The organism is Collinsella aerofaciens, assembly GCF_019131995.1.
GTDB classification, from domain to species: domain Bacteria; phylum Actinomycetota; class Coriobacteriia; order Coriobacteriales; family Coriobacteriaceae; genus Collinsella; species Collinsella aerofaciens_S.
Genome location: NZ_JAHONA010000004.1, coordinates 1 through 115343, shown reverse-complemented (window position 1 = coordinate 115343; position 115343 = coordinate 1). Strand labels below are relative to the sequence as shown.

Annotated in this window: 100 protein-coding genes and 1 riboswitch (1 of these 101 running past the window's edge); of the genes, 47 read left to right on the top strand and 53 right to left on the bottom strand. The window is 59.6% G+C overall.

Annotated features, from left to right (window positions below):
- On the top strand, nucleotides 1–739 hold the 3' portion of the coding sequence (locus KSY82_RS02485; RefSeq protein WP_217750100.1) for a DMT family transporter. Its footprint begins 197 nt before the window's first position; only the last 739 of its 936 coding nucleotides appear in the window; the start codon falls outside the window, past its left edge; the stop codon is at nucleotides 737–739.
- A 100-nt stretch (nucleotides 740–839) separates the two neighbouring features.
- On the opposite strand, the gene KSY82_RS10505 is transcribed toward KSY82_RS02485, so the two are convergent.
- The 4 genes from KSY82_RS10505 to KSY82_RS02465 all read right to left on the bottom strand — a co-directional run bounded on the left by KSY82_RS10505 (nucleotide 840) and on the right by KSY82_RS02465 (nucleotide 4304).
- A complete protein-coding gene (locus tag KSY82_RS10505; RefSeq protein WP_217750101.1) occupies nucleotides 840–1982 on the bottom strand; it encodes a GGDEF domain-containing protein in 1143 nt (380 codons plus the stop codon).
- A 188-nt stretch (nucleotides 1983–2170) separates the two neighbouring features.
- Nucleotides 2171–3193, bottom strand: coding sequence for a 2-keto-3-deoxygluconate permease (locus tag KSY82_RS02475; protein WP_217750102.1), 1023 nt, complete (start codon nucleotides 3191–3193; stop codon nucleotides 2171–2173).
- Nucleotides 3194–3334: 141 nt separating this feature from the next.
- On the bottom strand, nucleotides 3335–3658 hold the full coding sequence (locus tag KSY82_RS02470) for an AzlD domain-containing protein (protein ID WP_117582902.1): 324 nt from the start codon (nucleotides 3656–3658) through the stop codon (nucleotides 3335–3337).
- Entirely contained in the window at nucleotides 3648–4304 is a 657-nt protein-coding gene (locus tag KSY82_RS02465) for an AzlC family ABC transporter permease (protein WP_303246689.1), read from the bottom strand. Before KSY82_RS02465 ends, KSY82_RS02470 begins: the two co-directional genes overlap by 11 nt.
- A gap of 162 nt (nucleotides 4305–4466) precedes the next feature.
- Between KSY82_RS02465 and KSY82_RS02460 the strand changes: the two genes are divergently transcribed.
- Entirely contained in the window at nucleotides 4467–5279 is an 813-nt protein-coding gene (locus KSY82_RS02460) for an HD domain-containing protein (protein WP_217750104.1), read from the top strand.
- Here the strand turns inward: KSY82_RS02460 and KSY82_RS02455 are convergent.
- Genes KSY82_RS02455 through KSY82_RS10500 form a run of 3 tightly spaced genes read right to left on the bottom strand, consistent with a single transcriptional unit; the run spans nucleotide 5276 to nucleotide 8901 of the window.
- Nucleotides 5276–6481, bottom strand: coding sequence for an electron transfer flavoprotein subunit alpha (locus tag KSY82_RS02455; protein ID WP_217750105.1), 1206 nt, complete (start codon nucleotides 6479–6481; stop codon nucleotides 5276–5278). The genes KSY82_RS02460 and KSY82_RS02455 overlap by 4 nt on opposite strands.
- Nucleotides 6482–7297 (bottom strand): electron transfer flavoprotein subunit beta/FixA family protein, encoded by an 816-nt coding sequence (locus KSY82_RS02450; RefSeq protein ID WP_089573320.1) that lies wholly within the window; start codon nucleotides 7295–7297, stop codon nucleotides 6482–6484.
- Between the two features lie 2 nt (nucleotides 7298–7299).
- On the bottom strand, nucleotides 7300–8901 hold the full coding sequence (locus KSY82_RS10500) for an FAD-binding oxidoreductase (RefSeq protein ID WP_368042023.1): 1602 nt from the start codon (nucleotides 8899–8901) through the stop codon (nucleotides 7300–7302).
- 346 nt (nucleotides 8902–9247) lie between these two features.
- On the opposite strand from KSY82_RS10500, the gene KSY82_RS02440 reads away from it, so the two are divergent.
- The 9 genes from KSY82_RS02440 (at nucleotide 9248) to KSY82_RS02400 (ending at nucleotide 18993) form a co-directional block, all read left to right on the top strand.
- Nucleotides 9248–9544: a hypothetical protein gene (locus KSY82_RS02440; RefSeq protein ID WP_089573322.1), complete on the top strand. Its 297-nt coding sequence runs from the start codon at nucleotides 9248–9250 to the stop codon at nucleotides 9542–9544.
- Nucleotides 9541–10050, top strand: coding sequence for a cell division protein FtsQ/DivIB (locus KSY82_RS02435; RefSeq protein ID WP_117803729.1), 510 nt, complete (start codon nucleotides 9541–9543; stop codon nucleotides 10048–10050). The genes KSY82_RS02440 and KSY82_RS02435 overlap by 4 nt, the downstream gene beginning before the upstream one ends.
- 90 nt (nucleotides 10051–10140) lie before the next feature.
- Nucleotides 10141–10740: a hypothetical protein gene (locus KSY82_RS02430; protein WP_089573324.1), complete on the top strand. Its 600-nt coding sequence runs from the start codon at nucleotides 10141–10143 to the stop codon at nucleotides 10738–10740.
- Nucleotides 10741–10789: 49 nt separating this feature from the next.
- The gene (locus KSY82_RS02425) at nucleotides 10790–11005 is read left to right on the top strand and encodes a hypothetical protein (RefSeq protein WP_147325188.1); all 216 of its coding nucleotides are present in this window, start codon (nucleotides 10790–10792) and stop codon (nucleotides 11003–11005) included.
- Nucleotides 11006–11023: 18 nt separating this feature from the next.
- Complete coding sequence (locus KSY82_RS02420) at nucleotides 11024–12454, top strand: hypothetical protein (RefSeq protein WP_217750106.1); 1431 nt, start codon at nucleotides 11024–11026, stop codon at nucleotides 12452–12454.
- Nucleotides 12455–12572: 118 nt separating this feature from the next.
- On the top strand, nucleotides 12573–13289 hold the full coding sequence (locus KSY82_RS02415) for a DUF554 domain-containing protein (RefSeq protein WP_217750107.1): 717 nt from the start codon (nucleotides 12573–12575) through the stop codon (nucleotides 13287–13289).
- Between the two features lie 88 nt (nucleotides 13290–13377).
- Nucleotides 13378–15138, top strand: coding sequence for a TerB N-terminal domain-containing protein (locus KSY82_RS02410; RefSeq protein ID WP_368042022.1), 1761 nt, complete (start codon nucleotides 13378–13380; stop codon nucleotides 15136–15138).
- Nucleotides 15131–16435, top strand: coding sequence for an ATP-binding protein (locus tag KSY82_RS02405; protein WP_161145013.1), 1305 nt, complete (start codon nucleotides 15131–15133; stop codon nucleotides 16433–16435). Before KSY82_RS02410 ends, KSY82_RS02405 begins: the two co-directional genes overlap by 8 nt.
- 116 nt (nucleotides 16436–16551) lie before the next feature.
- On the top strand, nucleotides 16552–18993 hold the full coding sequence (locus KSY82_RS02400; RefSeq protein WP_217750108.1) for a DEAD/DEAH box helicase: 2442 nt from the start codon (nucleotides 16552–16554) through the stop codon (nucleotides 18991–18993).
- A 26-nt stretch (nucleotides 18994–19019) separates the two neighbouring features.
- Here KSY82_RS02400 and KSY82_RS02395 read toward each other — a convergent pair whose 3' ends face one another.
- From KSY82_RS02395 to KSY82_RS02380, 4 genes are all read right to left on the bottom strand, one after another.
- Nucleotides 19020–19898 carry a spermidine synthase gene (locus tag KSY82_RS02395; protein ID WP_217750109.1) on the bottom strand — a complete coding sequence of 293 codons (879 nt, stop codon included), beginning with the start codon at nucleotides 19896–19898 and terminating at the stop codon, nucleotides 19020–19022.
- The gene (locus KSY82_RS02390) at nucleotides 19899–21806 is read right to left on the bottom strand and encodes an elongator complex protein 3 (protein WP_217750110.1); all 1908 of its coding nucleotides are present in this window, start codon (nucleotides 21804–21806) and stop codon (nucleotides 19899–19901) included.
- Nucleotides 21807–21902: 96 nt separating this feature from the next.
- Nucleotides 21903–22802, bottom strand: coding sequence for a DUF4097 family beta strand repeat-containing protein (locus tag KSY82_RS02385; RefSeq protein ID WP_217752365.1), 900 nt, complete (start codon nucleotides 22800–22802; stop codon nucleotides 21903–21905).
- Nucleotides 22802–23524, bottom strand: coding sequence for a helix-turn-helix domain-containing protein (locus KSY82_RS02380; RefSeq protein WP_217750112.1), 723 nt, complete (start codon nucleotides 23522–23524; stop codon nucleotides 22802–22804). Before KSY82_RS02380 ends, KSY82_RS02385 begins: the two co-directional genes overlap by 1 nt.
- A gap of 267 nt (nucleotides 23525–23791) precedes the next feature.
- On the opposite strand from KSY82_RS02380, the gene KSY82_RS02375 reads away from it, so the two are divergent.
- The 3 genes from KSY82_RS02375 to KSY82_RS02365 all read left to right on the top strand — a co-directional run bounded on the left by KSY82_RS02375 (nucleotide 23792) and on the right by KSY82_RS02365 (nucleotide 28613).
- Complete coding sequence (locus KSY82_RS02375) at nucleotides 23792–24664, top strand: class I SAM-dependent methyltransferase (RefSeq protein WP_217750113.1); 873 nt, start codon at nucleotides 23792–23794, stop codon at nucleotides 24662–24664.
- Nucleotides 24665–24783: 119 nt separating this feature from the next.
- Nucleotides 24784–25632 carry a tRNA (guanine(46)-N(7))-methyltransferase TrmB gene (trmB, locus tag KSY82_RS02370; protein ID WP_217750114.1) on the top strand — a complete coding sequence of 283 codons (849 nt, stop codon included), beginning with the start codon at nucleotides 24784–24786 and terminating at the stop codon, nucleotides 25630–25632.
- A 299-nt stretch (nucleotides 25633–25931) separates the two neighbouring features.
- Entirely contained in the window at nucleotides 25932–28613 is a 2682-nt protein-coding gene (locus KSY82_RS02365) for a DEAD/DEAH box helicase (RefSeq protein ID WP_217750115.1), read from the top strand.
- 79 nt (nucleotides 28614–28692) lie between these two features.
- Here KSY82_RS02365 and KSY82_RS02360 read toward each other — a convergent pair whose 3' ends face one another.
- From KSY82_RS02360 to KSY82_RS02335, 6 genes are all read right to left on the bottom strand, one after another.
- Nucleotides 28693–30450: a DUF2130 domain-containing protein gene (locus KSY82_RS02360; RefSeq protein WP_195364022.1), complete on the bottom strand. Its 1758-nt coding sequence runs from the start codon at nucleotides 30448–30450 to the stop codon at nucleotides 28693–28695.
- A 140-nt stretch (nucleotides 30451–30590) separates the two neighbouring features.
- Nucleotides 30591–31136 (bottom strand): metallophosphoesterase, encoded by a 546-nt coding sequence (locus tag KSY82_RS02355; protein ID WP_217750116.1) that lies wholly within the window; start codon nucleotides 31134–31136, stop codon nucleotides 30591–30593.
- Between the two features lie 66 nt (nucleotides 31137–31202).
- On the bottom strand, nucleotides 31203–31382 hold the full coding sequence (locus tag KSY82_RS02350) for a hypothetical protein (RefSeq protein ID WP_195364020.1): 180 nt from the start codon (nucleotides 31380–31382) through the stop codon (nucleotides 31203–31205).
- 18 nt (nucleotides 31383–31400) lie between these two features.
- Nucleotides 31401–31727, bottom strand: coding sequence for an HIRAN domain-containing protein (locus KSY82_RS02345; RefSeq protein WP_117655201.1), 327 nt, complete (start codon nucleotides 31725–31727; stop codon nucleotides 31401–31403).
- Nucleotides 31728–32152: 425 nt separating this feature from the next.
- Entirely contained in the window at nucleotides 32153–33532 is a 1380-nt protein-coding gene (locus tag KSY82_RS02340; protein ID WP_195364019.1) for an aldehyde dehydrogenase, read from the bottom strand.
- 8 nt (nucleotides 33533–33540) lie between these two features.
- A complete protein-coding gene (locus tag KSY82_RS02335) occupies nucleotides 33541–34761 on the bottom strand; it encodes an iron-containing alcohol dehydrogenase (protein ID WP_217750117.1) in 1221 nt (406 codons plus the stop codon).
- 256 nt (nucleotides 34762–35017) lie between these two features.
- Here KSY82_RS02335 and KSY82_RS02330 point away from each other — a divergent pair, with 256 nt between their 5' ends.
- Nucleotides 35018–35578 carry a ferritin family protein gene (locus tag KSY82_RS02330; RefSeq protein ID WP_254881671.1) on the top strand — a complete coding sequence of 187 codons (561 nt, stop codon included), beginning with the start codon at nucleotides 35018–35020 and terminating at the stop codon, nucleotides 35576–35578.
- Between the two features lie 242 nt (nucleotides 35579–35820).
- On the opposite strand, the gene KSY82_RS02325 is transcribed toward KSY82_RS02330, so the two are convergent.
- Nucleotides 35821–36702 carry a hypothetical protein gene (locus KSY82_RS02325; RefSeq protein ID WP_217752364.1) on the bottom strand — a complete coding sequence of 294 codons (882 nt, stop codon included), beginning with the start codon at nucleotides 36700–36702 and terminating at the stop codon, nucleotides 35821–35823.
- A gap of 539 nt (nucleotides 36703–37241) precedes the next feature.
- Nucleotides 37242–38681: a MocR-like pyridoxine biosynthesis transcription factor PdxR gene (gene pdxR / locus KSY82_RS02320; protein ID WP_217750119.1), complete on the bottom strand. Its 1440-nt coding sequence runs from the start codon at nucleotides 38679–38681 to the stop codon at nucleotides 37242–37244.
- A 145-nt stretch (nucleotides 38682–38826) separates the two neighbouring features.
- Here pdxR and pdxS point away from each other — a divergent pair, with 145 nt between their 5' ends.
- Together pdxS and pdxT are read left to right on the top strand one after the other, a co-directional pair.
- Nucleotides 38827–39717 carry a pyridoxal 5'-phosphate synthase lyase subunit PdxS gene (gene pdxS / locus KSY82_RS02315; RefSeq protein WP_022094325.1) on the top strand — a complete coding sequence of 297 codons (891 nt, stop codon included), beginning with the start codon at nucleotides 38827–38829 and terminating at the stop codon, nucleotides 39715–39717.
- A gap of 20 nt (nucleotides 39718–39737) precedes the next feature.
- A complete protein-coding gene (pdxT, locus tag KSY82_RS02310) occupies nucleotides 39738–40325 on the top strand; it encodes a pyridoxal 5'-phosphate synthase glutaminase subunit PdxT (RefSeq protein WP_217750120.1) in 588 nt (195 codons plus the stop codon).
- Between the two features lie 518 nt (nucleotides 40326–40843).
- On the opposite strand, the gene KSY82_RS02305 is transcribed toward pdxT, so the two are convergent.
- Both KSY82_RS02305 and KSY82_RS02300 read right to left on the bottom strand, forming a co-directional pair.
- Nucleotides 40844–41755 carry a hypothetical protein gene (locus KSY82_RS02305; RefSeq protein WP_217750121.1) on the bottom strand — a complete coding sequence of 304 codons (912 nt, stop codon included), beginning with the start codon at nucleotides 41753–41755 and terminating at the stop codon, nucleotides 40844–40846.
- Nucleotides 41756–41907: 152 nt separating this feature from the next.
- Nucleotides 41908–43323 (bottom strand): MFS transporter, encoded by a 1416-nt coding sequence (locus KSY82_RS02300; protein WP_217750122.1) that lies wholly within the window; start codon nucleotides 43321–43323, stop codon nucleotides 41908–41910.
- A gap of 205 nt (nucleotides 43324–43528) precedes the next feature.
- Between KSY82_RS02300 and KSY82_RS02295 the strand changes: the two genes are divergently transcribed.
- Together KSY82_RS02295 and KSY82_RS02290 are read left to right on the top strand one after the other, a co-directional pair.
- Nucleotides 43529–43939 (top strand): peptide deformylase, encoded by a 411-nt coding sequence (locus tag KSY82_RS02295; RefSeq protein ID WP_217107679.1) that lies wholly within the window; start codon nucleotides 43529–43531, stop codon nucleotides 43937–43939.
- 36 nt (nucleotides 43940–43975) lie between these two features.
- Nucleotides 43976–44899, top strand: coding sequence for a LysR family transcriptional regulator (locus KSY82_RS02290; RefSeq protein ID WP_217750123.1), 924 nt, complete (start codon nucleotides 43976–43978; stop codon nucleotides 44897–44899).
- A gap of 123 nt (nucleotides 44900–45022) precedes the next feature.
- Here KSY82_RS02290 and KSY82_RS02285 read toward each other — a convergent pair whose 3' ends face one another.
- The 6 genes from KSY82_RS02285 to KSY82_RS02260 all read right to left on the bottom strand — a co-directional run bounded on the left by KSY82_RS02285 (nucleotide 45023) and on the right by KSY82_RS02260 (nucleotide 52870).
- Nucleotides 45023–46465 (bottom strand): PTS transporter subunit EIIC, encoded by a 1443-nt coding sequence (locus KSY82_RS02285; RefSeq protein ID WP_217750166.1) that lies wholly within the window; start codon nucleotides 46463–46465, stop codon nucleotides 45023–45025.
- A gap of 192 nt (nucleotides 46466–46657) precedes the next feature.
- Nucleotides 46658–47776 carry a neutral/alkaline non-lysosomal ceramidase N-terminal domain-containing protein gene (locus KSY82_RS02280; protein ID WP_217750124.1) on the bottom strand — a complete coding sequence of 373 codons (1119 nt, stop codon included), beginning with the start codon at nucleotides 47774–47776 and terminating at the stop codon, nucleotides 46658–46660.
- 18 nt (nucleotides 47777–47794) lie between these two features.
- Entirely contained in the window at nucleotides 47795–49042 is a 1248-nt protein-coding gene (locus KSY82_RS02275; protein WP_217750125.1) for a hypothetical protein, read from the bottom strand.
- Between the two features lie 26 nt (nucleotides 49043–49068).
- On the bottom strand, nucleotides 49069–50103 hold the full coding sequence (locus KSY82_RS02270; protein WP_217750126.1) for an amidohydrolase family protein: 1035 nt from the start codon (nucleotides 50101–50103) through the stop codon (nucleotides 49069–49071).
- A 226-nt stretch (nucleotides 50104–50329) separates the two neighbouring features.
- On the bottom strand, nucleotides 50330–51850 hold the full coding sequence (locus KSY82_RS02265; protein ID WP_303246687.1) for an aminotransferase class I/II-fold pyridoxal phosphate-dependent enzyme: 1521 nt from the start codon (nucleotides 51848–51850) through the stop codon (nucleotides 50330–50332).
- 162 nt (nucleotides 51851–52012) lie between these two features.
- Nucleotides 52013–52870, bottom strand: coding sequence for a LysR family transcriptional regulator (locus KSY82_RS02260; RefSeq protein WP_368042021.1), 858 nt, complete (start codon nucleotides 52868–52870; stop codon nucleotides 52013–52015).
- A 118-nt stretch (nucleotides 52871–52988) separates the two neighbouring features.
- On the opposite strand from KSY82_RS02260, the gene KSY82_RS02255 reads away from it, so the two are divergent.
- A complete protein-coding gene (locus tag KSY82_RS02255) occupies nucleotides 52989–53900 on the top strand; it encodes a DMT family transporter (RefSeq protein WP_217750128.1) in 912 nt (303 codons plus the stop codon).
- Between the two features lie 139 nt (nucleotides 53901–54039).
- Complete coding sequence (locus KSY82_RS02250) at nucleotides 54040–56289, top strand: KUP/HAK/KT family potassium transporter (protein WP_217750129.1); 2250 nt, start codon at nucleotides 54040–54042, stop codon at nucleotides 56287–56289.
- Nucleotides 56290–56368: 79 nt separating this feature from the next.
- Here the strand turns inward: KSY82_RS02250 and bsh are convergent, their stop codons facing one another.
- Nucleotides 56369–57334, bottom strand: a complete 966-nt coding sequence (gene bsh / locus KSY82_RS02245; protein WP_217750130.1) for a choloylglycine hydrolase — start codon at nucleotides 57332–57334, stop codon at nucleotides 56369–56371.
- A gap of 244 nt (nucleotides 57335–57578) precedes the next feature.
- Nucleotides 57579–57998, bottom strand: coding sequence for a peptide deformylase (locus tag KSY82_RS02240; RefSeq protein ID WP_217750131.1), 420 nt, complete (start codon nucleotides 57996–57998; stop codon nucleotides 57579–57581).
- 193 nt (nucleotides 57999–58191) lie between these two features.
- Here KSY82_RS02240 and KSY82_RS02235 point away from each other — a divergent pair, with 193 nt between their 5' ends.
- From KSY82_RS02235 to KSY82_RS02220, 4 genes are all read left to right on the top strand, one after another.
- Nucleotides 58192–59505, top strand: a complete 1314-nt coding sequence (locus KSY82_RS02235) for an NCS2 family permease (protein ID WP_099431372.1) — start codon at nucleotides 58192–58194, stop codon at nucleotides 59503–59505.
- Between the two features lie 207 nt (nucleotides 59506–59712).
- Complete coding sequence (locus KSY82_RS02230) at nucleotides 59713–61479, top strand: carbohydrate-binding domain-containing protein (protein WP_217750132.1); 1767 nt, start codon at nucleotides 59713–59715, stop codon at nucleotides 61477–61479.
- 271 nt (nucleotides 61480–61750) lie between these two features.
- A complete protein-coding gene (locus KSY82_RS02225) occupies nucleotides 61751–63535 on the top strand; it encodes a carbohydrate-binding domain-containing protein (protein WP_217750133.1) in 1785 nt (594 codons plus the stop codon).
- Between the two features lie 285 nt (nucleotides 63536–63820).
- Entirely contained in the window at nucleotides 63821–64408 is a 588-nt protein-coding gene (locus KSY82_RS02220) for an alpha/beta hydrolase (protein WP_217750134.1), read from the top strand.
- A gap of 61 nt (nucleotides 64409–64469) precedes the next feature.
- Here KSY82_RS02220 and KSY82_RS02215 read toward each other — a convergent pair whose 3' ends face one another.
- The 4 genes from KSY82_RS02215 to KSY82_RS02200 all read right to left on the bottom strand — a co-directional run bounded on the left by KSY82_RS02215 (nucleotide 64470) and on the right by KSY82_RS02200 (nucleotide 69031).
- Nucleotides 64470–65804, bottom strand: coding sequence for a uracil-xanthine permease family protein (locus tag KSY82_RS02215; protein WP_217750135.1), 1335 nt, complete (start codon nucleotides 65802–65804; stop codon nucleotides 64470–64472).
- Between the two features lie 122 nt (nucleotides 65805–65926).
- On the bottom strand, nucleotides 65927–67060 hold the full coding sequence (locus KSY82_RS02210) for a 5-methyltetrahydropteroyltriglutamate--homocysteine S-methyltransferase (protein WP_118081344.1): 1134 nt from the start codon (nucleotides 67058–67060) through the stop codon (nucleotides 65927–65929).
- 155 nt (nucleotides 67061–67215) lie between these two features.
- Nucleotides 67216–68112 carry a LysR family transcriptional regulator gene (locus KSY82_RS02205; RefSeq protein WP_118081346.1) on the bottom strand — a complete coding sequence of 299 codons (897 nt, stop codon included), beginning with the start codon at nucleotides 68110–68112 and terminating at the stop codon, nucleotides 67216–67218.
- Between the two features lie 10 nt (nucleotides 68113–68122).
- Nucleotides 68123–69031 carry an HAD-IIB family hydrolase gene (locus tag KSY82_RS02200; protein WP_118081348.1) on the bottom strand — a complete coding sequence of 303 codons (909 nt, stop codon included), beginning with the start codon at nucleotides 69029–69031 and terminating at the stop codon, nucleotides 68123–68125.
- 93 nt (nucleotides 69032–69124) lie between these two features.
- Nucleotides 69125–69235, top strand: a riboswitch (TPP riboswitch).
- 51 nt (nucleotides 69236–69286) lie between these two features.
- Between KSY82_RS02200 and thiM the strand changes: the two genes are divergently transcribed.
- The 3 genes from thiM to KSY82_RS02185 are packed head-to-tail and all read left to right on the top strand — an operon-like array spanning nucleotide 69287 to nucleotide 71163.
- On the top strand, nucleotides 69287–70126 hold the full coding sequence (thiM, locus tag KSY82_RS02195) for a hydroxyethylthiazole kinase (protein ID WP_271741668.1): 840 nt from the start codon (nucleotides 69287–69289) through the stop codon (nucleotides 70124–70126).
- A 3-nt stretch (nucleotides 70127–70129) separates the two neighbouring features.
- Entirely contained in the window at nucleotides 70130–70471 is a 342-nt protein-coding gene (locus KSY82_RS02190; protein ID WP_225093307.1) for a thiamine-binding protein, read from the top strand.
- The gene (locus KSY82_RS02185; protein ID WP_006234517.1) at nucleotides 70468–71163 is read left to right on the top strand and encodes a thiamine phosphate synthase; all 696 of its coding nucleotides are present in this window, start codon (nucleotides 70468–70470) and stop codon (nucleotides 71161–71163) included. Before KSY82_RS02190 ends, KSY82_RS02185 begins: the two co-directional genes overlap by 4 nt.
- A 112-nt stretch (nucleotides 71164–71275) precedes the next feature.
- Here KSY82_RS02185 and KSY82_RS02180 read toward each other — a convergent pair whose 3' ends face one another.
- Nucleotides 71276–72145 carry a patatin-like phospholipase family protein gene (locus tag KSY82_RS02180; RefSeq protein WP_195363966.1) on the bottom strand — a complete coding sequence of 290 codons (870 nt, stop codon included), beginning with the start codon at nucleotides 72143–72145 and terminating at the stop codon, nucleotides 71276–71278.
- 324 nt (nucleotides 72146–72469) lie between these two features.
- On the opposite strand from KSY82_RS02180, the gene KSY82_RS02175 reads away from it, so the two are divergent.
- From KSY82_RS02175 to KSY82_RS02145, 7 genes are all read left to right on the top strand, one after another.
- The gene (locus KSY82_RS02175) at nucleotides 72470–75187 is read left to right on the top strand and encodes a bifunctional diguanylate cyclase/phosphodiesterase (RefSeq protein WP_217750136.1); all 2718 of its coding nucleotides are present in this window, start codon (nucleotides 72470–72472) and stop codon (nucleotides 75185–75187) included.
- Between the two features lie 127 nt (nucleotides 75188–75314).
- Entirely contained in the window at nucleotides 75315–76844 is a 1530-nt protein-coding gene (locus tag KSY82_RS02170) for a diguanylate cyclase domain-containing protein (protein ID WP_217750137.1), read from the top strand.
- Between the two features lie 74 nt (nucleotides 76845–76918).
- Entirely contained in the window at nucleotides 76919–77542 is a 624-nt protein-coding gene (locus KSY82_RS02165) for a flavodoxin family protein (protein ID WP_217750138.1), read from the top strand.
- Nucleotides 77543–77559: 17 nt separating this feature from the next.
- A complete protein-coding gene (locus KSY82_RS02160) occupies nucleotides 77560–77901 on the top strand; it encodes an arsenate reductase family protein (protein ID WP_161115304.1) in 342 nt (113 codons plus the stop codon).
- A gap of 86 nt (nucleotides 77902–77987) precedes the next feature.
- A complete protein-coding gene (locus KSY82_RS02155; protein WP_217750139.1) occupies nucleotides 77988–79118 on the top strand; it encodes a GTP-binding protein in 1131 nt (376 codons plus the stop codon).
- Nucleotides 79119–79213: 95 nt separating this feature from the next.
- Nucleotides 79214–79813 carry a tRNA (cytidine(34)-2'-O)-methyltransferase gene (locus KSY82_RS02150; RefSeq protein ID WP_217750140.1) on the top strand — a complete coding sequence of 200 codons (600 nt, stop codon included), beginning with the start codon at nucleotides 79214–79216 and terminating at the stop codon, nucleotides 79811–79813.
- A gap of 144 nt (nucleotides 79814–79957) precedes the next feature.
- On the top strand, nucleotides 79958–81058 hold the full coding sequence (locus tag KSY82_RS02145; protein ID WP_368042020.1) for a DUF8462 domain-containing protein: 1101 nt from the start codon (nucleotides 79958–79960) through the stop codon (nucleotides 81056–81058).
- A gap of 40 nt (nucleotides 81059–81098) precedes the next feature.
- Here the strand turns inward: KSY82_RS02145 and KSY82_RS02140 are convergent, their stop codons facing one another.
- From KSY82_RS02140 to KSY82_RS02120, 5 genes are all read right to left on the bottom strand, one after another.
- Nucleotides 81099–83591, bottom strand: a complete 2493-nt coding sequence (locus KSY82_RS02140) for an excinuclease ABC subunit UvrA (protein ID WP_217750141.1) — start codon at nucleotides 83589–83591, stop codon at nucleotides 81099–81101.
- 52 nt (nucleotides 83592–83643) lie between these two features.
- Complete coding sequence (locus KSY82_RS02135) at nucleotides 83644–84198, bottom strand: GNAT family N-acetyltransferase (RefSeq protein WP_217750142.1); 555 nt, start codon at nucleotides 84196–84198, stop codon at nucleotides 83644–83646.
- Nucleotides 84199–84248: 50 nt separating this feature from the next.
- Nucleotides 84249–85367, bottom strand: coding sequence for a DUF8462 domain-containing protein (locus tag KSY82_RS02130; RefSeq protein ID WP_217750143.1), 1119 nt, complete (start codon nucleotides 85365–85367; stop codon nucleotides 84249–84251).
- A 93-nt stretch (nucleotides 85368–85460) separates the two neighbouring features.
- A complete protein-coding gene (locus tag KSY82_RS02125) occupies nucleotides 85461–87464 on the bottom strand; it encodes a GTP-binding protein (protein ID WP_217750144.1) in 2004 nt (667 codons plus the stop codon).
- 261 nt (nucleotides 87465–87725) lie between these two features.
- On the bottom strand, nucleotides 87726–88214 hold the full coding sequence (locus KSY82_RS02120) for a GNAT family N-acetyltransferase (RefSeq protein ID WP_195233106.1): 489 nt from the start codon (nucleotides 88212–88214) through the stop codon (nucleotides 87726–87728).
- A 125-nt stretch (nucleotides 88215–88339) separates the two neighbouring features.
- On the opposite strand from KSY82_RS02120, the gene KSY82_RS02115 reads away from it, so the two are divergent.
- Nucleotides 88340–88588, top strand: coding sequence for a hypothetical protein (locus tag KSY82_RS02115; protein WP_229025960.1), 249 nt, complete (start codon nucleotides 88340–88342; stop codon nucleotides 88586–88588).
- Nucleotides 88589–88636: 48 nt separating this feature from the next.
- Here the strand turns inward: KSY82_RS02115 and KSY82_RS02110 are convergent, their stop codons facing one another.
- Nucleotides 88637–89341 carry a class I SAM-dependent methyltransferase gene (locus KSY82_RS02110; RefSeq protein WP_217750145.1) on the bottom strand — a complete coding sequence of 235 codons (705 nt, stop codon included), beginning with the start codon at nucleotides 89339–89341 and terminating at the stop codon, nucleotides 88637–88639.
- 435 nt (nucleotides 89342–89776) lie between these two features.
- On the opposite strand from KSY82_RS02110, the gene KSY82_RS02105 reads away from it, so the two are divergent.
- Entirely contained in the window at nucleotides 89777–90178 is a 402-nt protein-coding gene (locus KSY82_RS02105; protein ID WP_217750146.1) for a hypothetical protein, read from the top strand.
- A 128-nt stretch (nucleotides 90179–90306) separates the two neighbouring features.
- On the opposite strand, the gene KSY82_RS02100 is transcribed toward KSY82_RS02105, so the two are convergent.
- Nucleotides 90307–91122 carry a putative RNA methyltransferase gene (locus tag KSY82_RS02100; protein WP_217750147.1) on the bottom strand — a complete coding sequence of 272 codons (816 nt, stop codon included), beginning with the start codon at nucleotides 91120–91122 and terminating at the stop codon, nucleotides 90307–90309.
- Between the two features lie 127 nt (nucleotides 91123–91249).
- Between KSY82_RS02100 and KSY82_RS02095 the strand changes: the two genes are divergently transcribed.
- Nucleotides 91250–92632: an MATE family efflux transporter gene (locus tag KSY82_RS02095; protein WP_217750148.1), complete on the top strand. Its 1383-nt coding sequence runs from the start codon at nucleotides 91250–91252 to the stop codon at nucleotides 92630–92632.
- Nucleotides 92633–92659: 27 nt separating this feature from the next.
- On the opposite strand, the gene KSY82_RS02090 is transcribed toward KSY82_RS02095, so the two are convergent.
- The gene (locus KSY82_RS02090; protein ID WP_217750149.1) at nucleotides 92660–93526 is read right to left on the bottom strand and encodes a LysR family transcriptional regulator; all 867 of its coding nucleotides are present in this window, start codon (nucleotides 93524–93526) and stop codon (nucleotides 92660–92662) included.
- A gap of 158 nt (nucleotides 93527–93684) precedes the next feature.
- On the opposite strand from KSY82_RS02090, the gene KSY82_RS02085 reads away from it, so the two are divergent.
- Nucleotides 93685–94587, top strand: a complete 903-nt coding sequence (locus KSY82_RS02085) for a DMT family transporter (RefSeq protein ID WP_217750150.1) — start codon at nucleotides 93685–93687, stop codon at nucleotides 94585–94587.
- Nucleotides 94588–94674: 87 nt separating this feature from the next.
- Nucleotides 94675–95400, top strand: coding sequence for a uracil-DNA glycosylase (locus tag KSY82_RS02080; protein WP_217750151.1), 726 nt, complete (start codon nucleotides 94675–94677; stop codon nucleotides 95398–95400).
- A gap of 50 nt (nucleotides 95401–95450) precedes the next feature.
- Here the strand turns inward: KSY82_RS02080 and KSY82_RS02075 are convergent, their stop codons facing one another.
- From KSY82_RS02075 to KSY82_RS02065, 3 genes are all read right to left on the bottom strand, one after another.
- Nucleotides 95451–96131, bottom strand: a complete 681-nt coding sequence (locus tag KSY82_RS02075; RefSeq protein ID WP_217750152.1) for an SDR family NAD(P)-dependent oxidoreductase — start codon at nucleotides 96129–96131, stop codon at nucleotides 95451–95453.
- Between the two features lie 9 nt (nucleotides 96132–96140).
- On the bottom strand, nucleotides 96141–96863 hold the full coding sequence (locus KSY82_RS02070) for a VUT family protein (RefSeq protein ID WP_022093974.1): 723 nt from the start codon (nucleotides 96861–96863) through the stop codon (nucleotides 96141–96143).
- A 156-nt stretch (nucleotides 96864–97019) separates the two neighbouring features.
- Entirely contained in the window at nucleotides 97020–98633 is a 1614-nt protein-coding gene (locus tag KSY82_RS02065) for a peptide chain release factor 3 (protein WP_055252215.1), read from the bottom strand.
- 551 nt (nucleotides 98634–99184) lie between these two features.
- On the opposite strand from KSY82_RS02065, the gene KSY82_RS02060 reads away from it, so the two are divergent.
- Genes KSY82_RS02060 through KSY82_RS02050 form a run of 3 tightly spaced genes read left to right on the top strand, consistent with a single transcriptional unit; the run spans nucleotide 99185 to nucleotide 101165 of the window.
- The gene (locus KSY82_RS02060; RefSeq protein WP_117820855.1) at nucleotides 99185–99565 is read left to right on the top strand and encodes a GntR family transcriptional regulator; all 381 of its coding nucleotides are present in this window, start codon (nucleotides 99185–99187) and stop codon (nucleotides 99563–99565) included.
- Nucleotides 99566–99588: 23 nt separating this feature from the next.
- The gene (locus KSY82_RS02055) at nucleotides 99589–100470 is read left to right on the top strand and encodes an ABC transporter ATP-binding protein (RefSeq protein ID WP_195246151.1); all 882 of its coding nucleotides are present in this window, start codon (nucleotides 99589–99591) and stop codon (nucleotides 100468–100470) included.
- Nucleotides 100467–101165: an ABC-2 transporter permease gene (locus KSY82_RS02050; protein ID WP_217750153.1), complete on the top strand. Its 699-nt coding sequence runs from the start codon at nucleotides 100467–100469 to the stop codon at nucleotides 101163–101165. Before KSY82_RS02055 ends, KSY82_RS02050 begins: the two co-directional genes overlap by 4 nt.
- A 706-nt stretch (nucleotides 101166–101871) precedes the next feature.
- Here the strand turns inward: KSY82_RS02050 and KSY82_RS02045 are convergent.
- The 4 genes from KSY82_RS02045 to KSY82_RS02030 form a co-directional block, all read right to left on the bottom strand.
- The gene (locus KSY82_RS02045; protein ID WP_217750154.1) at nucleotides 101872–102663 is read right to left on the bottom strand and encodes an EFR1 family ferrodoxin; all 792 of its coding nucleotides are present in this window, start codon (nucleotides 102661–102663) and stop codon (nucleotides 101872–101874) included.
- Between the two features lie 37 nt (nucleotides 102664–102700).
- The gene (locus KSY82_RS02040; protein WP_217750155.1) at nucleotides 102701–104005 is read right to left on the bottom strand and encodes a chloride channel protein; all 1305 of its coding nucleotides are present in this window, start codon (nucleotides 104003–104005) and stop codon (nucleotides 102701–102703) included.
- A gap of 125 nt (nucleotides 104006–104130) precedes the next feature.
- Nucleotides 104131–104664 (bottom strand): LOG family protein, encoded by a 534-nt coding sequence (locus KSY82_RS02035; RefSeq protein ID WP_217750156.1) that lies wholly within the window; start codon nucleotides 104662–104664, stop codon nucleotides 104131–104133.
- 34 nt (nucleotides 104665–104698) lie between these two features.
- Entirely contained in the window at nucleotides 104699–105124 is a 426-nt protein-coding gene (locus tag KSY82_RS02030) for a potassium channel family protein (RefSeq protein WP_118259587.1), read from the bottom strand.
- 197 nt (nucleotides 105125–105321) lie between these two features.
- Between KSY82_RS02030 and KSY82_RS02025 the strand changes: the two genes are divergently transcribed.
- Nucleotides 105322–108126: an ATP-binding protein gene (locus KSY82_RS02025; RefSeq protein ID WP_217750157.1), complete on the top strand. Its 2805-nt coding sequence runs from the start codon at nucleotides 105322–105324 to the stop codon at nucleotides 108124–108126.
- Nucleotides 108127–108168: 42 nt separating this feature from the next.
- Nucleotides 108169–108648 (top strand): pyridoxamine 5'-phosphate oxidase family protein, encoded by a 480-nt coding sequence (locus KSY82_RS02020; RefSeq protein ID WP_217750158.1) that lies wholly within the window; start codon nucleotides 108169–108171, stop codon nucleotides 108646–108648.
- 69 nt (nucleotides 108649–108717) lie between these two features.
- Here the strand turns inward: KSY82_RS02020 and KSY82_RS02015 are convergent, their stop codons facing one another.
- From KSY82_RS02015 to KSY82_RS02000, 4 genes are all read right to left on the bottom strand, one after another.
- Complete coding sequence (locus KSY82_RS02015; RefSeq protein ID WP_217750159.1) at nucleotides 108718–110910, bottom strand: hybrid sensor histidine kinase/response regulator; 2193 nt, start codon at nucleotides 110908–110910, stop codon at nucleotides 108718–108720.
- Nucleotides 110907–111776 carry a substrate-binding periplasmic protein gene (locus KSY82_RS02010; protein WP_217750160.1) on the bottom strand — a complete coding sequence of 290 codons (870 nt, stop codon included), beginning with the start codon at nucleotides 111774–111776 and terminating at the stop codon, nucleotides 110907–110909. The genes KSY82_RS02015 and KSY82_RS02010 overlap by 4 nt, the downstream gene beginning before the upstream one ends.
- A gap of 144 nt (nucleotides 111777–111920) precedes the next feature.
- Nucleotides 111921–113135 carry a MalY/PatB family protein gene (locus KSY82_RS02005; RefSeq protein WP_217750161.1) on the bottom strand — a complete coding sequence of 405 codons (1215 nt, stop codon included), beginning with the start codon at nucleotides 113133–113135 and terminating at the stop codon, nucleotides 111921–111923.
- A gap of 112 nt (nucleotides 113136–113247) precedes the next feature.
- Nucleotides 113248–113985, bottom strand: a complete 738-nt coding sequence (locus KSY82_RS02000) for a tRNA (N6-threonylcarbamoyladenosine(37)-N6)-methyltransferase TrmO (RefSeq protein WP_254881668.1) — start codon at nucleotides 113983–113985, stop codon at nucleotides 113248–113250.
- A 141-nt stretch (nucleotides 113986–114126) separates the two neighbouring features.
- Here KSY82_RS02000 and KSY82_RS01995 point away from each other — a divergent pair, with 141 nt between their 5' ends.
- Both KSY82_RS01995 and KSY82_RS01990 read left to right on the top strand, forming a co-directional pair.
- Complete coding sequence (locus KSY82_RS01995) at nucleotides 114127–114954, top strand: TipAS antibiotic-recognition domain-containing protein (RefSeq protein WP_158558640.1); 828 nt, start codon at nucleotides 114127–114129, stop codon at nucleotides 114952–114954.
- A 51-nt stretch (nucleotides 114955–115005) separates the two neighbouring features.
- On the top strand, nucleotides 115006–115251 hold the full coding sequence (locus tag KSY82_RS01990; RefSeq protein WP_117763676.1) for a glutaredoxin family protein: 246 nt from the start codon (nucleotides 115006–115008) through the stop codon (nucleotides 115249–115251).
- The last annotated feature ends 92 nt before the right edge of the window (nucleotides 115252–115343 follow it).

Below are 115343 nucleotides of genomic sequence, written 5' to 3'. Positions count from 1 at the left end.
TGGCATGAGCGCAGCCCAGCGCCGTCCGCTCGTTCCGCAAGCGCGCGACATCAAGCCCATCCTCACGTTGTCGCTCTTCCAGACTATCGGGCAGTACTTCTTTTTCTATCTGGGCCTCTCGTGCGCCAGCGCCATGTCGAGCTCCATCATCGAGGCCAGCGCCAACTTCCTCGCAATCCTCTTTGCCGCCCTGGCTTTTCACACCGAGAAGCTCAATACGGCCAAGGTGCTTGGCTGTGCGCTGGGCTTTGCCGGCGTCGCGCTCGTCAACCTCTCGGGCGCAGATGGCACCTTTGGCTTCAGGCTCGATGGCGAGTGCTTTATCCTAGCCTCCACTGTCGCGGGTGCTCTTTCGACCTGCCTGATCGGCATCTTCTCGCGCAAGCACGACGGCGTCTTGCTTGCCGGGTGGCAGTTCTTGGTCGGCGGCCTGGTCCTCACCGCCATCGGCTTTTTGATGGGTGGCGCGCTCTCCCCCACCGCAATCATCCCCGCCATCGCACTCATTATCTATATGGCACTCATTTCCGCCGTCGCGTACTCGCTATGGTCGCGTCTGCTTGCCGTCAACCCCGTCAGCCGTGTGTCGGTCTTTGGCTTTATGAATCCAGTCTTTGGCGTACTGTTGAGCGCTCTGCTGCTCGGCGAGGGCGCTGGCACGAGCCCTGTTACCGTACTTGTTGCCCTGCTGTTGGTCTGCGGCGGCATCATCATCGTCAACAGGCCCAAAAAGGTCTAACGAACTACCCCTATTTAGCAGAGGGGGTTCACATGCTTTAGCTTAATGGAGTACATCGGAGAGCCGAGGGCCGCCACGCCCGTCAGCGTGCGCCCTTTTTCTAGCGTATCTGGGCGCCGGCTTTCTTCTTCTCGCGCTTTACGCGGTAGAGCTCCGCGTCGGCAGCACGAAGCAAGTCTTGCCAGGTATCGACGCCATCACCGACCCGTGCGTAGCCGATGGACATCCGCAACAGATACGGAACCTCGGCGCGCGCGAGCTCATCGTTGATTGTCGCACACAGATGCATGATATCCTGTTCCGCCACTGCCTTTTGGAGCACCGCGAACTCATCGCCACCATAACGTGCGATAAAGCCGCCAGACGCCGAGCAGACTTCTTTGAGCGCAGCGGATATGACCTGAAGAGCGTGGTCGCCCTCCACATGCCCATAGCGATCGTTAATCTGCTTAAAGCCGTCGGCGTCCATCATAAGCAGATATACATCTTCGGCCTGATCCACATTTGAAAAGAGCGACAGCATATAGGTCTCAAAACGGTTGCGGTTGTTGAGTCCAGTCAACGGGTCAGTCGAGATCAGTTGCTCCTGGCAGATGATATAGAGCAGCAACATGCTAATCATTATGCCGACACAAAGGCCAGGCACCGAGTATACGATCTGAAAGGTACCGCCCACCAGAGCGGGAACCGCAAAAAAGGCGAGGGTGCGATAAATGGCCTTCTTTTGCAGGCTTTCGACTTTTCGAGCCTGAATAAAGGCATGCAAGGACGTATATATGACGTAGCAGTAGCTAACGATAGGCTGAATCATATAAAGCGCTCCGCGACGATATACGCCCCGCGCATCGATATAGAACATAGCGTGCGTCCAGTAGCTGGTAAATGCCAGAACGACCACCAATGCGGTTGGCAACGTTAAAAGTACCACCCTATAGGGCGTGGTCAGGAGCCGTGAGCCCTGCATCGTCTCGGAATAGAAAAACCAAATGAGGCACGCGATGGCGAACAGCGAAAACGAAACCGCGTTGGAAATCCAGTTGGCCGTGATGCCTACAGGAGTGCTCACGCCGTCCGAGAGCGTCCAGATCATATCGAAGAAAATGTAGGCAGCAGACGTGTAGCCCAGCATGCTAAACAAAAGCTGCTGGGTGCTCGAGAACAGGGAGCGACGGCTTCGTACGGCAAGTCCGATAAGAATAATCATGCATAGCAGGAATATCTCGATCTTGAGTGCCTTTACCACTAGACGCCCTCCCTTCAATATCCAAGTGGCCAGAATCGCCCAATTCGAATCTGGGCAACAAACACCCCCTACTCCGCAGGGGTAAGGGGAATAATAGCAGAGCGACCGAACGTCACTGCAAGACAGCTCTCGTTCGGGCGCTCAAACGGCGCGAGTTGCACGCCGGAATCATTGATGGGTATCGATTGCTACTCGCCATCGATGTCGGTCGCGACGGCCTCCTCGATGGCCTCGACACCGACAGGCGACAGATCCTCCTTGCCTTGGCAGAACTTCTTGTCGACCCAGCCAGTCAGAATCGGAGCCATGATCGCCGTGATGATAACGGCGGTGGCGATCTGAGCGTACGCGGTGGGCGCAAGCTCGGCGTAACGCGGTGCGACCTCGGCGAGGGCAACCGGTGTGGTCATAGCCGTGCCGGCAATGGTGGAGCAAGCCACAGCGGCCTTGCCATTGCCGCCGCACAGACGCTCGAACGCAAAGGTGATGGGACCGACGACAAACAGCGTGACAAGGCCCAGCAAGATGCCGGAAATACCGCCGGTGATAAAGCTCGACAGGCTCATGGACGCACCGAGCTGAAATCCGATGACGGCAATCGCGGGATTGGCACCGGGAACCAGCAGGTTCTTGATAAACGGGAACAGGTTGCCCAGAACCATGCCGATAACGAGTGGCAAGATGGAGCCGACAATGGTGCCAATGGGAATGTTGGCGAGGCCGGAAACACCGAGGATGATCATCGTGACGGCGGGGCCGGCCGTAAAGAACAGGATACCGACGGCGCCCTGCTCAGACTCATCACCGAACTCGCCCATGATGCCCGTATAGAGCGCCATGTTGCAAAACGTGATGCCGCCGATGATAGACACGGAGCTCAGACCCAGGAAGTTGTCGTTAAAGCAATATGCCACGCCCAGGCCGAGAGCCGCTGCGACGACCAGCTTGGGAATCAGCACGACGATGCCGGTCTTGATAGCGCCCGGCGTGGACTTAAAGCTGATGCCGGCGCCCACAAACAGCAGGATCGCGGCGACGATGGTATTAGAGCCACCGCGGCAGGCAGCCGTAAAGAATCCGCCGATCTCAAAAACCTGCGGGCAGAAGGTGTTGAGCAAAAGGCCGACGATCATCGGATAAATCATGATGTCGCCCGGGATGCGCGGGACCTTGAATTTCTTTTGCTCGTTGGTGGTTGCTTCCTGTGCCATGAAACCCCCATTTCCGCTGACGGGATACAAAAGCCCACGTCACGCTTTGCTACAGTAAAGTTTGACCATGGTACCAGAAGAAATAGACCAGCTCGGTGAAAAATTGGATTCGTTGGCCGGGATGCTAAACGTGTCCCGCTCTTATACGAGGCTCAAAACGATATAGAGCACGATGCCCGAAACACAGCACCACAACATCGACTTTGTCCTGATTGCCACCACCACGACGCCGGCAGCCGCAATCCAGGGAACCAAGGCAGGCCAGAGCCCCGCGTCGAACGCCCCGGGGCTCACCAAGTCGTTGGCGACCAGCGCGGCAAAGGCAGCGGGCGGGATATAACCCAGGGCCTCGGTAATGCGGGGCGACAGCGTTCTCCCGCGCAAGGCAAACGCCGGCGCGATGCGAAAGAACGCGATAGCAGCCCACGACGACAGCCACAGAACCAAGAACTCGTTAACGGGCATCGCGGGCACCTCTTCCGTCTAATACAGCATCGCACGCCAGCGCAATGGCAATGCCGACCACGACGCTTGCCGGCACGGCAATATTCGCGAGGCCCAAGAACTTGCATACGGCGACGGACACCGCGCCCGAAACCGCCGCGACAACGTTGCCGCGCGACAGCCGCTGCGAAAAGAGTAGACAGATAAAGAGCGACGTGCAGACAAAACTCGCAATAGCGGTGGGAACATCGACAACGGCACCGACGATGGCACCCATCGTGCACGAAGCGCCCCATGTCGCGATGAGGATCACGTTGAGCACGAAGGATTCGCGCGGGCCCCAATCCTCCCCCTCAACCAGCTTGGCAAGCGAGATGCCGTATGCCTCCTCGGTAAGCGTCGCGGCAACAGCCAGCGTCTGACGCTTCGAGGCACCCGTCAGATGCGGAGCGATCGATGCCGAGTAAAGCGCAAAGCGCGAGGAGATTGCGGCGACGCTCGCGACGATCGACGCCGCAGGCACACCTGCCAGCCACAGATTGCAGATCATAAACTGCCCGCTGCCCGTCACGAACGTGCTGCTCAGAGCAAAGACCATCCAGGGTTCCATTCCCGTCTGCCCCATGATCATTCCGCACGGCGCGCCTATTGCAACATAGGTAAGCATCACTGGCCAGACGGTTCTAACGATTTTGAGCACCATACGCTTCTCATCCTGATAAAGTCTCCGAGCCGCATGTAGCGACACGGCAGAATCATCATCCGACAGCAACCGAGTTCACCTACAATTGCCACCGGATCGAAAGACACAACTTTTTAGGAAGTCATTATGACAGCTATCGATCGAGACCGGGCGCGCGCGGCCTTCAAAAGCTACACCGATGCCTACGACGCCACCAACCCACGCATCGCGCTCAAAATCGAGCATACGTACCACGTGGCCGAGGCATGCGATGCCGTAGCGCGCGAGCAGGGCTGGTCGTCAGAAGATATTGACCTGGCATGGCTTTGCGGCCTGCTACACGATATGGGCCGCTTTGAGCAGCTGCGACGCTGGGACACCTTTAAGGACGCCGAGAGCATGGGCCATGCGGCGCTGGGCATCGAGGTCCTCTTTGGCGAGAATCCCGCCGATGCACCCGCCGTAACAAGCATCCGCGACTTTATCGATGACCCGGCAGAAGATGAGCTCATCCGAGCGAGCATTGCCTATCACAGCGATTTCCGTCTACCCGCGCAGCTCGACGTGCGCACGCGAAGCTTCTGCGATATCGTGCGCGATGGTGACAAGATCGACATTATGCGCACCATCGCCGACAGCACCGTCGACACCATCCTCAAGGTGGATGAGGACGCGTTTCTAGCCAGTCGCTTCTCGGCACCGACGCTTGCCGCCTTTGACGAGCACCGTTGCGTCGCACGCGATGAACGCGACGAGCCCGCAGACTACTTGGTGGGACTCATCTGCTTTATGTTTGAGCTCGTCTATCCAGCGAGCCGCGCGCTGGCGCGCGAACAGGGCGATATCCACCGCCTGCTCGACGCGCCCTTTGGCATTACGCGGCCCTTTACCGACCCCGCCACGCAGGCAACCTGGAGCCGCCTAAAGGACGAGATGCGCGACTGGCTGACGCGCGCCTAGCGCTCAAGCTGGGCCAGCAGCTCCTCGACGACCTCGACGGCGTCCCCAACAACCTTGTACTGGGCGGCACCAAAGATGGGGGCATCCGGGTCCTCATTGATGGCGACAATGCACTCCGCCCCACCGATGCCGGCGAGATGCTGGATAGCGCCCGAGACACCGATGCTCACGAGGAGCTTGGGCGAGACCGATACACCCGTCTGGCCAATTTGGTGGCGATACTCCAGCCAGCCGGCCTCCACCACGGGGCGCGTGCAGCCAAGCTCGGCACCCAGAGCCTCGGCAAGCTTTCGCATCAGCGGTAGGTTTTTCTTGGAGCCGATGCCGCGGCCCACCACGACTAGACGCTCGGCATCGGCAATTGAGGCCTGCTGTCCCCACTCCTCGGCGGGAATCGAGATCTCGACACGGGCCTTAACGTCATCCGCTAGCACTACCTGGGCAATCGTGCCGGAGCGACTATAGTCAAACTCGGGCGCCTTAAAGATGCCGGGGCGCACCGTTGCCATCTGAGGACGGTGGTTGGGGCAGATAATGGTGGCCATCAGGTTGCCGCCAAACGCCGGGCGCGTCTGCTGCAGCAGACCCGTCTCCGTATCCATCGAAAGCACCGTGCAATCGGCCGTAAGGCCCGTCTGCAAGCGCACGGCCACACCGGGCGCCAGCTCGCGACCAAAGGCGGTCGCGCCGTACAGAATGGCCTCGGGCTTGCGCTCGGCTACCAAATCGCAGATCAAGCGGGCGTAGACCTCCGCGTCGTTCTGACGCAGGCGCTCGTCACGACAGACCAGAACTTCGTCCGCACCGGCGCAAATCAGATGCTCCAGGTCCCCGAGTGAGCCCTCGGGGCTCATGCCGACCAGTGCCACCAGACGGCAGCCGCGGGCATCGGCAAGCTCGCGCCCCCTGCCCATGAGCTCGAAGGCCACGGATGCAACGGCATCGTGCTCGTCAGTCTGCACGAAGATCCAGATGTCTCGATATGCGTCAAGGTCTGCCGCGCCGGCGGCCTCGTCGCGCTCAATCGAGATGGCGTTGACGGGGCAGGCGTCGACGCACCCGCCGCACAGGATACAGCCGTCGGTTACGCGGGCACAGCGATTGGGGCGCTCGCCCTCCACCACAATGCCGCCCGAGGCGCAGGCGCGAACGCAGCGACCACAGCCGATGCAGGCTTCGCTATCGATAATCAGCCCGCTCATCTATGCCATCCCCTCGATAATCTTGGCAAGTTTTACCGCCTGCTCGGACGCCGTTCCCTCAACGGCCTCGCACGTTTGGTCACGGTCGGGCACAAACGAGCGCACGACCTGCGTCGGTGATCCGGCAAGGCCGCAACGCGAAGGATCGGCGTTTACGTCGGCAGCGCTGGCCACGCGCACGTCTGCATCCTCGGCCGCGCGAATACCGGCAATACTCGGCATGCGCAGCTGGCCAATCTCCTTGGCGGTCGTCATCGCGCACGGCATCTCCAGGTACACCGTCTCCTCGCCGGCATCGCAGCCGTGGACGAGCGCCAGCGAGCCACACGTCGTAAATCCCGCGCTCTGCACACAGCTCACGTCGGTCACGCAGGGGACCCCAAAGGCGCCGGCCAGCTCGGGGCCGATCTGGGCCGTATCGCCGTCCACTGCCATCTTGCCGCAGATGAGCAGGTCAAAGTCCTCATCGAGTGCCTCGATGCCGCATTTGAGGGCATAGGTGGTGGCTAGGGTATCGGCGCCCGCAAAGGCTCGGTCGGTCAGCAGCAGCGCGTCGTCGGCACCGCGGGCGATGCAGTCGCGCAGCAGCGATTCGGTCGCGGGGATGCCCATCGACACCACCGTCACACGCACGTCCATGCCAAAGCCGATAAAGTCGTCCTTCAGCGCTAGCGCACATTCGAGGGCACTTGCATCGAAGGGATTAATGACCGCCTGCTTGCCATCACGCACGATAGTATTGGTCTTGGGGTCCATCTTGACCTCGGTGCTTCCGGGCACCGCCTTGACGCACACCACCATATGGAAATCACTCATCTTCACGCGCCCCCTTTCTGGACGAGTTCATCCAAGAGCTTCTCCGTAAACAGGTTGCCGCGACCCAGCTGGCCGGCAGGATCGAGCTGGAGTTTGAGACGCGCCGACTCGACCATGGCCTCGTAGCCGTACATCGTCTCCAAGAAGCCCGCCTTGATCTTGCCGACGCCGTGTTCGGCAGAAACGGCACCGCCCATGGCCGTGACCTCGGAAGCCCACTGGGCAAAGAGCTCTCCACCACGACGGTAGTCTTGCGCATCACGCGGCAGAATGTTCACATGCAGATGGTTGTTCCCGATGTGTCCCCAGGCAGCAGATTCAAGCCCGCTTTCGGCCAGCGTGCGGCGATAGAGGGCCACGACATCGGCAAGGCGTGCATTGGGCACCGACATATCCGATCCCAGCTTGGTAATGGTGGGGTCGGTGCGGCGACGCTCGTCAATGAGCATGTTGACGCTCTCGGGCACCGCGTGGCGGAAGAACCGCTGGCACTCGCGATCGACTTCGGTGCGGGCGACCCATGTCGCATCGTCGCGGCCGCCCGCAAGCTCCAGCACCCATCCCAGGTGGTACAGCTCCTCGGTCGCCTGCGCCTCGTCATCGCAGTCGAGCTCCACGTAGACACATACCTTGGCCTCTTTGTCGAGCGCCGGCAGCGAGGCAAACGCCGTCGACTGCTCGCGCTGGCGACGTAGAATATCCAGGGCGCCAGCATCGAAGTACTCGATGGCAGCCGCATGGGACAGGACAGGGCGCACGGAATCGGTAAAGGACACCGCCTTGTCCTCGCTATCGAAAAAGCAACTCACACCCCAAACGACCGCAGGCGCCGCCTGCAGGGCAATCTCGAGCTCGGTGATAACGCCGAGCGTGCCGCACGCGCCGATAAAGAGGTCGATGGCGTCCATATCGTCCGCAACGAAATAGCCTGAGGCATTTTTTGTCTCGGGCATGGTATAGCCGGGAAGATCGAGCTCGAGCGTACGGCCCTCTGCCGTCACGAGCGACAGGTGGCGGCCCTGGGCAAAAGCCTCGCCGCGCTGAAGCTCAAGCAAATCGCCATCAGCCAGCGCGACGTGGAGTCCCGTGATATGCGGGCGCATGGGGCCGTAAGCGTAGCTGCGGGCGCCGGAGGCGTTGCATGCCGCCATGCCACCCAGACAGGCAGATGCCTCGGTGGGATCGGTGGGAAAGAACTGCTCGGGGGACTCTTGGAACTCCTCGTAGGCCTCAAGCGATGCCTGGTCCCAACCAGCGGTCGGCAGTACCTTCTTGCTCAGCTGCTTACGCAGCTCCGAGAGCACAACGCCCGGCTCCACGCGCAGCAGAAATTGGCCTTGTTCATCGCGGCGAAGGCCCAAGTAGCGATTCATACGGGAAGTATTGAGGATATGCCCACCGTGGGGCACGGCACCGGCGGCAAGGCCGGTTCGGGCGCCCTGAACCGTTACCGGGACACGCTCGGCATGGAGCGTTTCCAAAATGGCACGGACCTCGTCTTCCGTTGTCGGAAACGAGATGCTCGATGCTTCGCCCGATGCACGAGATTCATCGCGGCCATACTCTTCGAACTCATCGGTGAAGGGTTTAATGGTTGCAGACACGCGAACTCCCCCTTTAGCTAACTACAGTGTTTGCAGGGAGATGTTACCGCATCGTTTCGTCGACGTGTTCGAGACCGTCTCCATAATTGGCGATTTTTACGTTTGTGCAATTCGGCGAACGGCAAGGCTTCCTCGGCAGACGATGCTTTTGACACATATCGCCCCGCCGTCGCCGACCGCTCGATTGTCGCTCGAAAAAAGTTGAAGTAATTTTTTCCACCTTTTACCTGCGGAGATGTCAATCCGTCAAGCATTTGGTCAGAAATTGGTCAAGTAGCGGCTGATACGGTCGGCGTCGACAGCCAAAACCGATAGAAGTTTTGGCCCCAGAAGCAGGGAGGTTCCCATGGCATATTACTGGCCCCAGTACGGCGTCGCCATCGAGGTCGACGACGATCCCTATCTCCTGCCTTTCGACGAAGAGGCGTTCCCCGATACGGCGGTCTACCACGTCACCACCGATGTTATCTGCGACCCCGAGTCGTTCTCGGCGCTCGCCCACCACATCGCGCGTATCCACGACATCGAGCTCCCTCACGACTTTGACGAGCTCATCTACTCGCGCCGCCTGATGCTTCACATGCTCTTTGGAGCGGACCCGTCCACGTTCGCACGTGTCTACACCACCAAGGACGCCGCATGAGTGCGAAGAAGCCGCCCCGCCTCGCAGGACTGGGGCGTCGCAAGAAACTCGTCGTTGTCTGTCTGGCTATCGTCTGCGCCCTCATCGCCGTAGGGCTATACGCCTGGCAGTCGCAGCCCGTGCCCGAAGCGGGCGCCTCAGTCACGACGGCAGAGGGTAAATCGCGACAAGAAATCCAAGATGAGCTCGATGCCATCGTCCGCGACAACATGATGACGATTTCGGTCGCGCCGGTCGCTCAGCTACAGGAGGACGGCAAGCTGCGCGTCAACGTGCAAAACGTCCAAGACAATAAATTTCCCCAGCGATTCCGCGTCATCCAAAACGACGAGACCATGTACGAATCCGGTGTGGTCGAGACCGGCAAGACAATCGAGACGTGCCCCGCCGGCGACATCAAAGAAGGCGAGGCATACATCGAAATCCAGGCACTCGATGCCAAGACCCTCGACAGCCACGGCAATCCGACACGTGTCAGGGTACGGGTTGAGCAAGCCGAGAACTAGCTTTTTCGGCCGACGCGGCACCGCACGCAATTCACCAGCATTCGTCCAATCATCGCGGGGACGGCCCGCGGCGAATAGAAAGGAACGACCATGGACATCACCAGGAACATGAACGGAGCCAGAGCGCTCGTCGTGGGCGCAGGGCTCGCGCTCGCGCTCGCAATGGGCGCCGCCCCGACGCCAGCTCTGGCAGCCGGGCGCGTTGGAACCACGAAAGTAATGGTCAGGACCGAGATCGACAACGTAGAGTTCAAAGTTCCGACGGTTATTCCCTTCGTCGCCAAGGCCGACGGCACGCTTCAGGGCCCCTCAGAAGACGCGACCACCATCGACAATCATTCAGCCTACGGCATCCATGTCACCAACATGAAGATCGACGCCATGAACACCTGGACCATTGCCGCCGACGCCAAGGCCGGAACCGCGCAGAATTCCATCGACTTTAAGGTCGGCCCCGACGGCGCACTCCAGAACGCCAGCGCCGCAATGCAGGAGACGGGCCTCGATCTTTCCAAGAATGCAGCCTTCGACATGGGCTACCAGGGCATTGCCGGCGGCACGGACAAAATTAAGCTCAAGACAAGCGGAAACGTCGCCCGCGTCACGCGCGACATCTTCCGCGTAACCGGCGAAGGCGATCAGGTTGCAACGATCACCTGGACGGTCGAGCCCGGTGCGCACACGGCATAAGGCCGTCGCCCTGGCCGCCGCCGTCAGTATCCTATCGTTTGGGCCAGCCATGGCCTTTGCCCAGCAAGAACAGGCGCAGGCCGCCACGCAAGTGACGGTCGACCTCTCGGAGCTCGACCGCGGCAACTGCAAGGAACCGTTGGCACAGACAGACGACAGACGATGGCTCTTGGCAGCAGGCGCCACGGCAGCAGGCGCGGGAACCGCCGGCCTCGGTCTGCACATCAAACGCAGCCAGAAACGAAACACGGACAGGCCGCACTAAATTAGCTAAGGAGACCCCATGGCATCGAAGAACCTTTTGCCCGTCGTCGCACTCTGCGGCGCGCTCGCAACCGGAACGCCTGTCGCCGCTTGGGCGACTCCCGTCATGGCAGACTCCTTACCAGCAGCCCTAAGCTCCGCACCAAATCCGTCGAGCGCCATTGCGTGCAAGCGTTTTTCGTTCGCACAGGCCGCAATCTCAACCTCGGGATGCCTTCGTCGTAATACGGACGGCTCGATAGTCGTGGATATCAATCGTTCGAACAAGGCAAACGGCTCCCAGGCGGGGTGCGCCGTCTGCACGTGGCGCTCGATTGTGCTCGATGCAGATGGCGATCCGTGCGATTTGGGGTTGCGCATCGATATCGCTTCGGTCGATGACTCGGCGAACGGAGCGAAGGTCGCCTTCGACGGTGCGTTTTTCGAGAAAGGAGGCGGTATATGTCTGGGCTGCGCCGCCGCGAATGCAGACGATGTGCAGCCCACCCTCTCATTCACGGCATCGCTGCGGCTGACCAAGGCGGGCACCGACGCCATCGCGGCGGGAGAAGCATCCCTGCTGTTCTACGCCGCCAGTACCGAAGACACAGACATTCATTTCGAGAAGCCGGCCGGATCGCTCAGCCTTACGCGCGGGACGGAGGCAGGCCCTATTGCGATCGATTCCCACGCGCAAAGCAGGCAACGCATTCTTGCCGACCCGGCGCTTCTCGAAATGGAGTGGAACGGATCCGGAGCTATCGGAATTCTCCCCTCCGCGTTTGACGCCAAGACGCTCCCCCCAAACGACGAACCCATCAACGCAACCATACAAGAAGAGAGCGCGGACAAAGAAGCAGGTGCGGGCGACACGCCGTCGCCGACAAACAGCGTCCCAGCTTCTCTCGAAGCACCGAATGAACCCGCTACCGATCCAAACGATTCCGAACTCGCGGACAGTCTGGGGCTTGCTGATCCTCAAGAGATCGATGAAGGTAACTGCTGCGTGCTTACCGCGCTCGACCACACAGAGGTCATCGACGCTGCGAACATCGAAGTTGCCGCCGCCAATCAACCCGTCCGCAAGTCGGCCATCATCGCATTTCCCGAATCCATCGAAGTCGTCTTTTTGCCATCGGGCGAGGTCGTGGCCCCAACACTGCTCACCTTGTTGGGCGCCAAGAATACTCGAAACGAAATTAAAAAGGTCACGGTTGTCGACCCTGCAACCACCGCCAAGCTGCGTCTATACGCCGTTGCTCCAGATGGAGGCAAGACCTTGGAATTCGATGGCGACACACTCCTAGCCTGGCGGCGTCTGGACATTATGCAAGACGTCTCGTATCAGATCGAACTCGAAGGGTTTGATCGTGCCCGCGATGCCAATATCATCGCCGCGGCTATTGAATTCCCGCAGCGGCTTATGACACTGCGCTTTGAATACTATCCCTATGTCCCGACAACCACCTGAGGCTTAAATGCTGCGCATCATTCCTAACACCACTTATATAACGTATTAGATGAGTCGCGATGTGCCTCGCATTTCGTTCTGCTACGATTGCCACGTTGGCATCAATACAGGAGGGCTCATGCCGGGCTTGGGAACAATCATCAACGTTGTGCTTTTAGTTGCGGGCGGTCTTTTGGGATTAGCGGGCGGCCGCTTCATTACACCGCGCATCCAAGACACGCTCATGAAAGCATCGGGGCTGTGCGTCCTGTTTATCGGCCTGGGCGGCACCATGCAAAAGATGCTCATCATCGATGGAAAGGCGCTAGCGACCACCGGTACCACCATGCTCATCGTCTCATTTGCGCTCGGTTCGCTCATCGGCGAGGCCATCAACTTGGAGGCCGCCATCGAGAACCTTGGCGAATGGCTCAAGCGCAAGACTGGCAGTGAGGGCGATAACGAGTTCACCAACGCTTTTGTCTCGACATCGCTGACCGTCTGCATCGGTGCCATGGCTATCGTGGGATCGATCCAGGACGGTCTGCTCGGTGACTGGTCAACGCTTGCCTTGAAAGGCGCATTGGACTGCATCATCGTCTGCACCATGACGGCGTCGCTTGGCCGCGGCTGCATTTTCTCCGCCCTGCCCGTCGCCGTGTTCCAGGGGACGATCACGTTGTTTGCCGGCGCGCTCTCCCCCATCATGACCACGGCAGCCCTCGACAGCCTTTCGCTCGTAGGCTCCATGCTCATCTTCTGCGTCGGCGTCAACCTCATCCGTCCTCAGACCTTCCGCACGGCCAATATGCCCCCCTCCGTCGTCATCGCCGTCATCTACGCCCTCCTGTTCTAAATCTATCAACGCAGCGGTATCTCGAACATCTGTTTGATGCTGTGCTATGATATGAGGTCACCGTAGCTGCGTTAGGAGAGGAGAAGCGGTGGCCGACCAGGACATCAAGATGCTCATCGAGCGCATTATGGCCGAGGCCCGGACCCATCAGTCCACCCGCTTCTCAAACGAAATCTACGCAGACGAGCCGATTCTCAAAACCGGCCGACAGATGCAGAATTTCCTCCCCGACCAGTACCGTAAAATGCGCGAGATATCGCGCTGGCAGGATGACCCCAAGGGCGGTGCGGGCCGCTGGCTTTCGGAAGCCGAGCTTTTTTACCGCCAGGGCCTGCTGATGGCCGACTTTGAGGACGACTGTCCCTACAACGGCACCTTTAAGTCGTACTTTCCCACCTACAACGCCATGAGCGACCGGCAGCTGCGCGGCTACTTTACCTGGCGTGCCCAAGTGCGCCGCGGAACCGTCGAGGAAACGTCTACGTCCTTTGCCTTTCTGTATCTCTATGAGCTGATTTGCGGCATTGGCGTAGATGACCCGCTCGACGGTTTTAACAAGATCAAGGCCTTTTGGGATGTCTATCGCGCCTTCGAGCCCGGCATTGATCGGTTTGCACGCGTGTGGTTGCAGGATTACGCCGTATTCCATGGGCTCGACCCCAAGCTGCTCCGCGACTCTAAAACCGTCATGTTCGATAACGCCCTTATCGAGCTGCGGCGCGCGGCACGAGACCTTGTACCGGCACCGGCACCGTCCGACCAGACCCCCAAACGTCGCAAAACCTCCGAGCCCACGCTCCCCCTTCCGCCCGATGAGGTGCGCGAGGAGCGACTCATGGCCGCCATCAACGCCCTCTCCACGTACAACCTAAGTAACTCGCGGCTCGACCGCAGCCACCACCGCGATCTGCGCCACGTGGCATGCGCCGCGTATGTCCGCATGGCGCGCTACTATGACACGCATCGAAAGACCGGCATCGTAGCGAGCTTGTTTGGGGAGGAGACGGCCATGCCCTACACCATGTTTGCCTCGGCCGTATTCTTTGCGCCCGAGCGCCACGAGAACTGCGAATACCGCCTGGATCCCATCCATATCTACCGTTGCCAAAACGGCTTTTGGGAATGTATGCGTATCCATGGTAGTAGGCAAAAGAGCAGCAAGCTCGGTGAAATGATGCGCGCCTGCGACCAACGCCTGCGCCTGGCGCTGGACCCCGCCCATCCCCTTAAGGAAGAAAAGGTCCCCAAATATCTGGCCAAGATTATCGATGACGAGATTGTGGCATGGCTTTCGTGGGACGCCGCACACCAGCCCGTCAAGATCGATATCGACCTGACTCAGCTGGGGCACATTCGGAGCGCCGCTGCGCAAACGCGCGAAGCACTTTTAATCGACGAAGAGCGCGAGGACGGCGCACCTGTGGAAGCCGAGGCAGCGGACTCAGGGCAACCGGAAGCCGAGCCCGTAGCCGACGCGATTGTCGAGGCGGTCGCGGCACCCATTCGGCAGGACGAGACCGACGAGCCAACCATATCCACCGAACAGTTTGGTGTCGTGGCACCGCTTCTCGCGCCGACGCCCGCGTTCGCAGCTGTTGCGCCCGCTGACGCCACGAACGAACTCACGCCTGCCGCAGACGCCTATCTCCGCGCGCTGCTCGAGCACAACGCAGTACAGGCGGAATCGGCGGTAGTGCAATCGGGGCAGAGCGAGGACATGCTCGTCGACAGCATCAACGAGGCGCTCTTTGACCTAGTGGGCGACACCGTAATTGAATTTAGCGCGGCAGGGCCGCAGATTATCGAGGACTACGAAGCAGACGTGAGAGGATACCTAGACCATGAGTGATACCGCATCCGCAGCGCCCCGTGTACCCAAACGCGTCGCTGCCGTTATCCTTAACTCGCTCAAGGGCGGCGTGGTCCCGCGCATCGGCCTTCCCTATATCACCGTGGGACGCGAGGTCGAGATTCGCGCCCTGCTCACCGATTTGAGTCTCATCGCCGATGGCGGCGCGAGCTTCCGCTTTTTAGTCGGTCGCTACGGAGCCGGCAAGAGCTTTTTGCTCCAGACCATCCGCACGCACGCCATGGGCGAGGGATTCGTCGTCGCCGATGCCGACCTATCCCCTGAGCGCCGCCTGCAGGGCGGCCAGGGACAGGGCCTTGCCACCTACCGTGAGCTCATCCGCAACATATCGACTAAAACGCGCCCCGAGGGCGGTGCACTCAACCTTATCCTGGATCGCTGGGTCGCCTCGTGTGCCGATGCCGATGAGTCTGCCGTCAATGCCCAACTGGCCCCGCTCGAGGAAATGGTCCACGGCTTCGACTTCTCCCGTATGCTCCGCCGCTACCGCGCGGCCGTATCCGAGGGCGACGAAGAAGCTATGAGCCGCGTGACCAAATGGATTCGCGGCGAGTACCGCACCAAGAGTGAGGCACGCGCCGAGCTGGGCTCCTCAACCATCATCAGCGATGACGACTGGTACGACTACGTCAAACTCATCGCTCGTTTTTTGGTTTGCAGCGGCTACAAGGGCATGCTGGTGCTCATCGACGAGCTCGTGAATCTGTATAAGATTCCCAACGCTATCACGCGCCAGTACAACTACGAGAAAATCCTGACCATGTACAACGACACGCTTCAGGGCAAAGCGCAGTACCTGGGCATGATTATGGGCGGCACGCCAACCTCCATCGAAGACCGCCGCCGCGGCGTGTTCTCCTACGAGGCTCTGCGCAGCCGACTCGCTCAGGGCCGCTTTGCGCGCGAGGACCTTAAGGACATGCTCGCGCCCATCATCCGCCTACAGCCACTCACCTATGAGGAACTGCTGGTGCTGATCGAAAAACTCATGCAGATCCATGCCGGCTACTTTGGCTGGACGCCCTCGCTTACCGAAAACGACTTGGTGGACTTCCTCAAGATTGAGTTTGGCCGCGTGGGAGCCGATACGCACTTAACGCCGCGTGAAGTCATTCGTGACTTTATCGAGCTGCTCGACATCCTATGCCAAAACCCCGATGCTAACGTGGCCGAGTTGCTGCAAAGCGTCGGTGGCGACGCGCTGGCGCCGGCAGCCGTAACGGACAACACCGACACCGCAAGCGAAGACCGCAACTTCGCCGAGTTCACCATCTAACCTGCCAAAAAGGGACAGGTTTATTTTGGCAGGTTTTATCTGGGCAAACGTCGAGACAGTAATGTAGCGAGCCACTGCTCACCGCGTTAAGAGATTCGTATTTGAGAGGAGGCCCCGTGAACGCCTTTGACCGATATGCTCCGTTTATCCAAGACTTCATCTACTCCCACGATTGGGAGTGTCTGCGCTCTATCCAGGTTGCAGCGGCAGACGCCATCTTTAACACGCAAGATAATGTGCTCCTGACGGCATCCACGGCTTCCGGCAAAACCGAGGCAGCCTTCTTTCCCATCCTGACCGAGTTTTGGGAGAACCCGCCCGCGAGCGTAGGCGCCCTCTACATCGGCCCCCTCAAAGCGCTCATCAATGATCAGTTCGTCCGTCTCAACGACCTCTGCGAAGAGGCCGATATCCCTGTCTGGCACTGGCATGGCGATGTCTCGCAGTCGCACAAGGCTAAGCTCATAAAAAAACCGAGCGGCATCTTGCAGATTACGCCCGAGTCACTCGAGGCGCTCTTAATCCATAAGCACATGGCGATCCCGCGCATGTTCTGCGACCTGCGCTACGTGGTCATCGACGAGGTCCATTCGCTCATGCGCGGCGACCGCGGCGGTCAGACGCTCTGCCTTATCGAGCGCCTCTCGCGCATGGCAGGCGTGCAGCCTCGACGCATTGGCCTTTCGGCCACCATCGGCGACCCCGAGCGCACGGGCGCTTTTCTCTCACAGGGAACGGGGCGCGACTGCGTTATCCCCCGCTTTGAAGAACCGCGTCGCGTGTGGCGCATCTCCATGGAGCACTTCTACAACTCGGGCCCCCAGGCACAGCAGCGGGGATTCATGGGCACAGGTCCGCAGAAAGCCGAAGTGCTCGCATGCGAGCGCATCGAGGCGGCATCCGCGGCACTGCCCGCCGGCGCCCAAGACATGCGTCACAGCGGACAACTCACACAAGAGGAGCGCCGTCAACGTCGTGAGCGGGCACGGGGCAAGGCCGCTTCCAAGGACCGTCGCACTTCCTCAGCCCCCGAGGGCGAAGTCGACATCCCGCAGGCAACCGAACAGGCACTGCTCAACCCCACCGACACCGCACCCGACAACGCCGACCCCGGCATGGGCTACATCTTTGAGCATACCCGCGGCCGCAAGTGCCTGGTCTTTGCCAACTCGCGCGAGGAGGCAGAGGCCGTGTGCTCCATGTTGCGCAGCTACTGCGAGAGCCGGCACGAGCCAGACCGCTTTCTCATCCACCACGGCAACCTTTCGGCATCGCTGCGCGAGACGGCCGAGGAGCTCATGCGCGACGAAGAGCAGGCGCAGACGACCGTCACCACCTCCACGCTGGAGCTCGGCATTGATATCGGTCGCCTGGAGCGCGCGTTCCAGATTGACGCGCCGTTTACCGTCAGCTCCTTTTTGCAGCGCATGGGGCGCACAGGCCGTCGCGACCTTCCGCCCGAGATGTGGTTTGTCATGCGCGAGGAAGAACCCGAGCCGCGCACGATGATGCCCGAGACCATTCCGTGGAAGCTCCTGCAGGGCATCGCGCTCGTACAACTCTATCGCGAGGAAAAGTGGGTCGAGCCGCCCGAGCTCGATCGACTCCCCTACAGCCTGCTCTACCACCAGACTATGTCGACGCTTGCCAGCACCGGCGAACTCACGCCGGCAGAGCTTGCCCAGCGCGTGCTCACACTCAGCTATTTCCATCGCATCTCGGCCGATGACTATCGCGTGTTGCTGCGTCACCTCATTAAGATCGACCATATCCAAGTCACCGAGGGCGGCGGGCTCATCGTGGGTCTCGCGGGCGAGCGCATCATCAACAACTTTAAGTTCTACGCCGTGTTCCAGGAAAACGAGGAGTTCACCGTTCGCAGCGAATCGGCCGAGCTGGGCACGATTGTCAACCCGCCCCCGCCCGGTGAGCGCATTGCCATCGCCGGACACTGCTGGATTGTCGAGGAAGTGGACTGGAAGCGTCACACCGTCTTTGCCACGCAGGTCAAGGGCCGGGTGCCGGCCTACTTTGGCGACTGCCCCGGCGACATCAATACACACGTACTCGAGCGTATGCGCAAGGCGCTCAACGAGCACGCGGCGTATCCGTACCTGATGGGTAACGCGCGGGCCCGTCTGGCGCAGGCTCGCCATACGGCCGAGATTTCGGGCGCGGGAACTAAGCCGCTCATCAACCTGGGTGGCGACACCTGGGTGCTCTTCCCCTGGTTGGGCAGCTACGCCTTTTTGGCGCTCGAGCGCATGCTCAAGATTAAATGCGCCGCTGAGTTGGGCCTTCGCGGACTCGACCCGTCACGCCCGTACTTTATGCAGTTTAAGATGAAGGCCGACGAGGAGACGTTCTTTGAAGTGCTCGCCGCCGAAGCCGAGAAAGACTTCGACCCCATCGACCTCGTCTATCCCGGCGAGGTGCCTTACTTTGACCGCTACGACGAGTTTGTTCCCGAAGAGCTCGTGCGCAAGGGCTTTGCCGAAGGCGTGCTCGACATCGAAGGCATGAAGCAGCGCGTTCTCGGCTGGCGCGACCACGCCTAAGACCAGTCTTTTTGGGACGAGGAGACTTATTTGTCGTGAAGGACGGTGCCGAGGAAGTCGGTGTCGAAGGGCACGGCTTCGGCAAAGGCGTAGTTGCCGTCGCTGGCGATGAGCAGGTAGTTTTCCTCGCCGCCGAACTCCGCATCGCCACATGGGACCACCCAGGCGTGGGCGAATACCTCGAGTGCCGTGGCAGCGCAATCGCGCAGGAACGTCACATCGCTCCCCTCGCTTGCGCTCACGATATTGGCCACGTAGATGCCGCCGGCATTCAGGCTGCCCCGCACTAGACGCAACGCCTCAACGGTCGCCAGCTCGCGTACGGGCTCGGCACCGCCAAAGCAATCGCTCACGACCACGTCGTAGCGACGATGACCCACACTCGTCACACCCAGATACGAGCGAGCCTCAGCAGTAATCACCCGCAAGCGGTCGCCCACCGTGCGCTCCAGCTCGTCCAGATAGAACCAACGGCGCGCCAGGCGCGTAATCTCTCCGTCATACTCGATAACGCCCATGCGCAAGCCCTCGTGCGACATCAGCGCAAACTTGGGATAGGCAAACCCGCCGCCACCCAGCATGAGCATACGGTCGATGCCGTGACCATAAGCGTCGTGCATTGCACCCTCGGCCTCAAACACGTCGTCAAACGCACGATAGTACGCAAAGACGGGCTCAGCCCAACGCTCGCCAACGTAACTCGCGCTTTGGTAGACGCCGCCCTGCACCAGCACGCGAATCTCATCGCCGCTCTCATCGTGCACGCGTTTCACACGCGCCAACCCATTACGGGTTCGCGCAACCTGCAGACAGGCAGCACGAACAGCGACGGCGGCCGCACCAAGCGCCGCGGCTCCCAGAGCAACGCCGGCAACGACGCCGGCAGAAACACTCGGCTTGTTCATCTAGAGCTCCTTTTGCAGATAGAGGCCATGGTCATAAAATCCAAGATGGCGATAGTACTCGCGCGTGCCAATCGCGCTGATCACGTTGATGTGCGTATACCCCGCGTCACGAGCAATATGGCACGCACGCTCCACCAGCGACCGCCCCAGACCGTGATGCTGAGCCGCCTGGCCCTGATCGCCCACACGTGCCGCCATACCATAGACGTGCACCTCGCGAATCATCGCTTCCTCCGGCCTGGTCGGCAACTCATCCGCATGCGCGGCAACAAAAGCGCGATCGGGAAGCGACAGCCGCAAAAAGCCCGCAATCTTGCCCTGCGGCGTCACCCACTGCAAAAAGCGCTCGTTCGTCACAGGCGTCTCGTACGCCACATCCTCATCAAGAGATAGCTCATCCAAGTCGGTACCCGCCGTGCTGATCTCGCGATAGCGAATCTCGCGCACCGTCGCACCGTCACCCCGAGCAGCCAGGCGGTTCTCAACGAGCTGACGCAGGTTGGGCTTCTTGTTGCCCACCATGATGTCATCGGAACTAAAATCGCGGATCATGCGACTGATACGGCAGAACGCCGGCGTCACCACGATGTCGTCGGCTAACACATCGAGCAGTTCTTCCTCGGTATAGGGGCGCCACTCGCCGCGCTCGTAGCAGCCCACCAGACGCGAGCCCTCGATGAGCGCACACGGGTAGACCTTGACCTCGTCGGGCATAAAGGCCCCCTCAGTCATAAAGTGCTCGTAGTCGCGCTTGTCCCCCTCGGGTGTGGCGCCCAGCAAGTTGAGCATAAAATGCGCGTGGATCTTAAAGCCAAACAGACGTGCAAGCGAAAACGCCCGCTCGATCTGCGCCACCGAAATGCGACGCTCGTTGATATCGAGCAGGTGCTGGTCAAGGCTTTGGATGCCCATCTGAATCTTGGTGCAGCCCAGGCGACGAATGAGCGTGAGCGCCTGTGGCGTCACGGCATCGGGGCGCGTCTCGATAACGAGCCCCACCACGCGATGCTTCGCCGTCTCGTTGATGCGCTGCTGACGTTCAAGCTCCTCCATCGTGGTCGTCTGCCACTCGGCGACCTCGCCCCACGGCGTACCGGGACCGTACAGACGACGCACCGCGCGGTTATAGCCACCCACGGCAGCATCCACACGCCCCTGCTCGTCGGCAACACCGCTCGCAAGCTCGGCCTCGTCGGTCGCAATACCGGCAGCCCGATAGCGCTCACGGCGTTCTGTTACCACCGGCGGCAAGGCATCGGCAGGAGCGTCATCGAGTAGACGCCCTGCCTCGGCACGGCTGATGCCCGGACGCGCCAACATGGGGTTGGCAGCCACGCCGGCGACGGCATCGTCATTGAGCGCACGGAAAAGCTCTGACATAAACCATGTCTGATACTCCTGCGGATAGTCACTCCACGTGCCACCGAGAACGATAAGCTCATTTTTGTCGGTCGCATGACCCATCTGTGAAAGCGCCGTCAGGCGAGCGCTCACCTGCAGATATGGATCGAAGCAGTTTTGCTCCGCACGGGCGCACGCTGGCTCGGCATGCAGGTAGCTTTTAGGCATGCGAAGGTCGTTAGGGCAAAACAGGCAATCGCCCGAGCACGGCCATGGCTTGGTGATGACAGTAATCGTCGCCACGCCCGAAGCTGTGCGGCGCGGCTTCATGCGTAGTACCTGCAGCAGCTGACGCTCCAGCTCGGCATCGACATTCCACCCAGCCCAACGCGCCGGTTCCTCGCGCTTCACCCGCTGGTAAAACGGCAGCAGGCGACGCTTGGCCAGGTCGCGCTTGTCGGCGCCCTCGCGGCGCGCCTCGGCATGTATCAGTTTGACGAGTGCCTTGTCGTCCACGGTCTCACCGCGATGCAGGGCCTCGAGTATGTTCAAAATAATCTGTTCCATGCCCCCATTGTAAAGGCAAAGGCGCCGGAGCCGATCTCGGCTTCGGCGCCTTCATCAAACAGCGCGTCTATATCTTCGCCTAGGCTTTCGTCTGCCTCAATACTCCGAATCAAACGACATGTCGCCCGAACCGACCTCAAAACGATACGTGGCAGACTTGTCACCGTTATCGAATTCAAGATTCAAAATGGTCTCGCCGTCGTAGCCAAGCGGAAGGAAATCGCTCTCGAAGTCGCCGCTGCCCAAGGTGAGGCTCGCCTTAAAGCCCGTCGAGTTCGGAACCGTCATCTCCACATCGCCCGAGCCCACACTCACGTCCATCGACTTCGTGGGGGCCGGGTAAAGCTCGAACGTCACATCGCCCGAACCGACCTCGGCATTCAGGGTATCGGTCACGGTGCCCGTAAACTCAACGTCTCCCGAGTCCAGAGTCAGGTTGAGGTCATGACACGCAATGCCCGCGACCGTCAGATCACCCGATCCTACATTCGCTGTAATGCCCACCATGTTATCGGCAACTTTGCGCGGCAGTTCGACGGTAACCGTGCGGTCAATGGCGCGCTCGTCATCGCAATCGAACTGGCGAATCTTGAGCGTAGAGCCCTTGATTTCGGCCAGGTTCTGGGTTGCCGCATCGAAGGCAACGGTCCCCGTTGCCACGCGACCGCTTTCAATCACGCGCACTGGCCCGCCGGAGACGTGTTTGACCTCGACCGTGCCCGACGTCACGTCCAAGTCAAGCGATGTGAACGCGTCGGCATCAAACGTTTCGCTCGAAAGCTGTTGAGGCCGAGCGGAATAGTTACCGCTATTCAAGGAATCGTCCTCGTCAAACGCATCGTCCATACCAGACAAGCCGGATACAACATCGTTGAGATCCCACGGTCCATCAAAATGAATCAAAGTCCGCGAAGTGCCAAAGACAAGCCCGATGATGAGCACAAACGCTCCGATGCCAATGCCCAAGCGCCTCTTAGACTCATGCGAGAGCTTCATCATTCATCACCTTCTTTTGCACTCGACTCAGCGGTGGTCGCGGCAGCCATGTCAGCGTCAACCGCTGTGAAAACTTCCTCCCCCTTAGTCCTAGCGACCGCCGGCGCCGGACCAACCTGGATATCCCCGCGCGCCCAATCGCCATCGAGCGCACGCGCCGCCCAGTGATAGATGGGGATTGTAAAGAAGATCAGCGCGGCAAAGGGACCGGCACCAAACAGGAACATCAGCAAAAAGAACAGTAGCCAACACACGGCCCAATACGGGAACGACTGGAACGGGCCCTTCACCGGAGTCGAGCCAACCGTGGTGCCACTCGTCGCCTGCGCCGTAGCGGCATTGGCGGCCTGCGCACTCCAGCTTGCCGCTTGCGCCGCCTTGGCCGCAGCATTACTCGCCTGCGTTGCCGCCTCGGTAGCGCGCGCCGCCGCCTCATGGGTGCGAGCACGCTCTGCCGCCTCGGCCTCGCGCTGACGGGCGCGGTCCTCGTTCTCAAACTCGATGTCGTCTTCGATCTCGTCGCTCGGATTGAGCAGCTCGTCCAGGCTCACGCCATAGAGCTTAGCAAGCGAGATCAAGTTCTCGGTATCGGGCGAGCTCTCCGCACGCTCCCATTTGCTGACCGCCTGGCGCGAAAGTCCCAGTTTTCGCGCCAGCCCTTCTTGGCTAAAACCCTTGCTGCGACGAAGGTCGGCGAGCCGCTGCGCAGTTTCTACATTCATGGTTCCTCCTATGTGATGCCAGCCGTGCCGCCGGACCGTTTTTGTTCTTAAGGCGCCTTGCACAGTTAAAAATCTATCCGCCACCGCCAAAAGCATACCACCTATTCTAGTGAGATTTTTGACAACCGGCGGTTGCGGGTGCATATGAGCTGCGGAAATGTGTCCAAACAAAGCAATGACCCGTAGCTTGGTTGTCCCCGTTGCAGCGTTAACGGTAGTATGGTCGTACTGTTTATTCCGCACCGCCAACGGAGGGAGTTCCGCGCCGTGAACCGCGATTTCGCCTCATCGCTCATCCAGCTCAACAACACGTTCTATCGCGAGCACTCCGCCTCCTTCTCCGATACGCGCCAGGCCCCGTGGCCCGGCTGGGTGCGCACCATGGATATCGCGCTCGGGCAGCTCGACGTCGCCACGATCGAGCATCTCGTCCGCGTCTTCGATCTTGCCTGCGGCAATATGCGCTTTGAGAACTTTGCCGCCGGCGGCACGCTGGCTGCCAAGGGCGTCGACGGCGCGAGCCCCTCGGCAGATGCCAACTGCCCCTTCGAGTTCTATGGTGTCGACTCGTGCCAGGACCTGGCCATCGATGCACGCGGTCACGCCCTGCGCATTCCCAACCTGCACTTCCAGGAACTCGACGTGCTTGACGCCCTTATGAAGCTCAACCCCGCCGAGACGCCCGACGTGCTTTTCGACGCCCCGCTCGCCGATATCTCGGTCTGCTTTGGCTTTATGCACCACGTGCCGTCGTGCGAGTACCGCGTACGCGTGCTCGACGCCCTGGTGCGGCAAACGCGCCCGGGCGGCATCATCGCCATCAGCTTTTGGGAGTTTATGAACGACGAGCGCATGGCGCGCAAGGCCGTTCGAGCCGAAGCCCGCGCCGAGCTCACCCCGCCGTTTGAGGGTTACGATTCCGCGCAGTTTGAAGCCGGCGACCACCTCATTGGCTGGCAAAACGACCGCCACGCCTACCGCTACTGCCATCACTTTGACGATCAGCAGATCACCGACCTGGTGCGCGGCGTCCGTACGTTCTACAAGAGCGGCGAGGTCCCCGTGCGCGAGCTTGAGCGCTTCCATGCCGACGGTCGCAGCGGCGAGCTCAACCGTTATGTGATTCTCAAGCGTCTGTAAGCACCGGCGACTCGCCGCCGAGCTGCCCCGCGTCTTTCGGGCAAACTATGCCCACCCTTTTTTCAACCCATTGACGGAACGCGCAGCCATGCGTTCCATATTTATGACCAAGGAGCCTCATGGGAGCCGTCCACGTTCGCACGCCTAAGAACTTTGTGCTCGAGGAGCGCCTGGAGCGCTACGCCGATGCGATTGAGACGAACCCCGAGGCCTATGCCGGAGATTGGCGTGAAGCCTGTGCGCCAGTTGGCAGCAAGCCATTCGAACACCTTCACCTGGATCTTGGCTGCGGCAAGGGAACGTACCTTGTAGAGCGCGCGGCCCACGAGCCAAACACCCTCTTTATCGGTATGGACCAGGAGCCCATCTGCATCGCCTATGCCGCGCAGAAAATCTGCGAGCAGGAGCTGCCCAATGCGCTTGTGCTGCCCCGAGGCGCGGCATCGCTGCCACAGCTATTTGCCGCAGGCGAGCTCGATGCCATCACCATTAACTTTCCCACGCCGCAGCCCAAGGCCAAGTACGCTAAAAAACGACTCGTCCATGTCGACCATCTGATGCTCTACCGCCCGCTCTTTGCAGTCGGCGCCACCGTCACGCTGCGCACCGACAGCAAGCCATTGCGCGACTACGCCCTAGGGCAGTTTACCGCGGCCGGCTACGACACGCTTTGGGTAAGCGACAACGTCCGCCGCGACCATCCCGAGCATCCCGAGACCGAGTACGAGCGCCGCACGCGCGAGATGGGCGCCGCCGTCTATGGCATTTGCGCCACACCTGGAGCGCAGCCCAGCGATGAACAGCTCGCGGCGGGGCGCGCGCAGGAGCAAAGCCTAGCCTGCTACCTGCCCGATAACCTCGATGAGCTCGCCTATGTGCCTCTGGGCATGGAAGAGGCCGTCGAGAACTTTAGAAACCGTGCCCGCAAGGGCAAGAAGCGCCTACCGCAGGATCCTAGGGGCTTCTGATGGTCGCGACGTCGGCAAACAAGCGCGAATAGGCGCCAACAAACGACCCTCAAATCTAAGTGAGTAGACTTTTTTGCAATAGCCAAGCACAACCCGCATAACCAATACTAAAACCGCAGGTAGAGCCCTTGCGCAAAAGCCATGTGCTCGCGATATTGCAAAAAGTCTACTCACTTAGCTGGCAACTGCACCAAACGGCTGGGCAGAACGCCCATTTCCTGCATTTTCTTGCCTGCGAACGCATCGATGCGACGCTACGCCATAATAGTTGGCGGACAAACGCGAGAGAAAGCAACCACATGGCACAGACCACGACAGACACCACCGCCAGCACCGTTTCCGGCGCCGGAGCCGCCAGCTCATTCTCGGGCGGCACGGGAACCGAAGCCGAGTTCGGTTCGCTCGGCGCGCTCTCCCCCACCTGGTGGGAGCCCGAGGATGGCAGTGAGCCCGAACCGTGGCTCACGCCCGATCAGGCCTTCGAACGTTTCTTTGAATGGACGAGCGATCGCGGTATTGAGCTGTGGGACCACCAGGAAGAGGCCCTCATGGATCTAGCCGCCGGTGACCATGTCATTTTGGGAACACCGACCGGATCGGGTAAATCGCTCGTCGCGCTGGGAATGCTCTTTATGGGCATGGCGCAGGGCAAGCGCTGCTACTACACGGCTCCTATCAAGGCTCTGGTCAGTGAGAAGTTTTTCGACCTTGTGCAGGTGCTCGGCCGCGATAACGTCGGCATGATCACCGGCGACACGCACATCAACACCAAGGCGCCCGTCATCTGTTGCACGGCAGAAATCCTTGCCAACGACGCACTGCGCGAGGGCGAAGATGCCGATGTTGGCTGCGTCACCATGGACGAGTTCCACTACTTTGCCGACCCCGATCGCGGTTGGGCCTGGCAGGTGCCACTGCTCGCCCTGCCTCACACGCAATTCATGCTCATGAGCGCCACGCTCGGCGATGTCACCGCGATCGCCGCCTCGCTCGAGGAGCACACCGGCGCTGCTTGCGACCTTGTTGTCGGCGCCCCGCGCCCTGTTCCGCTGAGCTACGACTATGTGACGACCTCCCTCGAGGGCACCGTCGAGCTCGCCATGCGCCGCGGAGAGGCCCCACTCTACATCGTGCACTTTAGTCAGGACGCCGCGCTTGCCACGGCACAGTCGCTTGCCAACTTTGGCATCGCTAGCAAGGAGCAGCGCGAGGCCATTAAGGAAGCTGCCAAAGGCACGAGTTTCTCCACCGCCTTCGGCAAGATTCTCAAGCGCCTGCTCGGCTGCGGCGTCGGCGTGCACCACGCCGGTATGCTGCCGCGCTATCGCCTACTGGTTGAGCGCCTGGCGCAGCAGGGCCTGCTGCCCGTCATCTGCGGCACCGACACGCTCGGCGTCGGCATCAACGTGCCCATCCACACCGTGGTGCTCACCGCGCTCACCAAGTTCGACGGTTACAAGATGCGTCGTCTGCGCGCCCGCGAGTTCCACCAGATTGCCGGTCGCGCCGGCCGCTCGGGCTTTGACACCGAGGGTATGGTAATTGCCGAGGCGCCGGAGCACGAGATCGAAAACGCCAAGCTTATGGCCAAAGCGGGCGACGACCCCAAAAAACTCCGTAAGATTAAAAAGAAAAAGGCCCCCGAGGGCTTTGTCACCTGGAACAAGCAGACCTTTGAGCGCCTGATCGAGACGCAGCCCGAGACGCTCAAGCCGCGCCTGCGCATCACGCACTCCATGGTGATTAGCGTGGTCGAGCAGGGCGGCGATGCCCGAACCCGCGTACACGACCTCATCGAGACGAGCCTGCAGACTCCCGAGGAAAAGGCTAAGCTCGAGGTTCGCGCCGACGAAATCTTCGCCACGCTCATCGATTCCGGCGTCGTCGTTCGCACCGAGGTGCCGCCCGCGCCCGACGCCCCGACTGACGCCGCGCCGGACATCGACTATGCGCTGACGGTCGATCTGCCCGAGGACTTCGCGCTCGATCAGCCGCTCTCGCCGTTCTTGCTTGCCGCGTTGGAGCTGCTCGACCCCGAGAGTGAGACCTATACCATGGATCTGATCTCGATGGTCGAGGCAACGCTCGAGGATCCCAAACAGGTGCTGCGTGCACAGGAGCGCGCCGCGCGCGACCGCGCGATGGCAGAAATGAAGGCTGACGGCGTCGAATATGAGGAGCGCTTGGAGCGCATTCAAGACGTCACGTACGAAAAGCCGCTCGAGGATTTGCTCGACGCCGCTTTTGACAAGTACTGCCAGGAAGTGCCCTGGGCCAACGACTATCAGCTCTCTCCCAAGAGCGTTCTGCGCGATATGCTGGAAAGCACGAGCGATTTTAAGGGCTACATTCAAAAGCTCGGCATCGCCCGCTCCGAGGGCATTTTGCTGCGCTACCTGGCAGAGGCCTACCGTTCCCTCGATCGCACCGTACCGATCGAGAAGCGCGACGAGCGCCTGCGCGACATCATCTCGTGGCTGGGCTTTGTGGTGCGTTCGGTGGACTCGAGCCTGGTGGACGAGTGGGAGAACGCCGGCAACCCCGCTGCACTCGACGCCGCGCCGCCGCAGGGCATCGACGAGGTCGTGGCGGACCGTCGCGGCTGCACGCTATTGGTGCGCAACGCGCTCTTCCGCCGCGTGACCCTTGCCGCCCGCGAGCACGTTCGCGACCTAGGCGAGCTCGACGACGACTGGGGCATGAGCGAGATCCGCTGGCAAAAAGCACTCGACGCTTACCACGAGCAGCACGAGGAAATCCTCACCGACGGAGATGCCCGCAGCGCCGCGATGTTTTCCATTGACGAGTCCGACGAGAAGACCGCACACGTATGGCACGTGCACCAGATCTTTGCCGACGAGGATGGCGACCACGATTTTGGCATCATGGGCGATGTCGATCTGGACGCCACGCAAGACGGCGGCGAGGTCATCTTCAAAAACTACCGCGTCGGCTTTATCGAGGACCTGCTCGAGGGCTAGCCGGGCACAATGGAACGAAACGAAGCGGGGTCGCTGGCAACATCGCCAGCGGCCCCGCTTTTGCGCGATACGCTATCCCCTACTCGGTATCCTCGACCTCATACGAATCCGCCTCGGCTGGCTCATCATTTGTCTCCGGCGCAGCCCCGCGCGCCTCGTCAAAGGCGGCCTTCATGGTCTTGTTGCCCCACGTGAGCTTGCGAATGGTAAGATCATCGGCCTTCTTGTTGGCCAGGCGCAGATTGTTCTCGGAGGACAGCAACGCCTCCTTGGTTTTCTGCAGATGGCTAATCGTCTTGTCGATCTCATCGATTGCCGTTTGGAACTTGCGGCTCGCGATCTCGTAGTTGCGGCCGAAATCGTTCTTGAACTTCTCCATCTTGGCTTCGAAGTTCGTGACGTCGATATTCTGCTGTTTGTACTCCGCCAGCTCCTGCTTATAGCGAAGCGAACCCATGGCGGCGTTGCGAAGAAGCGTGATCATGGGAATAAAGAACTGCGGGCGAATCACGTACATCTTCTCGTAGCGATAGCTCACGTCCACGATTCCCGCGTTGTAAAGCTCGCTCTCGGGCTCGAGCAGCGTGCAGAGCACCGCGTACTCACAGCCTTTCTGGCGACGATCGTGATCGAGTTTCTTAAAGAAGTCCTCGTTTTTATGCTTGGTCGCGGTCTCGTCGTTCTCGTTTTTCATCTCGAACATAATCGAAATGACCTCGTTGCCGCTTGCGTCGCACTCGCGGAAGATAAAGTCGCCCTTGGTACCCTCGGACGCATCGTTATCTTTCTCGAAGTACGCGTTGGGAAACGCCGTCATGCGCAGGCGATTGAACTCGGTCTCGCAGTGCTGCTCGAGCGACTCGCCCACCATCTTGGTGGACAGGCGTACCTTCATGTCCTTAAGACGCTCAATCTCTTCGTCCTTGTAGCGAATCAGGTCATCGCTCGCGCGCTTGGCCTGCGCGAGCTCGAGCTCATGCGCCGCCTTGACCTGTTCCTCGCGAGAATCGCGCACCGCCAGCTCGCTCGTCAGTTTGGCACGCGCCTCATCGCGCTCTCGCTCCGCCGCGGCGACCGCCTCTGACAGGTTCATTTTTGCCATCAGTTCCTGCTCGCGCAGCTGGGCACGCAGGCCCTCGGCCTCTTGCTCGGACTGAGCCTTTGCGGCGGAAAACTTCTCTTGCACCTTCGCGCGATAGTCAGCAAGCGCGCGCTCGGCCTCGCTGCGAGCGGCATCGAGCTCACGCTGCGACTCTGCCGCGGCAGCGGCAAGCGCCATCTCCTGGGCCTTGTCCGCCGCGGCAAGCCTGGCCTGCAGCTCGGCAATCTGAGCGTCGCGTGCAGCTAAATCGTTTTGAGCAGCGTTGCGCGCCGCCGACTCGACGAGCTTAGCTTCGTCATCTTTGCGCTCCAGCTGCGCACGCAAATTGTCGATTTCTCGCTGAAGCTCGGCGTTTTCCTTTTGAGCGTCGGCACGGGCCTCAACCGCCGCGCGCTGGCTTGCACTCTCGCGCTCTGCGGCAGCGCCCTCGAGCTTGGCGCGCAGCTCGGCAAGCTCAGCATCGCGCTTGGCAACCTCTTGTGCCAGCTGTTGAGCTGCAGCGTTCTTCTGCTCGATAAGCTGAGCGTTGCGCTGAGACTCTGCCTTTTGCAAGGCAGCCGTCAAACGCGAGCGCTCAAGCTCCAGCGCCTGCTCGCCCTCGCGCTGGACTGCCTTCACACGCTCATCCAGGTCGCGCGAAAACTCGGCATCGCGCACTTGCTTGACAATATCCGCATAGCCAGACGCATCGACCTTAAAGACTTCGCCACAATGCGGGCACTTGATCTCATTCATAGCAGCTCCTCGATGAACGCAAATTTCAACCGCCTACACTCTACCGCGCTGCACGGACAAAAAAGGCGCCGCCGCCATAATGGCAACGGCGCCGGAACCACCGCAAAGGTGCCTATCCCTATTGTGGTGGTTCTGGCGCCCTATAGCCCAAAGAAGCTAAGAATCTGGTCGCGGCTTACGGGCTTGTACTCGTTGGCGTCGAGGCCGACATCGTAGCGAAAGATAGGACGTTCGCGGTCGCGATTGCGCACGTTGGTGCGGTCTCCTCTGCTGTGGATATGCCCGTGTAGCATGATGGCACCACGCGCCTTACCATTCCAGCTGAGCATGGGGTAATGGCTCATCACCAGACGATGGCCCTTGGCATAGCCGGGAGCAACCTCCAGGTAATCGCGCACGTCTTCCCAAATTTGCGGGGCGTCGGGATCTTCCCAGTCGCCGTCATGGTTACCGCAGATGAGCGTCACATTCTTGCATTCGATACGCTCGCGCAGGTGCACGGCGTCCGCTAGGGGCAAACGATAGGTAAAGTCTCCCAAGATATAGAGACGGTCGTCCGCCGCCACGCACTCATTAATGGCATCGGTGACCCTGCGGTTCATCTCCTCGACCGAATCAAACGGTCGATCCATATCGTGCAAGATATTCGTATCGCCCAGGTGTAGGTCGGCGGTAAACCACATCATCGTCTATGCCCTCATTTCGCAACGCGTCAAACTGGTGCTAAGTATACAGACACAGCGATGCGGCGGTTAGCCAAAGAGCCCGCCGAACAGTCCGCGGCGGCGCTTGTCTTGCTTTTTCGAAGCGTCACCCTGAGTTTTCTTGTCCTGCCGTTTCCTACGGCCCTGCTCCAACTCATCGTCATCGAGTAGCATATCCCATTCAAACGGATCATCCGTCAAATCGAACAGGTCATCGTCGTCAAACATGGCAGCTTCCCTTACCGATTAGCGAGCATCCACCACATAGAGGCCAACGCGCACCTGATGCCACGGGCTGCGTTCGGGGGCAACCTGTTGCACGCGGGCCTCAAATACGTCCTCGTGGCCGTAATACATCATCAAGGACAGCGGGCCGACCTCGTTTCCCGGAACATAGCCAAGCTTGGTGTTGCCGTAATAGATCGCAACCGCCTCAGGGTCATGGGGATTATCGCGCTCGGCACACAGCGTCAGCTTATCGCCCGCTTTAAGATCGCCCAGGACCAAGGCGCCATCGGCATACTGAAATCCTGCAATGTGAAATGACAGAAGAACACGTGAAGGCTCGTACATAGCAGCTCCTCTAACAGCCGGATAAACCGGTGTGTAACCTTATTGAGAAGTCTACGGTCCCGTGCGGACACAAATACATCCTGTCTGCGTCCTTCAATCGTTTGCCTCAACGCTTGCGCGACAGAACGCTTGCAGATAAGATAGGAACACGGATGGCACCCGTTGCCGCGGGTCTTGCCAACTCCGATACACGTTTTCATCGTGAGAAGTGGCCGTCTTCGCTTACGCGGGGGCGGCTATTTCATTCGGCCGATAAACAGACCGAGTTCGATAGCCGCAATCAACAACGCCAATAACGAAATAACATCGCTTACGTTCATACCAAATCCCTTCTAAAGGGAGTTGGCCCATCCGTGCTCCATAACAGTAGTCTAACGCAAAATGCAGGTAATAGGAACACTTGTTCGTATTACCTGCGCCCTTTTCTAATGCACAAACATGCGCACGAATTTGTGCTTCCAGCTTGCGTAGGGCGCATACCGAAACGGCACGTCCAGCCAGGTTGCCTTGTTCACGATGCTCTTCTTGTGGCTAAACGTATCGAAGCTCTCGCGGCCATGGTACTGCCCCATACCGCTCGCGCCCATGCCGCCAAAGCCCATATGGCTCGTAGCCAAGTGCATGATGGTGTCGTTGACGCAGCCGCCGCCAAAGGGCACGTAGCGCACAAAGCGCTGTTGAACCGTACGGTCCTGGCTAAAGATATACAGGGCCAGCGGCGTTGGACGATCCGTAATAAACGCTTCGGCCTCGTCTAGGCTCTCAAACGTCAGCACCGGCAAGATGGGGCCGAAAATCTCCTCCTGCATCACGGCGTCATCGGGGGTCACGCCGTCCAAAATCGTCGGCTCGATCTTGAGCGACGTCTCGCGCGCGGTACCTCCAAGCACGACCTTATCGGGATCGATCAGCCCGCGCGCACGCGCAAAATGCTTGGCGTTGACGATATGCCCGTAGTCCTCGTTATCGAGCGGATGCTCGCCAAACATACGGCGGGCCTCCTCCTTGATAAGGTCCAGCAGCTCGTCGTGCACGCGCGCATCGACCAGCAGGTAGTCGGGCGCCACGCAGGTCTGCCCCACGTTGAGCCACTTACCAAAGGCGATACGGCGTGCTGCCACCTTCAAGTTTGCGGAGGCATCCACGATACAGGGGCTCTTGCCACCCAGTTCAAGCGTCACAGGCGTGAGGTTTTTGCTCGCGCGCTCCATGACGAGCTTGCCGACCGGAACGCTACCGGTAAAGAAGATCTTGTCCCAGCACTCATCGAGCAGCGCCTCGTTCTCGGCACGTCCGCCCTCGACAACCGTCACCAAACGGGGGTCAAACGCCTCTTCGCAGATTTGCTTGAGCACCGTGCTCGATGCCGGAGCATAGGCACTCGGCTTGATGACCACGGTATTGCCCGCGGCAAGGGCGCCGGCGAGCGGCTCGAGCGTCAGCAAAAACGGGTAGTTCCACGGAGCCATGATGAGCGTGACGCCATAGGGCACGGCTTGCGTTTTGCACACGCTCACGGCGTTAGCGAGATCGCACGGACGCAGGCGCGGACGACTCCATCGAGCCACGTAAGCGATCTGATGTCGAATCTCGGAAAGCGACGTGCCGATCTCGCACATATAGGCCTCGTCATGCGACTTTCCCAAATCGGTCTTGAGCGCATGGGCGATATCGGCCTCGTGGGCCCGCACCGCATCGCGTAAACTCGCGAGCGCGCGACGTCGAGCATCGACATCAAACGTAGCGTGCGTCTTAAAGTAGGTGCGCTGATCGCCGACGATGCGCGCAATTTCCTCGGTGTTCATGGACCCTCCTAGTTCTCGTCCTCAAACATACCACCCGCGACGACCTCGTACATATGCTCGAGCTCCAGGCGGTCCATCAAAAGCGGAACGGGGTACAGCGGATTGGCCTCGGCATCGGCATGCGCCGCCATCTCGGGAATGTCGGAGCGGCGAATGCCCGAGACATATTTGGGGATTCCCAGGATCTCGTTCATGCAATCGATCCAATCGATAAAGGCCTCGGCCGCCAGACTGTCCTGCGCGGTAGCCGGCGCAATACCCGCCATGCGAGCAAGATCGGCAAGCTTGGGGGCGGCAGCGTCACCATAAGCGCGAAGCATGTGCGGCAGGATGATAGCGTTGGCCAAACCGTGCGGAATTCCGTATCGGCCGCCCAGACTGTGCGCGATGGCATGAACGTATCCAACATAGGAGCGGGTAAACGCAACGCCCGCCTTATACGCCGCCGAAAGCATATTGCGGCGTGCACGCATGTCGTCGCCATGCTCATAGACCTCGAGCAAATTTTCGCAGATGAGCTGTACCGTCTGACGCGCCATCTTGCGCGTGTAGGGCGTGGTGCTTCGCCCGATAAAGGCCTCGACGGCATGCGTCAGGGCGTCCATGCCCGTCTGCCCCGTAATGGAGGCGGGCAGGCCGCGCGTAAACTCGGGGTCGTGCACCGCAAAGCGCGGGATAAGCACAAAGTCGTTAATGGGATACTTGTAGTGTGTTTCGTCATCGGTAATTACTGCCGCAAGCGTGACCTCGCTTCCCGTACCTGCCGTGGTGGGAACGGCGATGAGAAGCGGCAGGCGACGATGAATCCGCAGCAGGCCGCGCATCTTGTTGATGGGCTTGTTTGGCTGCGCGATGCGTGCTCCCACGCCCTTGGCACAGTCCATGGCCGAGCCACCGCCAAAGCCGATAATGGCCCGGCAGTCATTCTCGCGATACAGGGACGCCGCTTCTTCCACGTTTGAAACCGTGGGGTTCGCTGATGTTTTGGCATAGACCGCAACGCCAATTCCCTTGGACGCGAGCGCTGTCTCGAGCGGTGCCGTGAGCCCCAGACGGGCAATGCCGGGATCCGTCACGATAAGAGCCCGCTGTATCGAACGCTTTTGAAGCACTGTGGGCACATCCTCAGCGTGCTCTAGAATGCGTGGCTCGGTATAGGGTAGCACCGGCAATGCGATGCGAAAAACCGTTTGATACGTTCGGCACCAGGCGCGACGGGCTAAATGCATAAAGGAAACTCCCTCATTTGTTGATTGGTCAACATTTGCTCGACCGATTGTACTCAGCAAAGATCGCAGACGGCCTCCCAATCGTTAATCAATCAACATCTTCATATCTCGAAATTGTTTTATTAAAAATCATTCCTAATAGGCTTCACATTTGGTTGCATTTATGGATAATAGAACTCGTCAAGACGCACGTCCGGAGAGGGCCCTTACGGGACCGGACGAGCGCACAATCGCCATCGATCGAAAGGATCGAATCATGAAGTTTGTTTGCCCCGTTTGCGGTTATGTGGAAGAGTTCGACGGCGACCAGCTGCCCGAGGACTTCAAGTGCCCCCAGTGCGGCGTTCCCGGTTCTCGCTTCCTGAAGCAGGAGGAGGGCCAGCTCGAGTGGGCTGCCGAGCACGTCGTGGGCGTCGCCAAGACGGAGGGCGTCTCCGAGGACATCGTTGCCGATCTGCGCGCCAACTTTGAGGGCGAGTGTTCCGAGGTCGGTATGTACCTGGCCATGGCTCGCGTTGCTCATCGCGAGGGTTATCCCGAGATCGGCCTGTACTGGGAGAAGGCTGCCCACGAGGAGGCCGAGCATGCCGCCAAGTTCGCCGAGCTCCTGGGCGAGGTCGTGACCGATTCCACCAAGAAGAACCTCGAGATGCGCGTTGAGGCCGAGAATGGCGCCACCGCCGGCAAGACCGATCTTGCCAAGCGCGCCAAGGCCGCCGGTCTCGATGCTATCCACGACACCGTGCACGAGATGGCCCGCGACGAGGCTCGCCACGGCAAGGCTTTCGCCGGCCTGCTCAAGCGCTACTTTGGCTAAGCCAACTGCCTGAGACATAACCTCTAGCTCGAAGAAGGCCCGGACCGTATTGGTTCGGGCCTTTTTGTGTCTCGAGGACTCGTTAACGCCCTGAAATAGAGCTATCTTCGGCATCGGTTTCTCGTCAAAAACTAAGTGAGTAGACTTTTTGAAACTTGCCGAGCACACCATCCATATTGCTTTATAAAGCCGCAGGTAAATGACTTGTTGCAAAACGGCCTGGTCGCCATCACGCCAAAAGTCTACTCACTTAGAACCGCAGCCGTCCACAATCGAGCAGTTTTGCGTCTAACGGGCATCTTTCCGTCAATTACTCCCAATTTTGTCCAGTCAACGAATAGTTCAGACCGGAGTAATGTCTCAGCCCTTTGCTCATCTGAGCTTTTATCACGATATTCAGCATCGAGCATCCTGCATACGGCCTTAACGATCGCACGGAATCTACCCTCATCGGATATCTGTCTGTGTGTCAGGAGAAGTACATCGTAGCCCATGGCCTGAAGGGCCGTCATGCGGTCAGCGTCACGCAAGCCATCCCCTGCGCGTCCGTGCGAGGCCTTTCCCTGACATTCAATGGCCACCTGTCGCCTGCCGTCCGGCGAAGAAAGAAGTAGGTCTATATATACACGGGGCTTTCCCACAATCGCTCGAGCACTTGTGCTTAGCGTCACTTCGACATTGAGCTCTATGCCGCAAAACCCCTCGCCTCCCAGGGCTCGCGGCAGTCCAAGCAACAAATACGCCTCGACCTCAAAAGGCGACGCGGCACCCAATGGAACGAGTTGCAATACCGCCATAAACCTATTGCCGTAACGCATCCCGCAAACATCTGAACAAAAACGGTCAAGGTCTCTGCCCAAAACCAAAGCGTCTCGACGCCATAAATTTGAGGCGGTGCCGTCCTCGGACGGACAGCGCACCCAACCGAACGTTGTCGAAATCGCGCCCGAATCAATTGCACGCGTAAGCTCCGCCTCAAGTGCCACCGGCAGAGCGCACACCGCAAACAAGCCACACATCTCCGCCAATACCAAAAGAAGCTGAAGATCCGTCAGATGCCGCGACATGATGAATGCCGTCAGCAGAGGAGACATGATCAAAAATCCATGCTCCGTTTCCAGCACGGATTCCCTGGGGAGCTCACCAAGAAACAGCCGCTGCCTAATGTTGGCAGGGCAAGTCCGTTTGTTTCTCGTCCGAACCAATGTATACAACGGAAAGCCGAGCACAACCGCAGCCGTCGGGTTACGGGCGAGATCATATCGCTGCCGGTCTTCTTCCGGCCGTGGAAGCGGCGGACACAAAGCGCGGACCTGAGGGGGTAAACGCCAATACCTAAAAGCCGATATGTCACAAAGTAGATCTTTCATAGGCACAGGAAAACACGAATTTCAACCCAGTCAGTCACGCAGTGGCGCGAACGCACCAAAAATGGCACCGAACGGACTGTTAAGTTTTCAACAGCCCTCCCCAACTGGCCAAAAGCTTGCCAAGAACTGGACGAAGCCCTGTTGAAAACCCCATTTTTTCTCTCGTACGGAAGCTTTGCGCGGCAAGTGAGTAGACTATTTTGAACATCCCGAGCAGACCGGTCATCCTGCTTTTCAAAACCGCAGGTAGATAGCTTGTTACAAAACTGCCTGGTCGCCAAAGTGCCAAAAGTCTACTCACTTAGATTGCAGAGTGCCCCCATGAGCTGCAATTCCAAGGTATTAAGCACTTTTGGACTCAAATCGTCATACTGAACAAGAATTTGAGTTGAGTTTTCAGGGACATATACGCCATTGGCACACCAATAACAGTCACTGATATCGACAAAAGGGATACTCGAGCGCGTGAGGGCTCGCGCAAAAGAGTTTTCACCCGCCTCGCGCTCCGCAACCACGGTGCAGTAAAGGCCCGCGTCTGCATGTTCGATCGAGACCTCCCCTGCCGGAAACGCCTTCCGCACAAGCGCCGTCAGACCATCGCGCGCCTCGCGAGCGCGCACGCGCACACGGTTCACATGCCGCTCGTAATCACCCGATTCCAGCAAGCGAGCCAAAGCAACCTGGTCAACAGAGCCCACCGACGAGGCGTAGAAGCCAAGGTTGCGCCTAAACCGCTCCATTAGCTCATCGGGCAGCACCATGTACGCTAGACGCAACGCCGATGACAGGCTCTTCGAAAACGTGTTGGTGTAGATAACCGACTGAGCGGCATCAATCGAAGCAAGCGCGGGAATCGGCTTGCCGGCAAGGCGAAACTCGCAATCAAAGTCATCTTCGATGAGATACCGACCCGGTCGCTCGGCGGCCCAGCTGAGCAGCGCATAGCGACGCGCAATGCTCGTCACAAGGCCGGTCGGATACTGATGGGACGGCATCAAGTGAAGGACATCGGCTCCGGCTTTCTGCAGAGCGCTCAAGTCCACGCCCTCACCATCCAACGGGATATGTCGAACTTTGCAGCCCATAGCCTGATAGATGCGCGTCAGGCGCAAATAGCCCGGGTCCTCAACGGCATACACCTTGTCCGCGCCAAGCAACTGAACCAGCATGGTATCGAGCAGCTGAGCGCCCGCACCGATAACGATGTTGTCGGGATCGACATTCATACCCCTTGTCCCGCGCAGATGGTGAGCAATTGCGCGTCGTAGCCGAGCGGTGCCCTGTGCCGGTGCGGGCGAAAAGATCTCGCGCTCGTCTTCGGATGCCAGCGTCGCCCGCAGTGCGCTTTGCCAAAGCCGCGCCGCCTCCAAAGCGGAAGGAGAGAGCGCATCGAATCGCTCAACCTGTCCGTTGACATCATGCACGTCGGGGCCCGCAGAGACGGCATCTCGGTCGATGCCCTCCGCAGCCGAAGCCAAAACCGGTACATCCGGAAGCTCACAAGCGTAGTAGCCACGCCGCGGCTTTGAGCAAATATAACCCTCGGCAAGTAACTGGCTATATGCATTCTCGATGGTAATGACACTGATTCCCAGATGACTGGCAAAGGCGCGCTTAGACGGAAGATGCTCCCCCGCCGCAATGCGTCCAGCTACGATATCATCTCGAATTTGCTGGTAAACATACTCATAGAGCGATGCCTCGCCGCGCTTTTCCAAATTGTAGTCAAGCATGAGCCTATCACCTGACCATATCGAACCGTTCAATCTGGTATTAGTCTGACCTTGTAATTATCTCGAAAACTGAGTATTTCGCCATACCTAGCTCCCCGATAGGATGTTCCGTCAAGCAATGCACATGCCAACCAAGGGAGCAACCATGGCAGAACAGACCAGCAAGGCCGATCGCGTCAAACTCAACCGCGAGCTCGCGCAGATGCTCAAGGGCGGCGTCATCATGGACGTCACCACGCCCGAGCAGGCACGCATCGCCGAGGAAGCAGGCGCCTGCGCCGTCATGGCACTCGAGCGCATCCCGGCCGACATCCGTGCCGCAGGCGGCGTCTCGCGCATGAGCGACCCCAAGATGATCAAGGGCATCCAGGAGGCCGTCTCCATCCCCGTCATGGCCAAGTGCCGTATCGGTCACATTGTCGAGGCGCAGGTCCTGCAGGCCATCGAGATCGACTACATCGATGAGTCCGAGGTTCTCTCCCCCGCCGACGATGTCTACCACATCGACAAGACCCAGTTTGACGTGCCGTTTGTCTGCGGCGCCCGCGATCTGGGCGAGGCGCTGCGCCGTGTTGCCGAGGGCGCCACGATGATTCGCACCAAGGGTGAGCCGGGTACGGGCGACGTCGTTCAGGCCGTGCGTCACATGCGTAAGATCCAAAAGCAGATCCGCGACGTTGTTGCCCTGCGCGACGACGAACTCTTTGAGGCAGCCAAGCAACTGCAGGTTCCGGTCGAGCTGGTGCGTGAGGTCCATGCCACGGGCAAGCTCCCCGTCGTGAACTTTGCTGCTGGCGGTGTAGCAACCCCTGCCGACGCCGCATTGATGATGCAGCTGGGTGCCGAGGGTGTCTTTGTGGGCTCGGGCATCTTTAAGAGCGGCGACCCGGCCAAGCGCGCCGCCGCCATCGTCAAGGCCGTGGCAAACTTCACCGATGCCAAGCTCATCGCCGAGCTTTCGGAGGACCTGGGCGAGGCCATGGTGGGCATCAACGCCGACGAGATCGAGATCATCATGGAGGAGCGCGGGCGCTAGTCCAGCAGAAAGGATCGCACATGAGCGATTATGCAGACCAAACGGTCGCCGTGTTGGCGATCCAAGGCGCTTTTGCCGAGCACGAGGCGAGGCTATCCGAGCTGGGCGCACGTTGTATTGAGCTGAGGCAGGCGGCTGATTTAAAGCAGGACTTTGACCGTCTGGTACTTCCCGGCGGCGAGACTACCGTTCAAGGGAAGCTGCTTGATGAGTTGGGCATGCTCGAGGAGCTTCGTGCCCGTATCTCTGAAGGCATGCCCGTCCTGGGCACCTGCGCCGGCCTGATTCTGCTGGCTCACGACCTTGCCGCCCATGACGATAAGGGCACGCCGCGTTTGGCAACCATGGATGTACTTGTCGAGCGCAATGCCTACGGCAGGCAGCTCGGCAGTTTTCGAACCAAGGGGCAGGTAGCCGGCATCGACGGTGAAGTGCCGCTGACGTTCATCCGTGCACCCCGCATCGTCGAAGTACACGGCAATGCCAAGGCCTTAGCGCAAGTCGACGGCCGTATCGTCGCCGCCCGCCAAGGCAACCAGCTCGGTGTTACCTTCCACCCCGAACTCGATGAAGACACCCGCCTCCACGAACTGTTCCTACAAATGTAGGCGGAATAGAAACGAGCGTGGATTTTCGGACACGTAACAAATGAGAGTGGATAATCTTCCACTTTGAGCTTGAATGTAGGCTCAAACCGGGAGATTATCCACTCTCATGCTATGTAGTCGTTGGGGACGCTCTTAAACGACCAGTCAAACAAGAACGTCCAGCAGCCACAAGGAGTGTCCCAAACTGCCGGCAGAAAAGGAACGTCCCTAACTGCCGCATCCGGAGCAAGACAGCGCCGCAGGTAGAGGACAGACAGCGAGCGCCCGCCAGAGCGACAACTTGGCATGAAAAGAGGACGGCATAGACCTTCTGGTCATGCCGTCCTCTTTGAGTAATGGATCTTGAAGGCGCCCCAGGTTGAACATAAGTCAGCGAAAACGCCCCTAAGCGAGCAAGGTGACGTGAAAGAGGAGGGAAGCGTACTTTGGTACGCGACCGACGATTGAACGTCAGATTGCCGCTTAGGGGCGTTTGCAGCGTCGAGCCGTTACGCGGTTTGGTAAAACCGCGTAACTAATTAGAAACGGTTACCGCGGAAGCCGCCGCCGTTGCGGCCGCCGCGGTCGCCACCGCGACCGCCGCGGTCGTTACCACGGTTACCGCCGAAGCCACCACGGTTGCCGCCGCGATCGCCATAGCCACCACGGTTGCCGCCAAAGCCGCCGCGACCGCCACGGTCGCCGCCACGGTCACCAAAGCCGCCACGGCCGCCGCGATCGCCACCGCGACCGCCACGGTCACCGCCACGGCCACCGCGATCGCCAAAGCCGCCGCGACCGCCACGGTCGCCGCCACGGCCGCCACGGTCGTCACGGCCGCCGCGAGGACCGCGGTCCTCGTCCAGGCCCATGGCGACGAGCGGAGCGATAACCTTATCGAGAGCGGCCATCAGCTCGGTGGCCTCCTCGTAAGAAAGCTCGGGCAGGAGCTTCTCCTTCTTGTTGGCAAGCTCGACCAGGCCCTCAGCGGCATCCTCGGCGGCGAAGACAACAATCTTGCGCATATCGCCCTCGGCGTCGTCGATGCGGCCGACCAGATCGGCAGCCTCGGCCTCGGCCATCAGGCCATCGAGCTCACGGAGGCGCATGCCCATCAGGTCGGACATTTCCTTCTGCTCCATCTTGGGCTTGAGGTCAAGAAGCTTGATGGCGCGTTCGATGTTCGCCATGCGCTCGGCCTTGGCCTCCTCCTCCTTGGAAATAGCAAAGCGACGGCTACGCAGCAGGCGGGCGGCCTTCTGCATCTTGTCCATCAGCTCTTCGTCATCGTAATCAACGGCGGCCTCGACAACCTCGGCCTCCTCCTCGGCGGAAACCTCGTCAGCAGCCTCAACCTCGGCAGCTTCGGTCTCCACGGTCTCGACTGCCTCAACCTCGGCAGCCATGGTCTCGTTCTCGGTCTCGTTCATGATCTCTTCGTTCTCGGACATGAGACTCCTTCTTAGCCCTCTCGGGCATCATCGCCCCATTCGCGGGGCCCGTCGCGCACTCTTTGCGCTTTAAACATTCATGCCTCTCGGCAAAACGTCCATTAGTTTATGGTGTTGCCATCCAATCTAGCTGCAGAATCTATGTGCACACATTAATGCGACATGTGCGACTCGCGACGAGCGTACACCAGCGACGTCGCGAACCCGACCACGGCAATCACAGCCGCCACACGCACGGCAGTTGCAAATCCAATCGCCTGGGCAACGTCGGTCGCAGCGCCAGCCGCGCCGGCAGTCGCCGCAGAACTCGAGAGCAGACCGATAAACAGCGATGGGCCAAACGATGCGGCAATCATGTTCCACGTGTTAAGCAATGCCGTTCCGTGGGGATGCTCAGCGGCAGGCAGCGTCTCCAAGCCGGCCGTCTGCGAGGGGCTCAGCACCAAACCGACTCCGGCATACACTACAACGGTCAGTGCCACGACAACGCCGATGTTCATGCTTGCCGCCGTCATCGAGATGGCAGTCTGCCCCACGGCAATCAGGGCAAAGCCGACCGGCAGCAGCGGCCATGCGCCACGGGCGTCCATCACGCGTCCGCCCACAATCGAGGTCACGGCGTTGCAGGCAATTGCCGGCAAAATGAGCAGGCCCGCAACAAGTGCGGTCATGCCGTATGTGCCCTCAAAATAGAGCGGCAACAAAACACTCATCGAGAACGTTGTCATCATCGACACCACCACAAGCAGGCACGCAGGCCAAAAACGAACGCTCGCCATGGGACGCACGTTAAGCACCGGATGCTCGAGTTTGAGCTGGCGGGCCGCAAACAGGCCGAGCAGCACAATGGCGGCGATAAGCGTCACGATGCCGGCAATCAGATTGGTCGAGAACTCGCCTACGGAATACACAAATGCCGTAATGCCGGCGGCGAGCAAAACAACCGACAGAATATCAAGCGTGGTGTTCGAGCGCTCTCCGACATTCTGAACAAGCTTTACGCCCGCCGCAGCGACCACAATGCCGGCCACCAGCGGCACTACGAACACCGCCCTCCAGCCAAACAACGTGCACATAAGACCGCTGATCACAGGTCCAAACGCCGGCCCTAGCGTAATGCAGGCACCACCCAGGCTCAGATACAGACCGAGCTTCTCGCGCGGGGCGCAAGACAGCACCACGTTCATCATGAGCGGAAACAAGATGCCCGATCCCGCAGCCTGTAAAATACGACTTGGCAGCAAAACGCTAAACGACGGAGCGATCAGACACAGGACTTCGCCGGCGACCATACATCCGCATGCGAAAAACAACAGCTTGCGCGTCGAGAAACGGCCGGACAGGAAGGCCATGATGGCCGTAAAGATCGACGTCACAATCATGTAGCCCGAGACGAGCCACTGCGCCGTGGTGGCACTCACCGAAAAGGCCGCCATAATGTCGTGCAACGCCACGTTAATGATGTTCTCGTTAAACGCGGCAACAAAGGCCGCAATATACATAACGACGAGAAGCGCCGCAGTGGCCGATGGCGTTACTTGAACTTGTTGCTGAGATTTGCTCCCCATGCATTTCCTTCCTCTTGGAACGACAGTTGCATCGCCCCAGAGGAACAGTCCAGGGCGAAAAATGAGCCCTAGACTTACGCCAGACGCCGTACACGACGAGTCTGACAACATGGTCCAACGTCGAAAGATTGTAACGCGGACGCACAGCTTTCCTTCCGCGCTATTATTAAAAGTCCACGAAAGCAAGAGACATGAGGAGCCCGCCATGATTAAGCCCATCATGAAATCCGAGTTCTTTTTGCGCCTGCCTTCCGAAGACGCGGGACCCGACGATGCCGCGACCGGGCAGGACCTCCTGGATACACTCCACGAGCATGAGCACGAGTGCGTGGGCCTCGCCGCCAACATGATTGGCGTGCGCAAACGCATCATCTGCGTAAAGGACGGCAACAGGACACTCCTGATGTACAACCCTCAAATTCTTGAGCAGGTCAATGCCTATCAGACGAGCGAAGGATGCCTCTCGCTGATCGGCGAGCGTCCCTGTACCCGCTATCGCCGCATTAAGGTTGAGTATTTGGACGAGAACTTCGTTCACCGCATCAAAAACTTCTCGGGCTACACCGCCGAGATCATCCAGCACGAAATCGACCACTGCAATGGCGTCGTGGTTTAGGCCACCTGCCAAAATGAGGGTACCGGAGGCCTCCCTATGGACATCAGCCGCTTTGGCGAATTCGCCATCTTAGCGCAGTCACGCACGTTTCTTGATGCGGCGGAACTGCTTTTCATGTCGCAATCAACCCTCTCCAAGCACATCATGGCAATGGAGCACGAACTCGGCTGCAAGCTCATCGATCGAAGCAAGCGCCACGTGACACTCACCGCGCAAGGTGAAGCGCTTCTCCCCTATGCTCAAAAAATTGCGACGCTTCAGCATCGCTATCTTGCCGCCATTCAAATAGGTGCAGGTGAGCCGCTCGAGCACCTCACCGTAGGTTCTATCCCCATTTTGGCCCCTTATGGGATCACGGACGCCGTCATCGATTTTCAGCAGGCGAACCCCTCATATTCTGTCGAGCTCATCGAAGGCGAGGGCGACACACTCAAGCGCATGCTCCTGCACGAGGACATTGACCTGGCCTTCATCCGTGACAGCGGCGCCATCGAGCCAGAGTTCAAAAAGATTCCCTTTACGACCGACCGGCTCGTGGCCGTCCTTTCGCTCGACCATCCACTCGCCGAACGTGACACCGTCGAGATAGACGACCTTATCGACGAGAATTTCCTCATGCTTCCCCAAGGCTCGTTCGTAAGCGAGCTCGTCCTTTCCCTTTGTCGAGAAGCTGGATTTGGCCCACGTGTTACGTTCACCGGCAAACGAGCCGAGAACATCATCTCTCTTGTCGCACGCGGCGCCGGTGTCTCATTCCTCATGCGCAAGCCGGCGGAATCGCTTGCCAGCGGAAAGGTAGCCCTGGTGCCGCTTGAGCCCGCGACGACCTCCGAGGTCAGGCTCTACCTCAAGCGGAATGCCGCGCACTCGCAGGCGGTCGTCTCGTTCATCGGCTTCCTCCCCTACCGTCAGCTCCTGCAGGGCGACCGTGCGTCTTCCACCGCGGCACGACCGTCATAATCCCCGCTGCTCCACAACCGCAGACCTGTGTCCGCAAACACGCTGACAACGGCACAAAACACAAATATGCCTCGGGCGGCACGTCGCCGTCCGAGGCATATTTAGTTAAAGTGCGCAGACAGACTAGTCCACCGAGATGTTGAGCGCCTTACCGCCCTCGTCCTTCCTGGTACCGATCACCATAGCGGCGACAAGAGCCAGAACGAAAGCGACCACACCGGAGATGACAAGGCCGATAAAGCCCGTGTCGATGCCGGCAGGGTTAATAAAGCTCGGGAAACCGAGCGGGCCGGAGGCACCGAAGGCATAGAGTTTGGCACCCATGAGGCCGGCAATGGCGCCGCCTACACCAGCGGAAATAAAGGTTGCCCACATAAGACGCTTACGCGGCAGCAAGATGGCGTAAAGCGCAGGCTCGTTGACACCGAAAATCGAAGAGACAAGGGCGGGAATGTTGACGGCAGCATTTTCCTCGGAGTCCTTGGTTCGGATGACCATGCCAAGCACAGCACCGGCGATGGCACAACCGCCTGCATACACGAGTGGGTTAATAAGGTCATAGCCGTAGGTTGCGACATCGAGGAACCACAGCGGGATGATACCCCAGTGCAGGCCGAACATGACGAGCAGGCTCCAGAACGTGCCGATGACGAAGCCGGCGATGGCGGGCTGGAAGTTGATGAGCATCAAGATGATCTGGGCAACGATGTTGGAGAGGACCGTCATGACCGGACCGACCACAAGCAGGCCAAGGATGCCGCAAATGAGGAGCGTCAGGATGTTGGAGAAGAACGAGCTCACAAGCGCGGGCAGCGCGTTAGAAAGGGCCTTGTGCACCTTGGAGGCAATCCAGACGATAAAGATCGCAGGCAGAATCGTCGATGAGTAATTCTGCATGATTAGCGGGATGCCAAAAATATCACCGTAGACATTGGACTCGAAGACCGTACCGGCGCCGAGCGTGTAGAGCGGATCTCCACCCATAAGGGCAACGAGCGTCGGGTAGACGAGGATACCGCCGAGCGCCATTCCCATAACGGGCTTAAGTCCGAACTTCTTGGCCGACGTCCAGCCAATGATTAGCGGAAAGTAATAGAAGACCGAATCTCCGATTGCCGAGAGCGTCACATACGTATTGCTGTCCTTGGCAAGCCAACCGGCAACCGTGCAGAGTGCGAGCATCGACTTGATAAAGCCACCGGCCATAAGCACGCCAAGAACCGGTTGCAGAATCTCGGAGATGATGGCCAGCAGACGCGAGAATGGATCGCCCTTTTTGACGTCGTCGCCTTCATCGATATCGAGTGCGGGTTTGGAGTCGAACCCGCCAATCTGAACAAGGTCGTTGTAGACGGCCTCGACAGTGGCACCAATCACGACCTGATACTGTCCGCCGGCCTGGATGACGTCAACGACGCCCTTCGTCGCCTTAAGCTCATTGGTCTGGGCGAGCGATTCATCCTTGAGGCGGAAGCGGAGACGCGTAATGCAGTGGCTCACGTCTAACACATTGTCTCGACCACCGACCTTTGTGATGATTTCATCGCAAAGCTTCTGGTATTTCATGGAATTCTCCTTTTCTGAGCGGGGTATAGCATCGATTTCATGCCTCCGTAGTCGACGTGGGAGGGCAAGGAACCCGCTTCCCCCTTTGAAATCCGCGGACGCACGTACGCCCGGGATGGGGAACGGCAGAGAAGATGGAAGATGCCGATCACATGGCAATGAGCCTCATTGGCCCATATCACGCAATCAGGCCTACAGACGCGAATCTGCTGCGCCGAGAAGTCTCGTCGTCTGGCAGAACTTGTCACACAGACGTTCCGGTTCGCCCTGGGGAATCTGAGTACGCTCGGTCTCAAAGGAGAGGCCGTACTCGCGTGCCGGAAGGAAATACTCAAAATAGCCGTTGGTGTAACCGCAGACTATTCCCTCGACCGGACATTCGCGCTTCATGCGAATGCCCAGGTCGCTGCCGAGTTCACTCGGGAACACAAAGAGATGCAGGCCGCCCAGACTGATGACGGCGCACTTAAGCGTGAGTGAAAAGTCGTCATGGGCAACGGTGTGATAGAACGTCTGAGGCTCGATGCGGTCAAGAACGACCTCGCAATCGAGCTTGATCTGGGAAATCGCCTCGGCAAGACCGGTCGAAACACGCTCAACCTCGGGAATGCCGCGTCCCTGTCGAAAATTGCGGTCACTACAGTCGCCAGCAGCACCGACGACCATGGCCGGATAGTAACCAAGACTCTGAGCGAGCTTTTTGCCGGTAAGACCGGCGAGTTCGCTCGTGAGCTCCGTGCAGTCGGGTCCGACGCAAGCGGAATGCACCGCCCAGTTCACAAAGCCCGCAAATGGCTTGCCTTCGGTATCGAAGAACGATACGACAATGACCTCATTGTCGGCGAGTTCACCTGGGATGATGCGGTTGTCGTAGAAACCGGTGATGACCTGCTTGCCCAAGCGACAAATCGCGGGCTGTGCGTTGGCACGGCACTCCTCAAAGCATTGGCAAATGGTATCGAGGAACCAGCGGTAGTAGTTCTCGTCGAATTTTCCCGTCCACCAGCTGCGGTGGTAAGCGACGATTGAAGTATGGTCGTGCGTCGCCGAGAGCAGGACGCAATCACGGTCAATGCCGTAGCGCTCGGCGAGCATTGTCTTGACCTCCTCGGCCATGCTTTCCTCGAACTCGAGGACATCGGCATTAAAGAGAAACACTTCACGTTCGCCTTGCTGGAAGAGGATGGCGTTGGCGAAGACGTCGTCATGGACGCCCGTCGCAGGTTCAAGACGGTTGGGAAGATTGCGGTAGCCAATCAGGTAGATGTCGCCCTGTGGGGTGATTTTGCGGCGCGCGTGTCCAATGTTCATGCACGTTCTCCTTCTGTGTCACGCCGCATTCAAGGCGGCAATGATGATTTCGACGAGGCGCTCATGGGATCCGGCGGCAAAACCGGAGTTCATGGCCTCATAGGTGATCTTTTCGTACGCGTCGGGAGCCGGTAGGTACTTCTGTCCGCCGTTGACGAGCGTGGCAAAGAACACAGAGCCGGACCGAGCGGCGCGCACAGTGGCGCCGAATGCACTCGAGACCTCGGGTTGTACGCCGACAAGCTCGACGTTTCCCAGCCGGAGCAGATAGACCCTCGTGCGCTGCTCGCCAGCGGCATGAAACTCATACGTTCGGTGCGGGGCCAAAGAGTGAAAATCGGCGCGTGTCTGAGCGGGCAGGAGAACGTCGACCGTGCGGGCATCGATGCCGGTAGCGTCATCCTCACGCGCCATGCGAGCGGCCTCGATTAAAGCATCGCCCAAGGCCTGCCCCTGCTGGTGCAGCATGCGGTATCCGTCCTCATGGGCATCGACCGTCTGCTTAACGCCGGCCGCATCGAACATGACGTTCATGGCGTGCTCCGCCGGACCTTGGTCGCCCGCGGCCCCTGGCAGCAACAGGGCAACGCCGCCCAGCTCGCGCTCGAGTGACATGGCGGCAAAACCAAAGAGGTCTCCGCTCGCCATGCGCCTCCCCTCGGAGTCGCGCGACCCGTCGAGCACGGAGGACTGAACGTCCGCCGTCGCGAGCACGGCAACATACTCGCCCCCGGCATCCCTTATGGCGAGTACGGGCATCGTGTGGTCGGCAAACCCCCTGGGATTCGAGCCCAACCACCAGCCGGCAGGCGTCTCAATGTCGCGATTAACGTTCACGGGGCATTCGCCCTCCACAGTGGCGAGCGTGGCAGAGCGAATGCCCGCAACAGCGCGCTCGACAGCCGTGCGGGCGGCAGCGACGAGCGCTGCGCGATAGCGCTCGTTGCGATTGCGGGCAGCATCGTCGGCAAGATGCCCGGGAGTGCGGACGTGAGGCATGGAAAACGTGTGGGTAGGAACCACCCAAGAATAAGCACCGCTGCAATTGGCGGCATCCTCAACAACCTCACGCAGATCGGCGAGTAGAGCCGGAGCGATCGAGGTGACCTCAAGCGAAAGGACGCAGGCGCGTCGCCCCGTCCCCTCGATGATAAGGGCACGGGCGAAGACCTCATGACGGAGTTCGTCGAAACCGTCGAACGGCAACACGTCCCCAAGATCGATGGCCACACGAGCGGCCCCAGCTCTCATCTCTCCTTCGTCCATGGCAGATACTCCCCTCTGATTGCCGCTCACTCGACACCGTACAGTTGCTGCGCCGTACCGCCAAGCACAAGGTCGCTGTCTGTATCGCTCAGATTTGCAGCGCGAACGCAGGCGACACCCTCGGTGAGCCACTCGCGTTTAACGGGATAGCTCGTGCCAAAAACAATATGGTCTGCACCCAGCACGTCAACCGCGCAGGCAAGGAGTGTCTTGCCCCAAGGCTGAGCATGGGACATGTCGAAATAGATGTTGTTCTCGAGGCGCCTGGAAACGGTCTCGGTATCGACCTGAAAACGGCCAGAAGCATCAGGGCGCTTGGGACCATGAGGCAGCAGCATCTCCTTGAACGCAAAGTATGCGCCGCCGAGCATGGAGTGGACCATCTTGATATTGGGGTAGCGCTCAAAGAAATCGCCAAAGATCTCTCGGCCGATCGCCGTAGTTTGGTCGACGCAGCGGCCATAAGAGCGGCGAAGGTTGTCGTACGCGAGAAGCGATTCGTTCTCGACCGGCACGGGAACATGGTGCACGTAAACGGTGACATGGCGTTCGTTCAGGTGCTCGAAAAAGCTCGAGAAGACCTGGTCGTCGAGATAGCGCTTGCCGTAGTGAGCGCAGAGTTGCACACCCGCAAAACCATCGTCGAGCCTGCGGTCGAGCTCCTCCAAATTCGCTTTGGTGCCAAAGGGCGGCACGGCGACAAGCGGAATCAGACGGCCACTTGACGCCTTCGCGTCAGCAGCCATACCGTCGTTGAAACGCCGGCACATCTCGAGCGACATCCACTCGTGACAGCCGGGGAGCTTGAGGATCGCCTTGTCGACCCCCGCCTCATCCATATCGGCCAAGCGCTTCTCGAGGGTGTAGTCGCCCTCAATGTAGTTAAGACCCGGAGAACCGGCGGGCATCTCGATCACGATCTGTCGTTTGCCGGCGGAATTCATGGTCAGATAGCCTTCGGTGTCATAGGCGCGGGGTACCTCGGCCAAAAACTGTTCGCAGAGCGTCTCGTCATGAAAGATGCGCTCGTCGAACCAGTAGGAATTTGCATCGATAATCATTGGTTGGAACCGCCTTTCATCTTGTTGAAAACATTCTAGAAAAGCAGGTACCCGGACATCAATTCCAGCTTAAGCCAACTGTATTCCATTTTGGAATAGAACTTACCGCTCACACGCGAACCTCGCTCGCTCAACGAGACAAGCGCTAACAGCACGGGCTTAGACAGAAAACGGTCGGCCCGCATCCGTTGCGGGCCGACCGTTTCATTACAGGCTACCTTTGCCGTTACGCCTGACGGTAATGGTCAAAGAAGTCGGCGAGGTCTTCGAGGGACTCTTTGAGCACTTCCATGCGCGGCAGGTACACGATGCGGAAGTGATCGGGCTCGGCCCAGTTAAAGCCGCCGCCGCGCGTGATCAGAATCTTCTTCTCGTGCAGCAGGTCGAGGGCAAACTGCTCGTCATCGGTGATGTTGAACTTCTTAACATCCATCTTGGGGAAGATATAGAACGCCGCGCGCGGCTTGACCACCGAGATGCCATCGATCTTGTTGAGTGCCTCATACACAAAGTTGCGCTGCTCGTAGACACGACCGCCGGGACGGATGTAGTCGTTGACCGACTGATGGCCACCGAGCGCCGTCTGGACGATCGACTGGGCCGGCACGTTGGAGCACAGGCGCATGTTAGAGAGCATGTTGATACCCATAATGAAGTCGCTCATGCAGCGCTGGTTGCCCGAAAGCACCATCCAGCCAATACGATAGCCCGCGATCATGTGCGACTTGGAAAGGCCGCTAAAGGTAACGCAGGGCAGATCGGGAGCGAGCGAGGCAATCGAGACGTGCTCGTAGCCGTCCATGCACAGACGGTCGTAGATCTCATCGGCAAAGATCATCAGCTGATGCCTGCGCGCAACCTCGACGATGCCCTCGAGCACCTCGCGCGGGTAGACCGAGCCCGTGGGGTTGTTGGGGTTGATGATGACGAGGGCCTTGGTCGCGCTCGTGATCTTGGACTCCATATCCTCCAGGTCGGGATACCAATCCGCCTGCTCATCGCATAGATAGTGCACGGGATGACCGCCGGCGAGGGTTGCGCACGCCGTCCAGAGCGGATAGTCGGGGCTGGGGATCAAAATCTCGTCGCCATTGTCGAGCAGAGCGTTCATCGAAAGCTGAATGAGTTCGGACACGCCGTTGCCCGTGTAGATATGCTCCATCTGAACATTGGGCAGGCCCTTGATCTGCGAATACTGCATGATCGCCTTGCGCGCAGAGAACAGGCCGCGCGAATTGGAATAGCCTTCGCAGTCGGGCAGCTGCTGGCGCATGTCCTTGATAACCTCGTCGGGCGTGCGAAAACCGAAGGGCGCCGGGTTGCCGATATTGAGCTTGAGGATGCGCTCGCCCTCGTCCTCCATACGGGCAGCCTCGTCGACGACGGGACCGCGCACGTCATACAGGACGTTATCGAGCTTGGTGGATTTAGAAAAAGTACGCATGGTGGTGCTCCTTGGAATTTGAGCTGAGAGACTAGGTTCGGATTTGGCAACGTTATGGGACGAGGACGTCTCGACTTGATCGGCGTCACTGGCGAGCAGCCAGGAAACATCGACCTCCAAAATACGGGCGAGCAGCTCTGCCACATCGCGCCGCGGGATCGTCTTGCCGCTCACATATTGGCTCATCTGACTCTTGCCGAGTTTTTTGCCGAGCATCTCCGATGCGCGGATTACATCCGACTGGCGAACGTCGCGATCGGACATGGTCTGTCGCAGGCGATCGCTAAACGTCTCTTGGGCCATTAGAACCTCCTTGCTGGCAAAGTTCAATTTATAGAACACAAATTGAACCTGAGTTCAATTTAGGCAGCAGTATAGCGCGGCGCATTATCCGAAAGTTCAATTTCATAAGAAAATGTACCGAACCCCGAGAATTGTCCCAAAGTAGACAACAGGTACGCGCTTTTAGAGATATTCAAGGAAACGAGCCGCCGCAAGCGAAACGTCAGCGGTGCGGTATATGGCGTTGATCTGCCGATGAGGATGTCCCTCGAGCGGGCGCACGGCAACATCGAACTGGCAGCGGCGCAAGATGAGCGCCGGAAGAATGCTCACGCCCAGACCGTCCTCGACCATGGCCATAATCGCATAATCATCCCAGGTCGACAGCTTAGAGCGTACCGCCAGGCCCGCGCGGTGAAACAGCGGCGTAATCTCGTCGTCGCTACCGCGTTCCAGCAGAATAAACTGCTCGTTGGCCAAATCGGCAAGGGAAACGACCTCCGCGGTAGCAAGCGAGGAGTCCGCTGGCACCACGGCCATCAACTCATCTTGCACCAACGGCCGCGACGCCATGCCGGCGCCGCGTGGTTCGCGCGGAATAAAGCCCAGGTCGCAGCGACCTTCCGCCACCCATTGCTCAATCTCGGAGTAATCACCCATCAGCAGCTCGTAATCGACGTCCGGGTGATCGGCGCGAAAGTGCGCAATCACCGGCGGCAGCACGTGGGTCGCCACGCTCGAAAACGTACCGATGCAGATTTTGCCGCGCATGAGCCCACGCATCTCATCCACCCGTCGCTGCAAACGAACAAATTCCTCGCACAACGCCTCGACCGCCGGCATAACTTGCCGCCCATCGGCAGAAAGCACTACGCCCTCGCGGCTTCTATCGAGCACTTTAAAGCCCCAGTCGGCCTCGAGATCGGCCACCATACGGCTCACGCCCGACTGCGAATAGCTCAGCCGCTCGGCGGCGCGCGTAAAACTTCCGGCGCGCACGGTCTCAAGCAGCACCTGCATCTTTTGAATATTCGTTTCCACGGCACCCCTCCACATATGCATGAGCTTTTGTCATGTTATCTATGAATTTTATTCGCTTTTCTTCTATAGCCAGTTCACCCATAGTGAACATGCTCGGATATAGAGGGGATGTCAGCGTATGAACAACGGACTGTTTACGTACTTAGCAGCATTGCTGTTGTTTGGCTCCAACGGCATCATCGCCGCCGCCATCGCGCTGCCGAGCTCCGATATCGTGCTCCTGCGCACGTTTTTGGGCGCACTCTCGCTTGTCACCATCCTCGCCATCACCCAACGCCATAAGTTGCAGGCGCCATCTCGCCCCCGCGAAGCCGCAGCCCTCCTCCTCTCGGGAGCCGCGCTGGGCGCCAGCTGGATTTTTCTGTTCCGAGCCTACCAGACGATCGGCGTCGGCGTTTCCTCGCTGCTGTACTACTGCGGCCCCATCATCGTCATGGTCCTCTCCCCACTCATCTTTGGCGAAAAGCTGACCGGCGGCAAAATCGCCGGGTTTATCGCCGTCGCCTGCGGCGCTTTTCTCATTGCAGCGCAAGGTCTAGGCGGCAATATGCCCATTGCGGGTATCGCCTGCGGCATCGCCTCGGCATTTTGCTATGCGCTGATGGTCATCGCCAGCAAGGGTGCGCCACACATCGAAGGCCTCGAAAACTCCACGCTCCAGGTGAGCGCCGCCTTTGTGACCGCGCTGGTCCTCACGCTCATCACGCAGGGCGCCCCCTCATTCCTGTCCGTCGGCGTCGCCGCCGGTATTGATTGGCGCACCGTCGTCATGCTCGGCGTCGTCAACACCGGCATTGGCTGCCTGCTCTATTTTAGTGCTGTCGCCAAGCTGCCCGTCCAGACTGTCGCGGTCGTCGGCTACCTCGAGCCGCTTTCGGCCGTCGTGTTCTCGGCCGTCCTTTTAGGCGAAGCCATAACGCCGGTCCGTCTGATGGGTGCCGCACTTATCATCGGCGGCGCGATCTTTTGCGAACTCGCCGGCAAACGCGCAGGTGCCAAGACCGGCATCGCTCAGGCAGCACGCGCCTAACAGCCCCTGCTTTGAAATGCCACCTGCGTACATGAATAATCCCCAGATGGGGATTATTGTCTAAAACACCCCGATGTGCCAAACTGCTCTTATATGTATAAAGATGGCATAAAGGTCTGCTGCCCTTTGCAGGGGCCGGATGTCTAAGGGAGTCCACGTGGCACACAACAAACTGGAGGCAAGCCCCCAAGACCAGCGTGGTCAAGGCGGGCATGGAGCCATTCCCCTCTCCGCTGGCATGCTGCTCGTAACGCTCGGCGTCGTCTACGGTGACATCGGCACGAGCCCCATGTACACCATGAAATCAATCGTTGCCAACAACGGCGGCATCGGTACCGTCAGCGAGGACATGATCCTGGGCGCGCTTTCGCTCGTCATCTGGACCATGACGCTCGTGACCACGGTCAAGTACGTGGTTATCGCCATGAAGGCCGATAACCACAACGAGGGCGGCATCTTCGCCCTGTTTAGCTTGGTGCGCAAAGTGGCGCCGTGGCTGATCCTTCCCGCCATGATCGGCGGCGCGGCGCTGCTCGCCGACGGCATCCTCACCCCCGCCGTCACGGTTACCACGGCCATCGAGGGCTTGCGCACTATCGAGTGGGGCCATGCGCTTTTGGGTGACGGCCAGACCAACGTCATCATCATCACCATCATCATTATCTGTGGCCTGTTTGCCATGCAGCGCGCCGGCACCTCGTCGATCGGCAAGCTGTTCGGGCCGCTCATGACGCTGTGGTTCCTGTTCTTGGCTGGCGCCGGCCTGTTCAACATGCTCGGCAACCTGTCCATCCTACGCGCGCTCAACCCCATCCGCGGCATCATGTTCCTGTTCTCGCCCATCAACCACTCGGGCATCATGGTGCTCGGCTTCGTCTTCCTGTCGACGACCGGCGCCGAGGCGCTCTATTCGGACATGGGTCACGTGGGCAAGGCTAACATCTATGCATCCTGGCCGTTTGTTAAGGCGGCCCTTATCCTCAACTATCTGGGTCAAGGAGCTTGGCTGCTCGCCAATAACTCCAACCCCCAGATGCTCGCGATGGATATCGTCAACCCGTTCTATATGATGCTCCCCGAGCCCCTGCGCCCCTTTGCCATCGTGCTTTCGGCCGTAGCGGCCATCATCGCCTCGCAGGCGCTCATCACCGGCTCGTTCTCGCTGGTATCCGAGGCAACCCGTCTCAATCTCATGCCGCATCTGCGCATCCACTACCCCAGCGACACCAAGGGCCAACTCTATATTCCGCTCGTCAACAACATCATGTGGGTCGGCTGTATCTTCATCGTGCTGCTGTTCCAAAACTCCGAGCGCATGGAGAGCGCCTACGGCCTCGCCATTACCGTGACCATGCTCATGACCACGACGCTTTTGACGAGCTACATCGCCGGCATCCTCAAACACAAGCTGGGCGCCTGCGTCTTCGCCCTGCTCTTTGGTGCCATTGAGCTGTGCTTCTTCGCTTCGTGCCTCACCATGTTCTTTGACGGCGGCTACGTCATGATCTTCCTGGCCGCGCTGCTGTTTGGCCTTATGTACGTGTGGCGCCGCGGCACCGCCATCGAGCGCACGCAGACGATCCTGCTGCCCGTCTCCAAGTACATTGACCAGCTCGGCCGCCTGCGCAACGACGAGACCTACCCCGTGCTCGCCGACAATCTGGTGTTCCTTACCAACAGTCCCGACCCGCTCACGCTCGACCGCGACGTGCTCTACTCCATCTTGGATAAGCATCCCAAGCGCGCCAAGGCATACTGGTTCATCAACGTGCATGTCACCGATGAGCCCTATACGCACGAGTATTCCGTCGAGACCTTTGGCACAGACTTCCTATTCCGCGTGCGCTTGGACCTGGGCTTTAAGGTCAATCAACGCATCAACGCCTACCTGCGCCAGATCGTTGGCGACCTGATGGCATCGGGTGAGTTGCCGCCGCAGCATCACACCTACTCCATCTACGAGACACGCGGCAACGTGGGCGACTTCCGTTTTTGTATGCTGCGCAAGATGCTTGCCCCCGAAACGGACATCAACCGCAACGACCATCGCGTCATGGCCATCAAGTACGCCGTCCGCCGCGCCTGTGGAAGCCCGGCACGTTGGTATGGTCTCGAGAACTCGGCCATCATCATTGAGTACGTACCGCTCTTTGCTCGCATGCGCCCGGCCGTCAAACTTGTGCGCACCCAGGTGCCACTCGAGGTTCAGATCGAAGAGGCCGAGGAAATGGAAGTCGACATCTTCTCGGACGACTTGGTCAATGGCAACGAGGCCGGTAGGGACATGAACGTCGATCCCACCGAGCTGCTCGAGAGCGTCGCCGATACGCCCGAACAGCAACAGCTCGACGGCCTCGAGAGCGAACAGCTCAACGACGCCAACTTCTAGCGCCGTCACCCATCGACGATAGCGGCCCTGCACCTCGCGAGAGATGCAGGGCCGTCTTGTATTGCAGTAAAGCTAGCGGCTACGAACGACGCGGCTCGGGAACCACGAGTCTATCGGGGCTCGCGCCCTCGGCATCCGTCAGGCTCACGTAGCGAATCGACGGATCCCCATACATCGCGTAGTAATAATTGCCCGTGCGCGCGCTAAAGCATCCGGTATAGATAGTCTTCTCGAACTTGCCATCGCCCATCCTGGACGCCCCCTCAATCATCACCACGCCCTCGAGTGAACGGAACATGCGGACGACGTTTTCGGTCTCGCTCTCCTTTTGCGGGTAATTGGCATTGAGGTACGCCGCCTTTACAAAACGGCTCGGCGAATAGCAGTCACCCGGAATACCGCGCATGCCGGCACCCGCGCCATAGGGCTTGAGCTCGGCGCCACGCCATGTCGCCGTCTGCGGAAAATCGCTTGTGGCCGTGATATAGGTGCGCAGGTTTTCCATGTGCCACGGGAAGGTGGGCTGATTGGCAAGGGTGTCGACCGGATCGTCGTATACATGCAGGCCGTCAGCCATCATCTCGACCACGATGCTACGCTGGCTGTCGCCGATAATCCAATGGAGCAGCGACACGCCCAGCCCCTCTCCTGCAGATTTGGCGACAATCACCGTATCGCGCAGCGCAGCCTCGACCTCGTCGACCGTCGAGAACGTCGCTGCCACCCACAGGGGAAACTCATAGGCTGCGATATTGGTCTTGCCGTCGACAGGGTCCTCGGCATACTCGGCATAACCCGGGAAATTGAGACCCGCCACGGCGAGGCCCGCATCGTTGCCGCAGTCGAAGAACATGGGATAGTTCTTGTAATCGATGCACATACCGATCACCGCGTGTGCCGCTGTTGCGTCGTCGATAAACGAATACGGAATGTGAAACCCGCGCGGCATCACGCGAACCTGTTGGCCGTAGTCAAAGCTCCAGTCGAGGTTGCGGCCTAGATACATGTGGCCGGAATTATCGGTAAATCGAATGCTCGTACACATAGCGCCTCCCAGCTTTACGTTCTTGCTAAGGTTATTGTCACCAAACAAAGAGGCGCTAAACACAAAAGCCCGGACATGACAACAATGTCACGCCCGGACTATTCAAGCAGGATAAACTCAACCAAGTTAACCCCGCAGGTCGTCTAAGGGGTCAAAGTGCCGCAGATTGCCACGAAAGAGGAGCGAAGCGTACTTAAGGTACGCGAGCGACGATTGAGCGGCAAGGTGCGGTGCTTTGGTCCCCTTAGACCAACTTTCCTAGACAGTGATCAATCATGTGTTGAATCATTTGAGCCTCGAAGCCGACGAAGCCCTGCTTGCGCTCGCGCATCTTGCCGTCTACGATCACGTCATAAGCGACCTTGCACTTGATGTAGCGCGTGGACTTGGTGATCTCGTCGTGCGTCAGGCAGCTCTCCTCCATCTTGCTGGCGCCCAGGCCAAACACCAGACGGGGGTTGTAGAGCACGTGGGGCTCGCCGGCGTCGTCCAGGTAGACGCAGACCTTCTTGGTAACGCCAATCTGGTTGGCGGCAAGGCAGCCGGCGTCCTCGAGCGACTTGATGGTATCGATCAGGTCCTGTGCGACCGACTCGTCCTCGACAGTCGCAACCTCGCAACGCTGGGACAGGATAGCCTCGTCGTGGCAGAGCTCTTTAATCATACGTTCCTCCATAGGGGTCGTTGTAACTGCTTAAGTATACGGTACCCACACATTTTCATGCGAAAAATACCGTCCGTCTGCTACAAAGCGCCGAACATCAACATGCGAGGAACAACAGCGTCGTAAAGGGGCTATAGTGAGAACGTTCGTGTCAATCGGCCTAAACTCGGGGCCGAACAAGGAAAGGGTATGCATGGACGAACTTTTTCACGTCAGTGAGCGCAAGTCCACAATCGGGACCGAACTTCGCGCTGGACTGACAACGTTCCTGGCAATGGCCTACATCATTGCCGTCAACCCCGCGGTGCTCTCGGGCGCCGGCATCGATGCGGGAGCGCTCGCCTGCGCCACCTGCCTGGGCGCCGGCATCATGACCATCTGCATGGGTATCTTCGCCAACCGCCCGCTCGCCTGCGCGTCGGGCCTGGGCATCAACGCCATGATCGCGGGCATCGCCACCACCATGTGCGGCGGCGACTGGCACGTTGCCATGAGCGTTATCTTCCTCGAGGGTATCGTCATCTTGCTGCTCGTCCTGTGCGGCCTGCGCGAGGCCATTATGGACGCCATCCCCGTGGTCCTGCGCCACGCCATCTCGGTTGGCTTGGGCCTGTTCATCGCCATGATCGGCCTGTGCGACGCCGGCATTATCACCGCTGGCGCCGGTACGCTCGTCGGCCTGGGCGACATCGCCTCCCCCACCTTTATCGTCGGCATCATCTCCATCATCGTGACGGTTGCCCTGGCTTCCCGCAACGTGCCGGGCTCGCTGCTCATCGGCATCATCGTCGCCGTTATCGCCGGTATCCCGCTGGGCGTCACCCATGCGCCCGAGGGTCTCATCGCACCGCTCGACTTCTCGACCTTTGGCGCCCCGTTTGCCAGCACCGCCGATGGCAACATGGCCATCGTGAAGGTTCTGACCGACCCGATGCTGCTCGTCGTTGCCTTCTCGCTGCTCATGAGCGACTTCTTCGACACCATGGGCACCGCGATGGCCGTCGCCAAGCAGGGCGAGTTCTTGACCGAGGACGGCAATGTCGAGGACATCCGCCCCATCCTGGTCGTCGACTCCGTGGCCGCTGCTGCCGGTGGCTTTATGGGCGTCTCCTCCATCACCACCTTCGTCGAGTCCACCTCTGGCGCTGCCGACGGTGGCCGCACGGGCCTCACCTCCGTCACCACCGGCGTGCTGTTCATTCTCGCCGCGTTCTTCTCCCCCATCGTCACCATCGTTTCCAGTGCCGCCACCTGCGGTGCTCTGGTCTACGTCGGCTACCTCATGATGAGCGAGGCCTCCGAGATCGACTGGTCCGACGTGTCGCAGGGTTTCCCGGCGTTCATGATTGTCGCCGGCGTGCCCTTCACCTACTCCATCTCTGCCGGAATCGGCCTGGGCTTTATCGCCTACGTGATCGTCGCGCTCTTTAAGGGCGAGGCCTCCAAGATCAAGCCGCTCATGTGGATCGCAGCCCTTGCCTTCCTCGTCTACTTCTTTGTAGCGTAGCGGCAAAGCTGCCAAAGCAGAACACCAAAGCGCGGAGTCGCATCGAGCGGTTCCGCGCTTTTCTTTTAAAGCCAGGCAACGCACGGACGCGCGATGTATTGCTTCCCAAGTTTTGGACATTTTGCCCTCCAAACGGCACTACCGCCGGCTTCATCCTGCAGATATGCTGGGCGTAATCGCATAGGCCCTATGAGGATGGGAGTAACCATGGCCGCCTTGTTCACGACCCCCAAGCGCAATGACAAAACCTCTGGAGCCCATTTTGTCGAGCCCGACGTGCGCCGTCGCACGCTGCTCGCACACGGCAGCTGGCGCCGCGTGACGCGCCGCATCGTTGTAGGCGCCGTATGCGCGCTTACGGTGAGCTCGCTGCTCATGCCGAGCGTCTCGCTCGCGGCCGAGTGGGTCAACGTCGGCGGCACTCAGTACAACACTGCAGCAGGCGACGAGGCCGGCACCTGGGCCTGGGACGGCGCCGACGATATGAAGCTCAACGGCTATAACGGCGGCGCGATCGAGGCAGCGGGCAAGCTCAACGTGAGCTACGAGGGCGACAACATCGTCACTAACGGCGACGACCGCGGCATCAAGGTTAAGGATGGCGCGAACGAGAACGCCGAGCTTAATATTCAGGGCGACGCGTCCAGCACGCTCAACGTGACATCTTCTCGTGACGCCATCACTTCCGTCGGCAGCATCAACATCGACGGCGCTGGCACTGTCAACGCCACGAGCACCGAGCACGATGCCATCGATGCCGGGGGCGATGTCACCATCAAGGGCTCGGGAAACGTTAACGCCACGGGCGATTCGGATGGCATCAGGGCCGACGGCAACATCACGATCGACAACAGCGGAACCGTCACCGCCAAGGCCACCGAGGATCAGGGTATCGATGCTAACGAGAACCTCATCATAAAGGGCGGCGGCAAGGTAGAGGCAAGCTCTATCAAAGACAATGCGATTTGGGCCGACGGCAACATCGAGATCTCGGGTGGCAGCCAGGTCAAGGCAAGCTCCGAGGAAGACGCCGCCATCGACGGTAAAAACAGCCTCACGGTCACGAACGCTTCCCTCAACGCAAGTGGCGTTGGGTATGGCATCTATGTCTACAAGGGCATCACGTTCGATGGCGCAACCGTAACGGTCCGTGCAAGCGCAGGGAACGATGAAGCCAGCGCCCTCTTCACCGACGAGGACGACATCGTCATCAAGAACGGCTCGATCGTGGATGCGTTCGCAGAAGGCCAGTTCTCGACCGCAATCTCCACCAGAAACTACTACCCCAACGAAGCGGGTGGTCACATCTACATTAGTGACTCCGTTGTCAAGGCTATAGCCCGCTATGTCGAGTCCGGTAGCGACGGCCCCGATCACTACAGCAACGACCAAAGCGGCGCGGTCATTCCCGAGCATAGGGGCGTGAACATCGGCATCTTTGCCCGGACCAAGGAGGGCATCACGCCCGCGACCATCTCGATTGTCCGCAGTAAGGTCACAGCTGAGGGAGACACGGCGGCAATCTTCGCCCTTGCCGTGAGCGCGGACGGCGAGACAATCGGCACCATCGAGATCGAAGGCGCTCCCATCCAGACGCCCACAGGCGGCAAGATCATTGGCTATCGCAACAAGGAAGAACTCGATGACGGCATCTTCTACGTGGTGGGTCAAACCATCGGCACGGGCGACGCTGTGATCGACTCCCCCTATAACGAAGCTGTCGCCAAGAGCACGGTCATCGCGCCTCCCGAGGAGATCAAACCCGAGGAGAAGCCAGGCGAGACCAAGCCCGAGGGTTCCAAGTCCGAGGGCACGAAGACGACCAAGACCGTTGCAGTTGCAGCCACGGGAGCCAAGATCGCCGGCAAACTCGCAGCAACCGGCGACGCCTCGAGCGCAGCCATCGTGGCAGCCGCCCTTGCGGGAACAGCCGCCATCGCCGCGGGCGCCGTGGTGAGCCGCAAGCGCTCGTAAACACTTTTTCGCACGGGACGGGTGGATCGCGGCCCTTGCCTTCCTCGTCTACTTCTTCGTAGCGTAAGGGCAAGGCTGCAAAAGCTGAACAATAAAGCGCGGAGTCGCCATGCGGCCCCGCGCTTTTCTTTTAGCGCCGGTCCCTGCGCCGGCGTGCGGCCTATTTCTCCCCAATTTTGGCCATTTTGCCCTCCAAACGGCACTACCGCCGGCAACATCCAGCAGATACGCTGAATCTAGTCGTATAGGCCCTATGAGAACGGGAGCAACCATGGCAGCCTTGTTCACGACCCCCAAACGCAATGACACTACCGCCGGAACCCATGTTGCCGAACCCGACGTTCGCCATCGCATAGGACTCGCGCACGGCAGCTGGCGCCGCGTGACGCGCCGCATCGTCGTGGGCGCCGTGTGCGCGCTCACGGTGAGCTCGCTGCTCATGCCGAGCGTCTCGCTCGCAGCGGAATGGGTCAAGGTCGGCGGCAACAAGTACAACACCGCGGCGAGCGACGAGGCCGGTACCTGGTCGTGGGACGGCGCCGACGACTTGAAGCTCAACAACTATAACGGCGGCGAGATCCAGGCCGCAGGCAAGCTCAACGTGAATTACTCGGGAACCAACATCGTCACTGCCGAATGGATCGAAAGCATCAACGTTTCTCATGGCACTAACGAGAATGCCGAGCTCAATATCCAAGGCGACGAGGGCGGCACGCTCAGCGTGACATCTACTGAGGACGCTATCCTCTCCACGGGTAATATCAACATCGACGGAGCCGGATCCGTCAACGCCACGAGCACTGGGTTTGATGCCATCAATGCCGGAGGTGATCTCGCTATCAAAGGTTCGGGCAACGTCAACGCCACGGGTGCATCGGATGGCATCAGGGCAAACGGCAATATCACGATTGACGACAGCGGAGCCGTCACCGCCAGGGCTACCAAGGACAAGGGTATTGGAGCCGACAAGAACCTCACCATCAAGGGTGGCGGGACGGTCGAGGCAAGCTCAGCCGATGGTGAGGCCCTTTGGAGCGGCGGCAATATCAACATCTCGGACGGCGGCCAGGTCAAGGCAAGCTCCGAGAAAGACGCTGCCGTCGAGGCCAAGGGCAGCCTCGCAGCCACAAACGCCTCCCTCAACGTAAACGGTGTTGAATATGGCGTCTATGCCCACAAGGGCATCACCCTCGATCATGCAAACGTGACGGTCCGTGCAAGTAAAGGCAGATACGGTGGCGCCAACGCCCTCTTCACCTACCAGGACGACATCGTCGTCAAGAACGGCTCCACCGTGGACGCGTTTGCGGAAGGCGAGGTTTCGGCTGCATTCTCCACCAGAAACGATCGACCCAACGAGAAGGGCGGCCACATCTACATCAGCGACTCCGTTGTCAAGGCCATAGCCCGCTATGTCGAGAACGGCGACGGCCCCATCCCCTACAGCGAAAACCAAGATGGCGAGACGAGGCGCGAACCCCAAGGCGAGAACATCGGCATCATCGCCCAGACCAGCGAGGGCGTCACACCCGCAGTCATCTCGATCATCCGCAGCAAGGTAACGGCCGAAGGAGATACAGCGGCAATCTTTGCCCGTGCCATGAGCGCTGACGGCAAGACAATCGGCACCATCAAGATTGAGAACGCCGCCATCCAGACGCCCGAAGGCGGCAAGATCATTGACTATCGCAAGCTCCGTGACGGCATCTACGAGGCAGGCCAAGCCATCGGCACGGGCGACGCCACGGTCGACTCCCTCTATATCAAAGCAGTCGCCAAAAGTACGACCATCGCACCTCCCGAGGTAGCCAAGCCGGAAGACCCCAAGCCCGACGAGACCAAGCCCGCAGAAAGCAAGCCCGCGGAGTCCAAGCAGAACCCCAAGCCTGAGGGCTCAAAGCCGACCAAGGCCGTTGCGGCTTCAACCACGAAAGCCAAGACTACCGGCGTGCTCGCGGCAACCGGCGACACCTCGGGTGCGGCCATCGTGGCAACCGTCCTTGCGGGAACAGCCGCTATCGCCGCAGGCACCATGGCGAGCCGTAAGCGTTCTTAGACGCCTCTGCGCACATGGCAGCTCCCGCGAAGGCCCCGAGCCCCAGCACCGTTTAACAACGCCACCGCCGAGCTCCCCTCCGGCGGTGGCGTTTTCCATATGCGTCCGCAGGGGATGCACGAGATTGTCTTTGGTCTAGCCCAACCGGCATACGCTGGCGTGCGACAATTGGGGCTGCCGATATCACAACACTGAGAGAAGCCCGTCATGGAAGCGCATCAAAAGCAGATAACCGTTTATTAGAATCATACGGAAAGCGCGCCTGTCATCTACCTTCCTGTGGTCGTGGGCGACGGCAGCGAGGTTTATAAGTGTTGCCGAGAGCTCGACTGTCCGCCATTCGCCCTCGTCACCATTGGCGGGCTCGATTGGAATCGCGAGCTGAGCCCCTGGGCATGCGACGGGACCGTACGCGATGCCGAGCCTTTCGGCGGCCAAGCTGCCGATTTTCTTGATGAGCTGCTGAATCAGATAATCCCCCAGGTCGAGTCGTCGCTTCCTCAGCCGCCCACCCGGCGCGGCATTGCCGGTTACTCGCTCGCGGGCCTCTTCGCACTCTGGTCCCTCTGGCAAACCGACGCCTTTGACCGCGCCGCGAGCGCATCGGGGTCGCTATGGTTTCCCGACTTTGTCGACCGTGCCAGCACGGCCCCTTTTGCCGGCAGCCCGCAAGCCGTCTACCTGTCACTCGGCAAAAAGGAAACCAAGACGCCCAACCGCATGATGCGGCATGTACTCGACGACACACGCGCGATGGAAGCGTTGCTCGTCGAGCGCGGCATTCCAACAACGCTGGAGCTCAACCCCGGCAATCACTTTGCCCAAACCGACTTACGCATGGCCCGCGGCATCCACTGGATACTGACACATTAAAAATGGTGCCCACACGCATATACGCATGGGCACCATATCTTGTTTTAGCTGAACGCAGCTGCTACTCAGCAGCCTCCTCAAGCTCGGAGACATCAAACTCAAAGTCGTTACCCGGCAGGATGGCGTTGAGCACAATGCCCACCAGTGAGCCCACGGCAATGCCGGACAGCGAAATCGTCACGCCGCCGAGCTCCAACACGATGGCGCCGGCGGTGCTGTACGCGATGCCGAGCGAAAGCACGAGCACCAGCGCGGCAACCAGCACGTTGCGGTTGTTCTGGAAATCGACCTGGTTCTCGATGAGGTTGCGGACGCCCACAGCGCTGATCATGCCGTAGAGCACGAGCGACACACCGCCGATCACACACGCCGGCATGGCCGCAATGACAGCCGCGAACTTGGGGCAGAACGAAAGCACGATGGCGCAACACGCGGCAATTCGAATTACGCGCGGGTCGAACACGCGCGTCAGGGCGAGCACGCCGGTGTTCTCACCATACGTAGTGTTGGCCGGAGCGCCAAAGAGCGAAGCCAGAATCGTGGCAAGGCCGTCGCCGAGCAGCGTGCGATGCAGACCGGGATCGGCAATGTAGTTGCACTCGCAAGTCGAACCGATAGCAGAGATATCGCCGATATGCTCGATCATGGTCGCGAAGGCCAGCGGCATGATGGTGATGATGGCCGTCGTGGCAAGACCGCTATCGAACTGCGGCCCAAAGAGTGCAAACACGGTGTTGTCCCACACGATGGGCAGACCGACCCACGGAGCGGCGGCAACGCCCGAGAAATCAACCTCGCCGAGCGCAGCCGCAACGGCATAGCTCACCACAACGCCCAGCAAAATCGGCACGATCTTGACCATGCCACGGCCCCAGATGTTGCAGATGACGATAACGGCAACGCCAATGACAGCCACAAGCCAGTTGGTCTGGCAGTTAGCAATAGCGGAACTTGCCAGGATCAAGCCGATGGAAATGACGATGGGGCCAGTCACCACCGGCGGAAAGAAACGCATGACACGCTTGGCGCCAAACGCGCGGAAGAGCGCCGCCAGCACCGGATAGAGCAGACCGGCACAAGCTACGCCCAGGCAGGCGTAGGGCAAAAGCTCGGTCTCGCCGTTGGGCGCGATTGCGGCATAACCGGCAATAAAGGCAAACGATGAGCCAAAAAATGCCGGCACCTTACCGCGCGACAGGAAGTGGAACAGCAGCGTGCCCAAGCCGGCAAACAAAAGCGTTGCCGATACCGAGAGGCCGGTGAGCACGGGCACCAGCACGGTGGCGCCAAACATGGCAAACAGGTGCTGTAGGCCGAGCAGAAACATGCGCGGGCGGCCGAGCGACGATGCGTCGTAGATGGCATCGCTGACGGCGGGCGTCGAGGACTGGGACATGGATGTCCTTTCGAATGGAAGGGCGATCAGGCATATCGGATAACCTGCCCGAACGATACGATCCGAACCATTGTACGCGATACACTATGCCTCGCACGCGCCGCCACCTGCAAACACTAGCGCTATTTCCAAACGCGCTCGGCAATGCGCTTGACCAGCGCGATCTTTGCCCATTGCTCATCCTCGGTCAGCTTGTTGCCAATCTCGCAGCTGGCAAAGCCGCACTGAGGCGACAGATACAGGTTCTCGAGCGGCACGTACTTTGCGGCTTCACGGATGCGCTCGACGATAACATCCTCGTTCTCGAGCTCTGCCGCCTTGGTGGTTACCAAGCCCAGCACGACCTTCTTGCCCGGGGCAACGTACTTGAGCGGCTCAAAACCGCCGGCGCGCGGCGTATCGAACTCCAGGTAAAATGCATCGACATCCTCGTTTGCGAACAGGTACGGCGCGATGGGGTCATAGCCGCCCTCGAAGGCATAGGTGGAGTGGTAGTTGCCGCGGCACACATGCGTGTTGATGACCAGATCGTCGGGCTTGTCCGCGATGGCGGCATTGTTGAGCGCCACGCCCAGCTCGCTTACCTTTTGCAGGTCGACCGGGCTCATGCCGGTTTTGGCGACAAAATCGGTGTCGCAGTAGATGCCCCAGGTGCAGTCATCAAACTGGATGTTGCGGCAGCCTGCTGCGTACAGGTCGGCGATCACCGTGCGATAAGCGGCTGCGATGGCGTCGGCAAGTTCCTCATCGGTCTTATAGACAGCGCGCAGGCTCTCCTGCTGGCCGTCGCAGCGGTCGAGCGTGACTTCGGAGAACGTCTGGATCGGCGCCGGAATGGTTTGCCGCGCGACCTGGCCCTCCCCCTCGAGCACCTTGACAAATTTAAAGTGTTCGACGAACGGATGGTTCTCGCCGCTAATGGGGCCGGTTACCACGGCGGTGTCGGCTGTGGTCTCCTCGTCGTGGAACATATAACCCGTACGCGAGGTACGGCGTTCAATGCCGTTAAGGCCCCACATAAAATCGAGGTGCCAGTAGCTGCGGCGAAACTCACCATCGGTGATGACCTGCAGGCCGGCGGCCTTCTGCTTTGCCACCAAATCGCGAATGGCATCGTCCTCGACGGCCTTAAGGCCGTCGTCATCAAGCGTGCCCGCGGCGTAGGCGGCACGGGCGTCCTTCACGGCCTGAGGACGAAGAAAACTGCCGACGATATCGGCGCGAAACGGCGCGTTCGGTTGAATCGAAGTGCTCATAGATATCTCCCTTTGAATTGGTTGCTTTACTGGGACAGAGTATGAGCGCTCCTATGGCCATCGTATAATATATGTTTATAACAGTTTGATATAGATGCTTCCTATATCAGTTTGGGCTGCCTTAAAGAGATTTGACCTGTGCAGAACGCAGCAGCCTAGATATGTTGGCGGATCGCGTCGATATAGGCCCGACCGTAGCGCGTGAGCGTCGTATTTTTGCGCGTGATGATGCCGATCTCCATGTACTCGTCCACATCGAGCGGAATGGAGATAATACCCGGCCCGTTGAGCTCGTGGCTGATCACGCCCGAACACACCGTGTAGCCGTTGAGGCCCATGGCCAGGTTGAACAGCGTCGCGCGATCGCGCACGCGGATGTTCTTGCGGCGCTCAAACGTCGAGGTCAGTTCCTCGGAATAGTAAAACGAGTTGTAGCTGCCCTGCTCGTAGGACAGGAAGGGATAGTCCTCCAGGTCCTCGAGCGTCACGCTGGAGCGGCCCGCCAGCGGATGGTCGGCGCACACAAAAACGTGCGGCGTGGCGCAGAAGAGCTCTTCGAACACGAGCTCGTTGGCCGCCAGCATGCGCTCGATGACCTCGCGATTGTGCTCGGACAAGTACAAGATGCCTAGTTCGCTTTTCATATGCGCGACGTCCTCGATAATCTCGTGAGTCTGCTCCTCGCGCAGGGTAAAGTCGTAGCGCGCGGCATCGAACTCACGGATCACATCGACAAACGCGTTGACGGCAAAGGAATAATGCTGGCAGCTCACACTAAAGTGCGGCACCTGCTCGGACTCGCCCTTGTACTTGCCTTCGAGCAGATCCGCCTGGTCGAGCACCTGGCGCGCGTAGCCCAAGAAGGTCTCGCCCTCCTCGGACACAATGACACCCTTGTTGGTGCGCTCAAAGATGTGCACACCCATCTCGTTTTCGAGATCGCGGATCGACGCAGTAATCGAAGGCTGCGACACAAAAAGCCGGCGCGAGGCCTCGGTGATGCTGCCGCATTCGGCAACTTTGACGACATACCTGAGCTGCTGAAGCTTCATAGCTTTCTCCCTAGACGTTCGTGACGTCGAAACCCGTCGCATCCATCTGACGCATAAACGGCGGCATCTCCCCCGTCGCGGCACAGGCGGCAATCTGATGCAGAGCCCCGGCAACCGCATCGTCTGCCGCAGCGCCGATATGCCAGCGCGCGGCAGCCGTGACAGCCTCGTTGGCATTGGCGACTGCAACGGAGTTGGGAACGGCATCGATCATGGGCAGATCGTTATCGGAATCACCGAACACGGCCACCTCGTCGGGCGTCAGGCCCAAAGCGCGCGCCAGCTCCAGCGCAGCGCAGCCCTTGTCCCAACCGGCCGGAAGGATGTCAAACAGGCGCACGCGGTTGTTGGGAAACACAAGCGAGAGCTCCGGCACCTCGGCGGCAACGCGCTCGCGTAGCTCCACGAGCTCCTCACGTGAACGGGCACTCCAAATATTCGCCTTAAACACCGGGGCATCATCGACAACAGGACGGCACGGGGCCTCTTCGCCCTTGAGCCACGCGTTGCCGCCCGACTCCATGGCGCGGCGTACGCGCTCGGGGTCGTTCGTCACGCAATAGGCATCGTTATCCCAAAAGTCATCACCCAGGCTGTAGACCTTCAGATACGTATCGTCGGTCTCTTGCTCGAGGTAATCGGCCAGACGCGTCAGGGCATCGTTGTCGGTCGCATGCGAGGCCACCGCCTCGCCGTCCACAAACATGACCTGGCCGTTGCAGAACGCGCCGGTCGAGAAGCACTCGACGCAATTGCGGAACATCCAGCCCATCGCGGACGGCTGGCGACCCGAAACCGGGCCAAAGTGCAGACCCGCCGCCTGCATGGCATGAATGCCCTCGATGGCGTAGTCGCTGGCGCCGTCATGCCCGGCTGGAATCAGCGTATCGTCCATATCGGTCAGCACAAGTTTAATCATAAGGCCCCCATTCGTATCGGTCCTACCTATTGTAACGACCTGCCAAAATAAACCTGTCCCTTTTTGGCAGGTGCGCTAGTATAGGGAACAACAGATTCGATGCGGGAGTGCCGGCGGTGCAAACCACAAGGCTGAGAGGGCATGGGGCCCAATCCTTTGAACCTGTCAGTTAATGCTGGCGTAGGGAGCATGCCGCCTTTACAGGGGCGCTGTCTATGCACAGCGCCCCTTTTCTATGCCAAGGAGGCATGTGCAGTGATTGATTCGGAACAGCTTAAGCAGCATATGGTCAAGGCCGTGGAGGAGATTCGCGCCACCAATCCGATGGCCGGCTCCATCACCAACACGGTGACGATCGACTTTGTCGCCAACGCACAGCTCGCCGTGGGCGGATCGGCCGCCATGGTCTATCTGCCCGACGAAGGCGAGGCACTCGTTGCCGGCGGCGGCGCCATCTATCTCAACATGGGCACGCTCTTCCCCATCTACGAGCAGACGATTCCCCGAGCGGCCAAGGCGGCACACGACGCCGGCAAGCCCTGGGTGCTCGATCCGGTGGGCCTGGGCATCGGTAGCCTGCGCACCCAGCTGGTAAACGAGCTCAAGCAGTACAAGCCCGCCATCGTGCGCGGCAATGCCTCCGAGATCATTGCGCTCGCCGGCCTGTGGGGTCTTGAGGGCGAGGCGGCCGATCTGAGCCGCGTACGCGGCGTCGATACCACCGACACGGTCGACGCCGCCCGCGATGCCGCCGTGGCGCTCGCCCGCTACACCGGCGGCGCCGTGGTCGTCTCGGGCGAAGTCGACCTGATTACCGACGGCACGACCGTGGCCAAGTCCCACGGCGGCAGCCCGCTCATGTCCAAGATCACCGGCTGCGGCTGCTCGCAGGGCGGCGTGCTGGCCGTGTACGCCTGCGCCGCCGACCCGTTTACGGCAGCCGTCTGCGGCACCGCCGTCTACAACGTTGCCGGCACGCGTGCCGCCGCCGTCGCCGATGCCCCGGCAAGCTTTAAGGTCGCCTTTATCGACGAGCTCTACCGCGCGACCGCCCAGGACATCGCCGATAACCAACTCGAGCTCGAGGAGGCATAAGCCATGTCCGAGCCCGCAACCAATGCCGGCATGAACACACTCGTCGCCGTGGCCATCGCCCCGTGCGGCACCGGCGATGAACTGTCCGCCGAGGTCGCCGAGGTCGTGCGCGTCATTCGCGAGAGCGGCCTTCCCAACCGCACCACCTCGATGTTCACCGAGATCGAGGGTGACTGGGACGAGGTCATGCAGGTCGTGCGCGACGCAACCTTTGTGTTGGCGAGCAAGGGCATCCGCACCGAAGTCGTGCTCAAAGCCGATATTCGACCCGGATTTACCGACACCATGACCGGCAAGCTCGAGCGCATGGAAGCACAGATCAAAAAGCAGGAGGAAGCACGATGAGCATCCGCGACAACCTTGATATCTCGGCCTATCTGGTACTCGGCCCCGAAAACACGCTCGGGCGTCCCGTGGGCGATGTGGTGGCCCAGGCGCTCGACGCAGGCTTTACCTGCATCCAGGTGCGCTCCAAGGTGGCAAGTGCCCGCGAGATCATCGCGCTGACGGGCGACGCCGCGCAGGCAATCGCACAGGCCGGCAAGACCGGTCAGGTCGCCCTGCTGATCGACGACCGCCTGGACTGCGTACTCGCCGCGCGCGAGCAGGGCATCGCTGTCGACGGCGTGCACGTTGGCCAGAGCGATATTCCCGTCGAGGTCTGCCGCAAACTTTTGGGCCCCGATGCCATTGTGGGCCTTTCGGCCCGTTGCGAGGAGATGCTCGAGTACGTCAAGACCGCCGACATGAGCCTGGTCGACTACCTGGGCATCGGCCCGCTCCACGAGACCGAGACCAAGCGCGACTGCGGACGCGCGGCCGACGGCTCTATCATCACCAAGAGCTTTGAGGACTTGGCCGCACTCCACGCGGCAAGCCCCGTGCCCATCGTGGTGGGCGGCGGCGTCAAGACGGCCGACCTGCCACAGCTCAAGGCCACCGGCGTCGATGGCTTCTTTGTGGTGAGCGCCGTCTGCAGTGCCGACGACCCCTACGCCGCCGCCAAGGAGCTCGTCGATACCTGGCAGCAGGCATAGGCTCAAGCCGAGCAGCCGATTCGCAGCCTCATATCTTCAGCGATGGAAAGCGCATCCCAGTTTGGACCTCCATTCCGGGATGCGCTTCCCGCCGAGATGGCGGCAGCAGCCTCTACCCTGCCAGATATGTCTCCAGTGCCGGCAAGGTTGCCTCCGCATCGCGGCGGCCGATCTGATAGATGCGTTCGAGTTCATCGGGCTCGCGGCACAGCGACGGTACCTTCACCGATTCGCTCGGCCGCACCACAAAGATTTCGCCGGCAGCCTCGCGACGTGCTAAGTCATCGAGCGTGGCATTGTAGACCTCATGCCGATGCTCAAGCGCTGCGACAAACTCCGGGTAGTGACGGAACACGCGCCGCAGCATGGGCATCACGCTGTTGGGCTGCTTCACAAAGCCCGCCGGCTGCGTGAGTACCACGATGTTTCGGTCATACCCCTGCGCAAACAGCCATGCGCTGGGAATAGAATCAGCCACGCCACCATCCAGATACTTATGTCCGTCAATAGCAACGGGACGCGTCGCCACAGGAATAGCCGACGACGCCCGGATCCACTCGATATCGCGCTCATCGCCATAAGGCAGGTCGTGATAGACGGCCTTGCCCGTCTCGATATCGGTACACACGCACGTAAACCGCATGGGGCAGGCGCGATATGCCTCCAGGTCGATGGGATCGCGCTCGATGGGCACCTCATGATAGGCAAAATCGGCATTGAACATGTCTCCAGTCCGCAGCCAGCTTGCTACACCCGCATAGCGCTTATCGGCACAATATGCCTTGTTGTAGCGAATGGCGCGTCCAATCTGCCGCGATTTAAAGTTGTAGCCAAACGCCGCGCCCGCCGAGACACCCACCATATGGTCGCAGGTCAAACCGTGCTCCATCCAAACGTCGAGCACGCCCGCCGTATACATACCGCGGTAGCCGCCTCCTTCGAGCGCCAGCCCCACCGTGCGCATCATATTTGACTGTGCCATGCGACCATCTCCGTCCCCGCAAATTCAAACGGAACAAGTATACCCGTCAACATATACCGCCCCAGTCGCATTTTTATCAAGCATCGCATCGTCGCGCTACCGCTTGTCGAACAATAGCCGCCCACAGCATGTGCACCCATATATAATTGGGTATTGTTGTTTACACTACCCAGCTGTTATCAACAGCGAACATTAGCCGGCAAAGTAACTCAACAACGCAGCAAGGCGGGGGCCTGGATGCACGCAAAACGCCGAACAACGATACGTGTACACAACGAGCTCGCCCGACGCAATCCGCCCCGACCTCAGAAAGCCGCTTAGAACATGGAAACTGTCAGCAATTACACCGAAACGCTCGAAAAGACCGTCCGCGACCTTCTCGAGCGTCAGGATGATCTGATTAGGACCGCCTTTACCGACCAGCTTACCGGACTTGGCAACCGCGGCGGCTTTGCCCGTTCCCTCGAGGAGCTCTGGGAGCAGGACGCTCCCGTTACCATGGCGTTCATCGATATCGACAATCTCAAGCACTGCAACGATGTCTTTGGCCATGACGAGGGCAACCGCTATATCTTGCAGGTAAGCCTTTATCTCAAGCTGTATATGAAGGTAGACGAGGCGGCATTTCGTCTGGGAGGCGACGAGTTTGCCATCCTATCTACGATTGCGACCGAGGACGACCTCGCCGAACGTCTGGAACACTGCCGAACGATCCTGCTCAAAAACAACGATTCCGAGATGCCCCACTCGTTTAGCTACGGAGTGGCACACGCCGACCCCGCCCTGGGCGAAGCCTCCAATCGCATGACGCTCGATGCCGACCATCGCATGTACGACTACAAGCTACGTCATGCCATGCATCTTGATCGACGTAATATCGCGCAAGTCCACACCGACGACTTCGAAATAAGCGACCGTATTTTCGACGCCTTTTCGATGCTCAACGAAGGCCGCTATTTCTTTATCGAGAACTTGGACAAGGACCGCACCCTTTGGTCGCAAGGTGCCTTGCGCGATCTCGGTCTTCCTTCGGAGCACATAGACAGCTGCCGCGATTTCTGGAAAACGCGTGTCCATCCCGATGACCTCGAGGCCTACGCCAACGACATCAACCAGATCTTTAACGGCTCCAAACACCGCCGCGTCATGCAGTACCGCATGCGCAATGCCGCGGGTGACTACGTTCTCTGCCGTGCTCGCGGGTTTCGCATCGACGGCGACGGAAATGCCCCCTCGCTCTATGTCGGCGAACTTGTCAACCACTCACTTGCCGAGACCGTCGACGCCGCCACGGGCCTCGGAACGCAGCGTATGCTGATCAACGCTATCGATGCCTGCCGCCGCGATCGTTGCGAGACAGGGCTTATAGCGGTGCGCGTTCGTGGCACGACAAAGCTCAACGAGCTCTACGGGGCCGAGGCTGTCGACAACATGCTTGCCGAATACGCAGGCCGCATGCTGTCGATCACCCGCGGCAGGAGCCGGGTCTACCGTTCACGAAGCGTCCAGTTCGTCGTGCTCAGCAACGACTTGGACCACGAGGCATTCGAGCAACTGACCCGCCACCTTAAAGAGGCCGTTTTCGCTCCTGTTCAAATCGCAGGCGACACCATTACTCCCGTCTGCCTTGTCGTCCCGGCCTTTTACGAGCACTTAACCCATCAAGCGACCGCCGTTTTAGGCGAACTCGACCGTCGCCTTCGCACGGCCGGCGGGCTTGTTCCCAACGACAGCCTCCCCATACCCGAGGCGGAGCGCAAAAGCGCCATCGCCGAACGTATCGACTCGCTCACGGGCCTCTATCGACCCAGCGAGTTTATGCGGCGCGCCAACGCATTTCTCGAGGCAAGGCGCGACGACACCTGGTGCATCGCCACCGTCGACATGGGTCACATGCGCCTGTTTAATGAATGGCACGGCCAGGCCGAGGGCGACCGCGTACTCGCCGATGTGGGCACGGTCCTCAAGGACATCGAGAATGCCGATATGGGCGTCGCAGGGTACTGGGGCCAAGATGACTTTTGCGTACTCATCCCCTTTAAGCACATCACCGTCCATCAAATCTACAACCGCGTTCGCGAGGCAGTAGCCAGGCATGATGACGGCGTAGGTTTTTGGCCGTCCATGGGCATTTACCCCATCGACTCCAATGAGGAGATCACCATCGATGCGCAGGCAAAGGCCATGTTTACCAATCGACGCGCCAAAAACGACTTCAAGGAGCGCATTGCTATTTTCCGCCCCGAAGAATATGAACACGAGATTGCGTTCCACCGCACGCTGACCGAGTTCCAGTACGCGCTCTCAAATGGCCGCATCACGTACTACCTGCAGCCCCAGGTCGATATGGAAACCGGCGAGATCATTGGCGCCGAGGCACTTACGCGCTGGATTGACAAGGACGGCTCTCTCATTTCGCCCGCAACGTTTATTCCCGCACTCGAGGAAAGCGGCTTTGTGGTGACGCTCGACAAGTACATTTGGCAGGGTGTCGCCATATGGCTTCGCGGGTGTCTCGATCGCGGTCTTCGCGTGGTTCCGGTCTCGCTTAATGTGTCTCGCGTGGACATTCTTGCCTGCGACGTTGCCGAGCATATGGGGGCGCTTGCCGCCCAATACAACCTGCCGCCCGAGCTCATGCGCATCGAGATCACCGAGACGGCTTATACGGGAGAGTCCGAAGCCGTGGACAAACTGACAGCCGACTTGCACACCCGCGGCTTCTCGACCTATATGGACGATTTTGGCACCGGTCAGTCCACGCTCGCGATGCTCAAGAACGTCAACGTCGACGTCATCAAGCTCGACCGCACCTTTGTGCCCACCGACCGCGATCAAGGCCGCAGCGCGCAGATCGTGTCATCGATGCTCGAGATGGCGCAGTCGCTCCATCTGCCCATTGTAATCGAAGGCGTCGAGACAGATGAGCAGGCGAACATGCTACGCCACATGGGTGCCCGCTACGCTCAGGGCTTCCTCTACTACCGCCCCATGCCGGCGAAGGATTTTGAGGCATTGCTCGATGGTGGCAATAACAACTGATACGCTCGCGCGCAAAACGCCACCGTCGAAGGGGGCATTTGTCTCCATTAGCTAACTTATTACCCCAATTCAAACCGAATTGGGGATATGATACAAACCGTTGTTCCGCCCAAGGAGGTTATCCATCATGAACGAGTCATATCGCCTGGGTGAGCAATCGATTATTGCCTATCTTCAGCGACTTGCGAATGGCATCTCGACCGCCGAACTCGATGTTGCCGCGCTGCCTGCTGAGCTGCGCGCCGTTGGCGAGCAACTGCAAAAGACGCATGCCATCCTGCAACAAGAGCGCCGGCTGCTTGAGAGCAACGCCTATATCGACCCGCTCACCAACTTGGGCAACCGCGGCGGACTCGACCGTCACGTCGAGCAACTCTGGCACAAAGGTGACCCCTTCACCTGCGCCTATATTGACATCGACCATCTCAAACATTGCAATGATAGGTTTGGCCACGCCGAAGGCAATCGCTATATTCTGAGCATCTGCCGCACGCTCTCCGAAACCATGGAGCACGATGAGATGCTGTTCCGCATCGGTGGAGACGAGTTTGTGCTCATCTCGCTCTCCGCAAACGAGACCGAACTCGAGCAGCGCTTGGAGCGGGTACGTGCCGGGCTGATCGAGGCGAGCTCAAGTGGCAAGGCGCCCATGATCGCCAGCTTTAGCTTTGGCTGCTCGCGCGTCGATCCACTTGCCGGCGACACGCGTCGCCAGATGACGATGGATGCCGATCGCAAGATGTATCGCTATAAGCTTATGCATCGTGTACAGCAACCGAAAGACAATGACGCACCACAACGCCCAATCGTCGATCAGCTTCCCCGCAACGACCGGGTGTTCCAAGCGATCTCCATGAGCTCCGAGACGCGCTATCCGTTCATCCTTAACCTCGATACGGGAGAATCGCAATGGTCGGTTAACGCCGTGCGCGATTTTGACCTGCCCTCCCAGCATCCTTTTAATTCGGTCGATATGTGGCTTGCCCGCGTTCATCCCGAGGACCGCGACAACGTACGCGCCGAGCTCGACATGGTGATAAACGGCACGTGGCACTTCCACTACATGCAGTATCGCGTAATGGATGCCACCGGAAAATACGTGCTTTGCGACTGCACGGGCTACCGCTTGGACGGCACCGATACCGAGCCCAGCATGTATGTGGGCATTATCGTCAACCGAAGCCTAGCAGATACGACCGATTCCGTGACCGGCCTGGGCGATGTCCACGCGCTGGTCAACGCTATTGGAGAGATGCGCCGTGTGCCGCACGAGGCAGGCTTTATTGCCATTAAGGTCGACGATATCGCCGAGGTCAATGCCCGCTTTGGATTCGATGCAGGCGACCGCGTGCTCGCCGAAAGCGCCGCCTGCCTCATGGATTGTTCGCGCGGCAAGGGCCGCCTGTTCCGCTCGACGGGGCCGATGTTCGTGGCGCTTTTCGACGACTTTGATCCCGAAGAGACCGACGCGATCGCGGAAGAAATCGAGCGGTTCCTGGGTTCTCCCGTGCTCATCGGCTCACTTGAATATCAGCCACCCATTCGTGTGGCGACGCTTCATCTGGACAGCGTTGACCGACAGCCCGTTTCCATTTTGAACGAGCTCAAAGCGCTGCTCGGGAAAGCCGTGCAGGTGCCAGGTACCAAACTGGATTAGCACCGCGCCCGCGCCGCCTCCCCCATCGTGCGATAATCCTCTGCAGAAGTCACCAAAAGCAGAGGGAGTTTGTGATGAAGGTTCTTTTGGTCAATGGCAGCCCCAAGGCAAACGGCAACACCGCCCGCGCACTCGCCGAGGTCGCCGAGCAGCTCAATGCCGAAGGCATTGATACCGAGGTGTTTCAACTGGGCGCCAAGCCCATTCGCGACTGCATTGGCTGTGGCCAGTGCGGCAAGCTTGGCGGTCGCTGCACCTTTGACGACGACGTGGTGAACGAGCTCATCGCTGCCGCCAAACAGGCCGACGGTTTTGTCTTTGGCTCGCCCGTCTACTACGCGCACCCCAGCGGCCGCATCCTTTCGGCACTCGATCGCGCATTCTATGCCGGCAGCAAGGCCTTTGCGCACAAGCCGGGCGCCGCGGTCGCCGTCGCCCGCCGTGGCGGCACGTCGACCACGTTCGATGTACTCAACAAGTACTTCACCATCAACCAGATGCCCGTGGTGGCCTCCACGTACTGGAACAACGTGTTTGGCGCCATGCCGGGCGAGGCCGCCCAGGACGCCGAGGGCCTGGCCACCATGCGCAACATCGGCAAGAACATGGCCTGGCTCCTGCATTGTATCGAGGCAGGACAGGCCGCCGGCATCGAAGCCCCCGAAGCCGATCGCGAGCGCACCAACTTCATCAGGTAGAACGGCGGAACAAATACATGAACGTGCAAATTTTTGGCACCAAGAAGTCCTTCGACACCAAGAAGGCACAGCGTTATTTTAAGGAGCGCCGCATTAAGGTGCAGTTTATCGACCTTAAGGAAAAGGAGATGAGCAAGGGCGAGCTCACGAGCGTGATGCAGGCGGTCGGCGGTATCGACAAGCTGCTCAACCCCAAAGCCAAGGACGAGGAAACGCTCGCACTCATCCAGCACCTCACCTCTAGCCAGCGCTTCGACAAGCTACTCGAGAATCAGCAGGTCTTGGCCGAGCCCATCGTGCGCAACGGCAAAAAGGCCACCGTCGGTTATTGCCCCGATGTATGGGGAGCCTGGGAGTAGCCTGTGTTATTTGCCAGCGCGTGGGTATAAGAGCAGGCGTTTGGCATATGATTCAACTGTAAGCCATGTCTAACAAAGGAGGGCACATGCCCAACAAACCCGTAAAGATCATCATGCTTACCGGCTACCTCGGTGCCGGCAAGACCACATTGCTCAACCACATCCTCGCCAACGACGGTGGCATCCGCGCCGCCGTGATCGTCAACGATATCGGCGAGATCAACGTCGATGCCAGCCTCATCGCCGACGGCGGCCTTTCCGAGACCGACGACCTCATCCCGCTCACCAACGGCTGCATCTGCTGCACGCTTTCGGACGACCTTGCCAACCAGCTGCAGGGCATCGCCGATTCGGGCGACTTCGATTACATCATCATCGAGGCCTCGGGCATTTGCGAGCCCATCCCCATCGCTTACACCATCTCGAGCTTCTGCGACGAGGCCAAGGTGGGCGGCGAGCCTAAACTTGCGCTCGACAACATCGTGGCCGTGGTCGACTGCGCCCGTATGTACGACGAGTTCAACGGCGGTCGCGACCTGCTGGCTGAGGATATCGACGAGGACGACATCGAAAGCCTGCTCATCCAGCAGATCGAGTTCTGCTCCACACTGATCCTCAACAAGACCGATACTGTGAGCCCCAAGCAGATCGCCGAGCTCAAGGCCATCGTGCGCAGCCTGCAGAAGGACGCCGTGATCGTCGAGGCCCAAAACGGCGAGGTCCCCATGGAGGAGCTGCTCGACACCGACCGCTTCGACTTTATGCGCGCCTACAACTCCGCCGCCTGGATTGAGGCCATGGAGCATCCCGAGGAGCACGACGACCCCGAGGTGCTCGAGTACGACATCGAGACCTTTGTTTACTCGCGCCGCAAGCCGTTTGACCTGCAGAAGTTCACCAATTTTGTTGAGCAGGAGTGGCCCGACGAGGTCATTCGCGTCAAGGGTCCGCTGTGGCAGACCGGCAATCCGGACATGTGTTACATGTTTGAGCAGGCCGGCCACCAGATGCGCCTGATGGAGAACGGCCTGTTCGTTGACTCGGCGCCCGAGGGCGAGAAGCAGAAGATCATCGACGAGAACCCCGAGATCATGCAGATTTGGGACGACGAGACGGGCGACCGCATGACGAGCCTGTGCATCATCGGCCGTCACATGGACAAGGATGCGCTCATCGCCTCCCTCGATGCCTGCCTGACCGACTGGCACCGCGCCTAGGTTTATCCAAGCGGGCATTTTTCCGCCTGCGTAACCGCCAAACCACCACGAAGGTGCTCTTCGTGGTGGCTTTTCGTTCTGAGCCAAGGAGATTCATGTTCAACATTGTGCTGTATGCGCCCGAGATTCCGGCCAATACGGGCAATATCGGCCGCACCTGCGTGGTCACCGGCGCCCGCCTGCATCTGGTGGAGCCGCTGGGGTTTTCGCTCGATGACAAGACGGTACTTCGCGCCGGCCTGGGCTACTGGCAAAACTTGGACGTGACGACCTATGCCGGCTGGGAGGATTTCCTTGCGCGCAACGGCCTCTCCCCTGCCGACGAGCGCCTGCATCTGCTGACCAAAAAGGCACGCCGCACCTATGCGCAGAGTACCTACCGCGATGGAGACTACTTGGTCTTTGGCAGCGAGAGCTCGGGCATTCCCGAGCCACTGCTTGCCGCGGCGTCCGAGCGCTGCGAGCGCATCCCGATGCTGCGCGATTGTGACTCACTCGATAACGCCGAGGCCTGGGAAGCCCACGAGGAATCGCTGGGACATACCGAGGACAGCCACGAGGCCATCCTTCGGCAGGATATCTGCGGCAACTTCGTCAATCCCGACGACTACCGCATCAGTGCACTCAACCTCTCCAACAGCGCCGCCATCGTCCTCTACGAGGCGCTACGACAAACGGGCTTTGCAGGGATGTGACAAAGGAGCTGTCCCTTTGTCACATTCAAGCGCCACGCCGATGGCACACACGCCTAATTGTTGTTCTAGATAAAGAGCCCTCACTTTTAATCAGAATTAACTAAAGTAAAATGAAGTTAAACGGCGGTGTGAAAGGAGAGCTACGTGGAATATCTCGAGAACCCGTTTACCCCCAGTTTTGGTGAGGTTCCTGCCCATCTCGCTGGCAGACAACAGATTATTCGGGATTTGGACCGTGCCTTCTTGAGTCAGCGCAGGCGCCCAGAATTGACCTCGATCTTCTCAGGCGCGCGTGGAACCGGTAAAACCGCTCTCATGTCGTCGCTCGCGACAAGGGCGGAATCCCACGGCTGGATAGCCGTAAAGACGACCGCGCTCCCGGGAATGCTTGAGGAAATCGAGTTCGGGGCGAAACGTGCTGCCGGCCATCTTATCGACCCGTCTAAGAACTTCGAAGTCACCGGTCTCGGAATTGCACCGCTCGGCAGCGTCGAGGTCAATCGCGTTCACGATGCTTCAACCTGGCGTTATCGCATGAGCGACATCATCGACCAGCTCAACGAGGCGGGCACCGGTCTGCTCGTCACGGTTGACGAGGTGGATCCGACACTCGACGAGATGATCCAACTCGCAGCCACGTATCAGCACTTTGTGACCGATGGGAAACGCGTCGCCTTGCTTATGGCGGGACTTCCCAACAACGTCTCTACGTTGCTGAACCACAAGACGGTCTCGTTCCTTCGCCGCGCCCAACAATATCATCTGGGTCGCATTGCCGACTATGACGTACGCGAAGCCTTGATTCGCACAATCCAGGAAAACGATCGCCTGGCAGATGCTGAGGGAATCGATAGAGCCGTTCGCTCGATCTCTGGATTTCCCTTCCTATTGCAACTCGTAGGTTACCGTGCCTGGGATCTCACAAGCGATTCGAAGGAAATCTCGTCACGCGACTTTGACCTGGGAATCAAAATCGCGCGCGACGAGATGGACGACCGAATCCTCGCGGCAACCTATCGGGAACTCACTGCAGAGGACAAGCGATTCCTCATCGCCATGCTCGATGACGAGGAAGAGTCCACCACCGCTGACCTTGTCGAGCGCCTTAAGCGTTCGCCGCAGCAGGTCTCCCGCTACCGACGCCGCATGATAGACGCCGGCATCATCGGGAAGCGAGGACGAGGGCTCGTCGCATTTGAATTGCCATTCTTCCGCGACTATCTCGCAGCTCAATGCGTGAAATAGGCATCAATGAGGCAAAGGGACTGTCCCTTTGCCTCATTGTCTATAGATAGCGGCCGGTGATGCTTGCGGAGCAAACTGCGATGTCGCCCGGAGTGCCGGCGCAGACGATTTGCCCGCCGGCGTCGCCACCGCCCGGGCCCATGTCGATCACGTAATCGGCGTTGCGGATAAGGTCGAGGTCATGCTCGATCACGACAACTGTGGCGCCCTTGGCAACGAGTCCGTCGAACACACTCAGCAACACCTGAACATCGAGCGGATGTAGTCCGATCGTGGGCTCGTCGAACACGAATACAGCATCATCCTGCACGCGGCCCATCTCGCTCGCAAGCTTAAGACGCTGTGCCTCACCGCCCGAAAGCGCCGGCGTGGGCTCGCCAAGCGTGAGATAACCCAGGCCCAGGTCGTGCAAGGTCTGCAAGCGCACCTGAACTTTCTTGAGTCCCACCGTAGCGTCGAGTGCCTCGTCCACGCTCATATCCATAAGCTGCGGCAACGTAAGCAGACTGCCATCCTTGCCTTCGCGATGGATATGCGAGGCGGCCTCGGCGTAGCGCGAGCCACGGCATGCCGGGCAGACGATCTCGACGTCGGGCAGAAACTGCACGTCAAGCGATATCGAGCCCGTGCCGTCGCACGTAGGGCAGCGCAGGGCACCGGTGTTGTAGCTAAAGGCGCCCGCCTTATATCCCGCCGCCTTGGCCTCGGGCGTACGTGCAAAGGCGCGGCGCAGCTCGTCATGAATGTCGGCATAGGTCGCTACCGTCGAGCGCACGTTGGCACCGATGGGCGTGGCGTCAATCAGGTTGGCACGGGCAATGCCCTCGGCATCGACCCAACGCACGTGCCCCGGCAAGCGTTCGCCGGCTGCCTGCGCCTTGAGCGCCGGGATGAGCGTCTCGAGCACCAACGTCGTCTTGCCCGAACCCGAAACGCCCGTCACCGCGACAAGGCGGCCGCGCGGGATATCGACTTCGAGCGGTTTGACGGTATGGATGGCCTCGGTTGCCATGCGGATATGGCCCTGGTCGAACATTTCCCCATCAGTCACCTGCGGACGCAAGCGCTTGGACTCTGAGCGCAAAAACGGCGCGATGCGACTGCCCTGCGATTGCTCGACCTCGTCTACCGTACCAGCGGCGATCACATTGCCGCCGCCTGCTCCGGCAACGGGACCCATCTCGACCAGATAGTCGGCATCCGCCAGTACGCGCGTATCGTGGTCGACAACAACCACGGTGTTACCGTCATCCACCAGATCTCGCATCACGCCTACCAGGCCGTCGACATTGGCAGGATGCAAGCCGATCGAAGGCTCGTCCAGCACATAAAGCACGCCTGTCGATCGGTTACGCACCACGCGAGCAAGCTGCACGCGTTGGCGCTCACCCGTGGAAAGCGTGGCGCCGGCGCGGTCGAGTGAAAGGTAATCGAGACCCAAGTCGACCAGACGACGGGCCGCGCTCAAAAACGAATCGCAGATATCCGTCGCCATGGGCCGCATCTCGGGCGGCAAGAATGCGGGCACCCCGCGCACCCACTCAATCGCCTCGCCCAGCGTCATAGCCGCCGCCTGCGCCAGATTGATACCGCGCACCTGGGGCTGGCGCGCAGCCTCGGAGAGACGCGTGCCGCCGCAATCGCGGCATGGGCCCTCGCGCAAAAAGCGCGCAACGCGTTTTAAGCCCTTATCGTCCTTGACCTTGGCGAGCGCATTCTCGACGGTATAGACGGCGTTGTAATAGGTAAAGTCGAGTGGCGTAGCGCCCTCGCCGTTTTTGGGCACGTAGAGGATGTGCTTCTTAACCGCCGGACCATGAAACACGATGTCGCGCTCTTGAGGCGTGAGCTGGTTAAACGGCACGTCGGTGCGCACGCCCATCTCGCCGGCCATCTGCTTCATCAGATCCCACATGAGCGTGCCCCAAGGAAGCACCGCGCCCTCGTTGATAGTCTTTGACTCGTCGGGTACCAAGCTCGCCTCGTCCACCTCGCGCATGACACCGGTGCCGCCGCAGGTGGGACACGCACCGCCACTGTTAAAGGCAAGGTCCTCGGCACTCGGCGCGTAGAACTCGCGGCCGCATGTCGGACACGTGAGCGACAGGCCTGCGGCAACGTTAAGGCTCGGCTCCACACGCGCCCCGCAGCGCGGGCACACATGATGGGCGCAACGGCTAAAGAGCAGACGCAGACTATTGTTGAGCTCGGTCATGGTACCAAAGGTCGAGCGCACGCCCGGCACGCTGGGGCGCTGATGCAATGCGAGCGCCGCCGGCACGTGCAGCACCTCGTCCACTTGGGCGTGCTCGGCCTGCGTCAGGCGACGGCGGGTATAGGTGCTGAGCGCCTCCAAGTAGCGGCGCGAGCCCTCGGCATAAAGAACCCCCAGCGCCAGCGAGCTCTTGCCCGAACCCGACACGCCGGCAATACCCACGAGCTTTCCCAGCGGAATATCGATATCGATGTCCTTGAGGTTGTGTACACGCGCGCCACGCACCTCGATAGCACTTGGTTGTTGCGACACCGCCATCGCTCCCCTTCCTGTTAGCCGAACGTGGCAAAGGAACTGTCCCTTTGTCACATTACTTGCACTGTGCCTGCCTGCGCCAGTCTTCGCGGGTCAAATACGTAAAGTACTCGGTACGCACATCGCCCATAAGCTCGCAGGGCACGTCGCGTTCAACGTGATGAGGCATGAAGCCGCATTTTTGCTGAACGCGTAGCGACTTGTTATTGCCCTCGTAGTATCCGCACCAAAATGCCTTGCAGCCAAGTGTTTCGAACGCATAGCGCTGCATGGCTTGCACCGCCTCGGGAGCAAAGCCTCGGCGCCAGAACGGCTTGGCGATCCAATAGCCCACCTCGAACTCGAGTCCGCCTCTTTGGCTGTTCGACTCACAGCGAGGCGGCATGAGCCCGATGCTGCCCACGGGCTCGTCTGTCTCAGGCAGGCAAATGGCAAAGGTATGGGGCGCCGTAAAGACCGTCCGAATGATCTCTCTGCTTTCTTCAATGCTTCGATGGGGCGGCCAGCCCGCAGCCGGCCCCACGTCCGGGTCGCTCGCGTATGCATACAAGCTCGCCGCATCTGTCTCGCGCCACGGACGAAGCGTCAATCGCTCAGTTTGAATCGCCATGTTTTGACCTCACATCTATCGATGTCACAAAGGGGCCGTCCCTTTTCACATTACTCGTGCCATAAAATGCGGTCGCGGATGTACTCGCCCAGCATGGGCACAGTAAACCGGACGAGACCGTATCCGGCAGCCTCGATGACGCGCTCGCGAATCAGGCTTGCGCGATATTTACTCGCCCAGCTCTGGGTACGATCACAGCGCTCAATGATATCCGCCATGCGCGTCGGTTTGTCCTCGTCAACCGCCATGGCCTCGATAAAGAGGCGCTGTGGACTGCGCAGCCCGTAATACAGGGGCGCGTCAACCGCTTCGTAGAACTCGGAGACGGCATCCGCATGGCCATCCTCGACATCGCGCCTTTCGATGACCTGCGAGCCACGCCGGACAGCAGACCGCCACATGTAATATCCCACCAGCTGAACCATATAGGGATGCCCCATGCTCTTGCGTGCCGCAAGGTCCGCCGTCTCCGCGTCAACGTAAAGACCAGCGTCTTTGACCGTCTGGATATATGAATCGCGCACCTTGGGCAAAGATATCGCCCCCAGCGTACGCTGCTGGGCGCGGCGCAAAAACGTCACGCTCGGCTCTTCGAGCAGATCGTCAACCATACTGGGCAAGCCGGCAAAAACCAGCGCAAGACCGCGCTGGTCGCTATCGGGTAATCCCGTGGCATCCTGGTCTCCGAGCACCTGCTGATAGAGAACGGCAAGAGCCGCCAGTTCCTCGATAGACGCCGATTGCGCCTCGTCAATCGCAAACAGTATGCCCTTGCCTGGACCGAGCTTCTTAAGGCGCTCGTTGACCAGCCCTCGCAACGTCTCGCCCTTTGCTCGCGCCGCCTCGACCGACATCCGGCCAAACGAAGGACCGAACTCCATTGACGTCACAACGGGTTTATTCGAGCGAAGCGCGTCGGCCAAGCGGTCGCATAAGCCAAGCGAAGCGGAATCGGAGACAACCGCCCATCCGCGCTCGCTGGCCAGACGTTGCAGCTCCCGCAGGAGAACTGTCTTGCCGCAGCCGCGGTTTCCCGTAATGAGCATGAGCCTGCCCGGCGCTCCGGCGCCGTTATCGAGCCCTTCCTCGAAATCTTCGATGACCGACTCGCGACCAATGAGCATCGGAGGCCGCTTGCCTGCCGTTGGCTTAAAGGGATTTGGATTCATGTCGGCCTCCTCGGATTGGCAAACCCTGGTAATAGTTATACCAACTTATACCGAGTTATACCAACTGAATCTGCCAAAGGGGCTGCCCCTCTGTCACATGTGGCCGAAAAACTCGGCGTCTGCTGCTCGCCAGGGGCGGAAGGTGGAGGGATCGACCTTTACGTGGGCTGCCTCGGGGACGTCGTACCATTTGACCGTGTAACCGGCGCCGTGGGAGCAAAAGACCGAATCGGGCGTGTTGGGCAGATCGGCCTCGGGCTCATAGGCGGCCGTCTCGATGACGCGCTCGGCATCATGGCAAGCCGCATAGCCGGCGAACTCTAGGTACAGATGCCCACGACCACTCGTATAGGCGGCCACCTCCAGCGCGTAATCCTGCACCTCAGATGCCGGCACGCGACCCACAAGCTTCGCCCGGTCTCCCGCCATCGTCGGCGGCTCGTACTCGGCACCCATGCGCGTGGCATCCGAGAGTGCCCGGCCCACGCACTCCCCCGGCACCTCGAGCTCAAAGCGATACCACGGCTCCAACAGCACCGCCGCGCCAGCCTCACGCGCCTGCATGAGCCCCTGGCGAATCGCGCGGTACGTGGCCTGGCGAAAATCGCCGCCCTCGGTGTGTTTGGCATGCGCACGGCCGCCCGTGAGCGTAATGCACACATCGGTGATGGGCGAGCCGGTCAGCGCGCCCAGGTGATCGCGCTCCATGGCGTTGGTGAGTGCCAAACGCTGCCAGTTAAGATCGAGTTCGTCGGTCGAGGTCACGGTGCCAAACTGCACGCCCGAACCCGCTGGCAACGGCTCCAGGCGCAGATGTACCTCGGCATAGTGGCGCAGCGGCTCAAAATGGCCCACGCCCTCGACCGGCTGCGAAATAGTCTCCTTATAGAGAATGCCGCCAGACTCAAACGCAACCGAAAGGCCAAAGCGATCGGCCAACACCCGCTGCACGACCTCGAGTTGCACGGCGCCCATCAGCTGTAAATAAATCTGCTCAAGATGAGTGTTCCAGCTTACGCCGAGCATGGGATCTTCGTCCGCCAACTCTGTCAGTGCTTTGAACACCGCGTGGACATCGTGTTCGCCCGGAAGCACCGTATAGGTGAGGACCGGAGCGATGACAGGCGCATCGCCCACGGGCTCCGCCCCCAAGGCATCCCCTGGGCGAACGTGCGCAAGGCCCGTCACGGCACAAATACCGCCAGCAGCAACTTCTTGGGCAAGCTCATACTTCTCGCCGTTATAGATGCGCACCTGGTCGATCTTTTGCTCCCAAGTGGAGGCGCCAGAGCATCCCTCGACAACTTGCTTTGCACGCAGTACACCGCCCGTCACCTTGACCCAGGCAAGACGCTCGCCACGGTCTCCACGACTCACGCGGTAGACTCGCGCGGCGAACTCCTGGGGCCATGTTCGCTCGCGCATCAAAGCGCATATGCCGTCGAGTAGCTCTGCCACACCCTGGTCCTTGAGCGCCGAGCCCGCAAAGCAGGGAAACAACTTTCGCTCTGCGACCAGCCGCGAAAGCGTGGCAGTCGAAAGCTCCCCTGCGTCGAGAAACTCCTCGAGCGCCGCCTCGTCCAACGCAGCAGCGTCCTCCTGAACGGCACCACCCACCAACAGTTCGCTGGCATCCAGGCAGCCCTCGGAAAGACGTTGCCCAAGCTGTGCCAGCAAAACATCGCGGCCGGGATTCTCCAAATCGATTTTGTTGATAAAGATGAACGTCGGAATGTCATAGCGCGCAAGCAGGCGCCACAGGGTTTCGGTGTGCCCCTGCACGCCGTCGTTGGCACCCACAACCAAAATCGCATAGTCGAGCGCGCGCAGCGTGCGCTCCGCCTCGGCCGAAAAATCGACGTGGCCGGGCGCATCCACAAGCATGACGTGGGTATCGCCGTGGTCGAGCACGGCCTGCGACGAGAAGATCGTAATGCCGCGCTCGCGCTCGATCGCGTTAGTGTCCAGATGCGAATCGCCATCGTCCACGCGGCCGCGCTTGCGAATGCGACCCACGTTGAACAACATGGCCTCGGCCAACGTGGTCTTGCCGGCATCGACATGCGCCAAGATTCCAACGACTGCCTGCTTCGACATGGCTCTCCTCTTATTACAAGCTACAAGCCCATCGCACGCGGCAACGGGCGTCCTCGTTCCACACTGGATGATACAATTTACGAGCCGGCGGGCGAAGCGGGCCCTATCCCCCGACCAAGCTCATCGCCCTGCGTTGCCGCGCGGCGATTTTCGTAGGTTCGCGCCTTGCGAAAGCCGGCTTGCAAATCAGCGCAGCGAACGAAAATGGCCCCACCCGGGACCATTTTCGTTCGTGCGAATTGTTGACACGTGCCCCTACTCTTACGCCTCACGCAGCCAGTCGAACGCAACACGCGGCGTGCCGTCCGACACATACACGACGCCGGCACGCTCGAACCCCGCCTTAATACTCGCGCCCTGCATGGGCAGGTTGTCCTGATGCGTGTCGATGCGCAGGTGATCGGCACGCTCCTTGGCAAAGGCAAACATCGCAGCCGCGATACCGTGCACGGTGCCATCGGACGCCACACGGTGCAGCACGGCGTACGGAGTGTCGCTGCGCCATTGCCCGTCCTCAATTACGTCATAGCACTCGTCCGGGCCCGGCAAAAAGGCAAACGTCGCCACCACGCGGCCATCGACTTCGCACACATAGCTGCCACCGGCGGCGATATCGGCAGCCAGTTGCTCGGCAGAAGGCGTGCCCTCGGGCCACTGTGTGGCGTTGCCATGCGCGCGCATAAAGGCGCGGGCCGCGTCATAGATAGCCATGACAGCGGGAATGTCGGTATCGAGGGTTTTTCTGATCATCACGCGGCGACCTCACGTTTATTGGTATCACTTTGATTGAGCAATGATACCAACGTTTGGAGAGGGGCGCGATGCAGATGGGGAGCAAAAAGCGAGCCGCCTGGTCAAAAGCAAAAAGCGAGTTTTTGAGCACTGCCACCGGCGGCGATATGAGCGACCTGTTTGCACGCGAGGACGAGCGCCGCGACGCCCTGGACGCCGAGCGCGATGAGGCCTGGCGCTACAAGTCGTGCGAGCGCAAAAACCGTTACGACACGCGCGCCGAGGCCGAGGCCGTTATGGCCGACTGCGAAAACCGCGGGCGGCGCGGTTTGGCCTGCTACAAATGCGAATACTGCGGTGGCTGGCACCTGACGTCGCACCCTTGGAAATAGACCCCGCATCGGCACGGCACTGACGGAGCGCCAACCATCGCACGCAAGCTACGGGCGCGGTGGCACCAAAACATCGTAGCGAACGGCCTTGCCCGCAAGTTGATAGCTCGGCTTAACGCCGGCAAGCAGTGGCCCCTTCACCGGCCGCTTGATAACGACCTTGCGCGGGTGCACCGCAAGCGCGGCTTCGACCAGCGCTTCCTCATCGGCACACGGCTGTTCCAGATGATGCAAAAGTTGGAACTTCTTTTTAACCGCCGCGCTCTTGGTGCGCTCGGGAAACATGGGGTCCAGATACACCACGTCGGGAGCGGCGAGCTCGCCCTGCTCGATCAGCTCAGCTGTATGGCGAAGACCGGCAATGCTGTCCTCGCCGGCATGTAAGCGCATGCGTGCCACGGCTGTCGCAAGCGCCGGATCATCTGCCGCACGATCCAAGGCATCCTTGAGGAGCGCCGCGATCACGCAATCCTGTTCATACAGATCGACGGTAAAGCCCGCGGTCGCCAGCAGCAGCGAATCCTCGCCAAAGCCTGCCGTGGCGTCAATCGCCCATGGGCTCTCGATGCCTTTTGCGCGCGCAGCCTTTACCAGCAGCTCTTGCCGCAGACGGCCCTGCTTGAGCCGCGGCAGCATGCGGTCAAAATCGGCGCGCAGCTCCATCGTGCCGTCAGTGAGCGTGAGGCCCTCGGGCTTCCCGGTCAGCTCAAGCCCCGCGGCCCGAGCAACAGAAAAGGGATCGACGACGCCCATGGGTACTCCTTAACAAGCAAAACGAATACGTGAGCGCCGTTTATGCCGGCACCCAACCGTCCGCTATTGTCCCACATGCGACATGGCCCACAGCATCCCAATGCAAAGCACCGCCATCAATCCCGTGCACACGGCAGCGATCACAGAATCACCCATGCGCCTTCCCAAAGACCGCGGCTCACGCACTTGCTTGACTCCGTACATCATGGCTTCTCCTTCGGTCTAGCTCTTACCATGACCCCATCATCGCAGCGCCGCGCATACGCTGCCATCGATTTGACTTACGTCCAGCTTTCCTTTTTGAAAGGTTGGACCGTACAGGCGAGAGACGCTTTCAAACGCATGCATCGCCCCGTTGAACTACAATGTGCTTCACGATATGTGCCACAACCTGGGTGCGACAGATTCTCCGCGCCCGCATCGAAAGGACCAGCTATGAGCGCCGCTCGCAAGACACTCAAAATCCTTGCCCTGATTTATTTTGTTCTGGGCATCGCCAGTCTCGTCATTGGAATCGCCGGCATCGCGACCGGCAAGCTCGAGTCCACCTACGGATCGAACGCCATGCTCGCCGCGGTCGTGCTGGTCGCCAAGGGCGTTGTCGATCTTGCCGCGGGTGTTGCGGGCATCAAGGGCGCCAACAAGCCTTCGCAGGTGGATGGCGCGTTTAAGCTCGGCATCGTTGCCGCAATCGCCACGATTGCGCAGGCTGTGCTCACGCTTCCCGCGCTCGGCGGCAGCTCCGTCAATATCGTCGCCTTTGTCATCGTGGTCTACGACCTGTTCTTTGTACAGCAGGCGCGCGCCGTTAAGGCCGAGAACAAGGACCGCCTGTAAGCGCTCGCTTCTCATAACCTCTGCAGCCAGGCGACTAAAAAGGGCCGATCGCGCATCTCCGCGGTCGGCCCTTTGCATTTGCCCAGATAAAACCTGCCAAAATAAACCTGTCCCTTTTTGGCAGGTTGTTAGCTGTGGCGGTACTCGGCGATGATGAAGTCGATGTCGGTTTGAAGTGTGTCCAAATTTGCCAGGCGCTCTTTGTCGGCAGGGCGTGTGCGGTAGTAGTACGGCGTCATCTGGAACACCGCCTCGATGTCGTCCTGCGTCTGAAGCGTAATATTCGCAGACACCCGCTGCGTTCCGACCAACTCGAGCTCAGTGGTCTGCGGCAGCTTCTCGTCGTTAAGGTACGGCGTATCGTAGAGCACTTCCTTAAGCCCAAAGAGATGACGGGCGCCCGGCACCACGGTATAGAGTGAGCCCTCGGGCGCCAGCACGCGGGCAAACTCGCGCTCGTTAAAGGGGGCAAAAAGCTCGGTCACCATATCGAAGGCGCCATCGGCCACGGGGATATCCTTCATGTTGGCCACGAAGTAGGTCGCATCGCCGCGCTTGGCGGCCAGGCGCACCATTTCTTTGCCCAAATCAAACCCGTAAGCGTCCACGCCTTGCACCGCGCCCATGGCGCTGGTGTAGTAGCCCTCGCCACAGCAAATATCGAGCAACGTCATGGGACAGTTCGTAGACGCGGCACGTCCAGACACCCGCTCGCGCACCAGCTCAACCATCGCATCGCGCAACGGCGCATAGTAGCCGCGGTTCAGAAAGTCACGTCGGCTGCGCGCCTGCGACTTGGGATCGCCCATGGAATCGCCGCTCTTGGACGAGCGTAGGAGGTATAGATAGCCCTCGCGCGCACGGTCAAACCGGTGTCCGCCCGCGCATGCAGCACCGCGCTCATTGTCCGCCAACGGCTCATGGCAAACGGGACACAACAACATGGCAACTCCTTAGCGCGAACAACACAACACCCACCATTGTCGCACGCCTTCCCCAATGACTAGGCGATTAGGAGTATCATCATCTGCGCAAATAAGCACGAAAGAGCATATTAGAGATTGAGAGCGCATGGCTGACACCGTATCTAAGCACATTGACATGACCACCGGCTCGTTGTGGCGCAATATTCCCCTGTTCGCCTTCCCCGTGGCCGCCACGAGCATCTTGGAGCAGCTGTCGAACCTCATCGCCACGGTCATCATCGGTAACTTCTCGGGCGACCAGGGAACCCTCGCCATGGCGGCGGTCGGCTCCAATGTTCCGCTTACCAGCCTTATGCTCAACCTGTTTATTGGCATATCGCTTGGCTCCAACGTGGTCATCGCCAACGCTATCGGCCGCAACGATCAGAACATGGTCAAGCGCGCCGTCCATACCTCGATTTTAATGGCGCTCGTGGGCTTTGTCGTCATCGCTCTGGGCGAGATCTTTGCCGAGCCCATGCTCGCCGCGCTCAACGTTCCCGCCGAAACCATGCCGCTCGCTTCGCTCTACCTACGCGTCTTTTTGCTGAGCATGCCCTCGATTTTGCTCTACAACTTTGAGGCCGCGATCTTCCGCTCCGTCGGAATCACCCGCATGCCGCTGCAGGCGCTTGCCGTGTCCACCGTCCTCAACATTGGCCTGGACCTCATCTTTGTCCCCATACTCCACTGGGGCGTCGCGGGCGTCGCCATCGCCACCGCCATCGCCTACACCGTCAGCGCCGCTACGCTCTTTGTCCGCCTGCTCAAGACCGACTCCGTCGTCCGTGTCACCCCGCGCGACTTGGCTATCGACCCCGTCGCCCTCAAGCGCATCGTCAAGATCGGCCTGCCCGCCGGCATCCAGAGCGCCGTCTTTGCCGTCGCCAACATCATCATCCAGTCTGCCATCAACAGCCTGGGAACCGAGGTCATGGCAGCATCGAGCGCCGCCATGAGCCTGGAGTACGTGTGCTACAACCTGCTCAACAGCTTTAGCCAGGCGTGCACCACCTTTGTGGGACAAAATCACGGTGCTCGCCAGATCGACCGCTGCACCAAGACGCTCAAGGTCTGCCTGGTCGAAGGCGGTATCGTTGCACTCACCACGATCATCGTTATTGTCAGCCTGGGGCGCGAGATCCTGTCGCTGTTCAACAGCGATCCCAACATCGTCTCGATCGGCTATATCCGCGTGTGTTCGATCTTCCCGGCGTACGCCTTTAGCATGTTCTACGAAAACATGTCCGGCTACCTGCGCGGCTTTGGTATCTCGCTCATGCCCGCCCTCATCACCATGATTTGCGTCTGCGGCATTCGCTTCTACTGGGTGTTCTGCGTGTTCCCGCACTTCCGCACCTTTGCGAACATCATGATGGTTTACCCCATCAGCCTGGGCACCACGGCGTTCTTTATGGTCGTAGCGGTATTACTCTGCCACCCGGCACGCACCTATCGCGCCACCAAAGCCAAAGCGACAGCCCGCTAAACGCCGCACTCAACGCCACGCCAGTCATTAATTGACAATATGCGAGCTCATATAGCCGATAAAACGCCTCGTGGCGATGGGCATGGTGTCCCAGCTGCGCCAGGCGGCCACCACATCGCGCGAGGGGGCATGCACGATGGGACGTACGCGAATATCGGCCCGCATGCCTTCGACGGTACGGCGATACAGCATACTCACACCTAGGCCCTCCTCCACCATCGCCATGATGGTGTAGTCGTCGGTCACCTCGCTCGTCACGTGCGGCGACAGCCCATGCGCCGCGAATGCATCGAGCACCAGGCTCTGTTCGCCCTCATCCAGCAGCACAAACGGCTCGGACGCCAGGTCGGCGAGTGTCACCTTTTCCTTTGCCGTCAGCGGATGCGCGGCCGGCAACAATGCTACCAACTCATCGTGATAGACCACGCGCTTCTCGAGCCCTGCGGTAAACCCACGCGCCGTAAAGCAAAAATCCACCACGCCGTCGTGCACCCATTGAGCGTTGCGCGTGTAATCGCCCTGCTTGAGGGTAAAGTGCACCCCCGGGTGCAGGGCCCCAAAGTCGCGGATCACACGCGGCAGCACGGTACGACTCACGTTGGTAAACGTCGCGATGCGAATATCGGTCGACGAAAGCCCCAGCAGCTCCTGGCGCTTGCCCTCGAGCTCGGCCTCGGCGGTCACGATCTGGCGCAGGTACGGCAGATATTGTTTGCCGTCGCGCGTAAGCGAAACGCCCTGCTTACCGCGCTCGATAAGCGTGGTACCCAGCTCGCGCTCGAGCGCCTTGACGGCCTGGCTCACCGCACTTTGCGTATAGCCCAGCTCGTCCGCTGCGCCTTTAAGGCTGCCGCGATCGACCACCATACAAACAATCTGATACCGCGATGCCATCGTGCCTCCACATCAATGCAGCCGTAAAACGTTTTGCCAGGGCTTTTTCTGCCAACATTAGCGTTTCTTAATCATACTGAAGATACATTCGCTTTACTACATCCAATTCTGGGAGCAGAATCCTTTTTGCGAAACCGTTCTGTAACAAAAGGAGTCCCATGGATCGCAAAAAAGCAATCGCGCTCTCATTTTCCGTTCCCGTCGCATGGGGCTTTTCGTATCCCCTCATGAAGATCGGTATGGACAGCATGAACGCCACGAGCATCGTCGCGCTACGCTGCATCATCGCCTTTGTGGTCTGCCTGCTGCTCTTCCACAAGCACGCGTTGCGCATCAACCGCGACCTTATGGTTCGTGCCGCCATCATCGGTGCCATCATGGCAACCGAGCTCACCTGCATGTGCCTGGGCTCCAGCCTCACCTCCGCCTCCACCGCCGGCTTTTTGCAGAGCCTGACGGTCGTAATCGTGCCGTTTGCCAACGCCGCCCTGCTGCGTCGCGCCCCCGAGCGCAAAGTGCTCGTCGGCACCGCCATCGTCACCTGCGGTATGTTGCTGCTCTCGGGCGCAGACTTTACCAGCCTGAATCCCGGCGCGATCATCATGCTGCTCTCGGCCTTTGTCTACGCTGGACATATCATTGTCGCCAAGCGCTTTGTCGAAGAAGTCGACCCGCTGGCCCTGGGCGTTTGGCAGCTGGGCTTCGGCGGCCTGTTCTCGGGCATTGCCGCATTCACCTTTGGCGGTTTCACGCTTCCCGGCACGTCCAGCGAGGTCGTGGTCGTCATCGCACTCGCACTCATCTGCTCTGCCTATGGCTTTATCACCCAAACGCTCGTGCAGCCCCACGTGCCTGCCGAGACCACCGGCTTCGCCTTCTCGCTCGAGCTGGTATGCTCCGCCGTCTTTTCGTTCTTCTTGGTCGGCGAGGTCCTGAGCCCCATCGCCTTCCTTGGCGCCGCTCTCATCCTCACCGGCGTCATGGTGGCAACCGTCGAGCTTCCGCGCCTCCGCGCACATGGACAGGCTCGCATGGCAGGAGCGCCCGAGCACGTCTCGTAGACCCCACTCTTCATACAGCCGTGGCATAAAGGTCTCCGGACACCTTTACAATAGATGCCAACAGAGCATCTGACGTAAAGGAGCCCCATGGAAGCCGCGAGCCGCGATCGCAACATAGCAACTTGGTTGGGCGATGCGCCGCAGCCGGTACGTGACACGACGAACCAGCTGCTCGAGCGCATCGCCCTTTTGCGTGCCGAGCAGACTATCTACCCGGCACAAGACGACATCCTCAATGCCCTCGTCTATACGCCGGCCGACCAGGTCAAGGTTGTCATTTTGGGTCAGGACCCCTATCACGGACCCAACCAGGCAATGGGACTGTCGTTCTCGGTCCCCGCGACGCAAACCAAGTTGCCGCCGAGCCTGCGCAACATCTATAAGGAGCTCAAAGCCGATCTGGATTGCCCTATTCCCGCCACGGGAGACCTAACCCCATGGGCACAGCAGGGCGTCCTGCTCCTCAACACCACGCTCACCGTGCGCGAGCATGCCGCGAACTCGCACGCCAAACTGGGCTGGAGTACGCTCACCGACTACGTTATCGAACGCTGCTGTCAGCTGCCCCAACCGGTAGTCTTTTTGGCATGGGGCCGCTTTGCCCAGCAGATGGTCGAAGGCAAGCTCGCCACGACCGGCGCGGGCAAGGCAACCGACAAGTTCTGCCTAGCCTCTACGCATCCCTCGCCGCTTTCGGCCAACCGTGCCACGGCAGAACTCCCCGCCTTTATGGGGTCGCGCCCCTTCTCGGCAGCCAATCGGCTACTCGAACAGCACGGCTCGACCCCCGTCAACTGGACTTGCCTCGGCTAAAAATCGATACATCAAAAACGCGCCCGACGGCTTTCCATCGGGCGCGTTTCCTACTCGGGCCAAATAAATTGCGTGCGGCCGGCCTCGCCGCCATCGATCAGCAGGCTCTGCCCGGTCATAAACCGGTTGGTCACGCCCACAAAGTAGATCCACTCGGCGATCTCTTGGGCGGTGGCCCAGCGCTTAAGCGGTGTGAGCTCCATAATCTGGTTCCACAGGTGTTCGTCTTCCATCACGCAACGGTTGAGCGGCGTGATAACGCCGCCCGGGTCCACACTGTTGGCGATGGCCTGCGGTGCCAGCCGGTTTGCAAGGTTCTTGGTGTAGGCGATAATGCCGCCCTTGCTGGCAGCATAGGCGGGAAACTCCGATCCCGTATGCCCGCTCGCCGACCCCACATTGACCACGGATTTAATAGCCGGCGCCGGCTTGGCGACAAGCCCCTCCCCCACAAAGGCGTAGCGCTCGGTCACGTTGATGGTGCCACACAGGTTGGCGGCGATGTCGTCGGCCGAATCCTGCGTACCGGCAACATTCACGATTACCTGGGGTTCAAGGTCGCTTGGAAACGAGTCCGGCTCGCGGACATCAACGATCAGATGGCGGTAGCGCTCGTGTTCGATCGCCGGCGGCAGCAGATCAAAGCCCACGACCTCGTGGCCCTCGTCCAAAAAGCGCTGCACGCACGCGGCTCCGATACCACCCGAAGCGCCCGTGATCAAAACCCGCATACTTGCTCCTTAGGCGGTTGCGTGGCGCTCGAGGTACTCGGAGCCCACATTCTCGCGCTCCCAGCCGCGCACGACCTTGTAGCCCACGGGGCTCAGGAAGACCTCGCACAGCAGCTCGGCAACAGCGCCGGTCAGCGAGCACATAAGAACCTGCACCCAGGTCCAACCAAAGAACGTGTGGCTCACCACAATGGCAAAGACCAGGTTGTCGATAAACTGGCCAACACCCGTAGACACATAGGAACGGAAGGCAAAGCTCGCAAAGTTATTCTTTTTGAGCATACGGCCGAGCGACTGGTTGAGCGTGGAGTTGACCACGGCAGAAACGAGCATTGCCAGCGAAGAGCCCAGCACCACGTACCAGGTGCCGCCGATGGTGGCGTTAAGGGCAGTGTTGACCTCGATCATGCCCGTGTCGTAGTAGGCGCCCCACATGCCGGGCGTGAGCGAGCATGCCCAAAAGCACAGGCTCACGGCCAGGTTGACCAGCAGCGCGAGGATAGAGATTTTGATGGATGCCTTGGCGCCAAAGCGCTTGCAGATCATGTCCTGGCACAAAAACGAAACCCAGCTCACCACAAAGCCGCAATCGAGCGCCAGATACGGCAGGCTGATAAGCTCCTTGTTGGCCAGCAGGTTCATCATGATGACACTCACGAAAAACAGCGAAACCGTTGCCGCGGGAATGCTCCGCAACAGGACCTTGTAGTCCTCCATGACCTTCTTGATCATTATGTACTCCTTTGGTTTTAGGTTTAACGAGCAGGATATCGGACCCGAACTGCTCGGACGCCCCGGTCTTGAGACGACGGTGGGTATGATAGCCGCTCGCGCGGCATAAGGCAAACAAACGGCGCGGCAGCCCCACAGGACCACCGCGCCAATGCGTTAAAAGGCTACGTTGCCAAACTCCGACAGGATAAGGTCGGGGTTGTGGTCGGTTGCCCAATCCACGTTCCACGGGCTCGTGAACAGCAGTAGCTTACCGCCGCGCATGTCCTCGACACGCAGCGTGTCGCGCGTGAGCGAAAGGCCCGGGATATCGATAGTGTCGGGGTCGTTCTGGATCCAGCGGATGTCCGTATAGGGCAGCGGCTGGCGACGAACCTCAACACGGTACTCAGCCTTGAGGCGGCGCTCGAGCACCTCAAACTGCAGCACGCCGACCACGCCCACGATGACGCTCTCCATGCCGGCACCCAGTTCGCGGAAAATCTGGATGGCGCCCTCCTGGGCAAGCTCCTCCATACCCTTGACGAACTGCTTGCGCTTGAGCGTGTCGACCTGCGTAATGCGAGCGAACATCTCGGGGGCAAACGTCGGGATCTGCGGATACTGCACGTGGCGCTTGCCGGAGCACACGGTGTCGCCGATGCTAAAGATACCCGGGTCGAAGAGGCCCACGATATCGCCCGCGTACGCCTCGTCCACGATGGCGCGGTCGTCGGCCATCATCGACGTGCCCGTGGCGAGCTTAAGCTTGCGGTTGCCCTGCACGTGAAAGGCATCCATGCCGCGCTCGAACTTACCCGAGCAAATGCGCACAAAGGCGATGCGGTCACGGTGGTTCTTGTCCATGTTGGCCTGAATCTTAAACACAAAGCCGCTAAAGTCGTCGCGGCAAGGATCGACCGGCTCACTGGTGAGCGTATCGGTATAGGCGCGCGGCGTCGGGGCCAGACGCAGGAACTCCTTGAGGAAGGGCTCCACACCAAAGTTGGTGAGCGCCGAGCCAAAGAACGCCGGGCTCAGCTTGCCGCAGGCCACGGCATCCAAGTCGAGCTCGTCGCCGGCGCCATCGAGCAGCTCGATATCGTCCATTAGGTTCTTATGGTTCTCCTCGCCAATGAGCTCATCCATGGCGGGGTCGCCCAGCTCGGCCTCGACCTCGGCGACCTTCTTGGTGGCGTTGGCGTGACCATCGCCCTCAAAGGCGATAACGCGACGGGTCTGACGATCGAACACGCCGCGGAAGTTACGACCGCTGCCGATCGGCCAGTTCATGGGATACGTATTGATACCCAGGACATTCTCGATCTCTTCCATGAGCTCAAACGGGTCGCGAGCCTCGTGGTCGAGCTTGTTCACAAAGGTAAAGATGGGAATGTGGCGCAGCGTGCAGACCTTAAAGAGCTTTTTGGTCTGGGCCTCGACGCCCTTGGCGCCGTCGATGACCATGACAGCGGCGTCGGCGGCCATAAGGGTACGGTAGGTATCCTCCGAGAAGTCCTGGTGACCGGGGGTATCGAGGATGTTGACGCAGGCGCCGTTGTAGGTGAACTGCAGCACCGAGGAGGTGACGGAGATGCCGCGCTCCTTCTCGATGTCCATCCAGTCCGAGACGGCATGCTTGGCCGAGCTCTTGCCCTTGACCGAGCCGGCAGTCTGGATGCTGCCGGTATAGAGCAGCAGCTTCTCGGTAAGCGTGGTCTTACCGGCGTCCGGGTGGCTGATGATCGCGAATGTGCGGCGCGACGAGATTTCATCCGACAGGCTTGCCATGCGGATCCTTTCTTGCATTGAGTGCATTACGTCGTTGTAACCGCATTATTGTAGCCGCGAAATGCTGCAGCAGGGCACCTATCAGGACAAATTCATCAGTTGGGACCTGTGTAGCAGTCGATGACGGCACTCCGCAGCAGTTTGTCTCGATCCGTAACACCTAGACGGTTTTTGAACCTCTACCTGTTACAGATTTAGACAAACAGGTGGACGTCCCAGAAAGATCTCGATCTGTAACATCTAGCCACTCAAAACGGGTCCATCTGTTACAGATTGAGATATAAGGATAGACGGGTGGCCAATGTCTCGATCTGTAACATCTAGCAGCCAAAATCTTCTCCAGTTGTTACAGATTGAGACAACCAAGTGGGGCCCGCCAGCAAAATCTCAATCTGTAACAGGTAGCCGTCCAAATCGGTTCCAGATGTTACAGATTGAGATGAATGAACGCGCTGACAATCCGAATTTGTCTCTTGTGCAACTGTGCATAGTGTATATATACTGTGCTTACCGGTTATATACACGTGTAGCCCATCAGCTAAGGAGCCGCTGTGGACATCATCCTATCCAATTCGAGCGATAAGCCCATCTACGAGCAGATAACCTCGCAGGTCAAAGCTCAGATTTTATCGGGCACGCTCGCTGCGGGCGCCAAACTCCCCAGCATCCGTGCACTCGCGAGCGATCTTGGCGTGAGCGTCATCACCACCAAGCGCGCCTACGCCGACCTGGAGCAGCTCGGGTTTATCTGCACCGTGCAGGGCAAGGGCTGTTTTGTCGCCGAGGGCAACCAGGAGCTTTTGCGCGAAAACCAGCTCTGCCATATCGAAGAGCTACTTGCGAAAGCGGCGAGCCAAGCCGAAACCCTGGGCGTCACGCGCGACAAACTGCACGAGATGCTCGACCTGGTGGCCCCCGAAACCATGCAGTAGCCATCTGCAAGAAAGGCTATACCATGCAAAACTTGCTAGAACTCAAAGGCATCTCACGCACTGTAAGCGACCGCTTTTCGCTGCGCGACGTCACGCTTGCCGTGGAGCCCGGCCAGATCGTCGGCTTTGTTGGTGCCAATGGTGCCGGCAAAACAACGACGATTCGCGCCGCGCTCGGGCTTATCAAGCTCGATGCCGGCGAGGTGCACCTGTTTGGGCAGCGCTGTGGCGCCGACGCGCCCGATGAGACACAGCGCTGCCTGCGCTCCCGCGTCGGTCTCGTCCTGGACACATGCCCCTTCCCTTCAACGCTCAAGGCGGGCCAGATCGAGGCACTCGTAGGCCCGGCGTACCCCACCTGGAGCCACGACACCTTCGCCAGCCTCATCGACCGATTTGGCTTGGATCCCAAGGCAAAGGTCAAGGACCTCTCCCGCGGCATGGGCATGAAGCTGCAGCTTGCCTGCGCGCTCAGCCACCAGGCCAAGCTGCTCGTTTTGGACGAAGCCACCGCGGGCCTCGATCCCATGGCACGCGAGGAGCTGCTCGATGAGCTGCTCGCCTTTGTTTCCGACGGCCTGCACAGCGTGCTGCTCTCGAGCCATATTACGTCCGACCTCGATCGCGCCGCCGACCGCGTCATCTGCATCGATAACGGCTCGATTATTTTTGACCTGCCGCGCGAGGACATTACTGACCGCGCCGGCATCGCCCACTGTACCCAAGCACAGGCCGCCGAGCTTATGGCTTGCGTCGAAGGCGCCCGTGCCGTCCACCACGCCTATAGCGTGGACGTGCTCGTGCCCAACCGTCGCGAAACGCTCGAAGCCTTTCCCGAGATTCCCTGCGATCGGGCAACCATTGATGACTATCTGCGCCTCATGCTGAAAGGGGCTTCGAAATGAAACGCGCCTTTATGTCCGAGCTCGCCATCGTTCGCACGCTCACCCCGAGCATCGCGGGCGTCGGCCTGTTCATCTTCGTCGTGCTAACCCTTGCCAACGCGTCGGATGGCGATTCCGGCATGAGCGCCGGCGCCTGCGCGGTCAGCGCCATGTCGCCCATCATGGTCATGAGCTCGCTGGCCGGCTTCGACAATCAAAACGGATGGGAGCGCTATCGGGCAACGCTGCCTCTCACGCGCAAAGACATTATTTGCGCACGCTACCTGTGCATCGTTGTCTTCTCGGCTGTCATGGCGTGCGCCGCCGCGCTTCTGAGCATCGTCTCCATCCCGCTATTCAACAGCGTGGGCATCCCCTCGACGGGACAGACGATCTTTGAGATCGCTATAGCCTCGGCAGCATCGATGCTCATCTCCCTCATGATGGCGTTTTTGGCACAGCCGCTGTTCTTCCGATTTGGACACATGGAGGCGCTGCGCCTATCCGTCGGCCTGTTTGCCCTGCTCTGGTGCCTTGCCATTGCCACGTTGAGCTCCTCCAACCCCATCAGCAACTGGCTCATGTCGATTGCCGGAGCGAATCCCGATCCCGCCGTCCTTGGCTGTCTGTGTGCAGGCATCGCCGCACTTGCCCTCGCGCTATGTGCAATCAGCTACACCGTCAGCACCAAGGTTTATCGAACACGCGACCTGTAATCGACAGCTAAAAAAGCTTAGGTGGTACCCCGCTTATTTTTTCAATGAAACAAGGCGGCATAGCGTCACCACCGCCCCTCACAGCAGGCCGTCTAGTTCTTGGCAACCAAAAAGACACCGTCAGCATATCGAAGGTGAATACTTTTCCGAGAAGTGAACGAGTAAAAACAGCGCCCTGTAGCATCGACATTTTTAAGGACTCAATTCCTGCGGTTTTGTCTAAGAATCCTGCAGTTTTGTTCGAAAAAAGTGTGCATGTTCCAGGGGTCCAGATTTACTCGTTCACTTCGCGGAAAACCATTCACCTTCGATTCGAGCCTTAACCAAATGCCCTCTCGAACTATGGCCCCTGTCTCACCACAGCGATATCAAAGCTTCATGGCGGGACGGTACCATCGGACGAGCGCCGTAAATCTGGCGCGGTCGTTCTTTGGGGAGGCATTTCACCCGTGTCGTGGGTCGTCGCAGCATTTGCGTCAGCACTCTTTGCCGGCATCACATCCATCTTGGCCAAATGCGGCATCAAACAAACCGATTCCGATGTCGCAACCGCCATCCGTATCTGCGTGGCGCTCGTTTTCGCCTGTGCAAAACACCATCGCCATCGTGCTGAGGAAGCTCTAAACGACAACCGCGCGAGCTCGCAAACACACGACCCCGCGCGGCTTCTTTCTTAATGACTTTTGGAACAGCGGCCCAGCAGCCGCTACATCCTCACACCTGGCCTGGGATGCCTGTACTGACCGTGGGATGCCGTGCGTTTACCGCGTGAGATGGCAAACTTGGGACAGCAGTGCAGGCAACGGAGGCAGGCGGCGCACTCCGGCTTTGTCCAGACGGGAAGCCCGTCACGCATCTCAATTGCCGCCATGGGGCAGCGCTTGGCGCAGAGGCCGCAATCGATGCAGAGATCGTCATCGACAGCAAACTTGCTCGTCTGTTGCATGCGCGGCAGCCCAATTGCGTGATACGCGCACGATGCAAACAGAGGCACGCGATGGCGCATCATATTGCCCGTGCGCCGCTCCCGCACCGCCTCGATCACAGCATCAATCTGCGCCTCAGCAGCCCTATTGATACCCTCAACCTTTTGAGGGTCAGACAGGTCGAAAACAGGCGTCCAGGTATCAGGCATCTTGACGCTCATCGCCGCATCTAACTCGAGCCCACGCTCGTGCAGCAGATCGCGGGCGAACTTGGCCGATTGACCGGTCGTCGAACCGTACGTCGAGACATAGAACGTATAGGGGCGCTCGCCGCCCTTTGCACCGGCAGCAATCGACAGGTCGGCAGTCTTCAAAAACTCGATCATTGGCGTCGGCAAGCCCCAGGCGTATACCGGGGCGACAAACCCCAGCCGACAGGGGCCTTCCATCACAACAAGGTGAGGGATCTCGGCATCAAAGCGCTCAATCGACACAACCTTGTCGTCTGTCGCCGCTGCAATGCGACGCGCCACATGTTCGCTGTTCCCCGTCGCGCTAAAGTACAGGATCATCTCGCGCCCCTCTGGAGTTGACTCGCGATTAACCGTGCTACTTGCGCAGCGGCTTGGGCAGCGGAATGCCGGCGGCGATAACGGCGGCGATGATCATGCAGACGATACCCTTGAGTGGGAAGCACATGAGCAGCAGGCCCACGACCATGACCGGCTGACGCATGACCGCACCCATCGTCGATGCCGTGCAGACGGCGACGCAAAAGACCGGATCGGCGCCGGTGAGGATGGCCAGTCCGTAGCCCAGGCTTACGCCCGAGAAGATAACCGGGAAGAAGTGACCGCCGCGCCAACCAAGGTTGATGAGGGCGGGGGTCAGCATGGCCTTGACCAGACCGGTCGCGATAAGCACGCCGGCGGGAATGGTCAAGTAGGTTTCCATGAGCACGTCGGCCTGGGTCTCGCCGGCAAACATGGTGTAGGGCAGGACCGTGCCGCAGATGGCGAGCGCCAGACCGGCTAGCATGGCCTTGACGACAGGACGCTCCCCTATTGCATGGGCAAGCGCTTCGCTCGCGTGCTCAGAGACAAAGTACAGCCAGCCGCAGATTGTTCCGATCAACGACAGAGGGACGAGCCAGGTAAGCTCTAGGTTGCCCACCTCGGCGGACTCGAACCTGGGCATGCCCATGCCGCCGCCCACAAGCTGGCCAAGCAGCAGGTAGGTACCCAGACCGCCGGCAATCGCAATACCGTAGACCACCGTCTTTTGCGCCTTGGGCAGCTTGATGGTGATCTCGCCGGACGCGGACTCATCGTCGGCGTCTTCGCCCTGGTCGTCGGCACTACCGGCAAGCGGCGCCACAAAGCCAAAGACGGGCGCGGTAAAGAGCGCCGTCAGGGCAGCCTGGGTACCCAGCAGCGTGAGCTCCCTAAACTCGGCGCCAAAGCGACGCATACGGTCGCCGACCCAGCTGCACAGACCCGCGATAACGCCGGTCAGGCCGGCCTCCGGTCCAATGCTTCCGCCAAACAGCAGCGGCAGCAATGCCGCGAGCGAAAGCTTGCCCAGGTTGTCGTACGAGTAGCGCCCGTCTTGCTTAACCTTAGCCATCACCTGGTTGAGGTCATCGGTCTTGGTGCCTGTCATCTTTTCGTACAGACCGATTAACAGGCCGCCCAGCAGACAGACAAAAAACGGGTACGGCAAAAAGCCAAACGGGCCGCTGGCAAGCTCGGGCGAAGCGACGCCCAGTGCGTGCGGAATCTCGGTCCATAGATAGTCGATACCGTGCTCCATCGCAAAAAAGAACAGCCAGACCGCGGCACCTGCGAACGCACCGGTCACGGCAACGCTAAGTAAAAACAGCGCGCGGTTTTTGGGTTTGGCAAGGTTATCCATCGGGTCCTCCCGCGGTCAAAGTCGACATAGTTACGTTTTATTGTAGAGCGAGCGTTGCCCGAACGAGCCAGCCGTCTGCGCCGCGAACGGCACCATTGGGAGCCATAGTGGGGCAAGCTCAAGACTTATCCGTTGATAATCGAGGCAATCTCGCGCAAATCGTCGGCAAAGTAGATACCTTGCTGGCGCTGCGGGCTCGATAGGCCCTTATCAATCATGTGCCCGAGCAGCGCCTTGAGGTCGTTGTAGTAACCGTCCAGGTTATACAGGATGCACGGAGCACTCAGGTGCCCCAACGACACCGCGGACATGACCTCGGCAATCTCCTCGAGCGTGCCCGTGCCACCGGGAAAGGCGATGAACGCATCGCCGAGCTCAATCATCTTGGCCTTGCGCTCCGCCATATCGCTCGTCACGATGAGGTCGTCGATACCGTCATGTTGAAACTCGGCCTCGATAAAAAAGCTCGGCTCCACACCCGTCACGTGTCCGCCAGCATCGAGCACGCTATCGGCGAGCGCGCCCATCAGGCCCGATTTGGACCCGCCGTATACCAGCGCGTGTCCATTGGCGCCAATCCAGTTGCCCAGCTCCTGCACCGCGGGCAGAAACGCCGGGTCATTGCCAGTGTTGGCACCCAGGTACACGGTGATGTTCATATTTGTCTCCCTGTTGTGGCGCACGACGTTCGTCTTAGCGCTGACGTCGACGATACTCGCGCACGCGACGCGAAAGATCGGCAAGCTCGTCGCGATCGAGCTCTTCCAAATGCTCCAGATCATCCATAAAGCGCGCCATGGTGTCCTTTTGGCGCATCTTGATAAGCGTATTGCAGTAGTTCACCGCCACGCCCGTGAGCATGGCGATGTAGAAGATGCTGATAACGCTCAAGACGACGGTAATGGCGCGGGCAACCGGTGTTTCGGCCGGAATGTCGCCAAAGCCGATGGTCGAGACCGTCTCAAAGCTAAACCACAGGCCATCGCCAAACGTGAGGGTCGTGGGCTCGGACAGCCAGACGGCCGTCGAGCACAGCAGGTAGAAAACGAGGAACAGCTCCGTAATGCGCACGAAGCCCGCCTGGCGCAACACGTCAGCAAGCGTCCTGAGCTTTTTCATCGCGACCCCTTCCACGGACAACCAATCACGTTCGCTCGGTATTGTCCCACAACCGTCAGTTAGGGACGTTCCTTTTGTGCCGGCAGAAAGGGACTGTCCCCAACTGCCGGGCGGAACCGTTTAGCGGTGCCGCTGCCGGCTGGGCAGGCTGAGCTGGTATCCTTATGCGGTAATGTCTCGATTCGTTAGGATTGCATGTGAGAGCTGCCACTGTCCTTCGTTCAGTTATATGTCGCACCCTGGCCGCCGCGCTTACCGCGCTCGCCGTACTGAGCGCCGTCGCGCCCGCCCCTGCCTTTGCCGCCGACTCCGATCAGCAGGTCAAAACGGTCCGCGTCGGCTGGCTCGTCAACAACGAGGGCTTCCAGGACGGCACCCCCGGCGAGCGTCTCTCGGGATGGGGTTACGAGTACCTCCAGACCCTGTCGTACTACACGCCCGGCTGGCGGTACGAATACGTCTCCGGCACCTTCACCGAGCTTATGGACATGCTCGAGGCGGGCGAGATCGACCTCATGCCCAACATCTCCTACTCCGAGGAACGCGCCCAAAAGCTGCTCTTTTCCTCGAACCCCGAGGGCACCGAGCGCTACTTCATCTACGCCAAGCCCGATCGCGACGATCTGGCCAAGGGTGACCCCCGAGCGCTCCAAGGCCTTACCATCGGCTGCAACCCCGGCGTTATGCAAACCTTCGTTGGCCAGCAGTGGCTCGCCAACGAAGGCATTACCTGCACCTATAAAGAAATCGACACTGGCGGTGCCCTCTTTGACGCGCTCGCAAACAACGAGGTCGATGCCATCATCATGAACGACACGACCTCGTCGCCCAGCGCCTCCCCCATGTTCTACATTGGTTCGAGCGACTACTTTTTTGCCGTCCCCAAAAGCCGCTCCGACCTGATGGACGACATCAATGCCGCCATGTCGGCAATCGCCCGCGTCAACCCACGCTATATCGACGAAGTCAAATCTAACTACTCGGCCCAAAACAGCGGTTCATCATCGCTCAACGGCCCCGAACGTTCCTGGCTCAAAGCAAATGACAACACCATCACGCTCGGCTACATTACGGGCAAACTCCCCTACTGCAACGAAGACGAAGACGGCAAAATGGAAGGCTCGCTCGCATCGCTTGCGACGACGCTGCACGATAAATTTGGCATTACGGTCAAAACCGTCCCCTTTGATAGCTACAAGATGATGTCAAAGGCCCTGTCAAAGGGAAGCATAGACGTTGCGCTGCCGGTATACCGAGATTACTGGTTTGCCGAGCAAACAGGCGTTGCGCAGTCGGTATCGTTGGGGACCATATCCCTCACCGCCATCCACACCGGCAGCGACCTGAACAAAGACCTTCAGAACATCGCCTGTACCAAATCATCGTTTGTCAACAAAAATGCACTTGAAAATCTGTTCCCCACAGCGACCGTGACCGAATACCAATCCGACAATGAAGTGTTCGACGCTCTCAGGAAGGGAACGGCGCGCTGCATCCTCGCTCCCAGTTCACGTGTAAAAACTATCGGCGACCGTCATGATCTCAAGGACTACGAGACGGTCGAGCTCCCTGACACCTGTGAGCTCTCGTGCTGGATTTCGCGCGGAAAGCCCGAGCTGCTGGGAATCATCAACAAGGGCATCATCAATGCCGGAGAATCGCTCTCCGCAAGCAATTACTCCTCCACGTCGTACACGACCCAGGAATCAGACACGCTTCAATTCCTTTTTCGCAACCGCACCGCCATTGCCGCTACCCTCATCGGTATGTTGTCGGTCGGCATCGTGCTGCTCATCTGGGCGCTCGTGCGCGCTCGAACCGAGCGCAAAAAAGCCGACGCTGCCAACGCCGCTAAGACGGCATTCCTCACGCGCATGAGCCACGACATCCGTACGCCGCTCAACGGTATCCTGGGCCTTATCGAGATCGAGGAATTGAAGGAAGGCGATATCAAGGTCGCCCGCGAGAGCCGTGCCAAGGCGCGCGTTGCCGCCAATCACCTGCTCTCGCTGATCAACGACATCCTCGAGATGGGCAAAATCGAAGACCGCAAGCTAACACTGGAGCATACGCCTTTTAACCTCAAAGAGCTCTGTGACAATACGCTGGTTCTGTGCAAGCTCCGCGCGACCAGTAGCGGCATCACCATGCAGGACAATAGTCTGCCGTACGCCACGGGGCCATACATGGTCGGCAGTCCCACCCATATCCGACAGATCATGATCAACCTGTTAGACAACAGCATTAAGTACAACAAGCACGGCGGCTCCGTCACCTTTAGTTCAAAGACCAAGCCACTCGATAACGGGCGCGCGCTCTTTTGCTTTAGCGTTTCGGATACCGGCATTGGCATGACTCCCAAGTTTTTAAAGCATATCTATGAGCCGTTTGCCCAAGAAGGTGACGATGCGCGCAGCAAGTTCCAAGGAACCGGCATGGGCATGCCAATCGTCAAGTCGCTTATTGAACTGATGGGCGGCACCATCGAAGTCACCAGTGAGCTCCATGTGGGCACCTCGTTCTACGTGGAGATTCCGCTCGATATCGACAAGAACCCCCAGGCGCGGGCGAATACGGTCGAGAGGGCGCTCGACTGCTCGCTCGCCGACATGAACGTACTGCTCGCCGAAGACAACGAATTGGATGCCGAGATTGCCCAGGCGCTGCTAGAATCCGTTGGCGTCGTGGTCACCCGCGCCGCCAACGGCAACGAGGTCGTCGATCTGTACCTGTCGCATCCCGCCGGCAGCTTCGATGCGATCCTGATGGACATTATGATGCCGGGCATGGACGGCTATGAGGCAACCCGCACGATTCGTCTGAGCGAGAAGGTCGATGCAGCCGATATCCCCATCATCGCGCTCACCGCCAATGCCTTTGCCGAGGACGCCAAGGCGGCACACGATGCCGGCATGAACGCCCATCTGTCCAAACCGCTCGACTTTAACAAGCTCAAAAACATACTCGCCCGCATCAAGAAAAACGGATCCGTTTCGCTATAGTTTGTGCTCAACCACCACGCACGACCAGAAAGGAAGCCAACGATGTTTAGGCCCTTACGTCGAAAGAAACGCGCCATCACCGACGAGGAAGCGCGCAAACTGCTCGCCACCTGCAAGCGCGGCGTCTTTGCCGTCAACGGCGACGATGGCTACCCGTACGCCATTCCCGTCAACTACTTCTTTGACGCCGAGCACGACAAGATTTATTTCCATGGCGCCAAGGCCGGCCACAAGGTCGACGCACTCAAGCGCGATGACAAGGTCTGCTTTACCGTTTACGGCAACGAGTGGTACCAGGACGGCGACTGGGCTCCCTACGTTATGAGCACCGTGGTCTTTGGCCGCTGTCGCCTGGCGAATGACACCCCCGCGTTTATCGAGAACAAAGTCCGCCAGCTCGCCCTTAAGTACTACCCTTCTGCCGAGGAAGTCGAAGAGGAAATCGCCAAAGACATCAAGGGCGTCCAGCTCTACGAGATTACGATTGAGCATCTTTGCGGCAAGCAAATTCAGGAAAAGTAAGCCCCTCAGCAGGTCTCGCAAATAGCAATATGGCCCGGTTCCAACCAACCTTGGAACCGGGCCATATGCTTATGAAGCGTCGGCGGCAATGTGCGCTAGCGCCTCGACGAGCTCTTGCGAGCTCACAGGCTTGCTCAGGTGCGCGTTCATGCCCGCCTCGCGCGAAAGCTTGCGGTCGTCGGCAAAGGCGTTGGCACTCACGGCGATAATCGGCGTGGTCGCGGCATCCTCGCGATAGAGTGCTCGAATCTGACGCGTGGCCTCAAGGCCATCGATGCCAGGCATCATGATGTCCATCAACACCACGTCGTACTCGTGCGGTGCGCTCGCGGCAAACGCCTCAACGGCAGACTCGCCATCCTTAGCATGCGTCACAACGGCACCGGCACGGCCGAGCGTAAACTGCGCGATCTCGGCATTCAGATCGTTATCCTCTACGAGCAAAACGCGCAAGCCCTGGAGCGCATCGCCATCGCCCGCATCCGCGCGAACTGCCTGAGGAATCTCGGAGCGTTTGCATTTCTCGAACGGCAGACGGATGGTAAACGTCGTCCCCTGCCCCAAGACGCTCGTAAAGCTCATGGTTCCGCCCATAAGCTCGACCAACTGTTTTGCGATAGGCGCGCCCAGGCCAGTCCCCGATGAGGCGCCTTCCACCTGTTGCTCCTCGCGGCAAAACGGCTCGTAGAGGTGCTGTTGGAACTCCTCGCTCATGCCAATACCGTTATCGGCGATCGTGTATTCATAGACGGGGACGCCATCCGCTGGCTCCACCTCGCGGCACACCAGGCGGACATAGCCGCCCTGGCGGTTGTACTTGACGGCATTGCCGGCAATATTGAGCAACAAGCGCTTGAGGTGCGTCACGCTCACCCGTGCATAGGGATGATCAAGCGTCTGCTGGTCGCAGATAATTGTCACCAGACGCTCCTCGGCCTGGCGCTCCAGAATATCGCGCACTTCACAGTTGAGGGCCACCAAATTTATGGGCACGAGGTTCAGGTCGACCTGCCCGCTCTCCAGGCGACTCATATCGAGTGCCTCGTTGGCAAGGTCGAGCAGCAGTCCCGATGCCGTCCAGATTTTTGAGCGGCACTCAGTCTGTTTTTGCAGATCGTCCGCATTGGCATTGCCAACCTCGACCATGCCGCGAATGCCGTTGATGGGCGTGCGCAGATCGTGGCTCATGCGACGCAGAAACTCCGTCTTTGCCGAGTTGGCGGACGAGGCCTCACGCGCCGCCTTTGCCAGCTTGTCGCCATAGTCGCGCTCCTGCTGCAGCAAGTCCGTCAAACGTCGGCGATCAGCGCGGCGACGCACCGTCACAACAACGGCTATAACACCGCTGTAGAGCGCCAGCACGCCGGCAGCAACAGCCGCGACAACCTCAAAGTAACGCCGCGCCGAGGCATAGGTGTACACATAGAATTTGTGCGCTTTTCCAAATGTGCCCAAATACCACTCGCCGTCGGCGTTAACCAATCTGACCTTACCAGCCAGGCATCGATCCTTAATACCGTCGACAATGAAGACATCCGTTGCAGGCAGATCGAATACGCCCAATATGGTGGGTTCAACGGCATTGGCCGCAACGACCTTGCCGTCGCTTTCGATCACGATATTGCCGCTATCGATGGTTTCATAGCCTTCGAGCAAACTCTGCAGTTTGAGCGTATTGCTTGCAACCGCCTTCGCGCTCTGATGCCTTACCGCGATAACGATACCCTCGCCATCCCGCCGGGTCACGCAACCAATGTCTGCAACCGAATCATCCGAAAGCGTAATGCGGGCGGTATAGGACTTAAGCGGATGAGTTGCCACCTCCAGCACGGGTGATTCTTTGAGATACGCAGCGAGCGACTCGTAGCCCACATCGCCCGTCGAGGACTCGGACACCAAATTGCCCGATGCGTCCGTCACGATCAGCGTGCTCACGTTGAACTGGTCGGCATATTGCTCCAGCATGGCGCTATCCACCGAACCGTCGCGCTCCATATCGCGGGCAGCCTCTCCGGCGATCTCCATAACGCGAATCAGGTTTTTGGTCGTATAGGCGCTGTTGAATGCATCGTAGGAAAGGCTCTGCGTCGCCACGTAATCGACAACGTCGGCAAAGCGCTGCTCGGCTTGGGCCGTCATGTAACCGTAGCTCATCATGCCGGCAGCAACCGAGAGCGCTATCCCCAGCAGAGCGACAAGGAGCCATACCCCTGCCGAACGATTGCCCCGCTCCTGAGCGGCCTGGTCGAGCGCATCGATCATGACAGGCCCTCCACATTCAAAAATGGCGAAGGGTCATCAAAGTACTTTGACACTAGGCGTTCCATGGTGCCATCGGCAAGCATTTCTTGGTAGGCATGAGTGAGCTTGACGTCGATGCCGCGCGTATCGTTGATATCGAAAGCGGTGCCCAAACCAACCTCTAGCAGCGGCTCATCCAAAATGCGATACGTTACGCCATAGTCTTTTTCGTAGGTGAGCAGCAAGGACTCATGCGCGGCGATGGCGTCGACCAGGCCCTCGACGAGCGCCGGGTTCAGGCACGAACGGTCCGAAAAGCAATAGAGCTCCTTGATCTGCGGAACGTTTTCATTTGTGCGATTGAGCAAAATGCCCTCAGGCTTGGTGGTGGACTGAACCGCCACGATCTTATCCTCAAGATCGGCAAGCGTATAGATATCGCTCTCGGGATCGACCGCGACCACCTGGCGGCTCGCAAGGTACGGACCGGCCCAACGATACTCGTTTTCGCGACCCGTCATGCTAAAGCTGCCCATGACACAATCGAGTTCGCCGCTCGCCAGCAGCTCTTTCTTCTTTTCCCAATCGATCAGCTGGTATTTTGGCTTGTAACCAATGCGGGCCAAAGCCTCGGTTAATATCTCGACATCCAGGCCAACAATATCGCCGTACTCGTCGGTATACACAAACGGTGGATAGAGGTCGCTGCCGACGTTGAGCGTCTTAAGGTCGTCGTCTTTGACTTGCGAGGCGTCCAGTTCTTCTAATGCAGACGTCGAGGCCCTGCCATTCGACTCGGAGCAGCCGGCTATCGCTACGACAAAGGCACACGCTGCTGCAAGCGCAACAAACAACGATATGACAACTGAGCGACGGGGTCTTTTCATCGAGCTCCAGAAGATCCTATTCACAGACTGAAATGCTAAAAAATAATAGCAAATGAAACCACTCGAGCGCCCAATGGTTACAGACGTTTTACCATGCGGGGCCTTCTAGCCGACTTGGCAGAAGGCCCCGCATGCAGCGCACACTTACCGTGCATTAAAAACGTAGCGGTCTAGGCGGTCGCACGCCTCCCTTACGCGTGAAAGCGGCAGCGCCAGATTCACGCGAATGTGGCAGGGTCCGTGGAACGGGCGGCCGTCCTGATACCCCACGCCCACGCGCGCCCCCTCGTCGAGTAACCACTGAATATCGCGGCCATGCTCGCGGCACCACTCGGTGCAGTCCAGAAACACCATGTAGGTGCCCTGCGGACGCGAATAGCTCACGCCCTCAAAATGCTCGTCCACGTAATCGCAGAAGTACTCGATATTGCCGGCAAGCACCTGGTTGAGCTCATCAACCCACTCGTAGCCTTGCGGCTGGTAGGCACCGATAAGCGCATGCATGGAGAGGACGTTCATCTCGTTGTAGTGGGTCTTGCTAGACACGGCGCACACGCGGTCGCGCAGCGTCTCGTTGTAGATAATGTGGTAGCTGCCGACCAGACCCGCCAGGTTAAACGTCTTGCTCGGCGCATAGAGGGCAACCGTGCGCATGCGGGCATCCTCGCTCACCGACTGCGTCGGAATATGCTTGTGTCCCGGCAGGATGATATCGGACCAAATCTCGTCCGAGATCACCACGCAATCGTGCTGGCGATAGATGTCCATGGCGCGCTCGATCTCGTCGCGCTCCCATACGCGGCCGCAGGGATTGTGCGGCGAGCAGAACACCGCGGCATGGATGTGGTTTTGGGCGAGTTTGCGCTCCATGTCCTCAAAGTCCATGCGCCACACGCCCTGGTCATCGAGCTTAAGCGGGCTGTGGACAATACGATAGCCCGCGGCTTCGATGGACTTGGTAAAGCCGATGTAGGTGGGGCTGTGGACCAGCACCGCATCGCCCGGCTGGACATACGCGCGCAGTGTCGACACGACACCGCCCAGCACGCCGTTTTCGTAGCCGATATGTTCAGGGCGCAGGCACTCGACGCCATTGCGGCGGCTCTGCCATTCGATGATGCGGTCAAAGTACTCGGGGCGCGGATTGAAATAGCCAAACATGGGGTGCTGGGCGCGCTGAATGATGTGTTCCCGGACCGTGGGCACCGTGGCAAAGTTCATATCGGCCACCCACATGGGAATGCGGTCGAAGCCCTCGTCGGGTGCGTTCGGAGCCATACCGGGGATCTCGCCCCAAGAGTCAACGGCGATGGCGTCCATGCCGTGGCGGTCGATGATTGAAGTGAAGTCGTATTTCATGCTGGACTCCCGTGCAAAGTTGATTGTTTTGGTAGGCGTTATTGTCCACCAGCGTGGGCGGTTTTGGCGCGGGGTTTGGCGCTTAATTTGACGGGTGCGAACGAATGGCTGGTTAGTCTTGCGCGTCGTTGACGGCAACTACGGTTAGCTGGGTTTCATCGACCGTAAACGATATGTCGAGCCCGGCGTAAGCCAGATGATAGACGCGGTGTGGCTCGTGCTTGCTGCCCGCGCGGCGCGGGTCTTGGCGAAGGACCTCGACCAAGCCGAGGAGCTTTGCGGGCGGGACCATATCCTGCAGTGCTTGCGGAAACTCAACATCGAGCTCTTGCCACGGAGCATCCTCGATCCAGCCTCCGGTCGCATCCGGGTGGCAGTCCGCAAACGGAATGTAGGGCTTGATGTCGTAGATGGGCGTACCGTCGCGCAGGTCGGCCCCCAACACATGGATGATGGGGCCATCGTCGGTGAGCTCGACACGATCAAGCTTGACGCAGGTGAGCCCGATGGGATTAGGGCGAAACGGACTGCGCGTGGCAAACACTCCCACACGTTCGGCTCCGCCCAGACGCGGCGGGCGCACGGTTTTCGACCATTTTGCGTTGGTGCCGGACCTGTCCTGCGTTTTAGCGTCGACGGCAATATCCTTAGCCGTGCCGCCGGGCGTTCCGTTTTCGAAGCGCCACAGCAGCCACAGGTGAGAGAAGGAGTCCAGGCCCTCAACCGCTGCATTGGAGGCAAATTCCGGCTCAAAGACAATGCGTCCCTGCAGATGGGGCGCCAAAAAGCTGTTGCGCGGAATGCCGAACTTCTGCGGCAGGTCGGTATGTATGCGTGCGATAGGTTCCATGCCGGTCATTGTACGGCATGGAGGCGTGGGGCGTTGCGCGCAATTCTTCGCCGCGGTCCCCCGTCGTGCAACCAACGGTTGCTTGGAAGGGCGCCTGCCGCCGCGTATGCTTAAGCCATCAACCAGCAGAAAGGAGCCGCTATGGCCTTTGCAGAAAAGCTCATTGCTGTCCGTCGCGCCCATCACCTTACCCAAGAGCAGCTTGCCGCTAAGCTCTTCGTCACACGCCAGGCCATCAGCCGGTGGGAGCGCGGCGAGGTCACACCGGGCATCGACATGATGAAGCTCATCGCCGCCGTAACCGGAGAACCGCTGTCCCACCTGCTCGAAATGCCTGAGCACTATTGCCAGAGCTGCGGCATGATACTCACGCCCGACGACTGCGGCACCGATGCCACGGGCACCGCGACCGATCATTACTGCAAGTGGTGCTACGACCACGGCAAGTACACCTATGACACCACCATGGAGGCAATGATTGAGGATTGTGCCCCGCGCCTGGCACAAAACACCGGCATGTCGCTCGACGAAGCCGTCTCGCTCATGGGCGCCGTCCTGCCGCAACTGGAGCGCTGGCGCACCATGCAGGAAAACGAGGCGCGCTACGGTGCCGAGGCGCGGGCGCGCTACGGCGATGAGGCTATCGATGCAGCAAACGAAGCGTTGCTGGACATGGACCCCGAGACATGGAACGACATGAAGGAACTTGAACGCGCTATTCTGGGCCAGCTCTCAATTGCCATGGGCATTGGCGACCCAGAGAGCAACGAGGCTCGTAAGCTTGTCGCGATGCATCGTCGCTGGATTGCTCTCAACTGGGGATGCGAGCCCCAAGACGAGGCGTACCTGGGCCTCGCCCACGGTTATCTTGCCGACCAGCGCTTTGTTGACTACTACGACAAGCCCTGCGCCACCGGAGCCACGGCGTTTCTGGTCCAGGCCATCGAGTCTTCGTTGACGCGCGCATAGACCGCGGCGGCTTTGGGTATTTCAATCAAAACCTCAACCGATTGGAGACCTATGGCTACTAATCACGAGCTCGCGCTGTACGTTATGACCGGCTGCCCGTATTGCTTAAAGGTCAAGCACTTTTTGGCCGATAACGGCGTGACCATTCCCGAGCGCAATATCTCGACCGATTCCGATGCCGAACAGACACTCATCGCCGTCGGCGGAAAACGCCAGGTTCCCTGCCTGTTCATCGACGGCAAACCACTCTACGAATCGAGCGACATCATCGCGTGGGTGCAGGAAAACCTGCTCTAGTACGCACGCTCTGTCCGTCCAGGGCCCCAACCCATACGACCCAAACATGTACACCAGCATCCAAAGTCGACATTTTTCGACATCTTTGGATG

Excerpts from the sequence above, each read along its gene's own strand:
- KSY82_RS02065 (WP_055252215.1), bottom strand. The coding sequence starts at position 98,633 with ATGGCAAGCCTGTCGGATGAAATCTCGTCGCGCCGCACATTCGCGATC.
- KSY82_RS02435 (WP_117803729.1), top strand. The coding sequence starts at position 9,541 with ATGAGTGCGAAGAAGCCGCCCCGCCTCGCAGGACTGGGGCGTCGCAAG.
- KSY82_RS02255 (WP_217750128.1), top strand. The coding sequence starts at position 52,989 with ATGAACAACGGACTGTTTACGTACTTAGCAGCATTGCTGTTGTTTGGC.
- KSY82_RS02015 (WP_217750159.1), bottom strand. The coding sequence starts at position 110,910 with ATGATCGATGCGCTCGACCAGGCCGCTCAGGAGCGGGGCAATCGTTCG.
- KSY82_RS02405 (WP_161145013.1), top strand. The coding sequence starts at position 15,131 with ATGAGTGATACCGCATCCGCAGCGCCCCGTGTACCCAAACGCGTCGCT.
- KSY82_RS02290 (WP_217750123.1), top strand. The coding sequence starts at position 43,976 with ATGGACATCAGCCGCTTTGGCGAATTCGCCATCTTAGCGCAGTCACGC.
- KSY82_RS02190 (WP_225093307.1), top strand. The coding sequence starts at position 70,130 with ATGTCCGAGCCCGCAACCAATGCCGGCATGAACACACTCGTCGCCGTG.
- KSY82_RS02120 (WP_195233106.1), bottom strand. The coding sequence starts at position 88,214 with ATGATCAGAAAAACCCTCGATACCGACATTCCCGCTGTCATGGCTATC.
- KSY82_RS02440 (WP_089573322.1), top strand. The coding sequence starts at position 9,248 with ATGGCATATTACTGGCCCCAGTACGGCGTCGCCATCGAGGTCGACGAC.
- KSY82_RS02265 (WP_303246687.1), bottom strand. The coding sequence starts at position 51,850 with ATGGCCCAAGAGACGTTTAGCGATCGCCTGCGACAGACCATGTCCGAT.
- KSY82_RS02470 (WP_117582902.1), bottom strand. The coding sequence starts at position 3,658 with ATGCCCGTTAACGAGTTCTTGGTTCTGTGGCTGTCGTCGTGGGCTGCT.
- pdxT (WP_217750120.1), top strand. The coding sequence starts at position 39,738 with ATGAGCGATTATGCAGACCAAACGGTCGCCGTGTTGGCGATCCAAGGC.
- KSY82_RS02085 (WP_217750150.1), top strand. The coding sequence starts at position 93,685 with ATGGATCGCAAAAAAGCAATCGCGCTCTCATTTTCCGTTCCCGTCGCA.
- KSY82_RS02390 (WP_217750110.1), bottom strand. The coding sequence starts at position 21,806 with ATGGAACAGATTATTTTGAACATACTCGAGGCCCTGCATCGCGGTGAG.
- KSY82_RS02020 (WP_217750158.1), top strand. The coding sequence starts at position 108,169 with ATGTTTAGGCCCTTACGTCGAAAGAAACGCGCCATCACCGACGAGGAA.
- KSY82_RS02330 (WP_254881671.1), top strand. The coding sequence starts at position 35,018 with ATGAAGTTTGTTTGCCCCGTTTGCGGTTATGTGGAAGAGTTCGACGGC.
- KSY82_RS02280 (WP_217750124.1), bottom strand. The coding sequence starts at position 47,776 with ATGAACATTGGACACGCGCGCCGCAAAATCACCCCACAGGGCGACATC.
- KSY82_RS02160 (WP_161115304.1), top strand. The coding sequence starts at position 77,560 with ATGAACGTGCAAATTTTTGGCACCAAGAAGTCCTTCGACACCAAGAAG.
- KSY82_RS02285 (WP_217750166.1), bottom strand. The coding sequence starts at position 46,465 with ATGAAATACCAGAAGCTTTGCGATGAAATCATCACAAAGGTCGGTGGT.
- KSY82_RS02335 (WP_217750117.1), bottom strand. The coding sequence starts at position 34,761 with ATGCATTTAGCCCGTCGCGCCTGGTGCCGAACGTATCAAACGGTTTTT.
- KSY82_RS02365 (WP_217750115.1), top strand. The coding sequence starts at position 25,932 with ATGGCACAGACCACGACAGACACCACCGCCAGCACCGTTTCCGGCGCC.
- KSY82_RS02125 (WP_217750144.1), bottom strand. The coding sequence starts at position 87,464 with ATGTCGAAGCAGGCAGTCGTTGGAATCTTGGCGCATGTCGATGCCGGC.
- KSY82_RS02130 (WP_217750143.1), bottom strand. The coding sequence starts at position 85,367 with ATGAATCCAAATCCCTTTAAGCCAACGGCAGGCAAGCGGCCTCCGATG.
- KSY82_RS02090 (WP_217750149.1), bottom strand. The coding sequence starts at position 93,526 with ATGGCATCGCGGTATCAGATTGTTTGTATGGTGGTCGATCGCGGCAGC.
- KSY82_RS02185 (WP_006234517.1), top strand. The coding sequence starts at position 70,468 with ATGAGCATCCGCGACAACCTTGATATCTCGGCCTATCTGGTACTCGGC.
- KSY82_RS02420 (WP_217750106.1), top strand. The coding sequence starts at position 11,024 with ATGGCATCGAAGAACCTTTTGCCCGTCGTCGCACTCTGCGGCGCGCTC.
- KSY82_RS02415 (WP_217750107.1), top strand. The coding sequence starts at position 12,573 with ATGCCGGGCTTGGGAACAATCATCAACGTTGTGCTTTTAGTTGCGGGC.
- KSY82_RS02235 (WP_099431372.1), top strand. The coding sequence starts at position 58,192 with ATGGACGAACTTTTTCACGTCAGTGAGCGCAAGTCCACAATCGGGACC.
- KSY82_RS02230 (WP_217750132.1), top strand. The coding sequence starts at position 59,713 with ATGGCCGCCTTGTTCACGACCCCCAAGCGCAATGACAAAACCTCTGGA.
- KSY82_RS02300 (WP_217750122.1), bottom strand. The coding sequence starts at position 43,323 with ATGGGGAGCAAATCTCAGCAACAAGTTCAAGTAACGCCATCGGCCACT.
- KSY82_RS02035 (WP_217750156.1), bottom strand. The coding sequence starts at position 104,664 with ATGAACATCACCGTGTACCTGGGTGCCAACACTGGCAATGACCCGGCG.
- KSY82_RS02165 (WP_217750138.1), top strand. The coding sequence starts at position 76,919 with ATGAAGGTTCTTTTGGTCAATGGCAGCCCCAAGGCAAACGGCAACACC.
- KSY82_RS02455 (WP_217750105.1), bottom strand. The coding sequence starts at position 6,481 with ATGAGCGGGCTGATTATCGATAGCGAAGCCTGCATCGGCTGTGGTCGC.
- KSY82_RS02095 (WP_217750148.1), top strand. The coding sequence starts at position 91,250 with ATGGCTGACACCGTATCTAAGCACATTGACATGACCACCGGCTCGTTG.
- KSY82_RS02395 (WP_217750109.1), bottom strand. The coding sequence starts at position 19,898 with ATGAACAAGCCGAGTGTTTCTGCCGGCGTCGTTGCCGGCGTTGCTCTG.
- bsh (WP_217750130.1), bottom strand. The coding sequence starts at position 57,334 with ATGTGTACGAGCATTCGATTTACCGATAATTCCGGCCACATGTATCTA.
- KSY82_RS02430 (WP_089573324.1), top strand. The coding sequence starts at position 10,141 with ATGGACATCACCAGGAACATGAACGGAGCCAGAGCGCTCGTCGTGGGC.
- KSY82_RS02295 (WP_217107679.1), top strand. The coding sequence starts at position 43,529 with ATGATTAAGCCCATCATGAAATCCGAGTTCTTTTTGCGCCTGCCTTCC.
- KSY82_RS02155 (WP_217750139.1), top strand. The coding sequence starts at position 77,988 with ATGCCCAACAAACCCGTAAAGATCATCATGCTTACCGGCTACCTCGGT.
- KSY82_RS02075 (WP_217750152.1), bottom strand. The coding sequence starts at position 96,131 with ATGCGGGTTTTGATCACGGGCGCTTCGGGTGGTATCGGAGCCGCGTGC.
- KSY82_RS02270 (WP_217750126.1), bottom strand. The coding sequence starts at position 50,103 with ATGATTATCGATGCAAATTCCTACTGGTTCGACGAGCGCATCTTTCAT.
- KSY82_RS02275 (WP_217750125.1), bottom strand. The coding sequence starts at position 49,042 with ATGGACGAAGGAGAGATGAGAGCTGGGGCCGCTCGTGTGGCCATCGAT.
- KSY82_RS02355 (WP_217750116.1), bottom strand. The coding sequence starts at position 31,136 with ATGATGTGGTTTACCGCCGACCTACACCTGGGCGATACGAATATCTTG.
- KSY82_RS02070 (WP_022093974.1), bottom strand. The coding sequence starts at position 96,863 with ATGATCAAGAAGGTCATGGAGGACTACAAGGTCCTGTTGCGGAGCATT.
- KSY82_RS02475 (WP_217750102.1), bottom strand. The coding sequence starts at position 3,193 with ATGGCACAGGAAGCAACCACCAACGAGCAAAAGAAATTCAAGGTCCCG.
- KSY82_RS02215 (WP_217750135.1), bottom strand. The coding sequence starts at position 65,804 with ATGTCCCAGTCCTCGACGCCCGCCGTCAGCGATGCCATCTACGACGCA.
- KSY82_RS02305 (WP_217750121.1), bottom strand. The coding sequence starts at position 41,755 with ATGTCCGAGAACGAAGAGATCATGAACGAGACCGAGAACGAGACCATG.
- KSY82_RS02205 (WP_118081346.1), bottom strand. The coding sequence starts at position 68,112 with ATGAAGCTTCAGCAGCTCAGGTATGTCGTCAAAGTTGCCGAATGCGGC.
- pdxR (WP_217750119.1), bottom strand. The coding sequence starts at position 38,681 with ATGCTTGACTACAATTTGGAAAAGCGCGGCGAGGCATCGCTCTATGAG.
- KSY82_RS02105 (WP_217750146.1), top strand. The coding sequence starts at position 89,777 with ATGAGCGCCGCTCGCAAGACACTCAAAATCCTTGCCCTGATTTATTTT.
- KSY82_RS02100 (WP_217750147.1), bottom strand. The coding sequence starts at position 91,122 with ATGTTGTTGTGTCCCGTTTGCCATGAGCCGTTGGCGGACAATGAGCGC.
- KSY82_RS02030 (WP_118259587.1), bottom strand. The coding sequence starts at position 105,124 with ATGAAAAAGCTCAGGACGCTTGCTGACGTGTTGCGCCAGGCGGGCTTC.
- KSY82_RS02150 (WP_217750140.1), top strand. The coding sequence starts at position 79,214 with ATGTTCAACATTGTGCTGTATGCGCCCGAGATTCCGGCCAATACGGGC.
- KSY82_RS02175 (WP_217750136.1), top strand. The coding sequence starts at position 72,470 with ATGGAAACTGTCAGCAATTACACCGAAACGCTCGAAAAGACCGTCCGC.
- KSY82_RS02250 (WP_217750129.1), top strand. The coding sequence starts at position 54,040 with ATGTCTAAGGGAGTCCACGTGGCACACAACAAACTGGAGGCAAGCCCC.
- KSY82_RS02385 (WP_217752365.1), bottom strand. The coding sequence starts at position 22,802 with ATGAAGCTCTCGCATGAGTCTAAGAGGCGCTTGGGCATTGGCATCGGA.
- KSY82_RS02350 (WP_195364020.1), bottom strand. The coding sequence starts at position 31,382 with ATGTTTGACGACGATGACCTGTTCGATTTGACGGATGATCCGTTTGAA.
- KSY82_RS02055 (WP_195246151.1), top strand. The coding sequence starts at position 99,589 with ATGCAAAACTTGCTAGAACTCAAAGGCATCTCACGCACTGTAAGCGAC.
- KSY82_RS02180 (WP_195363966.1), bottom strand. The coding sequence starts at position 72,145 with ATGGCACAGTCAAATATGATGCGCACGGTGGGGCTGGCGCTCGAAGGA.
- KSY82_RS02240 (WP_217750131.1), bottom strand. The coding sequence starts at position 57,998 with ATGATTAAAGAGCTCTGCCACGACGAGGCTATCCTGTCCCAGCGTTGC.
- KSY82_RS02040 (WP_217750155.1), bottom strand. The coding sequence starts at position 104,005 with ATGGATAACCTTGCCAAACCCAAAAACCGCGCGCTGTTTTTACTTAGC.
- KSY82_RS02340 (WP_195364019.1), bottom strand. The coding sequence starts at position 33,532 with ATGAACACCGAGGAAATTGCGCGCATCGTCGGCGATCAGCGCACCTAC.
- KSY82_RS02010 (WP_217750160.1), bottom strand. The coding sequence starts at position 111,776 with ATGAAAAGACCCCGTCGCTCAGTTGTCATATCGTTGTTTGTTGCGCTT.
- KSY82_RS02200 (WP_118081348.1), bottom strand. The coding sequence starts at position 69,031 with ATGATTAAACTTGTGCTGACCGATATGGACGATACGCTGATTCCAGCC.
- KSY82_RS02135 (WP_217750142.1), bottom strand. The coding sequence starts at position 84,198 with ATGGCGATTCAAACTGAGCGATTGACGCTTCGTCCGTGGCGCGAGACA.
- KSY82_RS02465 (WP_303246689.1), bottom strand. The coding sequence starts at position 4,304 with ATGCTTACCTATGTTGCAATAGGCGCGCCGTGCGGAATGATCATGGGG.
- KSY82_RS02345 (WP_117655201.1), bottom strand. The coding sequence starts at position 31,727 with ATGTACGAGCCTTCACGTGTTCTTCTGTCATTTCACATTGCAGGATTT.
- KSY82_RS02140 (WP_217750141.1), bottom strand. The coding sequence starts at position 83,591 with ATGGCGGTGTCGCAACAACCAAGTGCTATCGAGGTGCGTGGCGCGCGT.
- KSY82_RS02170 (WP_217750137.1), top strand. The coding sequence starts at position 75,315 with ATGAACGAGTCATATCGCCTGGGTGAGCAATCGATTATTGCCTATCTT.
- KSY82_RS02000 (WP_254881668.1), bottom strand. The coding sequence starts at position 113,985 with ATGGAACCTATCGCACGCATACATACCGACCTGCCGCAGAAGTTCGGC.
- KSY82_RS02050 (WP_217750153.1), top strand. The coding sequence starts at position 100,467 with ATGAAACGCGCCTTTATGTCCGAGCTCGCCATCGTTCGCACGCTCACC.
- KSY82_RS02450 (WP_089573320.1), bottom strand. The coding sequence starts at position 7,297 with ATGAGTGATTTCCATATGGTGGTGTGCGTCAAGGCGGTGCCCGGAAGC.
- KSY82_RS02460 (WP_217750104.1), top strand. The coding sequence starts at position 4,467 with ATGACAGCTATCGATCGAGACCGGGCGCGCGCGGCCTTCAAAAGCTAC.
- KSY82_RS02045 (WP_217750154.1), bottom strand. The coding sequence starts at position 102,663 with ATGATCCTGTACTTTAGCGCGACGGGGAACAGCGAACATGTGGCGCGT.
- KSY82_RS02210 (WP_118081344.1), bottom strand. The coding sequence starts at position 67,060 with ATGAGCACTTCGATTCAACCGAACGCGCCGTTTCGCGCCGATATCGTC.
- KSY82_RS02080 (WP_217750151.1), top strand. The coding sequence starts at position 94,675 with ATGGAAGCCGCGAGCCGCGATCGCAACATAGCAACTTGGTTGGGCGAT.
- KSY82_RS02360 (WP_195364022.1), bottom strand. The coding sequence starts at position 30,450 with ATGAATGAGATCAAGTGCCCGCATTGTGGCGAAGTCTTTAAGGTCGAT.
- KSY82_RS01990 (WP_117763676.1), top strand. The coding sequence starts at position 115,006 with ATGGCTACTAATCACGAGCTCGCGCTGTACGTTATGACCGGCTGCCCG.
- KSY82_RS02005 (WP_217750161.1), bottom strand. The coding sequence starts at position 113,135 with ATGAAATACGACTTCACTTCAATCATCGACCGCCACGGCATGGACGCC.
- KSY82_RS02425 (WP_147325188.1), top strand. The coding sequence starts at position 10,790 with ATGGCCTTTGCCCAGCAAGAACAGGCGCAGGCCGCCACGCAAGTGACG.
- KSY82_RS02380 (WP_217750112.1), bottom strand. The coding sequence starts at position 23,524 with ATGAATGTAGAAACTGCGCAGCGGCTCGCCGACCTTCGTCGCAGCAAG.
- trmB (WP_217750114.1), top strand. The coding sequence starts at position 24,784 with ATGGGAGCCGTCCACGTTCGCACGCCTAAGAACTTTGTGCTCGAGGAG.
- KSY82_RS01995 (WP_158558640.1), top strand. The coding sequence starts at position 114,127 with ATGGCCTTTGCAGAAAAGCTCATTGCTGTCCGTCGCGCCCATCACCTT.
- KSY82_RS02110 (WP_217750145.1), bottom strand. The coding sequence starts at position 89,341 with ATGGGCGTCGTCGATCCCTTTTCTGTTGCTCGGGCCGCGGGGCTTGAG.
- pdxS (WP_022094325.1), top strand. The coding sequence starts at position 38,827 with ATGGCAGAACAGACCAGCAAGGCCGATCGCGTCAAACTCAACCGCGAG.
- KSY82_RS02225 (WP_217750133.1), top strand. The coding sequence starts at position 61,751 with ATGGCAGCCTTGTTCACGACCCCCAAACGCAATGACACTACCGCCGGA.